Consider the following 115,343-nt stretch of genomic DNA (forward strand, 5'->3'; position numbering starts at 1 on the left):
ATGAAATTCTTACTCCCTCTGAAAAAAGCCGAGGATAAAGGAATATTAATTGTGTTGTGTGCTGAATGTGGCGTGATTATGAGCTGAAAAAAAAGAGAGCCGAAGCTCTCTTTTTTCATTCAAGTAAAATTAATGGCGTGCAGCTTTGCCTTCGCCAAGTGGTTTTACGATGGGTGTTTTAGCCAATGGCTTTGGTAGTGCTGTTAAAGCCAAAGGTAAAATTTCATCAATCGTTTTAACCGCTTTAATTTCAAGTCCTTCTTTCACATTATCTGGAATTTCAGACAAATCACGGACATTCTCTTGAGGAATAAAGACTAACTTAACGCCTCCACGATGTGCTGCGAGTAATTTCTCTTTCAAACCACCAATACGCATTGCTCGACCAGCAAGACTCGTTTCACCCGTCATGGCAATGTCAGGACGAATAGAGATGCCTGTAAACGCAGAGACCAATGCTGTAGTCAGGGCTAGACCTGCAGATGGGCCATCTTTAGGCGTAGCACCTTCAGGTAAATGCACATGCACATCTGTTTCTTCAAACAGTGATGCTTCAATACCTAACTCTTCAGCACGGGTACGAACCACAGTCATGGCAGCAGTGATCGATTCTTTCATCACATCGCCAAGAGAACCTGTCGTTACAAATTTGCCTTTACCTTTCATCGCGGCAACTTCGATGGTCAGTAACTCACCACCCACTGAGGTCCAAGCCAAACCATTTACACGACCGATCTGAGCTTCTTCTTCAGCCATACCGAAGTCGAATTTATGCGGTCCTAAGTAATCAGGCAAGTTTTCAGTAGTCACATCGATTTGAAGATTCTTCGCTTTTTTACTAACAGCTTCTTTCACTACTTTTCGTGCAATTTTAGACAGCTCGCGTTCTAAGCTACGAACTCCAGCTTCACGGGTATAGCGCTGTACAATGTCACGAATCGCTTCTTCGTGCACAGTCAGTTCTTTACCGCGTAAGCCATTATTTTTGATCGCTTTCGGTACAAGATAGCGATCTGCAATATTGACTTTTTCATCTTCGGTATAGCCCGGCAGACGAATAACTTCCATACGGTCCAGTAGGGCCTCAGGAATATTCATACTATTCGCCGTACAGATGAACATGACTTCAGATAAGTCTAAATCAAGATCTAAATAATGATCATTGAACTTGCTGTTTTGTGAAGGATCTAAAACTTCAAGCAGCGCAGATGCAGGATCACCACGGTAGTCTTGTGCCATTTTGTCGATTTCATCGAGCAAGAACAGTGGGTTCTTCACGCCGACTTTAGTCAAAGACTGCACAATTTTACCGGGCATCGCACCAATATAGGTACGACGGTGACCACGAATTTCAGCTTCGTCACGTACACCACCAAGTGCCATACGGACAAACTCACGTCCAGTCGCTTTGGCAACAGATTCACCTAGAGATGTTTTACCTACACCTGGAGGACCGACTAAGCAAAGAATCGGACCTTTAAGTTTCTTAACGCGTGACTGAACTGCAAGATATTCAACAATACGTTGTTTAACTTCGTCTAAACCATAATGATCAGCATCTAAAATTTCCTGCGCTTTATTCAGGTTGATGCTAACTTTGCTCGCTTTATTCCACGGCGTATCTAAAATCGCTTCGATATAGTTACGTACAACAGCGGCTTCACTTGAAGCAGGTTGCATTGCTTTAAGTTTACGGAACTCAGCTTCAGCTTTTTTACGCACGTGCTCTGGTAGATCAGCTTCAGCAAGACGTTTTTCAATTTCTTGAATATCATCTTCCGCACCGCCGTTCATGTCAGAAAGTTCACGTTGAATGACTTTCATCTTTTCATTGAGGAAGTATTCGCGCTGATTTTTTTCCATTTGGCGTTTTACATTGTCATGTAATGATTGCTCAATCTGTTGTTCTTCAGATTGTTGCAATAAATAGGTCATGAGTTCGGTTAAATGCGCTTCAAACTCGTCATGCTCTAAAAACTTTTGTTTAACATCAATGTTTAATGGGATACGCGTTGCGACAAAGAACAATAATTGTAATAAGTCTTCAATTTTATTTGCCGCAGCTATCAGCTCACGTGCATTACGTAATTTTGCTTCAGCATATTGAGCAAATAAAGCACGTAACTCTTCTAAACGAGTTTCTTGCGTGTCTTTATCGATTTCAACAGTGGTAGGACTTAGCGCATGTTCCGCAGAGTAATAATCATCATTGTCGATGATATTCACCAATTTTGAACGGTGAATACCCTCAATTAAAACTTTGATGCAATTTTCATCATTTTCATGATTAACAACCTGCACAATTTTCGCGACAGTGCCGTACTGATATAAATTTTCGTGATCGATTTCTTCTGTAAGTGAATCTTGTTGCGCGACCACGAATACTAAATTGTCACTGTTACGAGCTACATCAACTGCTTTGATCGATTTTTCGCGACCAACAAATAGCGCAATTTGCATGTGTGGATACACCACAACATCACGTAATGCTAAAAGCGGTAAGACGCTTGGGATCTGAAGATCTAAGTTTTCTTCGTTCATAATAATATCAGTCATGAGCACTCCTAATGAGTGACAACGGTGTTGCCATATTTTTTAATAGTGATGTGTATTTTAAAAATTACAAGGGCTTTTAATAAGAAAAAAGTGAATTCAGGTGTAATTTTCATTTAATATGCAGTTTAAATGTGGTTTTTGTTAAAATTTCGATTAAATTTATAGGATTGAGTAGGACTGATACATTGATCTAAAGTCTGATCCCATGACCTACGATTTAACTTTTGCTCAAGTAATTGAAAATCATGTGCCAGTCCAACTCGGATCGGTTTCATAGGGGCTGAAGCGAGTGTTCGATCATAAAAACCGCCGCCCATTCCCAAGCGTGTTCCATAAACATCACATGCCAACAAAGGCATAATTAAAAAATCTAAATGGGACACATGAACGCCCCGACTGGCCGTGGGTTCTTTCATCCCTAAGGCATGACGAGAAAAGCGCTGATTGTTATATTGTTGAGCTGAAATTTTGATCCACACTAAACGCTGATTCATATTGCAAATCATAGGTAAATACACCTGTTTAGCATGCGCAAAACAATGTTGAATAATACGTGTGGTTTGAATTTCACCAAAGGCATGCAAATACAAACCAATTTTTTTTGAATGTTTAAAATGTGGATTTTTGATCAGTTGCTGTAAGACTTTTAATTCGGCTTGTTTTTGTTGAAATAGCGAAACTGATCTCCGCTGTTTTCGAATCTCTCTACGAAGTTGATTTAAATCAGTCATTTTGAATCCGTAAAATTTAAAAACGCTAAGGTTTTAATCCTTGGTTAAAGGCGGCTTAAGGGTTTCAGATTTTTTTAGATTTTGAAGTATTGGACAGCTATTTTCAGAGCTGCTACTACATTCTTCTAACCAACTAGAAAGCCTGTTTTTTAGGTGATGTAACTCGTCAATGCGTTGATCAATTTTATTTAACCTTTGTTCAATCACTTTACGAACGTTTTTTCGATCATCTAGCTCTAAGTTTAATAAATCTTGAATCTCACTGAGCTGAAGACCGGCATCTTTACCACGCTGGATAAAATTTAAAGTCTCAACATCTTGTTCATTATAGTATCGATATTTACCCTGTTGCGCAGGCACTCTTAATAAACCAATACGTTGATAATAGCGAATAGTTTCAACATGAGAATTGGTGAATTGAGCAAATTTTCCAATGGTAAACATTGCATACCTCACACAACAAATTTGATTTAAATTTGATGAAGTTGATCAAAAAATAATTACCTAGGTGATCTTGAAATAAGTCTTGACTCTGTACCCAAGTACAGCCTTTATTCTAGCATAAATATTCAAAAAATCAGGTCCATCATGACAGATCAAAAGCAAAATTCATGTTGTTCTAAGCCAACTGAAAAAGCGCAAAAATCTTATATTGATCCAGTCTGTGGTATGACTGTTCAAGATGCTCATAAACCCAATACTGTATTTGAAGATCAGCAGTATTATTTTTGTTGTGAAGGATGCCTCAAAAAATTCTTAGCTGAACCCTCACGGTTCTTAAATAAAAATAAAGCAGGTAAAAAAGCAGACTTAGACTCTTCTACGTCCAGTTGTTGTGGACCAAAACCCTCAATCAAAGAGATTAAAAAGCCAAGTTGTTGTGGTTCAACATCGGCTTTAGAGGGAGGTTCTAATGATGCTTTGAATGCTGAACAACAAGCAATTGATCCTGTGTGTGGCATGTCTGTCAGCACATCTACAGATTTAAAAACCGAGTACAAAACTAATCATAAAACTCAGCATTACTATTTCTGTAATCCTTCCTGCTTAACTAAGTTTGAAGCAGATCCTGAATATTATCTCTTACCTTTAGATCAACGCCCTCTACCTGAAGGTGCTGAAAATATAGATTTTACCTGTCCCATGGATCCAGAAATTGTCCAAAAAGGGCCAGGAACATGTCCGATTTGTGGAATGGCGCTGGAACCCATGCAGCCCAGTTTAGATGATGGCCCTAATCCAGAATTGGTCGATTTTAGCCATCGTTTCTGGGTGACGCTCCCCTTAACTTTGTTGGTTTTTGTTTTAGCTATGGGTTCCCATATCCATGCTTTCATCGCGCCGCATATTCAACCTTGGATTGAATTGGTTTTGAGTTTGCCTGTTGTACTTTGGGCAGGTAAACCGTTCATTGAACGTTGTTGGATTTCATATAAAACTCGAAATTTAAATATGTGGAGTTTAATTGGTGTCGGTGTTTTGGCAGCGTTTATTTATAGTGTTTTTGCAACTCTTTTCCCTGTGCTTATTCCAAATGAAGCCAAAACAGGACATGGCGTTGCAGTCTATTATGAAGCGGCTTGTATGATTGTCTCGCTCAGCTTGTTAGGGCAAATTTTAGAATTAAAAGCGCGTGCTAAAACGGCAGATTCTTTAAAATCTTTATTGAAATTGCAGCCCTCTATAGCAAAACGAGTAGAGAATAATCAGCTCGTAGAAGTCGAAATTACAGATATTCATCAAGGCGATATTTTACAAATCTCATCTGGAGAACACGTTCCTCTAGACGGGATTGTGGTTGAAGGCAAAACCTATATCGATGAAGCAATGATGACGGGAGAACCATTACCTGTCAAAAAAGAAGTTAATGATCAGGTCATTGGTGGCACAGTCAATCAGAAAGGAAGTATACGTATTCGAACCACTGCGGTCGGTCAAAATACGACCTTAGCCAAAATGATTCAAACAGTAGCAGAGGCACAACGGTCGAAAGCTCCCTTACAGCGGATGGCTGATGTTGTAGCAAAATATTTTGTGATCGTGGTCTTGGCTGTGAGCGTCATTACATTTATTGCTTGGATAGTTTTAGGGCAATCGAGTTTTGATTTAGCGTTAATGTGTGCCGTGGCTGTTCTCATTATTGCCTGCCCTTGTGCGCTTGGGCTAGCGACACCGATGTCCGTCATGGCTACAACTGGCCGTGCTGCACAAAAAGGTGTGTTATTTAAAGATGCAGAATCTATAGAGGCGCTGAGTAAGGTTGATACCCTGATTATCGATAAGACGGGCACATTGACTGAGGGTAAACCTAGTATTAAAGAAATTCATTTAATTCATCCTGAGTATGATCAAGACCGCATTCATCTGTTAATCGCTTCAATTGAGCAACACTCTACACATCCGATCGCATTAACCTTAGCGAAAATCATTCCTTCTGAACAATATCTTTCTGTTTCAGATTTTGAAGAGGTTTTAGGTTTTGGTGTCAAAGCAAAAATTGATGAGCGTTGGTATTATATCGGCAGTCAAAAGTTACTCGAACAATTGGGACTTGATGTTGATCATACGCTCAATGAAAAATTAGATGATCTGCGTAAAGCGGGTGATGTCATTAGTTTTATTGCAACTGACGATGCCATTCTCGCTTATATTTCAATACATGACGCGATTAAATACAATGCCCAACACGTAATTGAGCAGCTGATTAACCAAGGCATTGATGTGATTATGGCCACAGGTGATCACGAATATAATGCGCAGCTTGTCGCAAATCATATCGGCATCAAACACGTTTATGGAAATTGCACACCTCACGATAAATTAGAATTGCTTAAAAGATATCAGGCGATGGGTAAAATTGTCGCTATGGCGGGAGATGGAATCAACGATGCGCCAGCCCTAGCACAATCTAATGTGGGAATCGCAATGGGTAATGGTACGGATATTGCCAAACAAACTGCTCAGATCACCTTAGTGAAAGGTGATATTCGTGGACTTGCGGATGCAATTCATATGGCCAAATCTGGTGTGAAAAATATGAAGCAGAATTTAGCATTTTCATTTTTGTACAATGGTTTAGGTGTTCCAGTCGCAGCTGGCATTTTTTACCCAATCAGTGGTTTATTACTTACACCAATGATAGCTGCAATTGCCATGTCCTTAAGTTCTTTGTCCGTCGTATTAAACGCTTTACGATTAAGTAAATCATAATTTTTTAATAATTCGCTTGGATCAAATCATTTAAGGCAGATCAGTTCTGCCTTATTTTATTTCAGAATGAGACATAGAAGATTGGCTTTATAGAATGTAAATAAAATATAATTATAAAACAGTTATTTAAGTTGTTTTTATATAATCGACTAAAATGGTTGTATAACAAGTTATTCATATTTGGCTTAACTTCTAATCGTCTATTTAACCATCAATTTAATCACGCACTTGTTGCTTAATTACATGTAGTAACACCAATCAATTCAAATGAATTTTCGTCTGAATTTTTTGTTCTATTAGGATAAAATTCGGTCATTGCCTTGAAGCATTCAACCGCTAAAAAATCAAACATTGATCATGAAACATCAGTTTCAAAGCTTGAAAGTTTAATTAGAAAGTGTCTTTATCTCGATCTATTTCATGACGTGACTATTTCATTTATTTTATTAAAAAAATGATGCATCTCATTATCAAAAGATACTTTTTGAGAGATGAAAAGATTGATTGACTCATTCAGATTGATAAATCCATTCTGCATTCGGCCATTTTTCATTTTGTATAGATTGATCCACACACTCAATTATTTCTCGACTAATAATTCTAATGTGTTTGGGTGTATTTCTCGTCGAATGCATAGCCAGAGTTACCACTCGGGTAAAGGCAGGATCAACTATTGGCGTCACTTTAACCAAACCAGACTGATATTCATGGATGACAGAAACTAATGGTAAAATTGTATAACCAAAATTTTGAATCACCAGCTGTTTTTGAACATTCAAATCGTTGGTTTCAGCATAAACATTTAAATCATAACCACCTTGTTTAAATGCTTGTTCAATTAAAGAACGTAAACGATGTGGATGAAACGGTAAAATTAATGGTAATGCTTTTATTTTTTTGAGTTCAAAGACTTCATCTTGCGAAAGAAGGGATTGAGCCGATCCTATTAAAAATAATGGTTCTTTTACCAGAGGAATTAAATCAATTAACTTTGAAGGTGTAGAGTCATATATCAATGCTAAATCGATATTCCCTGCTTCTAACCACTCCTTTAAATGACCAGAATATCCCACAGAAATTTTCACCTGTACGTCAGGATATTTTTCCTTAATTAAATTCATCAGCAAACTCGAAAGTAGTCCACTAATGCTGGATAACACGCCAATATGTACCTTTCCTCGAACTGTTCCTTTTACCGTAGTCAGTTCGATCTTAGCGCTCTCTATTTCATTCAAAACTCGTCGTGCATAAGGCTCGAGAACTTTACCATCATCCGTTAGTGTCATGCCATGACGTGAACGATTGAATAATTTCACGCCCAACTCTTCTTCAAGTAATTGAATTTGTCGACTTACAGCAGGCTGTACAATATTTAATAGCACAGCTGCCTTCGTCAGGTTCTCTGTCTCTAAAATCGTGATAAAAGTCCGGAGTTGTTTTATATCCATTTCAATAATTTTTTAACATTTAATCCATCAAAATATACTATTTTATAAATTAATCCATAACAATATATGATCAAAAACAAGAAAAGATCAACCAAGGACAGTAGATAATGAAAAGCACATTTAATAACTTTCAGGAAATTCGTGAAGCTGTACGTGCATTATGCGCACAATTCCCAGATGAATATCATCGTAAAATTGATGAACAAAAAGCGTATCCTGAAGAGTTCGTAAATGCGTTAACTCAAGCTGGTTGGCTCGCAGCGATGATTCCAGAAGAATTTGGCGGATCAGGTTTAGGCTTAGCTGAAGCTTCTGTTGTTATGGAAGAAATTAATCGCAGCGGTGGTAATTCAGGTGCTTGCCATGGCCAAATGTATAATATGAGTACATTGCTACGTCATGGTTCAAGAGAACAAAAAGAATTATACCTACCTAAAATTGCATCAGGTGAATGGCGTTTACAATCTATGGCTGTCACTGAACCTACGACAGGAACTGACACCACTAAAATTCGCACCACCGCAGTCAAAAAAGGTGACCGTTATGTGATTAATGGTCAAAAAGTTTGGATTTCTCGTGTACAGCATAGCGACTGGATGATTCTTCTTGCACGTACTACTCCCCTTGCAGAGGTCAAAAAGAAATCTGAAGGCATGTCTATTTTCATGGTCAATATTAAAGAGGCGATGAAATCTGGAATGGTCGTTCAGCCGATTCCGAATATGGTTAACCATGAAACCAATGAATTATTTTTCGAAAATTTAGAAATTCCTGAAAGTAATCTAATTGGTGAAGAAGGTAAAGGTTTTAAATATATTTTAGATGGCCTAAATGCTGAACGTACATTGATTGCAGCAGAATGCATTGGTGATGGTTACTGGTTTATGGAACGTGCCACAAATTATGTAAAAGACCGTGTGGTTTTTGGTCGTCCGATTGGTCAGAATCAAGGCGTTCAATTTCCATTAGCAGAATCATTTATCGAAATTGAAGCAGCAAATTTGATGCGTTTCCGTGCCTGTGAATTGTTCGACAACGGTCAAGCCTGTGGTGCAGAAGCAAATATGGCCAAGCTGTTAGCCGCTAAAGCAAGTTGGGAAGCGGCCAATGCCTGCTTACAGTTTCATGGTGGTTTTGGTTTCGCCAATGAATATGACATTGAACGTAAATTCCGTGAAACACGTTTATACCAAGTTGCGCCAATTTCGACCAATCTCATTCTCAGTTATGTCGCTGAACATTTACTTGATTTACCTCGATCTTTCTAAACGTTGAAGGAAGATAAAATGCAAACACCACGTTCATTTTTATTTGTTCCTGCTAACCGTACAGAGCGCTATAGCAAAGCGCTCAATAGCGGTAGCGATGCAGTCATTATTGACTTAGAAGATGCTATTCCGACTGAGCATAAACTTGAATCAAGAGCATTACTCAAACAGTGGTTGCTCGATCATCCCACTGAAAAAGTGATGATTCGAGTCAATGCCGAGCAAACTGAATGGTTTAATGATGATATTCAACTTGCTCAAATCCCCAATGTAATTGCTATTATTTTGCCTAAAGCAGAACGGCAACAAGCATTTACAGCCATTCAGTCGATTCGCAATATCGATATTTATCCAATTATTGAAACGCCTTATGGCATGGCGCATGTAGAGAAAATAGCTCAATTCCCTGCTGTAAAAGCATTGATGTTTGGCTCGATCGATTTTCAACTTGAAATGGACATGTCGGGTGATTTTTTAGAGTTAATGTACTTCCGTAACAGAATTGTTTTAGCTTCTAAACTTGCAGGTATAGCCAGTCCCATTGATGGCGTTACTGCCGATTTTGCGAATACCGAATTAAATCAGACTGAAACACTACAAGCTAAAAAACTGGGTTATCAGGGCAAATTGTGCATTCATCCAAGTCAAGTTTCAGTCGTTAATCAAGCTTTTATCCCCAGTGCTGAAGAAATTCAATGGGCACAACAAGTGATGGATGCTGTTCATTTGGCTCAAGGTCAAACCATCAGTTTAAATGGAAAAATGATTGATAAACCGATCATTTCAAAGGCTGAGAAAATCTTAAAAAACACGGATTAAGTCAACACAAGGACAAGACGACGATGCAAAAATTTTCAGAATGGATCGGAAAAAAACAAATTTCAGAGGATCGTTGTGATCAGCGTTCTATTCAAATGCTACAAGCATTATTGAATCAAAAAGATCAACCGATCCAAGAAGTCCCTCATCTTTTTCATTGGATGAATTTCCCACATGTGGTGAACCAATCTGAAATTGGTTCAGATGGTCATCCTCAAAAAGGTGATTTTTTACCTCCGATTCCTTTTCCACGACGTATGTGGGCTGGCAGTCGTCTGGAATTTATTCAACCGATTTTAATCGGGCAAAATTTGCGTCGCGTTTCTGAAATTGAAGACATTCAATTTAAACAAGGGAAAAATGGAGCGCTTTATTTTGTCACGCTGAATCATTTAATTTACGCAGATGATGTTTTAGTTATTAAAGAAAAGCAAGATATCGTTTATAAACAAGATACCCCTCCGACTCCGCCATCTTCGTCAATCAATCCGCCTTCGATCAGTCCTGAGTTAAATTATAGTTTTAAACAGCAATATACGCTGGATACAACTGCATTATTCCGCTATTCAGCACTGACCTTTAATGGACATAAAATTCATTATGACCGCAGTTATGCAACACAAATCGAAGGCTACCCAGGTCTAGTCGTACATGGTCCGCTGTTAGCGACGTTATTGATGCAAACGCTACACGATAAATATCCAGATAAGATCATTCACAAATTTGAATTCCGTGCCATCAAACCTGTATTCGATTTTAACGAGTTTTATATCTGTGGCGATGTGCATGAGCAAAGTGCCGAATTATGGATTGAACATGTTGATGGACAAATTGCGATGAAAGCCAAAGTCGTCTTTCAGGAGTCTTAAAATGAAACCACTTGAAGGAATTACCGTTGTTGCTTTAGAGCATGCAATTTCGGCACCCTTTTGTACACGTCAGCTGGCTGATTTAGGTGCTCGTGTGATCAAAATTGAACGTCCTGAAAGTGGTGATTTTGCGCGTTACTATGATGAACGCGTCAAGGGAATGTCTTCACATTTCGTCTGGGCAAATCGCTCTAAAGAGAGCTTTACCCTAAATTTACAGACGCCTGAGGCTCAACCCATACTTAAAAGCCTGTTGGCTAAAGCAGACGTCTTTATTCAAAACTTGGCACCTGGTGCGGCCTCTCGTTTAGGTCTTTCTTATGAGCAGCTTCATCCGTTATTTCCAGAACTCATTGTTTGTGATATTTCTGGATATGGCGATGATCTACAGCACCCGGGTCCATATCGTGATAAAAAAGCTTATGATTTACTGATTCAAAGTGAGTCTGGTTTTTTATCGATCACTGGGACTGCACAGGAAAATGTGAAAGCAGGATGCTCCATTGCCGATATCTCTGCCGGTATGTACGCCTACAGCAATATCCTTGCGGCATTAATTGAAAAACAGAAAACTGGCTTAGGCAAACGTATTGATATTTCAATGCTAGAGTGCATGACTGAATGGATGGGCTTTCCCCTTTACTATAGCTTAGATGGTCAAAGTGCGCCTCAAAAGTCTGGAGCCGAACACGCCACAATTTTCCCCTATGGCCCTTTTGCAACAGGCGATGGTAAAGAGGTTTTGTTTGCGATACAAAATGAAAGAGAATGGGCAAATTTTTGTGAGATTGTGATTAAACAATCCAATCTTGCACAGCGTGAAGATTTTAAAAACAATTCGAATCGAATAAAGAATAGACAGTCACTTAGCGAGATTATACTTCAAAGCTTCTCAACGCATACCCAAATCGAAGTGATTGAGTTGCTGGAACAAGCCAAAATTGCCCATGCCAATGTTAATACAATGGCTGAGGTCTGGCAGCATCCACAGTTATTAGCAAGACAACGCTGGACCGAGGTTGATACGCCTGTTGGTCGTATACCCACACTAAAACCCGTTGGATTAAGTGATTCAGAAGATTTTAATATTCAGAAAGTTCCCGAACTCGGTGAGCATACTGAAAAAATTCTGCTCGAACTGGGATTTTTAACTTAATTTTTTTATACCTCACAAGATTAAAACGTTCCTTTTCACGCAATAACCACCTCACTATCGTCTAATAGTTTCACGATTTTAAAAGACTACATTGAGATAATGAAGACATTAGGTTACCCAAAACTCATCGAAAACTTCATCTAAAACTAGAAGATGATTTATATACTTTGTATCGTCTGATTAACGTTCATCAGTATTTAAAATCATCATTGATAAAGTACATTTTTTCTTCAATTTGATTTCTAGAGAGTACGTTTATGAACTTTGATCTTACTGATTTTCGACTGGTTCTAAACATTGCAGAAACTCAGAATTTAACGCGTGCTGCGGAAAAAACTTTTCTATCCCCTCCCGCTGCCAGTAACCGTATAAAAAATTTAGAATCTGCTCTGGGTTTGAAAATTTTAGAGCGATCATCACAAGGCGTTGAGTTAACAGAAATTGGGCTGATTTATTTAAAATATGCCAAATCTATTTATCATGAAATTGAATGTCTTAAAGGTGAGTTAGCGCAATTTAATACGCAAATACAAGGCAAACTTTCTATAGTTGCCAATACCACTGCGATTGCTGAATATATTCCCACGGCGTTATCTGATTATCTCATCACGCATCCTCATGTCGATGTGAATTTGAAAGAAATGCTCAGTGAGGATATCGTCAATATTGTTGCTGAAAAACGTGCTGATCTCGGGATAATTTCTGGAAATATTGATACTAAAAACTTACAAACCATTCCCCTTATCTCTTCACAACTGATCTTAATCGCACCCAAAAAACACCCTATTTTAGAACATCAACATGTCACTTTATTAGATGCAATTCAATACTCTGTGGTGACCCTACATGAAGGCAGTGCCATTCAAATTTTTTTAAATAAGCTTTCAAAACAATTGAATAAAAATATTAATATTCGCGTGCAAGTTTCAAGCTATGACTCAATTTGTCAGATGGTGGCTGCGGGTGCTGGTATTGCAATTATTCCATTCGCCGCTTTCCAACGCTTACAGCACATTCACCCTAATATTGAGTCTCGTGAAATCAATGAAAAATGGGCGCATCGTGGCTTTCAAATATGTGCCATTAACTTCAATGAAATCAGTCAATTTAGTAAGGATTTTATTGAGTGTCTAAAATCACATATTCACTAAATATATCATTCATTTTTTACACAACATGGCGTTAATCTCAGATTAACACTACTTTCAAATTTGAAAATTGTGTAAAACGCCAAGGCATGTAATTTTACTATCAGAAAATGTGAAAAGCATGAATGTTACAGGATAGTGAAATGATTAATAAAATATTCAATTCGGCAAAGGATATTGTCAAAGACATTCAGGACAACTCAGTCATTGCTATTGGTGGTTTTGGTGGATCTGGTATGCCGAACTTACTGATCAATGCGCTCATTGAACAAGGTGCCAAAAACCTAACCATCGTCAGTAATAACGCGGGTAATGGTGATGAAGGTCTTGCAGCTTTACTGAAAGCTAAACGTGTCAAAAAATTAATTTGCTCATTCCCTCGTCAAAAAGATGCTTATGTATTTGAAGAGCTGTATCGAAATAATGAAATTGAACTCGAAATTGTACCGCAAGGCACGCTTGCTGAGCGTTTAAGAGCCGCAGGTTGTGGGATTGGCGGATTCTATACACGAACAGCCTATGGCACTCTACTTTCGGAAAATAAAGAAACCAAAGAAATAGATGGTAAAGGCTATGTTTACGAAAAAGCGTTGCCTGTGGATTACAGTCTGATCTATGCCAAAACCGGTGATCGTTGGGGCAATCTTATTTATAACAAAACTGCACGTAACTTTGCGCCTGTTATGGCGATGGCAGCCAAAATGACTTTGGTGGCTGTAGATCAGATCTGTGAGCTTGGCGATTTAGACCCTGAAATCATTATTACTCCAGGTATTTTTGTTGATCGTGTGACATTAAAAAATGAGCTTGGAGCGTAATTTCATGAATATCGAACAAAAAAACAATCTCGCTCAACGTGTGGCTCAAGATATCCCAGAAGGTGCATATGTCAATTTGGGTATTGGTTTACCGACCTTGGTTGCAGATTACTTTGCAGAAAAAGAAGTGATTTTACAGAGTGAAAATGGCGTACTCGGTCAGTGGACTCAAGCTGAAAAAGGTGAAGAAAACTGGGATTTGATTAATGCGGGTAAGGAAGCGATTGCCTTAAAAAAAGGCGGTGCATTTTTTCATCATGCAGATTCATTTGGCATGATGCGTGGCGGACATTTAGATTATTGCATTCTCGGTGCATTTCAAATTTCAGCCAATGGTGATTTGGCCAATTGGCATACAGGACAAGCCAACGCGATTCCTGCTGTGGGTGGTGCCATGGATTTAGCATCAGGTGCAAAGAATGTGTTTGTCATGATGGAGCATTTGACCAAACAAGGTCATAGCAAAATTTTAGAAAAATGCACCTATCCATTAACAGGGCTCGCTTGTGTTAATCGTGTTTATACAGAGATTGCTACTTTTGAATTTATCGATGGCAAAGTTTTTGTGATTGATATTGTTGCACCTCACCTTCCTGAATATGTTCAAAAAATTACAGATATAACGCTCGATTTTTCCAGAATGAAATAAATCATAAGGCGATTTACAAAGGAGATGTAAATGGGAATGTTAAATTGGTATAAGGAATCGGATTCCAACCAGAAAAAGACATTTTGGGCGTGTTATGCAGGTTGGGCACTTGACTCCTATGACATGCAAATTTTTAGTTTTTTATTGCCCGTTATCATGGCGACTTGGGCTTTAACCCAAACACAAGTCGGCCTTATTGGTACGGTTGCGCTTGTAGTGACCGCTTTAGGTGGATGGATCGCAGGAATTCTAGCCGATCGCTATGGTCGTGTGAAAATTCTGATGTTTACGATTTTATGGTTTACCTTTTTTGGTGTATTGGCAGGATTCGCACAAAACTATGAACAGCTTTTAGTGGCAAGAACGCTACAAGGTTTAGGTTTCGGTGGCGAATGGGCCGTTGGTGCCGCATTAATGGCTGAAGCTGTTTCTGCTAAACATAAAAATAAAGCAGTCGGCTTTGTACAGTCAGGTATGGCATTAGGTTGGGCAGGCTCTGTGATTATAGCGACCATGCTCATTACTCTACTTCCACCTGAATGGTCTTGGCGTGTGGTTTTTTGGACGGGTGTAATTCCAGCATTAATCGTGATTTATATTCGTCGGAATGTAAAAGAATCGGCTGAGTTCATCGCTGACGTCGCTAAAAATAAGCAAAACATTGAAAAAGCTTCATTTACCTCTGTATTTAAACCACAATTTTTACGTTCAACCGTATTTGCAAGCTTACTGGTACTTGGTCTTCAAGCGGCGTGTTATGCCATATTGATTTGGATTCCAACCCTCATGAATGAACGTGGACTAAGCCCGAGCTCTAAAATTGTTACGATTTTGATTATGGCTGGAGGCGCATTTGCAGGCTTTATGTTCACCGCTTACTTGGCTGATAAATTGGGTCGTAAGCAGACTTTGATTGGAATGTCTATTTTAAGCTGGGTCGTCACCGTGGTGTATATGATGATTGCGATGAATCAATACATCACTTTGGCACTAGGATTCTTTGTCGGTTTTTCTGCTATTGGTATGTTTGCAGCACTCGGTCCATTCTTAAGTGATTTATTTCCAACGCATATTCGTACAACGGGTATGGGCTTTGCTTATAACGTTGGTAAATCAATCGGTGCTTTATCTGTTGTCGGTGTCGGTATTTTGGCAGAGTCATTGGGTCTTGCGCCTTCAATTGGCATATTTTGTTTGACCGCCTATGGTCTTGCAACCATCTCTATTTTACTGATTAGAGTGCCCAAAGAAGAGTCAGCTTTAATCTCTCCTCACTTTCAAAAAAATGGAATTTAAATATGATCCGTATTCTTTATTTACTGGCTAAACCTGAGCATATGAGCAAAGCAGAGTTTGATCAGGAATGTTTGAAACACTTCGAAATGTCGGCAGGGATTCCTGGATTACATAAATATGAGGTTCGTTTAATTGCTTCAGAACCGACTGATATTCATGTTCCTTTCTTTAATGTTTCTGGTGTAGATGCTATTGGAGAATGTTGGTTTGAAAACGAACAACAAATGCAGATTTATATGGATTCAGAGATCCGCAAAAACTGGTTTGAACATGGCAAAAGTTTTATTGGAAAACTCAAACCGTTTGTTACGAAAGACGTTGTTTAACGTACTACTCGTCACCTAATGTTCATAAGCTATTGCTCATAACGTTTTACTTAAAACTTGTAATTTATTAAGGAAAATAAAAATGCTTTTTTGTGTAGAAATGACCGTCAAAATTCCACTTGATAGTGATCCTGTAAAAATGGATGAAATTAAACGTACCGAAAAAGAGCGTGCTACGGAATTACAAAAATCAGGTAAATGGCCACATTTATGGCGTGTTACAGGTAAGTATTCCAACATCAGTATTTTTGATGTGGACAGCAATAATGAATTACACGAATTGTTGATGAGCTTACCTTTATTTCCCTATATGGACATCAAGGTAACCGCTCTTTCCCAACACCCTTCGTCAATTCATTAAAAGTACATTATTTAAGATCAAGGACGATCACCATGGAAAAGATACACGATATTTCTCAACTGGATTTATCTCGCTATGTTCGACATGGTGATTGCGTGGTTTGGGGACAAGCTCAATCTGAACCCTGTTTATTGACTCAAAATTTAATTCAACAACGAAACAAGATTGGTCAATTCAAAGTATTTTTAGGCATTAGCCAATATCCGACTTGTCTCGCTGAATATGCCGAGAATATTGAATATTCAAGCTATTGTGGTGCGGGATATAATCGCGCCCTTGCGCAACAACAGGTTTTAGATATTTTACCTGTGCATTACTCACAACTGCCTCGTTTAATCGAAAATCAACAGCTTAAAGTCGATGTGGTCTTCATTCAGGTTTCAGCAGCCAATGACCAAGGGCAATATAGCTATAGTCTGGCACAAGATTATTTGAAATCAGCTATTCGACACGCTCGAATCGTGATTGCTGAAGTGAATCAACAAGCGCCATGGGTCTATTCAGATGAATATTTAACTGAGGCTGACTTTGATGTGATGGTCTATAGCGACCGAAAAATCGAAACTCAAAAGAGTATTGAGCATTCAGCCACCACACTCAAAATTGCTGAAAATGTTGCTTCTTGTATTCCTGACCACTCAACTTTACAACTTGGTATAGGCGCCCTTCCTGAAGCGATCATGCAAGCTTTGAATCATCATCATCACCTCGGTATACATTCCGGCATTATTGGGGATGGTGTTGCAGACTTAATGCAAAAAGGCGTGATTACCAATGCGAAAAAAACCATTGATTCAGGAAAAACCATCACGGGTTTAATTGTGGGTTCTTCTGAGTTACATCAATTTGCGCATTTAAACTCAAATATCGAACTTCGTTCTACCGAATATACGCATCATGCTGCGACGCTTGCTGCCATTCAACAATTTATTGCCATTAACTCAGCCATTGAGGTTGATCTAACTGGTCAAATTAATGCTGAGATAGCAAATAAAACTTATGTGGGTGCTGTAGGTGGCGCTTTAGATTTTATTCGCGCAGCCAATCAATCCTATGGTGGTGTTTCAATTATTACCCTGCCTGCTTCTGGAAAAAACTTCAGTCGTATCGTGAGTCATTTACAAGGTCCCGTATCCACTCCAAGAAGTGATGCTGGACTGATTGTTACAGAATATGGCATTGCAGATTTACGTGGTTTAAGTATTTCGCAGCGCGTTGAAAAAATGATTGCGATTGCGCATCCGAATTTTCAAAAAGATCTTGAACAACAAGCAATGGATTTGGCACTAATTTAAAGGAATTCAAAATGAAAGATGCTTATATTGTCAGTCCTTTACGTACACCAATCGGTAAATTTGGCGGTGGACTCGCCGCTTTAACTGCGGTTGATCTCTCTGTTAAGGTCATTCAATCGATCGTGGAAAAAACAGGCTTAGAGACGAGCACTTTAGATGAAGTCATTATTGCGCAATCGTATTCATCCAGTGAAGCACCCTGCATTGGTCGCTATGCAGCCTTAGCTGCGGGCCTTCCAATTGAAGTGCCCGGATATACATTAGATCGACGTTGTGGTTCAGGCCTACAAGCAGTGATCAATGCAGCGATGTCGATTCAATCCGGACATGCTGAAGCAATTATGGTGGTGGGTGTGGAAAGCATGAGTAATATTGAGTATTACTCTACCAATATGCGTTGGGGAAGTCGCGCTGGCAATGTGAGCATGTTTGACCGCTTGGAACGTGGGCGTGAAAGATCTCAACCCGTTGAACGTTTTGGTGTCATTTCAGGTATGCCTGAAACCGCTGATAATCTGGCCCGAGACTATAATATTAGCCGTGAAGAATGTGACGCTTTTGCGCTCAGTAGCCATCAAAAAGCTCAGCAAGCGTGGGATGCTGGTAAGTTTAAAGATGAAGTCATTCCGCTTGAAGTGAAATCTAAAAAAGAAACTAAAATCATCAATTCTGACGAAGGTATTCGTGCAAATAGTACGATTGACAGCCTGAGTAAACTCAAAACGCTTTTAGCCAATGGCGTTACAACCGCAGGAAATTCGAGTCAACAGAATGATGCTGCTGCGGGTTGCCTCATAGTCAGTCGTGAGTATTTAGAAAAGCACAACTTACAACCGATCGCTAAAGTCATCGGTTGGAGTTCCGCGGGTTGTGATCCAAGTCGTATGGGTATTGGCCCTGTGCCTGCGGTAAATAAGCTACTTAAAAAACTCGATATATCTCTAGATGATATTGATCTGATCGAAATTAATGAAGCTTTTGCAGCTCAGACTTTAGCGGTCATTAAAGCATTAAATATAAACGACACCTCAAATATTAATGTCAATGGTTCGGGCATTTCTCTAGGACACCCTATTGGTGCAACGGGAATTCGTATCATGACGTCTTTAGTTCATGAAATGAAACGTCGTAATGCACGTTATGGATTAGAAACGATGTGTATCGGTGGTGGACAAGGTTTAGCTGCCCTATTTGAACGTGTTTAAGTATATGAACGAATTTAAGAAAAATTTAATAAATGTTAAGGAGTGACTCATGATTGAATCTAGAATGATTGGTGAAGTAAAAGTAACCCGAATCCATGAATATGCTGGCCCAAGCCATGATCCAAAGTTTTTATTTCCAACGGCAGATCAAAGCTTATTAGAAGAATATAAAGACATGTTGGCACCGCATCATTGGATTCCAGAAATGAATCGTCTGATTGTCAGTATTCAGTTTTGGGTGGTGCATGCTGGCAATAATATTATTGTGATTGATACAGGTGTCGGAAATTTCAAAGAGCGTCCTGAAATCCCACGTATGCATATGCTCAATAATTTGATTACTGAATGGATGACTGCTGCTGGTGCTGCTCCAGAAAAAGTAACCCATGTGGTGATTACCCACTTACATTCAGACCATGTGGGCTGGAATACAATTTGGAAAGATAATCGTTGGACTCCAACATTCCCCAATGCAAAATACTATTTACCTAAAGAAGATTTTGATTTCTGCCACCAAGGTAAAAATAAAGAGCCTGGCGTTATTGATGTTTTTGGTGACTCTTTCTTCGATAGCGTAATGCCCGTTTTTAACGAAGGTTTGGTCGAATTTATTCAACCTCATACTGAAATTGCCGACTGCTTAGTCGTAGAACCCGCACCCGGTCATAGCCCAGGACAAGTCACCTTCCGAGTCCGCTCTCAAGGAGAAGAAGCTATTTTTTGTGGCGATGTCTTCCATAGCCCACTCCAAATTGTTCGCCCAGAAATCAATTCAGGTTATTGTATTTGGCCCGATATTGCCCGAAAAAGTCGACTCGAATGTTTAGAGCGTGCAGTCAGCCGAGAAGCGCTCCTGTTGCCTGTCCATTTTGGTGACCCCTACTGTGGTTATATTCGTAAACAAGATAATGGATTTATCTTTGAGCCTTCGGATACTTGGGCTCGCGTTTAGTAAAAGTATCCAAAGCTTTGGATTATTGTTTGTAATATTTTAAAAGGATTTAAAAATGAAAAAACCAGTAAATAAAAATTTACTGGTTATGGGGACGCTTTGCCTATCCATAACCAGTATCAACATTGCTCATGCTGATTTTGTTGATGACACTCAATTTAAGGTGCTCGCAAAAAACTATTATTTCAATCGTGACTTTCGCAAAGGCGAATACAACTCTGCAGGTCAAAACGCTCAGTTACCGATATCTGAACGTAAAGGTTATCGCGAAGAATGGGCACAAGGTTTTATTGCCAACATGGAAACAGGATGGACCGATACGCCTGTACAGTTTGGATTAAATGCTTATGGCTTAGTTGCATTAAAACTCGATAGTGATGGCTATCGAACTGGTACAAATAATTTAGAATTGGACTCGAATGGCAAACCGAAATCTGCGACTGCAGAATTTGGCGGTGCATTACGTGCAAAATACAATCAAACCAATGCATTAATTGGTAATCAGTTTCCGAATAATCCAATTATTGGCACGAACTACTCTCGCCTACTTCCTTCCATGTCGACAGGTTTGTCGATTACGGATAAAAGTTTTGAAAATCTTAACTTAGATTTTGGTTATTTCACTCAAATGAGTCCTGTTGACTCCACAGACCGCTTGAACTATTTCAATACTGACTATAACAATGGAATTCAAGGTGATTATGTTGGCTATTTGGGCGGAACATATGCCTTAGATAATATAGAGACATCGTTATATGTATCTGAATTAGAAAATGTCTGGATGCAATATTATCTCGGGGCAAAATACAAACATCAAATCAATGCTCAATCCAGTTTAAATCTACAAACCAACAACTATTTGAATAGAGATACTGGTGATGCTACAGGGGGAGATATTAGTACTGGTATTTTCTCTTTAATGGGTAATTATAAATTATCCAATCACAGTTTTAGTTTAGCTTATCAACAGGTTTTGGGTGATGAACCCTTTGATTGGATCGGTTTCAAAAATAATGGCGGGATCGCCAGCATTCCCAACAGTGTGCAATTTGCAACCTTCAGTGAAGCTAAAGAAAAATCAGCTCAAGTGAAATATGAAATTGACTTTTCACCTTATGGCATTGAAGGGCTATCTTTGATGACACGCTATCTATATGGCTGGGATATGGATAATACAGGAAGTACGAATCCCCTTTATACAAGACGTCATATCTATGATCAAAGTATTGATAATAAACATTGGGAAAGAGACGTCGAGCTACGCTACAAAATTAAAACTGGTTTTGCTAAAGATTTAGATGTTCGTCTACGCCAAGCGACGCATAGAGCAACTCAAGGTTATCGTTATACCAATATCGATGAGTTTCGCTTAATTCTTGAATATCCATTTTCATTTTAATAAAAACATTAAAGTTAAAGAGGAGAAAAATTATGCCCTATATTATCGAAACTTGGGATAAAGAGAATCATCAAGAATTACGACAAGCCTTGCGTCAAGAACATTTAGATTTTTTAAATCAAAGACTTGAACTTTTACTGGCTTGTGGTGCCAAGTTAAATGATGACGGTTCTGATTTAGGCGGTGGTGTTTATATCATTGATGTCGATACAAGAGATGCTGCTCAAAATTTCATTGAACATGATCCCTTTTATACGGGCGGATTATTTGAAAAAATCAAAATAGGATGCTGGAGAAAAGCCTATATTGACGGTAAATTTTGTTTGTAATCAACTTAAGTATCTTAGATTTTAAAATACAGTTTCTGTTATCAATGTTCATGAGATTTACAATTCACTGGAAGATTTGTAAATCTCTAAATTTTCATTTCTACCTCTAAGTTCAGTTTATAAATATTTAATAAAAATCTGAACAATCACTAATTAACGTCTCTCAATTTTTATCAGCGAATCTTGAAATGATGAGGTTTGATAATTTAAATCGACCAATCAGTCTTTATATTTTTTAGGCATTAAGCTATTTGGTAATTTTTGAAGTGATTCCGATAGGTGATTTAATGAAATTTGAATTTAGTATAAAAAATAGAACCAGATCTACTATAAAATGATTTATCGACAGCATTTTGTCTCAGCTACTGTCAGTCTTGATCTCATTCGTCATAAGCTTAATAGCCCATATTTGCAATTTTTAGCATTAGTACCAATGTAGCGTATATGTTGTTTAACCCGAATCCTGTTTAAGCCAATGATTCCATAATTTGAATTTTTGGCTTATTTCGATGTGTTAATTTATATCCACATAAAGATGCGTAAATTCCACTGAGAAATCCATGAATAGTACGTGCTTTACTCGTCACTAAATTATATTGACCTTTTAATAAGCTGAATAACGTTTCTATTTTATTGCGTTGCTTTAAATGATATTCATCTGATGCACAGAGTTGATTAGACTGCATATTCTTTCTATGATAGATAATCGAATCTATACCTTGATCTTTCAGTCTGCTTTTTAAATTTTGGTTTATATAGCCGCGATCCTCATAAATTTTTCCTTCCATGCCTTCAACCAAATCCTCAACCATTTTGATGTCAGCTTTATGACCATTCTACAAAGTTGAACGAGTGATTTCACCGAATTGATTCATCGCAATATTTAATTTACAACCATTGAACCAGCTCATGGAGCTTTTACCACGAGATGCAATTTTGGCTAATGATTTATGGCGTTGAATCCGTTGATTTTTAAAGACGGATAAAGTGGTTGAATCACCCTTTAAATATTGGCTGTGTTGACCTTTCATTAAGGCGAGATGTAAAGCATATTTAGACTGACGACTTTGTTTTAGAAACTTCCAATAAATTGCTTCAAATTTAAGAAAGAAATCATCAATTACGCAGAATAATTTAGTAATATTGAACATCAGGACTAGAGCTTTAGGTGTGGTGCGATCACTTAACTGATGGCTCTAGTCCTCTTATTTTTAATGTTAATTTCTTATCCGCGATTCGGATTATTTAAGAAGATATTGAGGCTTATATTTCTTAACTTTATATTCACCTTCAACTAAAATCTTAACCTAGTAAAAATAAATTTCTCTCAATTGTAAGAGATCGGAAATATAAATAGTCAAATCAATGATGAACTAACTTAATAAAGGTCTCATTATAGCTCTCAATCATTTCACTTCTATTCACGAATTGCATTTTTTAATGGTAAAGCTTAAATTAAAAAATCTGAAAATATTGAATATCTATAAGAAATAAAAAAAAGAGCAATCAATGCTCCTTTTTTATAAATATTACTTAAAATTAACAACTGATGTTTTTAATTTTTTCCAGTCTTTTAAGCTCATAAGGTAAGCCTACATAGTTTTCAGCTAATGTTTTTTTTCCCGCCTCAGACTCCAAGATGTAATCAAGCTCAGCTTGTTTAATTTTAATATCAAAATCACTTTCAGTTTCAAAGTGGTGTAATAAATGAGTCATCCACCAAGAGAAACGTTCAGCTTTCCATACTCTTTTTAAACATTTTTCAGAATATTCATCAAGACCTTGTTTAGAAGAGTTTAGGTAATACTCTATTAGTGCACTGGATAAATATGCAATGTCAGATGCAGCCAAATTCAAACCTTTAGCACCCGTTGGAGGAACAATATGGGCTGCATCACCAGCCAAAAATAAATTTCCAAAACGCATTGGCTCAGTGACAAAACTACGCAATGGTGCAATACTTTTTTCTATAGATGGGCCTGTGATTAGATTTTTTTGGCTTTCTGAATCTAAGCGATTTTTAAGTTCATCCCAAAAACGTTCATCTGACCATTCATCGACTTTATCAGTTAAAGGCACTTGTAAATAATAACGACTTCGTTTACTTGATCGCATACTACAAAGTGCAAAGCCACGTTCAGACCGAACATAAATCAATTCATCAGATACGGGCGGTACATCTGCTAAAACACCTAACCAGCCGAATGGATAAACTTTTTCAAAAGTTTTAATTTTATCTTGTGGAACTGTTGCTCTGCATACACCATGATAACCATCACATCCTGCAATAAAATCACAATTCACACGATATTCAATACCATTTTTATAAAAAGTTACATAAGGTTCATTGTAAAATTCATGAATTTTCACATCATTTGCTTCGTAAAATGAAGTCAGTTTTGCTTCATTACGTGCATGCATTAAATCTTTAGTAAGTTCAGTTTGACCATAAACTGTCACCTGTTTTCCATACGTTAAAGCTGATAAATCAATACGATGTTTTTCACCATTGCTTAAAATCTCTATGCCATGATGAGGTAAACCAAACTCATTTAAGTGTTGATCTACGCCTGCTTGTTTAAGTAAATCAACCGAAACTTGTTCAAGAATACCAGCACGAATACGTGCAGAAACATATTCTGCACTACGTTGTTCAATAAGAATATGTTCAATACCCGCTTTATACAAAAGCTGTCCAAGTAATAATCCTGCAGGTCCTGAACCAATAATTGCAACTTTAGTATTTAAAATTTCCATCATATGTACTCCCTGTCCATATACTTAAACTAAGTTTTTTATAAAATTTCAGCTATAGTAAAATATGAAATCTGACCGTAATACGGTTTTTTTTGCCGTATATCGGACAAAATTATGATTTGATGATTTATTGAAAAGGATGCTTCATGCGTTATGATTTAATTGAAAATAAAACTTCAGGTGAAACAATCACTAATGATGATTATATTTCTGGGCTTGCCAAAGGTTTAGCATTGTTAGAGGCTTTTGGGATTGATAGACAAAAGCTTAATTCAACTCAAATTGCTGACCGTACAGGAGTCAGTCGAACTGCGGCAAGACGTTACTTGCGAACTTTAAAATTTTTAGGTTATTTAGAAACGGATGGGCATTACTTTTGGTTAACACATAAAGTTCTTCGTTTTTCGAGTTCATATTTAAGCTCTGCATATTTACCAAAAGTTGCGCAACCTCTTTTAAATATTTTATGTATGCAAACAAAGCTCACTTTTTCAATCGTCGTTTTAGATGATGATGAAATCGTGCCTATTGCTCGAAGTTTTTTCCCTCAGTTAGATAATATGCGTACCAGTCCTGATGGTATGCATTTGGGAAATCGTTTGCCTGCTCATGCAACATCTACGGGTAAAGTTCTACTTGCAGCATTAAATCAACAAGAACAAAAAAACTGGTTCAGTAAATATGGTTTAAAACGTCTAACGCCTTTTACGCTTCAAGATGAATCAATGTTTTATCATGTACTTAATCAAGTGGCACTGAAAAATTATTGCTTATCTAAAGAAGAACATGAACTTGGCGTTATCGCAATTGCTTTACCAGTGTTAGATCGTCAAGGTAAAACCATTGCAGCATTGAACTGTATGTCACAAATTAACCGTGTTACAGAGGAATATCTCATTCAAAGTATTTTACCTTTACTTCAAAATACGGCTTATGAAATTAGAGCAATCCTTTAATGAGATCAATCGTCAAAAAAGCCTACCAGTATTAAACCAGTAGGCTTTATTCAGAATAGATTCTTTTTATAGCATTGATATATTACTTATCTAAAGCATATGCAATCACATAGTCGCCATGATCAGGAGATTGACGTGCACCACCAGCAGAAATAATAACGTACTGTTTTCCTGTTTTTGGGGATATATAGCTGATCGGTGTGCCTTGGCTGCCGACAGGTAAACGTGACTTCCATAGCTCTTGACCGTTAGAGGAATTAAAAGCTCTCAAATAGTAATCTTGAGTTGCCGCGAAGAAGACTAAACCACCTTGTGTCGCCATTGGTCCTCCAATCGTTGGCATACCTATCGGTGCTTTCATCATCATTTTAATTCCCATTGGACCTGTATCTTGAACTGTGCCTAATGGAACTTGCCATGCGATTTGACGCGTAGTCATATCAATCGCGGTCATGGTTCCAAAAGGTGGTTTTTGACATGGAATACCCAAAACAGACATAAATCGGTTTTTATTCACTTTATATGGTGTTCCATTCATCGGTACAGCGCCCATGCCTGTATTGACCTTTTCACCACCGTCAGCTTGAATCTTAAGGTCTTCTGCCGTCTGTTTAATCAGTTGAATCCATAAACCTAAGCGCATATCATTCACAAACATATAATGATGCGTTGGATCAAAGGCTATACTGCCCCAGTTCATTCCTCCCAAAGAACCTGGAAAGCTTAATGATACATCTGTACCTGGTGCTGTAAATAACCCGTCATAACGCATTGATTTAAAATTAATACGGCACATCAACTGATCAAATGGCGTAGCACCCCACATATCTGATTCAGTTATCGTTTGATTGCCAATTTGTGGCATTTCAACGGAACGTGGTTGTGTTGCACTATATTGCTCATTTGGAATATCAGCAGGTTTAACAGGTTGTTCAACCACTTTGGTTAACGATTGACCTGTCACACGATCAAGAACAAAAAACTGTCCAGATTTTGTCCCAATCACCACAGCAGGTTTCGTTGTGCCATCTTTCATAGGGAAATCAACCAAGCTAGGTTGCATCGGTAAGTCAAAATCCCAAAGATCATTATGTACGGTTTGATAGACCCACTTTTCTTTGCCTGTGGTCGCATCAAGAGCCAAAATCGAAGAATTATATTTATGATCTATGGGTTGTCGATTGCCTCCCCATACATCTACAGATGAGCTACCCATCGGTAAAAACACGGTATTCATTTGCGGATCATAAGACATTGCAGCCCACGAGTTTGCAGAACTACGTTTATAAATTTCACCAGGTTTCAATACATAATTTGGTTCAGGATTTCGTGGATCAAATGCCCACCGTAATTGACCAGTAATCACATCATAAGCACGAATAACACCACCTGGCATATCTGCCGCTACGTTATCTGCTATACGACTACCAACGACAATTGTTGTACCCGCAATGGTTGGTGCTGAAGTCACTTCAAAACGTGGAGCTACTGTTCCATCGCCTAAGCCTTCAAGTAAGTTGACAGTTCCATTAACTCCAAAATCTTGACAACGCTCGCCAGTATCGGCATTCACGGCAATTAAGCGTCCATCTGGTGTATTGGTATAAACTCGACGAGGGCAAACGGTATCTCTAGCAACCGCAGTGACTGGACTGGAACCTCGCAATGTTGGTTGTATCAATGGTTGAGTAGAATCGAAATAGGCAACACCACGACAACGCTCCCAAGCATCTGCTTTTGAGTTGACTTCAGCTTTCCAAAGTTGCTTACCTGTATCGGTATCTAGTGCAAAAATGTTGTTATGGGGTGTACAAATAAAAACTTTATCTCCCACTTGTAAAGGAGTGACTTGATCTTCAGCACCATTCCCTGAACCTGTGGTCAAATCGCCTGTTTGGAAACGCCAAACTTCTTTTAAGTCTTTTACGTTATTTCGATTAATTTGATCTAATGCTGCAAAACGACTACCACCAGTATCATTACCATAATGCTGCCAATTGACTTGCTGCTTATCTGCTTCGACTGGTATGAGTGATAATTCCTGATCAGACGCCGTTACAGTTGGATGTGGCTGGAACATTTGGTAAAAACCAATCAACATACTTATAACGACAACTGTTGCACATGTATACGCAGGTACAACCAAGGTACTTTGTCCTTGATAACGACGAATCGCGGGTAAAGTAAACAATAAAGCTGCAAAGACACCAGCAGGAAACATCAAGCGAGAAAATAAAGCCCAAAAATCCCAGCCTGCATCAAACCAAGACCAAATGAGCGTACCTGCAAAAACCAAAGCAAATAATGCGACACCTACTGCTTTCTTTTTAAAGATAAAAAATGCAGAACATGTAATTATAATACCTGAAATTATGAAATACCATGAGCCGCCAAGGCTCACTAATTTTCCACCGCCGACAATATAAAATAACCCAGTAATGAGTAGCGCGAGACCCAGTATAAAGCACCATATCTTAAATACGGGGTGGGCTTTAGAAGATAGTTGTTCAGACATGAATTTTACTCCAGTAACCACAGGATTCTTAAATAAGGAAGCATTTCAACGAGTTCAAAAATCATGCTGCATAGAATCGATTTAAGTTAAAGCACAACGCAATACTTTAGCTGTTGAATATTTGCGAAACCTTCATCGGTTCAATAAAATAATTAAAAGTTTAGACGCATTGTTAAGCCCGCAATCCAAGCATCATCGACCTGCTTCACACCGCCAGCCTGATGAACATATTGCAGATTTGGCCGCAGCATAATCGCTGGTGACCATTGATAGGTGTAGTTCAGCTCAACATTTAATTCATCATACTGAAGGGGTGCATATAATGAATTCTGGTAATCATATGCAGTCAGTCCATTGACTTCGTTGCTATAGTTTTGGCGGTCTCTCACCCGGTTATTCACGTCAAAACGGGCCAAACCTAATCCGATACTGTCATTCGGACGGTTATCTAAAATGCCTTTATACCAAAAAGCAATTTGCTGCGTTGATTCCACGGTGGTCGTTGCTTTGTCGTTATAAGTAAAATTTGCTGAGGCAAATAGGCCCCGATTCGGCTGATCAGCTTTTGCAGTTAATTGCTGCTGAGCATTTAACCAAATACTGGATTTATGATCATGAATCTTTCCCACATTCGCTTGAAGCGCAATCTCGCCATTTGCATCGGTTTTCACATCTGATGCATCGGCTGTTGCATAGAATACGCCAACTTTATACTCACCTGACAGGCCATTAAAAACATCCAATTTCGGTTTCCAGGCCAATTCAACTGGAATAAGCGCACCTTCAGTGTCGTCCATGGTCAGGTTGAAACCGCGGTTTTCTAAACTATTTTCAGGATTTATTTCATATATGCCGGCAGCAATAGACCACTCTGGTGCAAATTGATATTTAATATTTAAGCCCCATTGCGACACTGGGCCATTGTACCAAATGCTGCCTACGGTTTTGCCGAGCTGCCCGCCGCATAGCATTAGATTTTGGAACTCACAATGTGATCCATTAAAATCTTCAGATAAGCCCATGCGTCCAATTTTGAATTGTAAGGTTTTATCTAAAAAGCCTTTTTTAATCCAAGCTTGAGTCAAGCGCCAAGATTGTCCGCGTCCATAAATTTCTTGGACACTGCTAAACTGACTGGCCCTCGGATCAGAAATACGTTCTGCCGACAACGACTGACCGTCTCGCTTAGTTATAGAAATACTGCCTTGCGTATCATTCCAGCCTGCTATTTTTTCTAAATCCAGATGTGTGCCCAAGGTCAGCTGACTTGCATGCAATATTTCCGAATCGTCATTGTAGCCGCCGTCTAAATTGGCAGCGCTTTGATTAATAAAAGATACGTTAAATTTATATCCCTGCTGTTCTAATTGCTGACGATTTCCATTCCAGTCCCCTAAGAGCCATTTACGGTCTTGTGACCACGGCTCGCTGGCAAATGCAGCCTGTACAAAAAGTATAGAGGTAACTAAAACTGTAAATTTATTTACGACCTGTTTCATGTGCTGATCCTTAGCATCATTCAATCAAAAAAAATGGCACTTTCAGACCCTGAAAGTACCTATATATATTAAAAATTAATGGCGTTACTTAACTCTGAAGTTGCCCCATGAATATCTGTAATCGTTGCGGTAATCGATGCCGCTTTCTGTTCAGGTTTCCAGCTTAAATTTGCTTGGCCTTGAGCATCCGTAATCAGCGTCACGGAACCTAAATAAAGCTCAGCTTCTTTGGATTTAGCATTAGTATTTCCAAAAAATTCAACTTCATAGCGCTGATTTGGCTGGCCTTTAGTCGTCACAAGTACTTGCCACTTATCTGCGCGTAAATAAGGCGCTTGTATAGCTTGATTCGGTATGGCATTACAGCCTTGCTCATTAAGCTTGGTGCAGGTTTTTTGCAGATTCGCTGCTTCAATCACTACGCCACCGCCGCGAGAACCGACAAAGTCTGCATGTTCAAGTGCTGGAACACCAAAGACGATTGCGCCTAGGCGCTGATTTGGCACACATGAACCGCCAGCTTCACAGCGTTTTATGTCTTTTCCATTATTCCATATTTGGTTTTTGGTCAACGTTGTATGTGCTTGGGCATCTTTTTCAGAACGGATTGCGACACCAATTCGGTTACCATGTACTTTATTGCTATCAAAAATATTGCCATCACCGCTTAAATTGAAACCGAGCGAGTTATTCGATAGCTCGTTGTAGGCGATGTAATTACGTTTACCCCAATTGATTTGTAAACCATCAGAATAGTTTTCAAATTTATTACCCACTACTGCATTGTCATTGCCCCAAAGAATTTCAATGCCTTGTGATGGCTCTGGATTCGCCTTAGTCGAAGTAAAAAGATTATTTGCAACAAGGTTAAATGCTGCCCCACGTGTTAACTCTAAACCATCACCGTTATCTACAAAGATATTATTGAGCACTTTGTTATTGTTGGTGGTGGTTGAAGTTGGATTACCTTTACCATCATCACCTGTTAGCATGACGCCTGAACCCCCATAGTTATTACTAATACGGTTATGCTGAATCAGGTTGTTGCTTGAACGATTAATGAGAACTCCAATACAGAAACGGTGAATATCCAAACCTTTTAAAGTTACAGAATTAACATCTTGTAGAACTAAACCTGGTAAAGTCGTAGTACGTACATTGGTACCATACTGTTCAGGGTTTGCCCCAGGACAAGCTTTAGCACCCTCGCCTTTAATATAATTTGAACCGTCAATAGCAATGTATTCGCCTGTTTTTTCCCATTGAGTTCCAATAATTTTCACAGAGGACTTAATGGGCGGTAAAGGTTGATTTACTTTAATCATATAAGGTTTTTTACCTACCGCTTGAATGAGGATTTCATTTTCTTGTGCAGTATTAATATTTGATTGTTCAATCGCCCAACGTAATGAACCTTTGTCGCTATCATCTTGATAACGGTCTACTATATAGGTTTCTGCCGCTGCAAGTCCTGAAGCAACTAAGCCTAATGTCAATGCTGTTAAACGTAGTGAAGCTAATTTCATGACGATATCCTTGTCCAAAAATTAAGGGGTTGGCTGAACAGTTTTTAAAAATTGTTTTAATTGAGCAACATCAATTTGACCAGGCGCAGACGCTTCGCCAATCATGCCAAAACTCATACTGCCGCCCATATTGGCTGTGGCAATACGTGAAATCGTGCCTAGACGTCCCATCGACATGGTCAATAATGGCTTTTTACTTTTTTGACTGACATTGAGTGTTGCATTCATTAAAGTCAGTACATCTTGTTTAGACTTTGGCATCACTGCAATTTTGAGGATGTCTGCACCCATTTGATCTTGTTTTAATAAGCGTTGTTCAATGTCTTGCTGCGTAGGAGTTTTATCAAAGTCGTGATTTGACATAATCACCAACACATTTTTTTGATGTGCCAAGTTGATCAATTTTATAACGCTGTTTTGCTCACGAAACATTTCAATATCTAACAACTGCATAAACGGTTGTTTTAGATATTCAATGTAAATTTTCTCATATTCAGCATCAGATACTTTTAACTGACCACCTTCATTCGCGGTACGAATTGTGGCAATTAACGGTTTATTTTTGAAAACTTGATTCAGCTCTTTACCAAGTTCAATCACCGCTTTAGTGTCGGATGCAAAATCCAGTAAATCAATACGAAATTCAGCCATATCTGCATTCGGATTTTCAGCAATAATTTTTGCTTGTTCTAAAGCCTGCTGCTTAGTTTTTGCAGTAATTGGAACAATGGTTTTGACCGGCAATGCGCCAATATTCAAATTTTTAACGTGGTAAACTGCAGGAGAGTTTTCTTTATCTACGATGCCTGCCTGCGCCGCTGCATAAGTCAGTGAAATAGAAACAGCAAGACATAATTGTTTTGCAAAGTGATTTAAATTCATCATTATACTTCCCTGTGATTCGGCAGTATTCATATATGGACTGCCGAATATCCTGAATATATTTTTTGATTAAATATCTAGAAAAACTGTCTCTTTATCGCCTTGAATATAAATATCAAAGCGATAAACCACTTCACCATCACGTTCTTCACGCTTAGCGATTAAAGTCTCACGACGCGGTTCCCATTCAATGCTATTTAGTACTGGATCTTTTGCATTTGCGTCAGTCTCATCTTCAAAATAAACGCGCGTATTTAAACCCGTATTAATGCCACGAGCAAAAATGATCAAGTTAATATGCGGAGCTTGAATAGAGGCTTTACGACCAGGAACAGTGCCAGGCTTAATCGTGTTGAAATACCACACGCCTGTTTTAAAATCTGCACCCGCACGTCCCCATCCATGAAAGTTTTCATCGACATGCTTATCTTGAAAATCCGCTTGGCTTGGATAAACGCCGTTTGCATCTGCTTGCCAAATTTCGACAAGAACATCACGCAAAGGAATACCAATACCATCAAAAACCTGACCTTCTAAACGAATACGTTGTCCTTGAGGATTATTTTTGACTAAATCGTTATTAAAATTATTTTCAAAGACGTCAATGCCTGCTTGATTAGGCAACAATCCAATATGTACATATGGCCCACCAGTTTGAGATGGAGTCTCGTGTAATTCTTCAAAATTCCATGCTTTCATACTTTTTTACTCCATCAATTAATGCAATTCATTTTCAAAGTAAGTCGCCCTGCGGCCACGTAAAGTAATATCAAAACGGTAACAACGACTATCTGCTTCAATAAAATTACTTTTATCTTCTAAAGCAATAAGTGCGCGACGTTGATCTTCTGATGGAATGGTTTTGAGAATTGGACAAGAGTCTATCAACGTATCACCTTCAAAATAGAACTGAGAAATCAAACGTTGTGCCCAACCATCTGCAATCAATGAAAAGTGAATATGTGCAGGTCGCCATTCATTAATACGATTACGCCAAGGATATGGACCTGGTTTAATCGTACGGAAAATATAAAATCCATTTTCATCAGTCATCATGCGACCACAACCACCAAAGTTAGGATCGAGCGAACCAATAAATTGATCGTTTGGATGACGATAACGACCTGAAGCATTGGCTTGCCAAACTTCAAGTAACGCATTTTTTACTGGACGACCAAATTGATCACGCACATAACCATGCACAATTACACGTTCACCTACAGGTAAACCTTCTTTGGCACAGTTTAAAATTAAATCATTGTCTTTTGGCCCAAACAGATCTGCGGAAAACTGTGGTGCAGTGACTTCAGAAATGGTTTCACCAATTGCAATCAACGCATTTTTTGGCGAGCGTAGAACACTAGTTTTATAACCTGGCGTATATGCTGGCGGATGGTCTTCGCTATTACGCTGCGCGTAAGCTCCCCAAATAATTTGAGACATGTGATCTCTCCTTTAAATTCCGTACTAATCCTTAACGATTTTTTCTGGCGCAATGCCCATCTCTTCAAAAATCTCTTCGGCCATGTGCATTGCGGCATTGGCGGCAGGCAAACCTGCATATAAAGACGAATGAATAAACAGTTCTTTCAAGTCATCTTTGCTTACGCCATTGTGAAAACAGGCACGAATATGCATACGTAATTCATCGTTACGACCTAAGGCCAATAATATGGCGATGGTCACTAAACTACGGGTATGACGCGGCATACCTGGACGTGACCAGACTTCGCCCCATGCAAAACGGCTAATGAAATTTTGAAAATCTTCATTAAAATCATTTAAATTTTCTAAAGAACGTACAACGTGCTTTTCGCCTAACACTTCGCTACGAACTTGAATGCCTTGTGTATAACGTTCTTCATCATTCATGAGTGATCTCGCTTAAGTTGCGTCGGTATGCGCAACAAATGATTTAATAAGAATAGCCAATGCAGCCGCTGTTGCTGGAATCAGTAACAGGCTGAGAATTGAGCTAAATGACCAATTATTTCCAAGTAACACTGCACCAATCCATGCACCAAATACTGCGCCAAAACGACCAATACCTGACATCCATGCCACACCTGTAGCACGGCATTGGGTTGGATAGAAACGAGTGCTGAGCACTGGCATTGCAGACTGGGCACCATTTACGGCCATACCTGCACAAAGAATAAAAATAGCCAGTAATGTTGGGCTTGCTAAGCTTTGGCTGACAATGAAAGCAAAGATACCTGCGGCGAAATAGAAACCAGCGATGACACGGTTTGGATTAAAACGATCCATCGCCCATCCGACAAATAACGCGCTAAGTACGCCACCAAACTGGAATAGTCCGCCAATAAATGCTGCACGCTCCATCGTTGCGCCTGTTTCACGCATTAATGTCGGTAACCAACTGGTGAGTAGATAAATAATCACGAGGCCCATAAAATAGGTAAACCAAAGTAAAAATGTACCTTTGGCATATTTTTTTGAAAACAAGATACCAAAGACACCTTTTTTTTGATTATTCTCAGAGTGTTCTTCAGGAACGTAAAATGTTGTTGCATTTGCTGCTTTTTCAGGAGCAATACGGATTAAAATTTGTTTAACTTTTTCGGTTTTATTCCCTTTTAAAATGAGGTAACGATAGGACTCAGGTAAAAAGAAGATCACCACGAACATTAAAATGAGCGGAGACCAACCACCCACTAAAAATAAGCTGTGCCAACCATAGTTTGGAATTAACCAGCTACTAAAGAAGCCGCCAACAGCCATACCTAAGTTATAGCCGCAAAACATACAAGTGACCAATAACGAACGACTACGTGCAGGACAATATTCAGAAAATAAAGTCGTGGCATTTGGCATTGCTGCGCCTAATCCAATTCCCGTTAAAAAACGGAAGATGACTAAGCTGTCTAAATCACTGGCATAAGCGCATGCTAAAGTGAAACCACCAAAAATTAGCATGGATGTAGCTAAAACAATTTTTCGCCCAAAGCGGTCAGCCAAAGGGCCAGAAAATAATGCACCAAAAATCATCCCGCCCAATGCAGCACTCATTACAGGCCCAAGCTGTGAACGATCTATCCCCCAGTCTTGGACTAATGCAGGCGCAATAAATCCCATCGCTGCTGTATCAATACCATCTACAAAAACAATTAAGAAACAGACAATCGCAATAAGCCATTGATATTTACTTAATGGTGAGTCATTTATTAATGCTTGCGCATCAATTCCTGATTTATGCGTATAACTATCCTGAAACGCCATTGTTGCCTCCTTAAGGCCAAATCCTTTTGTTAATTAATTTATTGATTTTTTTCGATAAAATTTTCTAACACTTGGCTAAATTCATCGGGTGTCTCAATATTTGATAAATGAGCTCCTTTTAAACTGACAAACTCAAATTTTTGTACATTTTTTTGAATTAATTCGCCATCTTCTACTGTGGTAACAGCGTCTTTTAAGCCACAAATCACTAAAGTTGGAATTTTAATTTCAGGTAATTCATGGCGCACATCGGCATATGCCAAAGCACGACACGCATTGGCATAACCTTTAGGCTGGGTTGTGGCTAAACTTTGAATCGTTTGTTGTGCTAACGCATTATTTTCATAATCAAACTTGTCACTAAACCAACGCGTATGCGTGGTTTTGACCAAATCAGCTAAACCATTTTGTTCAACGGTATCAGCACGGTTCGTCCATGCATCAGCCTGACCAATTTTTGCAGCAGAATTTGCAACTGTAATAGATTTAAAACGGTCAGCAGCATTAATTCCTAACCACAGCGAAGTGATTCCTCCCATTGAAATGCCACAAAAATGGGCTTTACCAATGTTTAAAGCATCCATAATATCGATTACATCTTCGCCTAAATTAGCTAAAGTTGTGTCATCAATCACATCACTTTTGCCATGACCACGTGTGTCATAACGCACAACTTTGTATTTATCTTTAAAGTATGTTGCTTGCAGATCCCACATCCCTTTATCAGTACCTAAAGAATTAGAAAAAATAATGACAGGCAAATTTTCAGATCCATCAACTTGTATAGATATAATTTTTCCTTGTCGATTGGTTATTGTGTTATTCACTTTGCCTCTCCTTTTGCCTCTTTAAGCACAGCATCAATTTGATCTTGTATATTTCCTAGATATGATTCTGGTTTAAAAATCTGCTGTAATTGCTCACGATTAAAATATTGCTGAACTTGATCCATTTCACCAATAACTGATTGCAAATGACGCTGCTCTGCAACAGCTTGTTTACATGCCTGTTCGACCAAATGATGGGCATTTAAACGACCGATTTTTGGGGCCAATGCCATCATGGCAGCTTCTGCCATAATTAAACCTTGCGTGGTTTCAATATTGCGCTGCATGTTTTGAGCATTAACTTCTAGCCCTTGTAGCACCTCAACTGTACGTTCTAATGAGCCTGCGCAAAGATTAAAAATATCAGGTAACGACAACCATTCTGCATGCCAAGAACCCAAACTACGTTCATGCTCTTGCACCATACTTTGATAAATACTCGACATCAGTGCAGGTACACGATTAGCTGCTGCCAATATGGATGCTGCAGCTACAGGATTACGCTTATGCGGCATGGTTGATGAACCACCACGACCTTTTGCTGTTGGTTCAAAGACTTCTGCAATTTCTGTTTGCATCATCAATGACCAATCACGCGCCATTTTTCCTGTATTTCCCACAACAATAGCCAGAAAGTTTGCAATTTCAACAATACGATCCCGCTCGCCATGCCACGTGCAGATTGCAGCATTCAAGTTAAGCTGAATTGCATAAGCTTCAACTACTTCTGACCCTTGATCTAACAGTGAAGCCAATGAACCTACTGCACCACCGAATTGAGCGGTCAGCACACGACTTTTCATTTGCTCTAAACGCTCTAAATCACGCTGAAAACTATCTGCCCAACGTGCAGCTTTATGACCAAACGTAATAGGCAAACCTTGTTGTAACCACGTTCTTCCCATCATGACTTGATCACGATACTTTTCGGTCAATTCAATCGCTGCTGCATAAGCTTTATTTAATTGAACTTCGATAATTGTTAAAGCATCTCTCGCCTGTAAAATACATGCTGTATCCAAAATATCTTGACTGGTTGCACCCCAATGTACATAACGAGCTGCATCTTCATCTACAGCTTTTATTGCGGCAGTAAACTGTTTCACAAATGGAATTGCGATATTGCCTGCTAATCCTGCTGCTGTTGCAAGACTCTCAAAATTAATGGTTTGAATGCCTTGAGTATCTGCAACATCAGCAATGATTGCTGCAGCAGATTCTGGAATGACACCAACTTTCGCTTGTGCTTTTGCTAAAGCCACTTCAGCATGAATCATGTATTTGAGCAAAGCCTGATCACTGAAAATTTCAGTCACCTCTGCTTGGTAAAATAAACTTGCATATAAGTGGCTCATGACAATATTCCTTTATCTAAATCCGTTGAATAATGAGAGAGATACCTTGCCCCACACCAATACACATAGAACACAAGGCATATTCTCCACCTGTTGCTTCAAGTTGATTCAATGCCGTCGTGACCAAACGTGCACCTGAAGCACCGAGTGGATGACCTAACGCAATTGCACCACCATTTGGATTAACATGCTCTGCACCATCAGCCAAACCTAGGTCACGCGTGACTGCTAATGCTTGTGCTGCAAATGCTTCATTCAGTTCAATCACATCCATCTGATCAAGCGTTAAATCTGTTTGAGCCAAAAGTTTTTTTATCGCAGGTGCAGGTGCAAAACCCATAATTCGTGGTTCAACACCTATTGTTGTCGCACCAATAATTTTGGCACGTGCTTTTAAACCATATTTAGCAATAGCATCATCGGAAGCAATGAGGAGTGCTGCTGCACCATCATTAATCCCTGATGCATTGCCTGCTGTTACAGTCCCCTCAGCTTTAACTATAGGTTTTAGTTTGTTTAATGCTTCAAGCGTAGTCGATGCACGTGGATGTTCATCTTTGTTGATAACAACAGCTTCACCTTTACGTTGTGGAATCACCACAGGAATGATTTCTCGATCAAAGAAACCCTTTTCTTGAGCAACTGTTGTACGTTTCTGACTTTCCAATGCAAATTGATCTTGATCCGCACGATTGATGCCAAATTGTTCTGCGACGTTTTCAGCCGTTTGTGGCATAGTCTCAACGCCATACATTTCTTTGAGCTTAGGATTAATGAAGCGCCAACCCATGGTGGTATCTTCAAGTTTCTGTCTACGACCATAAGCGCCTTCAGATTTACCCATCACCAATGGGGCACGACTCATTGATTCCACACCACCAGCGATAATCAGATCCGCTTCACCTGCTTTAATCGCACGTGCAGCCATTGCTATCGCATCCATCGATGAACCACACAAACGATTCACCGTCGTTGCAGGGACTTGATAAGGCACACCTGCCAAAAGTGCAGACATACGACCGACATTACGGTTGTCTTCACCTGCTTGGTTGGCACAACCATAAATCACGTCATCAATTAATTTCCAGTTCACTGATGGATTACGTTCCATCAATGCTTTAATCGGTAAAGCCCCTAAGTCATCGGCACGAATCGGTGCTAAATCACCAGCATAACGTCCAAATGGAGTACGAATGGCATCTACGATATAGGCATTTTTCATGGGATTTTCCTTAACCTTTTGTCGAAGAAATAGTGGCATCAATGAGCTTTGCACCTGTCAAAGTTTGTAATTCATCAAAAGTTAAACCCTCAACTTTCTCAATCACTTTCATGCCTTCAGGGGTCACATCAATCACACATAAATCAGTATAAATACGGTCAACACATTTCAAACCTGTTGCAGGATAAGCTAATTCAGCAACAATCTTCGGCTCGCCTTTTTTGGTGACGTGATCTGTGGTAATGAATACTTTTTTTGCACCCACGGCTAAATCCATTGCGCCACCCACTGCAGGAATAGCATCAGGCGCACCAGTATGCCAATTGGCAAGGTCACCATTTTCAGCCACTTGAAATGCACCAAGCACGGCAATATCTAAGTGACCACCACGCATCATTGCGAATGAGTCACCATGATGGAAGAATGCACCACCATCCAATAAGGTCACGAATTCTTTACCTGCATTGATTAGCTCTGAATCTTCTTCGCCTTTGGCGGGTGATGGACCGAAAGCCAACAATCCATTTTCAGAATGCAAAAACACGTCTTTGTCAGATGGTAAATAATTTGAAATCTTGGTCGGTAATCCAATGCCTAAATTGACATAAGCGCCATCTGGGATATCTTGTGCAACACGTTCAGCAATTTGATCACGGTTTAATTTGGTATAATTCATTGTATTGATCTCCGTATCTAAGTTACTGAACAGATTTCACAGCAATAACGTGCTGTATAAAAATACCTGGAGTGATGATATGTTCGGGATTTAAATCACCTAACTCTACTACTTCAGCCACTTGTGCGATGGTCACATCAGCTGCCATCGCCATAATTGGGCCAAAGTTACGTGCAGACTTGCGGTACACCAAGTTACCCCAACGATCGCCTTGTTGTGCTTTGATTAAAGCAAAGTCAGCACGTATTGGATTTTCAAGGACATAGTCTTTACCTTCGTAATTCATGGTCGGTTTACCCTCTGCGAGTAAAGTACCAAAACCTGTCGGGGTGTAAACTGGGCCTAAGCCCATACCAGCAGCTTGAATACGACAAGCAAGATTGCCTTGAGGAACCAATTCAAGTTCCACTTTTCCTGCACGATATAACTCATCAAAAACATAAGAATCAGATTGACGTGGGAAAGAACAAATCATTTTACGGACAGCACCAGCTTTAAGGAGTTTGGCTAATCCATAGTCGCCATTGCCTGCATTGTTATTCACAATCGTTAGATCTTTAATGCCGAGTTCGATTAAGCCATCAATCAGTTCAGCAGGTTGTCCTGCTGTACCAAAACCGCCAATCATAATGGTTGAGCCGTCCTTTACTTGAAATAAGGCTTCGGTTAATGAGTGAGCACTTTTATCAATCATTAGACAACTCCGTCTGTATATTGCATGAATAAGGATGAAAACTAATGCTCAGGATGAATTAATAAATTTAAAATTGAATCACTCAATCCCGAGTGTTTTCCTTAGAATTCCATTTATTCATTTTTCATTTTTTTTGAACCAACATCTACTATAAAACAACAATTATGTTCGATATACAGAACTTCAGTTCGATGATCGAACAATTGTTATAATTTTTGACTATACTGTATCGATATTCATTTACTCTCAATTATGTTTGATCAGCTAAATACAAAGGTTAATTTATGAGTGAGGCTAAATTAAAATCTAAAAAGGTTTTGCAAAACCCAGATAATCAAAAAAATATTCGACATGAAGATTTTATTGCGGGTATTAGCAAAGGTATGGCAATTTTGGATTGTTTTGGGTCTGAACGTCATCGTTTAAATAGCAGTATTGCCGCTGAAAAAACAGGAATGACGCGCTCAGCAGCGCGTAGACATTTACTGACGCTTGAATATTTGGGATATTTAGAATTTGATGGATATTATTATTACTTAACCCCAAAAATATTAAAGTTTTCAGGATCTTACCTGAGTGGCTCGCAACTTCCTAAAATTTGCCAACCCTTATTGAATTTACTTACCACTCAAACATCGCTTATTTATTCAGTGATGGTTTTAGATGGTTATGAAGCAATTACTATCGCTCGAAGTGCGGCTCACCAACAATCAGATCGAGTCAATCCTTATGGGCTCCATTTAGGAAACCGATTGCCTGCACACGCAACATCAGCGGGTAAAATTTTATTGGCACACTTAGAGTTAGATGAGCAAAAAAAATGGTTGGAAAAATATCCATTAAAACGCTTAACCAAATTTAGCTGCACAGACAACAGTTCCTTTATAAAAATTCTTGAGGAAATCAAGGAACAAGATTGGTGTTATTCCAGTGAAGAACATGAATTAGGTGTTCATGCTCTTGCTGTTCCTATATATGGACCAAAAGGCAATATTGTTGCAGCATTAAATATTGTTTCCCCTACAACAAAAACAACGAAAGAATATTTGGTTCAACAAATTATGCCATTACTCTTAGAAACTTCGCGTGAATTAAGGAATGTGATTTAACTAAAATCATAGATTATAAAAGTTCTTACTATCCAACAAATGATTTAATTGATGAATGGCATAAATATATACGTATGATTGAGAGTTTACTTTTTACAATAAATTTGACATTAGACAACTAAAGAAATTTTTCAAACATTTATGATCATGCCTTAGTTTGTTAAATACTCAAGATAAGTCAATCATGTTATATACTTAACATAAATTTATTTCTAATAATTAGAGTTTGGGGTTGTTTGTGGCGGATAAGAAAGCTGAAGCGTTGAAGATTGTTGAGGAAGGTTTAAAGGAATTAGAGTCTGCCAAAGGAAGTGTGGCTGTTGGAGTACAAAAACTATCAAGAGCGGCTAAGCTTTTAAATGAAGAAAGTATTTATGCTTGGGCAGAGTTACAACTTGGCAATCCTATTTATAAAAAACCTGTTCAAGAAGTTTTATATAAAATCCATGAAATTTCTCAGCTTCCTGCTGCAGAGCATGACTTTTCTCAAGTACACGATCTAGTAGATCGTTTAGCTCTAATTGGAATAGATTATGAAACTCATATTAGTCCAGAATATAGTATGAAAACTTCTGAAAACCATGGCGGTTTAAACTCTATCAATTTTATTGAACAAACACTTGAAGGGCTTATAAAAAATAATCGTATCCATGATGGGGTAAGAACTAAAATAAAATTAAGCATACACTTAAATTATATAAAAAATGCAGCTTATAAATATCTATCAGAATTACACGATAAACTTAAATTTTCAGGAACAATTACATCCAGTTTTGACCTTTTAAAAAGTGCAGTCGATGACAGATTACTCGACTTAAACCCTGAAATAGCTGAACAGCTAATGTTGGCTTTTAAATCAGTATCTTCAGATAATAAAGAAGAATGGTCTCATGCCCTTACTACATGTAGACGTCTTCTAGAAAGTCTTGCTGATGAATTATATCCAGCCAGTGATCTTAAAATTGGGAACAGAACATTCAAACAGAATCAGTTCGTAAATCGCTTATGGCAATTTATGAGCGAAGCTATTCAATCTGATAGCAATAAATTAATAGCTCAAACTCATGTAGATTATTTAGGTTTCTGGTTAGAAAAAACGAATAAGCTCGCTAATAAAGGTGTACATGATGAAGTAACCCAACTTGAAGCGACTAAAGCCATTTTCCATATGTACTTGATGCTTGCCGATCTACTGGATTACTTAGACCCTTCTGCTACTTCCAAAATGACAAAACCCTCTATTAAAACTGTTACTTTAGATGAAATAGAAGCTTTACTTAATGTGAAGCGTGATATAGCAAAAGCTATTGTCATTGCACGTGTAAATAATGAAGGTTTGACTATAGAGCAACTTAAAGCAGTAAAAGGTGTTGGACCTAAAACCTTAGAAACAGCAAAAGAAGTTTTTGAGTTTTAATAATGATAAATTTAGATAAAGAACTATCAATTTTTCAACAATTATTAGGTGTTCAACTTGGAAATATTTTAGGGATATTTATTGTTGTTGTATTTATATACAACTATGTTTTCAAATCAGGTATTGTTCAGCACATTTTTACTGCTTTCAATTTCAGATCATGGAAAATAGATAAAGACATAACTAAATTTAATGAAATAATTAGTAATGATTCAATTAATCAAATTACTAAAGACAAATTTAAATACAGATTAAATGTTTTATCCTTACAACAATATTTGAAAACCAAAGAAACAGATTTAGATAAGTTACAATATTTAAATAGTTTTATCGATCCTAAGAAAGCTGTAAAAAAATATAACCGATGTAAGAAAAAATTAATTTTTATTCCACATCAAAAAATACTTGCATTAAATGCAAATTGTTCTATTCGGATGACAAAAGAACAAGCTGAAATCATTAATAATTGGTCACCAAGAGCGTACTTCTTATTCACACTACCAGCAATGACTTACATGTTATATATCTATCATAGAGATTATAGTCATATACCTAATATTGAATATATTACTACGTTCCCTTTTTTATTAATTATTTATACTATTTGGGTATTTCTGATTGCATTTATTCTCCGCTACTATTTAGAACGAGCAAATGCTATTGAGTTACTAAATATGGATAGGATCGATTAATAAGAGAGGATGTCATCAATTTTAATATTTTTATTTTAAGCATATAAGTTAATTTTGCTTAATCTATACTACCCAGCTTCGTAAATATAGACTAGTACCTTTGCTAATCTAGTACAGTCCCAAAACTTATACTAGAACACTTTACAGTAAGCAATAAAAAAGGGTTTTAAGCTAATGTTTTCGCTTAAAACCCTTATAAAATAATGCTTTAAATTTTGGTAGGTATAAGCAGACTCGAACTGCTGACCTCTACGATGTCAACGTAGCGCTCTAACCAACTGAGCTATACACCTAGAATGCTTGGCATATTATTCATTTTTGAAAGTTATGACAAGCCCTTTTCATGCTTTTTCAAAATGCACGTACAGTTTTTAAGCAAAATGTTAAATTTTTGAACATCCTGAGGTTTTTCCAAATTTTGCGCATACTTTATTTGTTCAAATAATTGTTTTGCTTGTATAAAAACAGCCTGATCTTTTTGATCAACCTGCCCACTTAAACGTAACATCCATTGAGAAAATGTTTCTGCATACTGTTGCTTTAATTCATCTACCAAGCTTTTATTGAACTTTAAAATAGCGCGATCAAGAGATGAAATTTTCTGACGAGTCTTTAAATAAATCCATAAAAAATAGACTGCGACCAAGCCTAAAATACTACCAACTAAAATCACTATCATGGCATAAGATGAATTTAAACCTAACTTTGCCAACCAACTTTGCTGTGAATCCGTATCGTATCCGACAATCTTATTTTGCCATTGATAGCTCGCATAATCACTCCATACTCTTAACTGGGTTAACATGGCATAACGTTGCACATTCCACGTCGAATTCTCTCCCAAAATACGAGTATCTTGTGTCAGAGCATTTTGCATTCCGTCATCAATGCGTTGTGGTGCAATTATGCTGGTCGGGTCTATACGCTGCCATTGTTGATTAATGAAGACTTCCGTCCAAGCATGCGCATCTAATTGTCTGACTTCCCAGCTTTTAGTATCAGGCGCCAATTGCCCACCCTGATAACCCGTAACAACACGTGCAGGTATGCCTACATAACGCATCAGCATCACAAAGCTTGATGCATAATGTTCACAAAACCCTTGGCGGGAATTAAACAAGAAATCATCAATCCGATGCTGTCCGAGAACTCCAGGTGCTAATGTATAAATAAAATTATTTTGCTGATACCAATTCAATACTTTTTGAATGTATAACTGCGGTTGATGCTGGCTTTGATCCCAAAGTTGTTGCGCGAGCTGCTGTGCTTTCGGATCGTAATTCCTTTGGACGCGTGTATTTAATCGTTGAATAAAATTAGACTGCTGTATAGATTGTGCTTTTCCACCCACCCAGCGTAAATGAATCGGCTGACTACGTTGTCTTAAACGATCTGGTGCAATCCCTCCATCCTGACGAGTGTAAAAACGTGGTTCAAGAGGCAAGGATTTCTCCAATCCCATGATCCAAAGTACAGATGGATCAGCTGCAAGATATTGATATTCCCAGCGCTCTGAGAAGGTATCTCGATCTTGCGCTTTAAAAAGCAAAGGCTGTTGATTTACAAAGTTACTGCTCCACGTTTGCCCATCATACTCATCCAATACCAGTGCGCGCCAATACAATTCTTTGCGTGACGGTAACTGAGTCATATCGCCTAGAATTCGGAATGCTAAAGCTGAAGATTGAGAGAGTTCAGCAATATCACCAGGAGACATCCTGTCACTAATGCCCGTTATTCCTTTATTTTCAGGGATTGGAATATGCCAGAGTGGTGGCAATCTTGGGAAAAATATGAATAAGACAATAAAAAATGGCAGTGCCAGTAGCACCAATTTTCCAACATGTTTGGCATCTTGTTTAAGTGCAGCGATTTGTTGTTGATGATCTGCTTTAAACTCACTGCTTTGAATACGATATAAACCAATCAAACAGCTCAATAAACATAAGAAAACAGCTACGGCCATGACAAAGGATTGGCTCAATAAAAATGAACTAGCAGCAACAAATAATGCAAAATTAAATAAAATAATCAGATCACGTTTGCTTTTCGTCTCCAGCGCTTTAGCAAATAAAAAAGTTGAAAGCGTAGCAACACCAGCTTCAATACCCAAAAAACTTTGATAATGAAAATAAATACTCAACAGTGCCAAAGCAGTCAGCATGAATATGCCTGTTTTCGGCATCGTCTTTTGGCGTTTTAAACAGATCCAAACACTGCAAATAATCACGATAAAAATCAGGCTGAGGAGAATCGGCAGCAAGAGTATTTGTGCCAATAGAATCAAGCTTAAACTCAATACAATCGAAATACGCAGACTGCTATTCATTATATTAGGCCTGAGCCAATAAGCGTTTAACTTGACTCAATTGTAAATTACCTCGGTCTTGTGCCAATTCAGCTTGTGGTAAATGCACACTGTAAGCACATTGTTGCTGCTCACATTGTTCGACCAAGCCCATCATCAGTTCTAATTTCTCTTCATGCGATTGACTTGGCATATGGTCGTAGTGAATTTCTATATGCTGTTGCTCTTGAAATTGCTCAAAAACTTTGATGTATAAGCCCTGCCCACGTGCTGCTTGCTTCCAAGACACCGCATGCAATGAATCACCCATTTGATAATTACGCAATTCACGAAACTCATCCATTTCTAACTTAAAACTTTGCTGGTGCTGTTTATTTTCAGCAGTATAAAATACAGATTTCGGAGCAATCCACGCTGTTTTATGATGATAGAAATAACTCCATGCACGAATTAATCCGAAAGGATAAATCGAATAAATACGTATTACCGGATAATTTAATTGTCCACGCTGGACGGCTTCAATCGGAATGCTGAATTGTTTTTTATATTCAGTAAAATACAATTTATAAATTTGTTGGTCCGCTTGAATATATAAATAACGAGGTTGAATGGCTGCCTGTTCAAAGTACAGATTAAATTGCAACTGTTCTCCAACCTGTCCTACTTCATCAGCATGTATCTCGATTTTTAAAGCATGTAATTGCTTAAAGGTCAGATAAAAACTCATGCACAATACGGCGCTGATTAAGAAACAGAAACCTAAAATCAGATTGTTGGCATAATTAATCCCTGCCACAAAAGTGATTAAAATTAGGACCAAATACAAATAGCCGTGTTTATAGATAAAAATCAACACATCCTTTTGTGACAGTGTCTTTTCCCGATCAAACTTAAATCGTTGAGCGAGCCAGTCTTGCCAAGTTTTACCCAAGAGATGACTCCTTTAACTGACTGCAACCTGCTGCATGATCTTTAAGGTCTCAGCTTCACTAAGCGCTAATCGGTGCGAAGCAACTGCAACAAAAACGGCTTGGACATCATCAGCCGTTACAAATGGTCGCTGCTGGATCAAAGCATAGGCTTGTGCTGCACGTTTAAGTGCCAATAATCCACGTGTCGATAAACCATGACGGTTTTTACGGGTTTCCTCAGCAAGATTTAACAGATAATCCTGCACAACATCACTCACATAAATTTGATTCACCAAAGCCTGTAATTGCAAAATATCAGACTCATTTAAAACATTTATCAATGTTGCGATTAAGGCAGAACGTGACTCTTGTTGCAGCAATAATTTTTCAGCATAGCGTGATGGATAACCTAAAGAAAGACGCATCAAAAAACGATCAAGCTGCGATTCGGGTAAGGCGTAAGTTCCACTTTGAAACATAGGGTTTTGCGTCGCAATCACCCAAAATGGTTGTGGCAGAGCATAACGAACGCCATCGACTGTGGCATAACCCTCTTCCATTGCCTCTAACAAAGCACTTTGCGTTTTCGGACTACAGCGATTAATTTCATCCGCCAATAATATCTGGGTAAAAATCGGACCTTGTTTAAACTCAAATTGATGTTCTTTTTGATTAAACATATTCACGCCAATCACATCACTGGCCAACATATCATTGGTAAATTGAATGCGTTGAAATTGAAGTCCTGCTAAATGTGATAGCGCACTGGCCAGAGTAGTTTTTCCTAAACCAGGTAAATCCTCAAACAACACATGTCCACCAGCCAATAATGAACATAAGGCCAATTGCGTCTGTTGCTCTTTATCTAAAATAATCTGATTGACCTGCGTTAAAAACAGTAAAATTTTTCCTGAATACAGTGAAATTTGATCTGCTAAATCATTCTGTGGTTGTATCTTCTGCTTATTGTGATCACGACTCATTCCCCAAATCACGTTCTCTCCCCAATAAAAAACGGCGTATGATTAACATACACCGTTTTTATGCTTTTCCAAAAAAATCAAAGTATTCTTTGCGAATCAATTAACAAGGGCACTTTTTCATCCCACCACCTGCGGATGGATATCTTGCATCGACACAATAACGATGGAAGGTTTTTTCATCCATTGCAGTGAGTTCAGGATGGTTCTTTGCCATATGTTCAAGATAGGTTTGATAATCTGGAACACCCACCATCAAACGAAAACTTTGCTGCAAACGTTTCCAAATCACTTGAATGGTTTTCAGTCCTTGTAACATCAGGAACTTTTTGGGTTGCGCTAAAACTGTGAATTTAATGATTTTCCCAATCGCCAATTTTTGACGAATTTGATCTTTTAAACTCATTTCAATTCTCCTGCAGGTACTTCATCCACATAAATGGCTTCAGATTCATTAACAGTAGGTGTTGGACTTGCCAATGCACGACGAATGACTTTAATGGCAGCAAATAACATCACAAATGCCACGATCATGAAGAATGCACAGAGTGCTGCGTTGATTTGATTTGAGATCACAATAGTTTGCATCTCGGCAATCGATTTAGCAGGTTTTAAAATTTCACCACTTGCAATCGCATCAGAGAAACGATTCGCTTGTGCCAAGAAACCAATTTTAGGGTTTTCATGGAAGATTTTTTGCCAACCCGCTGTCATGGCAGTGATAAATAAGAAAATGGTCGGAACGATAGTGACCCAAACATATTTTTCTTTTTTCATCTTAAATAGGATGACGGTACCCAACATGAGCGCCATCGCCGCTAAGATTTGGTTACCAATACCAAATAGTGGCCATAGACTGTTAATCCCACCAAGTGGATCGACCACGCCCTGATAAACGAAGAAGCCCCAACCCGAAACAGCGACTGCTGTACCTATTAAGTTACCAATAAACGATTTTGAGTTTTTCACAGCAGGAATCACGATACCAACTGTATCTTGAACCATGAAGCGACACGCACGAGTACCCGCATCAACTGCCGTTAAAATAAACAGTGCTTCAAATAAAATCGCGAAGTGATACCAGAAAGACATCATTGAACGGTTATTGAAAATTTCCGTAATGATATGTGCCATACCGATCGCAAAGGTCGGCGCACCACCTGTACGCGATAAAATCGTGCTTTCACCCACTTCTTGCGCAAGTAAGGTCAAAGCTTCAGGCGTCACCACAAAACCAAGGGTACGCACGGCCTCTGCTGCACTTTCTACCGTAGTACCAATCACAGCGGCGGGTGAGTTAATCGCAAAATAGACACCAGGGTCTAAAATGGTTGCACAAATCATTGCCATGATGGCAACAAATGATTCCATCAACATACCGCCATAACCAATCACACGAATATCTTTTTCGTTATTGACCAATTTAGGCGTCGTACCTGATGCGACCAAGGCATGGAAACCAGAAATAGCACCACAGGCGATCGTAATAAATAAGAATGGGAACATTGATCCGGAGAATACTGGACCAGTACCATCAATAAAATGTGTCACTGCTGGCATTTTCAATTCAGGCATTGCGAATAAAATACCAATCGCTAAACCTGCAATTACACCAATTTTTAAGAATGTTGATAAATAATCACGCGGTGCCAATAACAACCAAACGGGCAATACCGAAGCCACAAAACCATAACCAATTAATGCCCAAGTCAGTTGCGTACCAGATAAGGTGAATAACTGTCCCCAATACGGATGTTGTGCAATGTTTTCACCATAGATGATCCCCATCATCATGAGCACAAAACCAATAATCGAGACTTCTGCGATTTTACCCGGACGGATATAGCGCATATATACGCCCATGAACAGCGCAATTGGTATAGTCGCTGCGATACTAAACACACCCCACGGACTGTTGGCTAGTGCTTTAACCACCACAAGCGCCAATACAGCAAGGATAATGATCATTACCCCAAGTGCACCGAGCATGACAATAACACCAGCAAAAGAACCCAGTTCTTGTTTTGCCATTTCACCTAAAGAACGCCCATCACGACGCGTTGAAATAAACAAGACCAAGAAATCTTGAACTGCACCTGCAAGTACCACCCCGACCAATAACCAAATGGTTCCCGGTAAATAACCCATCTGCGCTGCGAGGATTGGACCAACTAAAGGACCTGCACCTGCAATGGCTGCAAAGTGATGTCCAAAGAGAACACTTCTATTGGTGGGTACATAATCCAAACCATCTGCTAGACGATGTGCGGGTGTTAAGCGACGTGAATTTAGTTCAAAAACTTTTGTTGCGATGAATAAGCTATAAAATCTATATGCGATGCTGTAAACACAAATAGCAGCTAAAACCATCCACACTGCATTGACATGTTCACCGCGACTTAAGGCCAGAATCCCGAAAGATACTGCCCCCACAATAGCAACTATAATCCAAATCAATTTGGAAACCATGCTTGGCTTCTCTTGTATCTGTTCCATATCTCATCCTTCATTCTGAAATTGCGTTAAATCAGCTTGATTTTTATTGTTCGATACACTGCCGTTTTCCCTTACGACTTTACTCCTCAACTGTTTTTATTCATCTAATACTTTGGCATAAAAAAAGGGATGATTTTCATCATCCCTTTCAATAATAGTCTATTTTCAAACCATTATGCACGTTCTAAATAATCACCTGTACGTGTATCAACACGAACACTTTCTTCTTGCTGTACGAATAATGGAACGCGTACTACAGCACCGGTTTCCAATTTCGCTGGCTTACCGCCACCACCTGAAGTATCACCACGAACACCTGGATCAGTTTCCACAATTTTCAGGGTCACGAAATTAGGTGCGCTCACGTTTAATGGCACGCCATTAAATAACATGATCGTACATTTTTCATTTGAATCATCTTTCAACCATTTAGCAGCATCACCCATTGCAACTTTATCTGCTGCAATTTGTTCGAAGCTCACCGGATCCATAAAGTTCCAAAGTTCGCCGTCGTTATAAAGATATTCCATTTCAACTTCTAGAATATCTGCAGCTTCTAAAGTTTCGTTCGATTTAAAAGTTTTTTCTAAAACTTTACCGCTACGAAGGTTACGTAACTTAACACGGTTGAATGCTTGACCCTTACCAGGTTTTACATATTCATTTTCCATGATTGAACATGGGTTACCGTCAAGCATCACTTTAAGGCCTTGCTTAAAGTCATTTGTAGAATAATTGGCCATGTAAGGCTCGCTCCAAACTTACTAACTTAAATCTATTAATGCTAGACTAGCATTATTTTTTACATGCGGCATGATAAACTATTTGTATCAAGAGCAAAACTGGCAATCTCAACTCAGTGACTTAATTACTGACCCTTTAGAATTGCTTGAAACACTTAAACTCTCTCCCGATCAGCTGTTATCAGGGGCAATTCTAGCCTCGGAACAATTCAAACTACGCGTACCCCGTGCTTTCGTCGGAAAAATGAAAGTCGGTGATCCACTCGATCCCTTACTACTTCAGGTGCTTCCACATCATCTAGAGCTTGAAGAACATGCGGGCTATGTCACTGATCCTTTAGATGAAGAAGCTGCCAATCATTTGCCCGGTGTCTTACATAAATACCAATCTAGATTTTTACTGACACTTACAGGCGCATGTGCAGTGCATTGTCGATATTGCTTTCGTCGTCATTTCCCTTATCAAGAAAATTTACCTAAAAATGATGACTGGCTTAACATCAAAGAATATCTAAATCAACAAACAAAAATTAATGAGGTCATTTTAAGTGGTGGTGATCCACTGACTTTATCGAATCGTAAACTCGCGCTTTGGATCGAAAGATTAGAATCGATTGAACATATTAAAATTTTAAGAATCCATTCTCGTGTGCCCGTCGTCATCCCCAACCGTATTGACGATGAGCTAGTTTCCTTATTAAAAAACAGTAGGCTACGTATAATACTAGTGATACACTCAAATCATGCTGCAGAATTAGATGATTTTACCTGCTTAAAATTATCACAATTGGTTGAGCAAAACATTTTAGTGTTCAATCAAGCGGTCTTACTCAAAAACGTAAATGATTCTGCTGAAACATTGATTAATTTAAGTCATCGTTTATTTGAAGCTCGTATTTTGCCATACTATCTACATGTTTTAGATAAGGTCAAAGGTGCGCATCATTTTGATTTAAACAGTGAAAGAATTGATCAAATTTATCAAGACGTACTTGCCGGATTACCCGGATATTTAGTACCCAAACTCGTCAGGGAAATAGCGGGCGAAAAGAATAAGACACCGCTTTTTGGAGTTGCAACTTTTTAGAGACTCGGCAAATGGATCAGGCACAAATATCAGATATTTTTCAGTACCCTACAGCATTAAATAGAGAGCAGCTAAGTTTTTCTGATGCAACCCCAGATGCAATAACTCGATGGTCTTCTAAACTGTCAATTTCACAATTGGGCGATACAACAGAAGTTATCTTTAAAGCACTTTACGAAATTGCTGAATTAAAGTGTACTGAAACACTTCGTTTTGATCTGATCCAAGCTTTACACCCTTTAATTGAAAACATTCTAAATAACCTTGAAAAAAAATTTCTGAATCAAGGCCTATTTCACTCCGATAGAAATAGAGACATCATTGAGTTAACCACTCGATTACGTACTTTTTTTGCAGATATTTATATCGATATTGCGCAGCGCAGTGAGCAACAACTTAAGCAACAAAAATTTTCCTTATTTAAATTTAAACAAAATAAAAACTTAAAAACAGCGCGAATACTTTCGACCTATTACGCCTTAGAACAATTGGGTTTACTCCTGGTTCAGCAACAGATGCTTTATAGTTCTGCTTTTTCAAATCAATGGTTAATGACGCATTTTCTCTATGATTTATCTCTAAAAAATCAAGAACATCTCATCAATATTAACCAATTACAAGGCACCCACCATATCATTAAAAATATTCAGCAGTCTTATGCACAAGTTCTGTTGTTAGAAATTTTCAATACGCATCAAATTCGACCTTCTGAAATATACGCTTTGTATCAATGTACTTTGGACTGGGCACAAAAAGTTAATATTTTAACTCGTGAAAATACGCTATCACGTTATATTATTGATACGACTAAAGACCATCCCCCTGTTTATAATCGTAAGCAACATGAAAGTTTTAAGCCCAACATATATATTGCGACACAAAATTTACTTGAACATATCAATCTGACCATCCAAAAAGAAAACGAATATCTTTCTAAAAATGAAAAGGCCTACTTATCAGCGCCCTTAAAATTTCATGCACAAAATGTTTTAGGTTCAAATAGTGAAAGACGCCACGAACGTTATGAATATTCAGCACAACTTCAAATTGGTTTTGGACTCTTAACTGCACACTTTTATCTTTCTAAAGCACAGAATTTTCAAGAAACATTAAAACTTCCTCCTGTGCAACTGACCAACTCAATGCTTGCTTCTGATTCATATTTTATTGATTCAGAAAATCAATATAAACAAAATAAGCAAATAAATCCTCTTGATCAACAATCGAATAAAATTTATCAAAGCCAAGTACTTGATATGAGTATTAATGGTTTTCGTGTGAGATGGATCGATCAAGAAGCACCCAATCATCTACGGACTGGTGAATTTATTTTGATGAATGAAAGTATCAATAACAAATGGAAAGGTGGTGTTATTCGTTGGATAAAACAATCTATTAATTCAAGTTTTGAGTTAGGTTTAGAAATTATTGGCCAAGATGTTTATCCTTGTGCGGTTAAAGTTTTCACAGATCGTAAAAACTTCACTTATCAACCGTGCTTATTGATTCAAAATCAAAACATTGAGCAAAAACAATCAAGTTTAATTCTACCTAACTCACCTTTGTTCAAAGAGCAACTTTCAGCACATTTAAGATTAAATGAACACGATATTAAAATTCATTTACTGAAAAACCTTTTAATTACGCAAAGTTTTATTCAAATGGATTTTGAGTTATTGGATGATGAACAATATCTTTTAATTGAACAATTCATTGCACAATATTCAGTAGAATCCAATAGTCATCAAGATGTATGGGAAGCATTAAAGTGAGAAACTTATTGTTCAATCAATCTTTAAAACAATCAGTTACACGAATTTTAGTTATTGATGATCATCAAATTCGATTTAATCAAATATTGAATATTTTCAAGAATCAAAATCACGCTATCCATGCAATTCAAATTGATGATTTAACGACTTTCGAAAAACAACTCAACTCCCCCTGGGATTTAATTATTTTCGCTCATTCTGATGACTGCACATTTGATCAAGTCATCAGCACAATGAAAGATAAACAAACAGTTAATACTCCTTTATTTGTTTTAGAACACCATGAACAATCCGAAGATCTCTATAAAAACTATATCGCACAAGGTGTTTATGAGATATTAAATCTCGAATATCCAGAGCGTTTTTATATTTCAATTATGCGCGGGTTAAACTATTACCGCGCCTTAGAATATCAAAACATCCTTGAAAATGATTTACTCAAAGCTCAATTGGAAAAAATTGAAATAGCTGAGAAAGAAAATAAAGCGATAGCCATACTGCAAGAAGGCATCCATATAGAAGTCAACCAAGCTTATTTAAATCTTTTTGGATTAGAGGATGACAGCAGTATTATTGGCCTACCTTTATTGGATATTCTACAGCCTGTAAATTTAAATGATTTTAAAAAGCATTTTAAACGTGTTTCAAAGGGTGATTTTGATTCTAATCAATTTGAAATTGAATCCAAAAATATAAATATACGCGCTTTAGGCCCTCTCATTATAGAGTTTTATCCATCAACAGAAGAAGATTCACTCCAAATCATCGTTGATTTTAAACAAGCTTCAACTGTTATCGAAAATTCTTTGGATCTTATTGACGAAGTTAACACGCGTCATAATAATTCTTTCCAGAACGTGCTCGATAAAATGAATCTTTTTTTAGACCATCATCCGGCAAAGTTCAATGCCTTGGTGGTTTTTAGTTTATCCAGCTGTCCTGACAGTATTCTTACTGCTGATTGGAAAATTTTTAAAACTTATTTTGAAAAGCTGTCAGACCTTATTCGTGAACAAGTCAATCACACAGTTTTTAGAATTGAAATCGCACTTTATGCGACGATTATTCAGGCTGATACATTGGAAGTCTTAAAATCGCGTTTATATGGTTTACAAGCTTTAGAAAAACCTCAATTGGTCACCATTTCTAATCAAAATTTTCCTCAACATGTGAAACTGGGTTACCATATTTTTGATGGTAATATGTTTGATGACAATAAATTTGATGATAATAAGTTTGATGACGATAAGTTTAATATAGATTCATTTGAGCAGATCATTACACTGGCTTATAACAATAGACTCATCACTCATTCAGTGTCAAATTCATCCGAACATAGCTTGATGAATGATGACGTTATTCAAGGCTTAGAAAGCTTAAATATAGATGAAGATTCAGAAACAACTGCGTTTGAAATTGACCTCGTACCCAATCATCACCCTGATGACGCACTACTGCTCTCTGAATTACAACAAGCTCTAGATCTCAATCAAATTCAGTTAAAATATCAACAGATTTATGATAAAGAAGATACCAGTTTAAATACCTATGAAGTCAGTTGTGGTTTTGTTTATAAAGACCAATGGATCTCGATCACAGATTTAACAGAACTTGATCAAAATCCTGAATTGTCGATTAAAATTGATCGTTGGATTTTAGTGGAGTCATCTAAACAGCTGCATAATTTTATTACGCAGTATCCTGAAGCAAAACTGATTATTAATTTAAATTATCATATCTTATTAGCACCCCCACATTTAATTGGTCTGCTTGAAAAGTTAATCAGCATTATCGGTAGTAAAGCAACCAAACCCATTATTTTACAATTTGATGAAGAAAACTTTGTTCAACATTTATCAATCACCAGTCAAAGCATTCAGTTATTAAAGAATAAGGGTGTAGATGTCGCTATTCGAAATTTTGGCTCAGCCTCTGCAAGCCAAACGATTCTGCATAAAACAAATATTAATCTTTTTACTTTGGATGAAACCTTTACCGAAATGCTTAATTTCGAACAAGGTTTAAATCAATTACAAAAGCAGATTCAGGAATATAATGCAGTTCGACCGCTTCAAATTCTTTTGAAAGGTCTTCACGATATGGACAGCTTTGCGAATGCATGGAATGTTGATGTTCGATTTTTACAAGGTGATTATTTCCAAAAGAAACTTGATCATTTAACAGATATACAAGATCAATAGACTTCTTTCATAAGTCATTATTCACAAAGCGCAATAATCATGAGTATTCCATCATTCTAATATTCTCCCAAAGGGAAAAGGTATTTTTACATCTCAATGTATTACCACTCAATGATCATTTATTCATCTATGAAAGAGGTTGAATAAAACTGTCTTTTTGATTTAAATAAATTTTAGACGAAAAAAAACAGGCATAAAGCCTGTTTTTTTTGTTTTCTCGTATTAACGTTTGATAGAACGTGACATACCAGAAAAACGTTGTTTGAACTTGTCGATACGACCGCCAGTGTCCACATTCTTTTGCTTACCAGTGTAGAATGGGTGGCAAGCTGAACATACGTCTAGGTACATTGTTTCTTTACCAAGAGCTGAACGAGTTTCGATTACGTTACCACATGAACAAGTAGCAACTAAAGTTTCGTATTTTGGGTGAATATCGGCACGCATGGTCGATTCTCCATTTAATTAAGAAGGTTTAGCTGTCATCGCAATTGATCACTCTCAATATTGAGGAAATGGCAAATTTTTAACTTTAACGATAAAAATAAGCAGATCAACACCACAACAGACCATTCTTTTGGCCCACCGAGACGGCTACCGTCAGGGCTAAGCGCAACAAGTGGACAGAATTATACTCCAATTTTTTTGATATAGCGAGTTATTCATCAAGTTCAGTTTTATACTTTTTCGACCAATAATTGGCAATAATACTGCACACCATCAGCTGAATTTGGTGGAAAATCATGATCGGTAAAACGATCATCCCCAAAGGTTGACCAATAAATAAAATCTGCGCCATGGGCACACCACTGGCTAAGGTTTTCTTAGAACTACAGAAGAAAATTGCAGTCTGATCCGAGGTATTAAAACCTAACCATTTAGGAATATATAGCGAAAGTAACATGACAATCGTCAATAAAACAGAACAAGCCAATGTTAGCCACAATAACGTTTCAACACTCACCTCTTTCCATAAGCCTGCCACGACGGCGCCACTAAAAGCACCATATACCACCATTAAAATAGAGCCTTGATCAAAGGTTTTGACCAGTGTGGGTAAACGCTGCATGTGTGGGAATACATAAGGTCTTAAAATTTGACCTAAAATAAAAGGAACCAATAAAAGTAACGTAATTTTTATAATCGCTGAGGTTGGATCAAAGTCATGACTGCTTTGCCCAAGAATAAAGAACATCACTAAAACCGGTGTGATAAACATGCCGATAATATTTGAGAACGATGCACTACACACTGCTGCTGCAACATTTCCTTTTGCCACCGAAGTAAATGCAATGGATGACTGAACAGTTGAAGGCAGAAAACACATAAACAAAAAGCCCCAATACAATTCAGTGCCCAACACAGGTAAAAGAATCGGTTTTGCCATCAGCCCCAGTATAGGAAATAAAGCAAATGTGATAACGAAAACTAGTGTATGCAATCTCCAATGCATAATCCCCTCTCGGACCGCTTGACGAGAAAGCTTTGCGCCATGCAAGAAGAATAAGATCGCTATTGCAATGGTGGTCAACACTCCAAATATGTCTGCAGCTTGTCCAGAAACAGGCACAACACTGGCTAATATCACCATGATAAATAACAAAATGGTAAAACGATCTAATGCCAAAAATTTCAACATATTCATTCCTTGAGTTTTATATGGTGTAAACCAGTGTATTTTTAGGCATGAAAAAAGCCCAGTGTTCAGGGTTGATCGTGTGATTAACCATCTTACTGAGCTTTACAAATAAAGTGAACATTAGATTAAAATGTTCACTATTTCCTAAATTAATGATTGTTCAAATAAATATTACGAATTAATTATTTCGAGCATCTTTATCCAATTGAATTAGTTCAATTTTATAACCATCTGGATCTTCAACAAAAGCAATTACTGTTACGCCCCCTTTCATAGGTCCAGCTTCACGGACGACGTTGCCGCCACGTGATTTTATGTCACTACACGCTTGATATGCATCGTCGACACCAATTGCGATATGACCATAAGCATTTCCAAGCTCATAACTTGATGTATCCCAGTTATGTGTGAGTTCTAATACAGTATGGTTTTCTTCATCGCCATAACCGACAAAAGCCAAAGTAAAACGCCCTTCTTCATAATCACGTTTACGCAGTAAAGTCATGCCCAACACTTCTGTATAAAATTGAAGTGACTTTTCTAAATTACCAACACGTAACATGGTATGCAGCATTCGCATATTATTCATCCTTATTAACAACTTGCTTATGGTGATCGCTTAATAACATTCCCACCCAAACCACTAAAATAAGAATTGGAATACCAATCAAGGTGGTCATGAGAAAGAAATTTGGATAACCAATATTTGACACTATAGTACCCGAATATCCACCTAAAATCTTAGGTGTAAGGGTCATTAGTGAACTGAAAATCGCATATTGAACTGCTGTAAATGACACACTGGTCAAACTCGATAAAAAGGCAATGAAAGCTGCTCCTGCCAGACCAGAAGCTAAGTTATCAACAATAATGGCAAAATACAGCCAATTTGAACTGTATTCTTTAATCACTTTTCCTTTTACTTCGACAAATGGTTGTGCATCGACATCTACGACTGAAATAGGATCGATATCAATTGAAAGTGGAACTGGATTAGACGTTGTATCTACTTGATAAGATAAAGCAGCTTTGGTAGTCGCTTCACTCAGAGATGAATCCTCAGTTTTAAAACGAATGGTCTTATCTTGTGCTGTTGAGAGTGCCTGTCCATCAATAACCCCAGTAATTAAACCTTGAGAATCTACTTTCGCTGGATAATCCTTTCCATCTAAGACCAAATAAATCGATTTATTCACATGTGCTTGATTCAGATCAATTCCTGATAATTGACCTTTTACAACAATGCTTTGATTCAATTCAGAACTTCGTAATCGATTATCTTGAGATAAGGGATAAAATAAAATTTGAGGCTGCTTATTTGCTTTTAAATAAGGCAGATCAACCTTGATCGCTTCTTGATCTGAATGTGTGAATTGAGTCTGAACACTGATTTTATCTTCTTTATTCAACACATCAGCAGGAATGATCAATTTAAAATAACCAACCTCATCGCTTTGGGCGGTATATAGATTCTGCCCGACTTGCACTGAAACATCAGCAAGCTGTTGCCCCGACTTCACTAAACCGATAAAAATCAAATTGGTGGAGCTGGCGAGTACAGCACCAATAAACATCAATTTCATGATGTTAAAGCGTTGCGCCAACAAACCACCTAAGAAACCACCTATTAAGGTAAAAATCACCCCATAAATTTTAACAGCTTCAGCGATTTGTTCTTTACTAAAATTGAGGTCTTGGTAGAAAACGTTCGATATCACACCTGCAATGATGTCTGAAATTCGATAAAAACCAATGAGTAATAATAGCACCAACGCCAATTTTAAGCCGTAACGCTCAAAGAAATCCGCAACAGGATTAACCCAAGTTTCATAGGCCATTTGTTGATTGACTGCGCCTAACTTGACGAGGATGGCACCTATACCAAATGCAACTGCACCAGAACCGATGAATCTTGCCGCTTCTAAACTAAACAATGCAAACGAGTCTTCGATTATGAAATTTGCAATAATTGACTCGATCAGCTGACCTAAGACAATATAACTGAGTACAAAACTACTCACCGCAATAAAGAAAACTCCAATCAAGCGATAATAGTCGCTGCGCTTATATTCTTTACGCACACGATCTACTTGAGGTTCACGAATGACTAAGGTTGTGATAATACCAATGAGCATGACGGCAGCCATGACCAAGTAAGTAAATTTCCAAGCCTCATATATATAATTGCCTTTCGCTGTTCCCAGTTTGGCTGCCAAAAATAACGCACCAGCACCTGCAATGATCATTCCTATGCGATAACCCGCATTGTAGGTAGAGGCCAAAACGGTTTGCATTTGTGTTTCAGCAAGTTCAATACGGTAGGCATCAATCACGATATCTTGCGTGGCCGCTGAGAAGCCCAGAAGCACTGCACCTGCCGCCATTTGATACAAATAAGCTTGCCCTAAAGCTGGATCTGAAAATGCCATGATACAGATGGCACAAATAATCAATATCTGTGCAATTAACAACCATGCACGTCGACGTCCAAGTATTTTCGTTAAAAATGGAACTGGTAGTTCATCAATGAGCGGTGCCCATACAAACTTGAATGAATACCCCAATGCCGCCCAACTAAAAAAAGTTACGGCACTTTTTGAAATGCCCGCCTCACCCAACCACAATGAAAGACTTGAGAAAATCAATAGAATTGGAATACCGGCTGAAAAACCCAAAAAGAGCATGATCAAAGCACGACGATCTAAAAAGGCTGTAAATGCAGATTTCCATCCAGAAGTTTGAGCTGTCATTGCGTGTGATTGTCGGCAAAATGAATTAATGCTATTCAACCCTTTAATGTCACTGGTTTCAATAATTTTTATGCAACCATGACAGGATATTTTGCAGTTATTTAGCGGATGTTCTCTTGATCTTTCCGCTTAAACCTGTATACCTTTAGACTTTCAACTGTACTTATTAGTTTTGGATTTCACCTGTGACGCAAAAACACGATCAAATAAACTCAAACGCTGTAATAACTTCAACACCCACCACAAATTTAGTCACACTTGTAAATGCGGTTCCATCAGTATTTGAAAAAGCGGAAATTCAAAACACTTTGACTCAAACAGCACTAAAACCCGAACAATTAACCCATATACCCAATGCAGCAAAGATTCCAGCATCAACAAAAAGAATTAAACCGCTGAATAATTTCTTGGGTCAAGACCGTGCCAAAGCATCTGTAGAGGCAGGTATTGCATTGCCTTATTCAGGCTACAATATTTTTGCAGTAGGTACAGCGGGCTTAGGTAAACGCACCATGGTGAAGCGTTTACTACAGCAACACGCCAAAAATATGCCGACACCCGATGATTGGGTCTATGTGTATAATTTTAAAAATGCACGTAATCCGATCGCTCTGCATTTCCCTGCTGGACAAGGCAGTAAATTTCAAACCATGTTGCACCAAACATGGCAAACCATCTTTAAGCAGTTAGAACGACGTTTTAGCGCAGAAACCTATCATAATCGTATTGAAAAAATTCGAATGATTACTGGTAATGAACAACATCATGCGTTGGTTGAATTAACACGCGAAGGCGAAGGTCTAGATCTAAAACTGATTAATCGAAATGAAGAACATTGCTTTATTCCTACGCATTTCATCAATGATCAAATTGAAGAAATGTCGCAAGAAGACATTAATGCATTGAATAGCAAAGAACGCGCAGAAATCAATGCCAATATCCGCTATATGGATAAAAAGTTGGAGCGTTTGGGCTTACAAATTGGCGATCTGGAAGATGAAGCACGAGATTTAGTCTCTGAACTCAACCGCGAAATCGCGAAACAAGTGATTATTCCGCGCATGGAATTGATCTTGAATAAATTCACCAATGTCGTTGGACTTGAGCAATATTTAAAACTGTATGCTGACGATATTATCGAAAATGTGGAAACCGTGCTTGAGCAAGAAGAAATTGATTTCTCACCTGCACATTTCAATCGCGTACCAGCACGTTATCAAGCCAATGTGGTGATTAGCAATAAAGCCAACACTGGTGCGCCAGTTATTTTTGAAGACTTTCCAACACATTACAACTTACTCGGCCATGTAGAGCAACTGACTCAACAAGGCACGATCAGCACAGATTTTACATTGATTCGTCCAGGTGCTTTACATCGTGCGAATGGTGGCTTCCTCATGTTGGAAGCTGATCAACTCTTAGAACAACCTTATGCATGGCAAGGTTTAAAACGTGCAATCAAGTCAGGACAGATTAAACTGACCTCTTTAGAGCACATGTTGACACTCACGGGGAATATCTCGATCGAACCTGAGTCAATTCCACTAAATTTAAAAGTCATCTTGTTGGCAGAGCCAGAAGTGTATTACGAAATTTTGGAAGTCGAACCTGAGTTAGGCAGTGTCTTCAAAATTCGTGCTGACTTTACCGACACATTACAACGTAATGACGAAAATGAACAAGCCTACATGCATTTGATTGCTGACTATGTTCAATCTTCCAAACTCCTCCCTTTTGATCGTTCTGCCCTTGCCGCGCTACTCACAGATTCTAGCCGTCAAGCAGAAGACCAAAGCTCATTATCCTTACACGCCTTGACTTTGGGTGATTTAATTCATGAATCACATCATCATGCGTTTAAGGCCAATGCCACGATTGTCACTGCAGAGCATATCAATACTGCACTCAAACATCGTCAATATCGATTGGGTTATTTACGTGAACTGTATTGGCAAGATTTATCACGTGGTACACAGTTAATTGAAACACGTGGTCACCGTTTGGGACAAATTAATGCCTTATCCGTGATTCATTATGCGGATGTCGAATTCGGTCTTCCTTCTCGCTTAACGGCTTCTGTCTATCAAGGTGGCGGTGATATTCTTGACATCGAGCGCAGTGTAGAGCTTGGAGGCTCACTTCATGCCAAAGGCGTGTTGTTGATGTCGTCTTTCTTAAAGGCACATTTCGGTCGCGAACAAATATTACATTTTTCAGCAGCACTCGCGTTTGAACAAAGTTATGGTCAAGTCGATGGCGATAGTGCAACTGTTGCAGAGCTGTCTGCTTTAATTTCTGCGATTAGTCAGCTGCCTATCGATCAGTCTTGGGCAATAACAGGCTCAATGAACCAACTGGGTCAGGTGCAACCAATTGGTGGCGTCAACGCTAAAATCGAAGGCTTCTACGATGCGTGTAAGCTTCAAGGTTTAACAGGCAAACAAGGGGTCATCATTCCACGTCAAAATATGGATCATCTAATGATTCGTCAGGATGTCATCGATGCCGTGGCCGCAGGACAATTCCATATTCATGCCATTCGTACGATTGATGAAGCGCTGGAAATATTAATGGCCCGTCCTGTGGGTCAGCTTAATAAAAAAGGTCGTTATACCAAAGGCTCAATTTATGCGGCTGTGATGGAGCAGTTAGAATATTGGCAAGCGATTGAAGATGGTGCTGAACTTGAAGATCTGACCAAGAAAAAGAAAAAAAAGAAGAAAAAAGATAAGGCTAAAAAAGACAAAGCCAAAAAAGAATCAGACGCTCAAAAAGAGCTGCAAGAGCCAGAAGAAAAATTATAATCTGATCGTTAGTTAAGATGTATCTAGAGGATACATTGACAAAAAAAGCGCCTTAAGGCGCTTTTTTTACAACTTCAACACGTTCAATTACGCTTCAGCTGCTGGGCTATATTGTTCAATCAGCGTTTTGAGTTCGCCATTTTGGAACATTTCTAGCATGATATCGCTACCACCGATCAATTCTGCATTGATCCATAGTTGTGGAAATGTTGGCCAATTTGCGATTTGTGGCAACATTGTACGGATATCTTGGTTTTCCAAAATATTCACATAAGCAAATGGACGGCCAATTTGGCTCAATGCTTCAACTGCACGTGCAGAGAAACCACATTGTGGAAATTGTGGTGTGCCTTTCATATAAAGAAGCACCGCATGTTTAGCAATTTGATCGCGAATTAACGCTTCTGTATCACGCATTTGTTCAGTCATTGATTAAATCCTCAACTCATCTGCGTGCATTATACCTAAATCCCACTTAAAGAGAACGTATTGCCAATTTTTTCCACTTAAATTTACATTGGGTCTTTTAATCTCGCGCTGATTTTGTTTAGATAAACTTTTACTTTCCACCTAACAACTAAGAGTTAGTCATGAATAACATTACCCTCGCACCGGTACAAACTGATCAACCCTCTCACTTGATGCCTGTCTTTAGCCGTCAACCGATCAGCTTTGTCCGAGGACGAGGATCATACCTTTACACAGCTGACAATACGGAATATTTAGATGCTTTAACAGGTATTGCAGTATGTGGTTTAGGTCATGCGCATCCAGTCTTGGCTGAAGCGATTGCTGAACAAGCAGCAACCTTAATTCACACCAGCAATATCTATGAAGTGCCTTGGCAAACTGCTGCTGCACAGAAGCTGGCTGAAGTTTCAGGAATGGAAGAGATTTTCTTCTCGAATAGTGGTGCAGAATCGAATGAAGGTGCAATTAAAATCGCCCGTAAATTTGGTCATATGCAAGGCATTGCACTGCCAAAAATCATTGTTGCAGATGGATCATTTCACGGTCGCACTATGGCAACATTGTCCGCTACAGGTAATAAAAAGGTTCAAGAAGGTTTTGCTCCCCTCGTTGAGGGTTTCATTCGAGTTCCATTTGGTGACATTGAAGCGATTACGGAAGCTGCGATCAATCACCCAGATATCGTGGCAATTTTAGTTGAGCCCATCCAAGGTGAAGGTGGTGTCAACACTGCCCCTCAAGGTTTTAGCTATTTAGAAGAAATTCGTCATTTGTGCAACCAGCACAATTGGTTGATGATGCTTGACGAAGTTCAAACGGGTAACGGCCGTACAGGTAAATACTTCGCCTATCAACATACCAATATTGTTCCTGATGTCATCACAACAGCAAAAGGTTTGGGCAATGGCTTCCCAATTGGCGCTGTAATGACCCAAGGTAAAGGTCTGGGTATTTTGACAGCTGGAAATCATGGTTCAACCTATAGCGGCTCAGCACTGGGTTCACGCGTGGTGTATACCATTATCGATTTAATGCAAAAAGAAAATATCGTTGCCAATGCAGCTGAAATTGGACATTATTTGGCTGAACAATTGCGTACTCAATTGGTTGAACACAATGTGATTGTTCGCGGTTTTGGTATGATGATTGGTATTGAACTACCAAAAGCATGCGGTGAATTGGTTGATATTGCACGTATTGAGCACAACTTAATCATCAATGTAACCGCAGGCAACGTCGTTCGTTTGCTGCCTGCCCTCAATATGAATCATGAACAAGCTGATGATTTGTTGAATCGTTTGATCCCAGCGATTAAAAACTTTCTAAACTAAGGTTAAGCGCCATTCATTTATCCCGAACAAAATCTAAAAAAGCCACTTAAAGTGGCTTTTTTAGATTTTCGAGCTTCAAGACGCTTCTTGTATAACTCGCCCACTAGGTAACTGACTAAAATACTGTTTTAAAGCATCTAAACAGCGATGAATTTTCATCGGTTGTTGTTCACGCTTTAAAATCATTGCACTGAGTGCAAAGGCTGGAAGTTTCCACTCAGGCAGTACTTCTACCAATGTTCCATTCATCAACTCTTTCTGAACATCCAGATAAAGTATCCGAGCAATTCCATGACCACTTTGGCACAAAGACTTCGCAACGAACACATTATTGGTTTGAATTCGGTGCTTCATTTCTAAAGCCACGTTTTCGCCTGTCAGGTTATGTTCAAAAGAAAATTGATGATAATTCTTCATGATCGTTATAGGTATAAGATCATGATTAATCAAATCTTCGGGACGTGAAATAGGCGAGTGTTGATTAATATAACTTGGAGATGCAACCAGAACTTGATCGACACGTGCTAGCGGTAAATACGTTAAATTATTAACTTCTTCAATTTTAGACGACATGCGAATCGCAATATCTATACGTTCTTGGATTAAATCGATAAATTGATTTTCTGCTTCAAAATGAACAGTCAATCCTTTATGTGCAGTCATCCATTGCGATAGCGCAGGAACCAGATGCGTTGCCCCCAACTCTGGTGTCGTTGCTATACGTAACTCTCCAACTAAATCATCTCGTAATTCATTGAGTCTAATTTTTCCACGTTCCGCAGCAGCAAGCATTTCTTGACAGCTATAAAAGAACGCCTGCCCTGCTTCTGTTAAACTTAGTTTTCTTGTTGACCGATGAAGTAGGGTAACTTCCATTTCTTGTTCTAATGAACGTATTTGTTGACTTACAGCACTTGTAGTAATACCCAAATCTCGTGCAGCACCACTAAACGAGCTTTTTTCAACAACACATGCAAAAACACCCATTGATCGAAGTTGATCTAACATAAATTTCCCTCTGAAATTATGAGATGCTTCACTCTTTTCAGAAAAAAGCAACTCATTGTATTATACGAAGAATTTCTATATTTGCACCAACTAAATTCATCCCTACGGTAAAATATTTGCAGGATTTATTGGTTTGCCATCCAAACGGACTTGGAACTCGAGCATAGTACGTGTGGTACCACTTGAACCCATTTCCGCGACTTGTTGGCCAGCAGATACATTTTGCCCACTCTTCACTAAAAGTTTACTATTGTGTGCGTATGCTGTGATATATCCATCGATATGTTTAATCAAGACCAGATTACCATACTCTTTTAAACCATCTGCTGCATATACCACTTGACCATCAGCAGCGGCTAAAATTGGATCACCAACATTACCACTATAGCGTAATCCTTTCACATTGGTTGCAAGATTAAAGTTTTCTAATACAGATCCGTTATACGGTTTAACCCAACGCAAGGACGTCGATTTAACAACTGCCGGTGTAGACACAATTGCTGCTGGCGCTGTTGTTGTAACTGGAGGTCTATAAGTCGGTTGAGTATTTGTTGGTAATTGAACTGTTTGACGCTGAATAGGTACTTCATTCGTTGCTAATGGACGCGTCGTAGAGCGATTTGTATTGCGGTTTGCAGACTGTTTAAGACGAATAGATTGGTTAACATAAATTCGATACGGCGGTGCAATATCGTTCATTTCAGCAACGCTGATATAACTTAACCCATAACGTGCTGCAATTTTACTCAATGTATCGCCAGAACGTACTGTATAAAAATCTGGAGCCGCCGCATAACGTGTAGGATTATTGATCTGCGGCTTTGAAGCACATCCCACCAGTGAGATTGCAGTGACTGATACCACTGTAATCATGAGTGTATTTATCCATACCTTAGGCATTTTTAAAACTTTTTCTGGTCTGGCCAAAAGCATGACTCCCTCTCTGCAATTTAAAAGTTAAATATTAAATAAAATTAGATCTGATCTAAGATTAGCAAAATTAATGTAAATGTGACTGTTTAGCCCTACTTTTTCACAAACTTATAACACTCATAAGCATTCAAGAGTCTTTTTAACTCAGTTAGGTCATTTAGCGCTACATCTGTGAGTTTAAATTAAGATTGACTCAAACAAAAAACAATCTAAATGCCACAGTTAACAGTCGATTTAAAATGATCATCTGATGATTTTAACGAACATGATGACCATATCCTCCAAGACTGATTCTGTCTTAGTCTTTCTATCTTAGTGTTCATCTCTTTTCATTTTCCTATTACGGCAAGGACAAAGCTTGAGCTCAACCTAGAATCCATAACTCAAAATATCAGCTCTCATGACAACTTAAACTTTGGTTCTTGATAACCCGTGATTGATCATCAGTTCTTGACCACCATCTAACACTGCTCATATAAGCTAAAGCTTGAAATAAAGCGCTTAAATCATTCCTGGTAGCCAATGCAGCATCACACTCAAAATTTCAACCATAACGGAGCGCGAATATGAGCAGTATATTGTGTTGAGTGAAAATACTAGCTCAACATCGTTAGGACAAAACAATTACGATTATAACAATACTGTATTTCTATCAGATTTAAAGAAATTAATCATTTGTTTTATATCGATTTTTAAATTAAATCTTGCTGTTTAACCGCTAAATACTTGCTGTTTAACCGCTAAATAATAAATATAAACACATAATATTAAAGTTTGCTTAAATCAATTCTCTGAATAAGTAAGCTGAATGAATGGTTTTATTCATACAAGACCAACAGCTTTGATACATTTTCTCTATTTTTTAATCATAAAAATTGTTTATTCTATGCAAATCATTTAGTTATAAAATTTGGGCGTATTATGCAAAACAAATTAACGGCTATGTTGGCTGCTGGAATATTGTCAACTTCATTTGCAATGAGTTCAACCGCTTTTGCTGAGCAAAATAAAGCAGATATTAAAGAAAATATAGAAGTGACTCAGCAAAATGTGACCAAAGACGAGTTAGCTGCAATCTACGTTCTATCTGAAGTCTGCCCGCCCCTCGTACCACAAGATGATAAGTTTAAGGCAGGTTATAACTCGCTTTTAAAAGATTATTTACCCAACGAAAAAAGCCCTGATGCTGCTTTAAAAAGCTTGGTCAAACAAAGTGCATTTAAGACTGCTTTAGAGCAAGCACGTCTTGATGCAAAAACAGCAGGCGAGCAAGGCAACAAAAAAGTTTGCAACGATGTGAAAGATTATCAATCTTAAATTTCAAAGATGCATGAAATAGTTACAATTAGCATGAAATAAGCCGACTTCCCCCATAGCAGTCGGCTTTGGTTTATCCTAGAATGCAAAGCTGTTTTGTGCTCACATAAGATTGGAACGACCCAGAATGACCCTAAAAAGCGCCATCGCAGCATCACTACTATTACCATCATTTACTTATGCAGCAACAGTTCTGTCCACACCTCCAGAATTGAATAACAAATCTTATGTTCTAATGGATTATGAGACTGGACAAGTTCTTGCAAGCAAAAATGAAAACGAAAAGCTTGCTCCTGCATCTATGACAAAAATGATGACAAGTTTCATCATCGAACAAAAACTTTTAAATGGCCAACTGACTGAAGACGAAAAAGTTCGTATGAACGAGTCTGCTTGGTGCCGTGGAAGTAGCGCCGAGTCATGTATGTATGTTCCTTTAAATGGAACCGCAACAGTTCTTGAAATGTTACGCGGGATTATTATCCAATCGGGTAATGATGCGTCTAAGGCCATGGCTGAACATATTTCAGGCAATGAGGGTACTTTCGCGCATAGCATGAACCAAGAGGCAAAACGTATTGGTATGACCAATACGAATTTTATTAACTCTACGGGTATGCCAGCTGAAGGTCATTATTCAACAGCGAAAGATATGGCAACACTGGCTCAGCATATTATTCATGACAGTTCAAAATACTACCCAATCTATTCAGAAAAAGAATTTACCTTTAACGGTATTAAACAAGGCAACCGTAATGCCCTTCTTTATACAGATCCAAGCGTAGATGGCCTTAAAACAGGTCATACTGAAGAAGCGGGTTACTGCCTAACAACATCGTCTAAACGCGGACCAATGCGTTTAATTTCAGTGATTTTTGGTGCACCAAGCATGAATGCGCGTGCTTCTCAAACACGTGAAATTTTAGCGTGGGGTTATGCAAACTTTGAAACGGTCAGTGTCCAACCTGCAAATATTAAGTTGACCACATCTAAAGTATGGTTTGGCCAAGAAAATCAAGTAGACGTAGGCTTAGCTGAAAAGTTCAATGTGACTATGCCTAAAGGTCAGGCAAATGCGATTCAAACACAGATTTCTGTACAACCTAATCTCAATGCACCGCTTCAAAAAGGTCAAGTTGTCGGTAAACTTACAGCAACTTTAAACGGGAAAGTGATTGCTGAAAAACCTTTGGTTGCACTACAAGCGGTTGAAGAAGCAGGTTTCTTCTCACGTATGTTTGACCATATCAAACAGTTTTTTAGTAACTTATTCTAATTTCTAAATTTGAATTTTAGTTTTAAATTCTTAGTTTTTAAATTTTAAGTTCTAAATCTCTAGCTCTATGTTTTTAAATCTCGGTTTCTATATCAAGAGTTAAATTTTAAGCATGAGACTTAAGCATTCATATTTCGGTATGGATGCTTTTTTAATTTATACTGTTCAACATAATGTAATTGAGAGCCTTTAGAATGACTCAAAATGTTCGTGCTTATTTAGATACTTACCCTCAGAGCAATGAATCAAATTACATCGACCCGATGTCGGTGGTGGTTGGTGACGTTGTATTGGGTGAAAATGTTTCGATCTGGCCATTTGCGGTGATTCGTGGGGATGTGAACTTCATTCGTATTGGTAAAAATTCGAATGTTCAAGATCATTCAATGCTACATGTCAGCCATAAAAATGCGTCAAAGCCTGAAGGCTCACCTTTAATTATTGGGGAAGACGTTACGATTGGGCATCATGTAACTTTGCATGGCTGTACCATTGGTGATCGTGTTCTCGTTGGAATTAATACTATTATTTTAGATGACGCGATCATTGAAGATGACGTCATGATTGGTGCTGGATCACTGGTTCCACCCCGAAAACGCTTGGAAAGTGGTTATTTATACGTGGGAAGTCCAGTCAAACAAGTCAGAAAATTGACTGAAAAAGAATTGGCTTTTTTACCCTACTCTGCACAAAACTATGTCAAAGTTTCTGCAAACTATCAAAATCAATAACTATCAATTAATAACCATCAAAATCAATGAACTCATTAAAGAATCAGCTTTCTAATTCTTTAGGCGTGTTTCATTTTTCATAAAAGATTTTTATATCATATACGCACAATCAGTATGCACTCACTTTAGCCTTCCCCCAAAAGGGAGAAGGTATTTTTACCTATCAATTTATGCCCACTCAATGATCATTTTTCGACTTTTTAAAGAGATCTATGATTAAAATTTACTAAAAAACTATCATTAGCGTCAGTGATCACACATAAACCTAATTAAAAAAATACAGTTTTAACAAGGCTATGACATAAAGCAGACTCAACTAATAACATATCAAGGTCATATATAGATAAGAATGAAGATTCAATTCTAACTTTTAAATTATTGATTAATTAATTTTTTGACTGATTTATAAAGTTTCGTATTTTATTTATCAATTAAAAATCAGATTACTCAACATGTTGGGATTCACTTTAATAATTTAAAAATAATGAGGAATTATATGAAGATCGCTTTAATTGGTGCAACAGGTATGGCTGGTTCACGTATTCTGGAAGAACTTGTTTCACGAGGCCATTATGTTAAAGCCATCGCACGTAATACACATAAAGTCCCTGACACAGAACGCGTGTTGTCCGTAGACATTGATTTAAATGACCATGATGCACTGGTTGCTGAACTTAAAGGCCAAGATGCAGTGATTAGTTCGGTTCCTTTTCAAGGATTGGATGCGAACGCATTGATTAATTCAGTAAGAGATTCAAAAATTAAACGTTATATCGTTGTAGGTGGCGCTGGTAGTTTAAACGTTCCTAATCAAAATGTTCGCTTATTAGATACAGATGATTTTCCTGAAGCGTATAAACCTGAAGCTGAAGCTGCTGTACATTTTCTAGATAAATTGAAACAAGTAGATGATATCGATTGGACTTTCATCTCTCCAGCTGCTGAATTTGGACCAGGTAAACGTACTGGTGAGTTCCGCTTAGGTAAGGATGAACTGATCGTAAGTAAAGATGGTAGTAAAATTTCAGCTGAAGATTTTGCAATTGCACTCTCTGATGAGCTTGAAAACAACAACCATATCCAACAACGATTTACTGTTGGTTATTGATCATCCAAGATTAAAATATCAATAATATTCGTATAAATTAAAAGCCCGATCCTTTCGGGCTTTTTTGCATTTTTTCTTTCATTCTTTTTTGCAATATTGAAGTCATGCAAATATTAATAAACTTTTTTTATCAATCATTTTACAGAAAAAAATCATCATTAATATTCGCATTATCATAGCCTTCCCCCAGAGGAAGAATGCATTTTTATATATCAAATTATGAGCACTAGATGATTTTTGTTATATATAAAAAACAATCCAATAATCAAAATTCATTAAATAAACATTCATCTTTAAAATATTTGAGGATGCTGATATGTTTATTTTGATGCTTAAATTTTGAAAAAGCTGACATGATTGGATAAAGCGCAATACTTAAAATAATTGCAATCAACCACAGAGTAGCCACATGATCTACACTAAAATACTCACCATGCGTTTGTCCCCAAATATTCAACGCGATCAGATATAGCGCTTTTAATACAAACAAATGCACAATATAAAAGAACATCGGCACTGATCCAAAAATGATCAGCGGTCCAACCCAACTTTTATGTTCAACCTTCTGCAACACAGCAAGCAGAATTAATCCCACGCCAACATTCCATAAAATAAACAAGAGTGAAGGCGGATATTTGGTTAAGTTGATAAAACTCATGGCTGTTTCTGTAAAGGTCGGCATCAAGACCCATGCTTGATCACCATAGACATTAATCGATCTGAGTATGACAAATAAAGCAATGCTCAAAACACCGAAGCTAATAAGACGTTTATTTCTATTTTTAATCTCTCGCGAAGCGTTAAATAATATATTTCCAAGGCAATAACCTAAAGTAATAATGCCAATCCAAGGAAGAATCGGATAAGACGTTCTAAAGCGAACGACTTCACCAAACTGAATCCAACCACGATCATGTAAAATTAACCATAAATGATTCAGAATGGGAACATTTTGAAATGAAATTGGATCAAGTAAATTATGCCCAAAGATAATCGTTAAACTGATAACCCATAATACTTTCTGAGGTAATCCAATCAATCCAGCTAATATCACCATACTTAAACCGATGGCCCAAATGACTTGCAAATAAACCACATCAGGCGGAAATTTTCCGGTCCATGCGAAATTAATCACGATTAATTCAAGAAAAATCAGAAAAAGGCCACGTTTCAGTAAAAATGTTCGGGTCATTTGAGTACTATTATTTTTCGCTTGATATAAATATGCGGATAAACCTGTCAGAACGACAAAAATAGGCGCACATAAATGCGTAAGTATTCGACTTCCAAAAAGAGCATCATCAACTTCTGAAATCATCATTGGATCAGATACTTGTAGATGCATGTAAAATGTCTCACGCACATGATCAAGCATCATAATCAGAATAACTAAACCTCTTAGGGCATCAATCGCTTGTAGACGTTGCATGGGCACTGACATGAATATGGGACTCGCCTTAAAATGTAAAGTTAATATTTCGAATACCTAAAGAGACATCACTGTGCTACTAACTCATTTAAAAATCGTATAGCTGAAGTCATATCTCTATCAACAAGATAGATCACGAAGATTGTTCATGAGGATCATCAAACCAACAAGGTTCTAGAACTTCCACTGTAAAGATAAAGACGCATTTAATGGATCGCCCGACTGTATCCATAACTCACTATAACTGGCGGTGTAATAGGTTTTATCGAGCAGGTTATTTAAGTTAAATTGATAACGTAGTTGATCAGTCGGCGCATAGTACGCATTTAAATGAATCAGCGTGTATTCAGGCAGATCAAAGCCATTATCAAAACTATGTCCACTACGCTCTCCGACATAAATGGTTGTCGCACCTAGGCCAATTTTTTCTGCATTTGCCAATTCCCACTCATACTGTCCACTGATCGAAGCACTATGTTTTGGAATGTTACTTAGACGTGAGCCCTTTTTAAGCATCTGATCTTTTTCAACTTGCGCATCGACATAACTATAACTCGCGCGTACTGAAAACTGTTCACTCAGTTGCGTTTCGAGGTCTAGTTCTATTCCCTGACTTGAAACTTCACCAGCCGTAATTTGAAAGTTACTATCGGATGGATCTGTAGTCAGCACATTTTCCTTATCCATTTTAAAGATGGCTAAGCTCATTAAGCTTTGTGGATTGATCTGATATTTACTACCGACTTCATAACTACGACCTTTTTCAGGATCAAATACCTGATTATTTCGATCCATTCCACTATTGATAGCAAAGGATTGGCCATAGTTCGCATAGATAGACCATGCGTCATTCAAACGGTAATTTACACCGAAACGTGGACTGGTCTGTTGTAAGTCTTTTTTGTGAGCAGTATCGGCAATTTTATTTCTAAAATCTTGTGTAACATGATCAAATCTCGCGCCAAGAAGCACACTCCATTGATCATTAAAAAACACTTGATCCTGTACATTCAAGGCAAAATACTTTTGTCGATCTTCTGTGTTAATAAACAGTGGCAAAGCTGGTAAATATTGACCATAGATAGGTTGATAAATATCAATAATATTAGGGATTTCAGCACTATGATTACGTCGCAATTGCAATTGATGATATTTCAGTTGTCCAACTTCAGCACTCAGTAAAATTTCATGCTTTGCCCAATCTTGTTGGATCGTACCCAAGAGTTCTGTTTGTAATAATGCATCATCACTCTTGTTTTCACGAAAACGTCTCTGGCGTTCTAAAGTCCTTCCATCACTCTGGATACGGCGTGGCTCACTCGAAAAACCTTTGAGTAAAGAATCTTTTATACTGAGCGCACTCTTCATTTTCCAATCATCATTCAACGTATGAGCCAAACGAAGTTGATAGAATTCATCGGTTTGCAGATGATCACCATCGCCCGGCTCACCGGTAAAAGTTTTTGGATCCATCACAAACTGTTTTTGATAAGTACTCACGCCTCGATCAAATATACCCTCTACACGGGTAAATTCAGTATCCAAATCTAATTGAGTACGATCAGATAACTTCCAACTTAATTGGGGTGAAAAAAACCACCGTGACTGACTTACATGATCTCGATAACTTTGATTATCTTCATGCGCAACAGCAAAACGATAAGCCACTTGATCATTCATCGGTGCGGTATGTTCAAAGCTTGCACGGTATTTTTCTAAACTATTGGCACGTAGGTTTATTTCACTTGCCGATTCCCATTGTGGCTTTTTGCTGTTGATATTGAGCAGACCACCTGTTTCACTTCGTCCATAAAGTGCTGCCATTGGACCTTTTAAAAAATCTATTGATTCGATATTGACCATATCTCTTGACGCACTTAAACCACGATTAACACTTAGACCATTACGAAGAATTTGAGGACCAATATTCTGATCGGAACTGAATCCTCGAAAGGAGAAATTATCCCAAAAACCGCCACCATAATTCGTCTGACTAAAGACGCCACTGACTTGGCTAAGTGCATCATCAATACGTTGAAAGTCCTGCTGTTTGATTATCGCTTCAGAAAGCAAACTCCGACTAAATGGCACATCAATCACATCATGATTAAACTTTGTCGCCGCAGTGCTTGTCACAATATCTTCAGTGACTGCTGTACTTTTCACTACTATGGCTGGCAAAGCATAAGTTTCCTCAGCGTTATTTGCCCACGCAACGGTTGAAAATAAGCTATGTGACAGTAAATTACATGAAGAAAGTAAGATAAGTTTTGGGGACATGGTCACATCAAAATACAGTATATTTATGAAATGTTATAATATAACAAATTTACTGTAATTTCATATCTAAAAATGGTGCTTATCCGCTTTTTGATCAATCTTTGTTTAAGCTGCGCAGAATTTTTGGAAGCTATTTTGAACTAACTAAGCAGATTCATATGAGTTATCAAATAAAATTATTTTTAATAATAGATCTATCATCTAAATCAAAAATGTTCATTGAGCTGCAATAAATCAATATAAAAATTCCTTTTATCTCTGTCAAAAAAGCGATGATGAGGGATGACTGAATGTAAATATATTATGTAAAAAATGACGGATGAAAGCAGTCTAATGAATTTCAATCATCAATATGAATTACTTTAATGATAAAGAGCAGATCATTTATCATTATGTTTTACAATATCAAATAAAAAAAGGAATCTAATCATAGATTCCTTTTCGAATTGAAAAACTTAATATGAACTTAGTATTAAGCACACTGTTTAGGTTTTACCATATTGTTAATCGAAAGAAGATCATCCAACAATTGATCTGATAGCAAGTTTTCAGCTTTAATCAATGCTAAAACACTGCTGCCAGACTCATTGGCTTGTTTTGCAATACGTGTCGTCGTTTCATAACCCAAATATGGATTCAATGCAGTAATAATACCAATTGAATTATCAACATTTGCCTGACAATGTTCAGCATTAGCACGGATGTTTTCAATACATTTGTATTGGAACATTTGCATCGCTTTAGATAGTAAGTCAATGGATTCATACAACTTGAAAGCAATCAAAGGTTCCATCGCATTTAACTGCAACTGCCCTGCTTCTGCTGCTAAAGTGATGGCTAAATCATTTGCAATAATTTGATAACAAACTAAATTCATTGCTTCAGGAATAACTGGATTCACCTTGCCTGGCATAATTGAACTACCTGGTTGGCGTGGTTCTAAGTGAATTTCATTGATGCCTGTGCGTGGGCCACTCGAAAGTAAACGCAAGTCATTGGCAATTTTTGATAGTTTAGTGGCTGTACGTTTTAATAAGCTTGATAATAAAACGAAATCGCCCATATCTGAAGTCGCTTCAATTAAATCAGTAGCGCTACTCATTTTTCTTTGCATGCTTTCGGATAACGAGTCTATGGCATATTCACGGTAATTAAATTCAGTATTAATGCCAGTTCCAATAGCAGTTCCTCCCAAATTCACTACACTTAAAGCATCTGGCATGATTTGATTGAGTCTGTTCAAATCACTTTGTAGCGTGTTTGCAAAAGCGCCAAATTCTTGACCTAAGGTCATCGGCACAGCATCTTGTAACTGAGTTCGACCCATTTTTAAAATATGAGAAAACTCATCTGACTTATTTTTAAAACTTTGTATTAAATTTAAAAATGGCGCATTTAAGTCATTTAATGCTGAAATTAAACCAATTTTGATCGCTGTAGGATAAACGTCATTTGTAGATTGCGACATATTTACATCATTATTTGGATGTAAATATTGATAATCACCTTTTGAGTATCCTAAAAAATCTAAACCAATATTCGCAATCACTTCATTAATATTCATATTGGTTGACGTTCCAGCCCCACCCTGAATCATATCAATTGGAAACTGATCATGAAATTTATAATCTAAAATCTGTTGGCAGGCATACTGAATTGCGTTATTTTTATTTTCTTCAAGTTTATTCAGTTTGAAATTAGCATTTGCACATGCTGACTTAACTTTTGCAAGTGCATTAATAAAATATGGAAATTGACTGAGCTTATTTTGGCTTAAATTAAAATTATCAAGTGCTCTGAATGTTTGAATACCATAATAACAATGAGCAGGAATTTCTTTAAAACCCAATAAATCTTTTTCAGTACGAGTATTGACATTAATGTTCATTAAAATATTCTCTGATAACCAATATTTTTATATTAGAGCACTTAATATTTCTTTACTAATGTAAAAAGATATTACTGTATGCATTTTTTGCATAATAGATTATAATTTTATATCTGCACTAATTAAGGATTAATGATGACATTGGAAATTCGATGGATCGAAGATTTACTTGCACTTGAGCAAGAGGAATCAATTTCGCAAGCGGCAGAAATTCGACACGTCACTCAATCTGCATTTACACGCAGAATTCAAAATATTGAAAATGCCTTAGGATTTCAAATTTTAAAAAGATACAGTAAAAATATTGCTTTCACTGAAGCTGGTCAAGTCTTATTAGCGTCTTCTCGAAATATAAAAAACCAGCTAGATACAACACTTAACTACTTAGAAAAAAATATTAAAAACAATGAATTAACAGTAAAATTTGCAGTGTCACACTCCTTAATTACCCAATTTTTTCCTCGCTTCATTCATGAACTATCAAACAACATGGAAGATTTGAAATTAGAAATTATTGCCGCTAATCTCAAACAAGGTATGCGCTTACTTAAGGAAGGTTCATGTGATTTTTTAATTGGTTATTGTGATCAAAAAACTTTGAAAGAACTGGATTCATCACTTTTTATGTTCCAGAAAATTTTTGAAATGGAAATATTACCGATAACGGCTTTAAATGATAATGGTACACCTAAATATTCAATTGAGCAGACGTTTCCATTATTAGCTTATAGTAAACAAGCATATTTAAGAAAATGTGTAGATGAAGAAATTGAAAATAATTTAAACTACCGAATTTTATACGAAACTGACAATGCTAGTGATTTAAAAGAATTAGTTTTACAAGGCTTAGGTATCGCATGGCTACCGAAAATATTAGTCGAAAAAGAAATCATTGAAAATAAATTAAAAGTTATTGAATGCAATCAGTATAATATTTTTCAAGACATCTACATTATCAGGCGTAAAATAGTTTTTACCAATAAAATTAATTATATTTGGAACACACTAACAAACAATCCAGTTAAAAATCAGAATTAAATATGAAGAAAAATGATATTTTTTCTTAAAAAATATTCAATAAAATTTTTAAATATAATAAGTAGGCCTAATTGTTTAGGCCTTTTTAATTCAAGAATACTTATTTTAATAAATCAATCCTATTTTTAAAGTCTTAATGCCCCAAAATACAAAGGTGATTTTAAAACGTATGACATATCATAGATATATTCATTGTTTTAAAAACCACCTTTTTAATATAATCAATTAAATAGCTGATGAGTTGAGAAGTTAAATATTATTTTTTTTAATTTAACTATGATCAGCATAGCGATTTACAGGGACAAGATTTTCTACTGCAACGCCTTCTTCTTCTGGAAGATCATGCTTATCCCCTTCAGTACGAGCAATCACTGCAGTAGCAATACTGTTTCCAATAACGTTGGTCGCAGTTCGTCCCATATCTAAGAATTGATCTACAGCTAGTAGTAATAAAATACCCGCTTCAGGAAGTTTAAACATGGCTAGAGTTGAAGCAATGACCACGATAGATGCGCGAGAAACGCCAGCAATTCCTTTACTGGTAATCATCAATGTGAATAAGATCAACGCTTGCTGAGCAAAACTTAAATCAATATTGTAAGCTTGGGCGATAAATAAGACCGCAAAAGCCATATACATCATCGAACCGTCCAGATTAAAAGAATAGCCCAAAGGTAGAACAAAGCTTGTAATACGTTTTGGTACACCAAACTTATCTAACGCTTCCATGGTTTTTGGATAAGCCGATTCACTGCTTGCTGTTGCAAATGCCAACATTGTTGGTTCTCGCACTTCACGCATTAATCTAAAAACATCTTTTTTCAAGAAGATATAGCCGATACTAATTAAAATTGCTCTGTACACGACAAAAATAGATAACTCATTGAAATAATGTCACAATAATTGTTTTCTAACGACGAATACTATGACACATCTCAATGAGTTATATCTTATCTTAAACAAATCTCTAAAATGGAACAAGTCACATTTAAAGTGCTTTGCGCTCATCATGCTTGTGATTATTTTAAAGCAAACATGTAATCTTTCTTCTGCATCTAAAGCCTTGCCCATCAAGTGTTTACCACAATCATTTTATCGACGTATGCAGCGCTTCTTTGCAGGTCAGTATTTTGATTATCGTCAAATTTCTCAGTTGATTTTCAATATGTTTTCATTCGACCAAGTGCAACTGACTTTAGATAGAACCAATTGGAAATGGGGAAAACGAAATATTAATATCCTGATGCTCGCAATCGTTTATCGTGGAATAGCGATACCTATCCTTTGGACATTGCTTAATAAACGTGGAAATTCAGATACGAAAGAGCGTATTGCTTTGATTCAACGCTTTATAGCCATTTTTGGTAAAGACCGTATTGTGAATGTGTTCGCAGACAGAGAGTTTATCGGTGAGCAGTGGTTTACATGGTTAATTGAACAAGACATCAACTTCTGCATTCGTGTTAAAAAAACTTCATTGTCACCAATCATTTAGGAAAGAATCATAAAATTAGTGATTTATTTCGCCATCTTAAAGTTGGTCAAATTGAATGTCGTAAACGACGGATTTTGGTTGGTCGGGTGAAACTATATATAAGTGCACTACAGTTAGAAAATGGAGAGCTTTTACTCGTCGTTTCTCCTCAGTTTAATGCCAATGCTATTCAGGATTATGCATTACGCTGGGAAATTGAAACCTTATTCAGTTGTCTCAAAGGACGCGGGTTTAATCTTGAAAATACGCGCTTGACAGACCCTAGACGAGTGAAAAAATTGATTGCGGTGTTAGCTATAAGCTTCTGTTGGTGTTACTTAACGGGTGAATGGCAACATAATCAAAAAAAAGCGATAAAAATAAAGAAGCATGGACGACTCTCAATGAGTTTATTTCGCTATGGTTTAGACTATGTTCAAATGGCGATTCAGCGTTTAATTGGTTTTGGGAAAAAAGAAGAGTTTAAGGAAATTTTGGCAATTTTAAGAAAGCAGAATCCTGATAGGATAAGGGTTCTGTGAAATTTGTCGTGTACAGAGTTAAAATTGTCCAAAGTACGAGCAAGCCAATATAGAACTGTCCAATAAAGATACTGTAATCAAGAATCAACTTTGGTCCTTGAACAGTAATAGCTGATGCTATTGCTGCAAAAACTGCAATAGGAGCAAGAGCCATCACATAATCTGTGATCCGAAACATGACTTTACAAAGCTCATCAATAATTCGACCGATCACTGTAGCTTCACTACGATTCTGGACGTAAGCCAATGCTGAACCAAAGAAAATTGAAAAAACTAGAATTTGTAATATTTCATTATTTGCCATCGCTTCAGCAAAACTACGCGGAAAAATATGCGTAATAAATGTTTCTAAGCTTAGACTTGTTGCACTCACACCTACATCAACGACTTCTTTTGGAATACTCAGGTTCATACCAGATCCTGGTTGAAATAAATTGGCTAAACCCATTCCAAGAAAAAGTGATACAAATGATGCCCCAATGAACCATCCCATCGCTTTTAAAGTAATCGATCCTAATGAAGATGATTTACCCATGGAGATTAGACCTGAAACGATTGTTGCAAAAACTAAAGGTGCAATAATCATTTTAATGAGTCTTAAAAACACATCTGTAACAATCTTGAAGTATGCTGCGATTTCAGTTATTTGCGTCGTCGTTAACGTATTATGTAAAGCCCAACCAATGAGTATTCCTGAGATCATTGCGATCAGGATATATTTGAGCAATTTCTTCTGATTCATTCAATCGTTCCTTCTTTAATCTTCTTTGCATCAAATTTATGACTTGATTAGCAAATCATTGATGACGTTCCATGTTGATCAACTTATGTTCTTTCTATTCTAAGAAATTAGATGCAAAATCCTTGACTCCACATTTAACTGTGGCAAGTGTCACTTTTTTTTAAGGAAAACGATAATGCAAAATTTAATTCTGCTATGCAAAAAATGCATAAAATCATTCAAGTCTATTTGTGTTTTTCAAAGCATTTAAATAAATATGCAAGCTAAAAAAGAGTGAGTTTTTATATTTTCGCTTTTGCTTGAGCTCACGAATTAGAATCGCTCTAAATTATTTAAATATTACATAAAAAATCAATAAGTAATTATTTTGTATGACTAATTATTTGCATACAGATAAACAATTTTGGAATTTATTTTTTTGGAATATTCACTTAATTTTGATCATTTTCTATATTTCATCAATTTTCTGTCCAATATATTTCTGAGCCATAAACTTTATCTTCACTCATTCTTTCTATTTCTTTAAAATCCAAACAGTCAATAAAATCATATGAAATTTTCACATAATATATTAAGCCATTATCAATAATAAATTTGATCGGATTTCAATTGGCATCCACAGCTTAGTGAATGTATAAGCGCTTTCCATCAGCTTAGAAGCAGCTTGATTCTTAATTTATATCATCCAGAGATGATTGATCTACTCGAATCTAAAGAGTATCGATAAAAGCCCAAATGTTGTGATCGAGATGAAGAGTAAATATGAATGGGAGCATTGCTCCTTATGGATTCTAGTTTTAATAGAAAAGCATCATGTTAGGCATAGCGAAGAATCAATTTGTTTTTAAAGATTAAATTTCACTTTCTCATTATTTTTCGAACAGCACATTCCAACACACTTTAATGATTGAGCTTTGTTTACTTTAAGTTTTATCTGATTAAAAATTCACTGAATATCTAAACCAATATTGTACTTTTTTTTAAGGATCTTAATCGTTGATGAGACTTTCAAATAGAAGTCTGAATCGTAAGAGATATGCGTTTATAAAATTCAAAAAATGATCATTAAGTGACAATAAATTGATAGATAAAACTCCTTATAGAAGAAGTTTAGGATGAGGGAAGACTTATCATGAGTGTGCTGTGTGAATAATGACTGATGAATGTAGTCCAGTGAACACCTCATCTAAATCGTTTTGAAGATTCCATACTTCACCATAGCCACCACGTGCTAAATTTTGTAGAATATGTTTTTCTCCCCCTTGGTGCTTTTCTATGACAGCTTGGACTGCACATGTAACCGTCGCAACTGTGGTTGAAAAAGACGGAAAATTCCTGTTTGTAGAAGAACATACAGAAGGTGTAACGCACACTGTATTCAACCAACCTGCGGGTCATGTTGAAGCCAATGAAAGTCTAATACAAGCCGCTGTCCGCGAGACCATGGAGGAAACGGGCTACGAGGTTGAGATTCAAGCTCTGCTCGGTATCTATAGTTATACACCCCCCATGTTTCCAGATCGTACCTATTATCGCTTCTGTTTTTTAGCTAAAGACATTCAACATCATCAAGATGCAAAGCTCGATACAGATATAATCGGTGCAGTGTGGATGACCTTGGATGAACTTGAATTATCAGCACGCGCGCGGAGTCCACTAGTGACTAAAGCTGTGAAAGATGCTCTATCAGGTCAAAAATTTCCTTTATCGCTCGTTTATGAGCACCAAAACTCTCCCTTTATTTCAAATTTGGATGCTTAGTCCTATGCAACAACGTGTCATCGTCGGTATGTCGGGTGGTGTAGACTCCTCTGTTTCTGCGGCACTTTTACTTCAACAAGGTTATCAAGTTGAAGGTCTTTTCATGAAAAACTGGGAAGAAGATGACGGTACAGAATACTGTACGGCGATGGATGATCTTGCCGATGCACAAGCCGTCTGCGACAAAATCGGCATCAAACTCCACACCGCCAACTTTGCTATGGAGTATTGGGATCGTGTGTTTGAACATTTTCTTGCAGAATATGCCGCTGGTCGTACACCCAACCCAGATATTTTGTGCAATAAAGAAATCAAATTCCGTGCTTTCCTTGATCATGCGGTAAACTTAGGTGCAGACTTTATTGCGACTGGTCATTACTGCCGTCGTGGTGTAACTGAAACCAATTCACGTGGTGAGGAATATGCTCCTCTACTTCGTGGCGTTGACCAAAACAAAGATCAAACCTATTTTTTACATGCAGTACATGGTCGTGAAATCAATAAAACACTGTTCCCCGTCGGTGAAATTGAAAAGCCAGAAGTTCGTCGGATTGCCGAAGAACTAGGACTGGCAACAGCAAAGAAAAAAGATTCAACGGGTATCTGTTTTATCGGTGAACGTCGTTTTAATGATTTTTTAAAACAATACTTACCGGCTCAAGCTGGAAAAATTGTACTTGATGATGGTAAAGAGGTTGGTGAACATCACGGCTTAATGTACTATACGCTCGGTCAGCGTGGCGGCATTGGTATGGGCGGCTTAAAAGGCGCTGCTGAAGGCGCTTGGTTTGTGCTACATAAAGACATTGAAAACAATCGCTTGGTGATTGGTCAAGGCCACGAACACCCATTGATGCAAAGTACCACTTTATGGTCAGAAGCGATTGATTGGGTCGCAGGTGAACAAGCGATTCCTGATACTGGTTTCCGTTGCACTGCAAAAACCCGTTATCGTCAACCTGATCAAACCTGCGTAATTTTCAAAGATTCGACAATGCCAAATGGTGTTCGTGTAGAATTTGATGAACCGCAACGTGCGGTGACTCCAGGGCAAAGCGTAGTTTTCTACGTAGATGAAGTTTGTTTAGGCGGCGGTGTGATTCATCATACCAATGCGCCAAAACCTGATTTTATTTGAGGAATTACTGGCATGACAGAGTTACCTTTTCAACAGCCTCAAACTCTGAATAACCGTCAAAATAAAGCTTTGGCGTTAGCTGCTGTTTTTCAATCGACACAGCTGACCCATATGACAGCGCTCTCAGGACGACAGAGTATTGGTGAAAACGGTAACTTCTATCTAGAACAATTGATTAAGGCGAGTTTAAATATTCGCCCTCAATCCAATCAAAATTGTCAAACCTTAGATTTCTTTACACAACTCGCCGATATTTCACTCGGACTCAAAACTTTAGAAAATAGCATTACCCAACCGTTTAATACTTCTCCAAAATCTAGAATTCCAAAATTTTCCAATGCTAAATTGCCTATGTCTTATGCCATGGCCCTGCTGCATTTAGAAAAGAAAGTCTATAGCAATCCAAAATTCGTAGAAATTATTGAAAAATCACAACAAAAAATTCTAAAGCAACTTTCTTTTTTTGATCATAACTATTTACACCCGAGTATCATTGCCAACCTCGCTCAAACCTATGTTGAAACAGCTGGATCCATTAATCCACGGATCATGGTCAAAGGTAGCGCAGAAGCATTTAAAGACAGTTCTCACACGAATCGCATTCGTGCATCTCTATTTACTGGCTTACAAATGGCGCATTTATGGCGTCAGTCTGGTGGAAGTTCATGGTCCATGATCTTCACCAAACGCAAGCTACTCAAAGATATTCAAGATCTCGCTCGTTTACAATTTCAGGTGGTTTAACTTGAAATTTTCCGGGTTTGTTGTACGTTTAATTCCAATGTCTAAGGAATCGCTATGAACGCTTTAACCGCACTTTCTCCACTTGATGGACGCTACGCAAGTAAATGTGATGCTCTCCGTCCCTTCCTTTCAGAGTTTGGTTTAATCCATGCTCGAGTGACTGTTGAAGTGCGTTGGTTACAAGCGCTTGCTAACCGCCCAGAAATCACTGAAGTTCCTGCTTTCTCTACAGAAACTAATACAGCACTTGATGCGATTGTTTCTGATTTCACTGAAGATGATGCAAATCGAATCAAAGAAATTGAACGTACAACCAATCACGATGTAAAAGCGGTTGAGTATTTCTTAAAAGAAAAAATTGCACATATTGATGCATTAAAAGATGCAGGCGAATTCATTCACTTTGCATGTACCTCTGAAGACATCAATAACTTATCTCATGCTTTAATGTTAAAAAGCGGCCGTGAAGTTTTAGTTGTTGCAATGCAACAAATCATCGATGCAATTGTTGATTTATCGGTAAAACACGCTGACCAACCTATGCTGTCTCGTACACATGGTCAAACAGCGAGCCCAACGACTTTGGGTAAAGAAATGGCAAACGTAGCTTATCGTTTGGCACGTCAAATCAAACAATTCCAAAACGTAGAATTGCTCGGTAAAATCAATGGTGCTGTAGGTAACTACAATGCGCACTATTCAGCTTATCCAGAAATCAACTGGCCTGCACATTCACAAGCATTTGTAGAGTCTTTAGGTCTAGACTTTAACCCGTACACCACACAAATTGAACCTCATGACTACATGGCGGAACTTTTTGATGCGCTACGTCGTTTCAACACCATTTTGATCGACTTTAACCGTGATGTTTGGGGCTATATCTCTTTAGGTTTCTTCAAACAACGTTTAAAAGATGGTGAAGTGGGTTCTTCAACGATGCCACATAAAGTTAACCCAATTGACTTCGAGAACTCTGAAGGTAACCTCGGTTTAGCCAATGCTGTATTGGGTCATTTAGGTGAAAAACTTCCTGTATCTCGCTGGCAGCGTGACTTAACGGATTCAACCGTACTGCGTAATATGGGTGTAGGTTTCGCGCAAAGCTTAATCGCATTTGAAGCTTGTTCTAAAGGTATTGGTAAACTTGAATTGAATGCTCAACGTATTCTTGAAGATTTGGACAATGCTCAAGAAGTTTTAGCTGAACCAATCCAAACTGTTATGCGTCGTTATAACGTTGAAAAACCTTACGAAAAACTAAAAGCCCTTACTCGTGGTCAAGCGATGACACGTGACATGATGGTTGACTTTGTAAATGGTAATGAGTTGGAAGCTGTTCCTGCTGCCGATCGTGCACGTCTTGCGACAATGACACCAGCAAGCTATACGGGTAATGCCGCAGAACAAGCGAAACAAATTTCAGAACTGATTGCTAAAATCTAATCTGATTCAAATTTGAATAAATAAAATGAATAAATAAAAAAGCGAAGTTTAGACTTCGCTTTTTTATTGGATTAAAAAAATGATTTCTCATCTCTCATTTCTCATCTCTCATTTCATTCTGAGCGTGGGCAATAGCGCATCCAATCCGCTTTCATTTTTTCAAATTCATCACCTGTCAGAACTTCACTAAAATAAATAAAATAGGTTGCGTCTGGATATTGGATCTCATGTCTGTAATGCATTCCACGCAGGGAAACAGAAAGCTCTTCTGGAAAATCATCACTCAATTGATTTAATTCTTCAAAATCATAGTCGAAATAACAATTTTGCACCGCAATAAATGCTTCAATGATCGCCATAGCCAATATCCCAGAAATTTTAAACCGACATTTTAGCGGATTAAGATACGTAAAGCCCAGACAGTCCTTCCTAAATCCTCAAATGAGATAAGAATTAAGATCAACATGGACAAGACATCACAATTCATTTAAATGTTCAAAAATAAAAGTAGACTGAGATCATTATAATTAGACTTTGATTTTATGGATAAGTTCTCAGCTATAATGCCTAAAATTCAAAAATGACAATAACGCTATGATTTACACTTCATTGAGCCATAAGCACTTTTTTATTCTGGCTTTATTCCTGATTGCATTAATTTTCGCCAGCATTCAACCGCTTGAATGGGTCTCTTATGGCTTGCATCAAATCGGGACTGCCCTGATGTTGATCTTTCTGCTTTATTGTTTGAAAAAAATAGGACTCAGCTTTTGGAGTTTTGCACTTTATATTGGCTTTTTAATGATTCACATTTTAGGTGCCCACTATCTTTATTCTTATGTGCCTTATAATGAATGGCTGATACAACTTTTTAATTTCGATTTGAATCAATCTATGGGTTGGACGCGTAATATGTACGATCGTTTGGTTCATTTTGCCTATGGATTATTACTCTACCCTTTCTTTCTCAGACTGTTTCAAGTTTGGCTTCCACAATTATCGACCAAGGTTTTATTGATTTTGGTGGTACAGTTCGTGATGGCCAGCAGTTTGGTATACGAATGGATTGAATGGTTCATTGCGATTGGCCTCTCCCCTGAAGCTGCTGAAAACTATAATGGACAACAAGGGGATATTTGGGATGCACACAAAGATATGTGGATCGCAACTCTTGGATCTATCCTAGCGGGCATCATTATGCTTCGTAAAAACCACAAGCAAAAACTACACGTAAAATAAACTCAATAAGTCATTGGTTCTTAATACATTAGACTTCTTTCAAAAGTCATTATTCATACAATACACTCATCATAAGTATTCCCTCATCCTAACCTTCTCCCAAAGGGAGAAGGGATTTTTACCTATCAATTTATGGCCATTCAATGATCATTTTTCGACTGATGAAAGAGATCTATTATCAAATCAATAAACAAACGTAAAAAAGCCAATCATGTGATTGGCTTTTTTATTTATGAGATAGTTTTATTTATGCGATAGAATTTTTATTTAAAGCTTTGGATCACGCACTTGGACTAAATTAGCGTTGGCCTTAGACAAGCTTTCCAGCATTTTATTCATCACCACTGGAATCAAACTCTCTGCCATTTGTGCCGCTTGCAAACCAAGCTTTTCGCCCAAGGTTGGTTTACGACGGGTTTGAATCAAATAAACATCATGCAGTGTCAATAAATTCAATAAATATTCATCTGAAGTTTGTAGCTTGTCTACCAAATTCAAATCTAATGAATCTTGACCGTACCAATGTTCACCCGTCGCTACTTTTTCCACATTTAATTGCGGACGATATTTTTCTACAAAATGCTTAAACAATACATGTGTTTGTTGTAGCTCTTCTTCAAATTTAGCTTTACCTTCTTCAGTGTTTTCACCGAACATGGTCACGGTACGTTTATATTGACCTGCTGTGTACAGCTCAAAATCCACATTATGTTGTTTTAATAAACGATTAAAATTCGGTACTTGTGCAACGACACCAATTGAACCTAAAACAGCAAACGGCGCAGAGATAATTTCATTACCAATACACGCCATCATATAACCGCCACTCGCAGCAACTTTGTCTACACAGATGGTTAGGTGAAAACCTGCATCACGCAAACGGACCAATTGTGCAGCTGCAAGACCATAGCCATGAACCATGCCGCCTGGACTTTCGAGACGTACCACAACACGATCACGACCCGCCTTGGCCGTAGACAGAATTAAAGTAATTTCTTCTCGTAGGTTCTCAACTGCCGAGGCTGCCATATCACCTTTAAAATCCAACACATAAATTTTTTGATTATTCTTTTTACGCGCACGTGCTTCTTTAGAAAATTGCTGTGAAAGTTGTAGTAACTCAAATTTACTCGCTGTGCTTTGTGCAATCTTTTTTCTTTGATCATTAATACGGGCATTGAGATGACTAACGCGAATCTCTGCAGGCAATTTTGGCAAATGAAATAACATAATGCACATTTCTCTTTAATTCATATTTATAGCTTTAACATGAGGTCTAATTGGATAAATTTCAATAGAATTTTTGCAATGAAAGCCGTTATTTTAAAAACACTAATCTTTGTCTTTAGAAACACCAGTCTTTGTTTTTAATGATGAGGTACTTTAATGTGTGAGCCTGAGTAATTTCATTTACCAATCTGCGTACTTTAAGTGGTGAATCTATCACGAAGACAAATTATGTCGTTCTCCTCTAGTGCAAAATTCTATTTTTTGGCATGATGCATCTAAATAATCACTGAATAAGCATAAATGACTCAAATGCGTTGGCTCGAACTACTTTCTACCATTCGGATTGGCAGTAAAAAACAAAGCTCAGAACAAGCACGCAGCCCATTTCATAAAGATTATGACCGTATTATTTTCTCACAAAGCTTTCGACAGCTTAATCGTAAAACTCAAGTTCACCCTTTAACGCAACATGATGGCATTCATACACGTTTGACTCATTCGCTCGAAGTGTCTTGTATTGGGCGTTCTTTAGGCATGTTGGCTGCTGAAAAAATCAAAGATGAACTCCCCGTTTGGATTTCTCCTGCCGATGTCGGGGCGATTATTCAAGCCGCATGTTTGGCACATGACATTGGTAACCCACCTTTTGGACACGCGGGTGAATATGCCATTCGAGAATGGTTTGATGATGTATCTCACGGAGACTTTCTTGCCGCACTGAGCCCTGAGCAACAAGCGGATGTGCGTCAGTTTGAGGGCAATGCACAAGGTTTAAGGTTGTTAACCAAAATTGACTATCACCCCAACGATGGCGGTATGCGCTTAACTTACGCAACGTTAGGGGCTTACTTAAAGTACCCTTGGCTTTCAAAAACCATTGCTTCGCAAGGCAATACTCCAGCCAGTAAACGTGCTAAGTTCGGCTGTTATCAATCAGAAAAAGAAATCTTAAAGCAAATTGGTGATCAGCTTGGTCTGATTCAACTCGGAGATTATCATTTCTGCCGTCATCCACTGACCTATCTATTAGAAGCCGCAGATGATATTTGCTATGCCCTCATTGATTTGGAAGATGGCATTATTTTAAACATGCTCACATATGAGCAAGTTGAGCCGATATTTTTAGATCTTATTGGTGATTATGGGCGACCTTCTGAGTTGGCTATGCCTCATACCACTTGGCAACAAAAAATTGCAGCACTTCGCGGTCGCGTTATGAAACGTTTGGTTGATGAAGTGACCACTGCTTTTGCAAAGCATCATTTTGAAATATTATCAGGTCAGCTTAAAGGCAGTTTATTGCAATATTGTTCGCCTGATATCGAGGCGGGCATTAACCAAGCTAAAAATTTAGCTCGTGATAAAATTTTTGAACATCCACAAAAATCAGGTTTAGAAATTATTGCGCATCAGAGCTTACAACACATACTTGATGCCTTTATTCCTCTCACAACGCCTGACAAAGTTCATAGTTTTAAAGACGGACGGTTATTTTCAATTCTTACAGGTTTTGGTGCACATTTTAGTGATGATCATTATGAAAATATCATGCAAGTACTCGATATCATTTCAAAATTTTCAGACCATCAAGCTTATAATTTGGCACAAGAACTGAAGGGTAATAAAGTTGGGTTTTTATAAGACTATATAAGCCCTGTTAAAAAGCCTGATCACGGTATTATTTGTAATAAAATCGATTAATCGTTTATAAATAATTCAAGATGATCCTGTTATTTTGCCTTTCTCGACAATGACCTCTACTATTCAACCATTAACAATGAAGTGAACACCAATAATGATCGGATGCCTAATAGGTGAAGTGCTTGCTTTAGAAGCACCTACTGTCTTACTCAATGTGAATGGCGTTGGCTATGAAGTTGATACGCCTTTAACAACATTTTGCCAATTACAAACAGGGCAAAAAGTGACTTTGTGGACGCATTTGACTGTGCGTGAAGATGCGCAGTTACTGTATGGTTTTTTAAATACACAAGACAAAATCATTTTTAGAACGCTGTTAAAAGTGAATGGCGTAGGTCCTAAAATGGCCCTCGGTATTCTGTCAACATTGAGTGTAGAGATGTTGATTCATACTGTTGAACATAATGATGTGAAGACATTGGTCAAAGTTCCGGGTGTGGGTACTAAAACAGCAGAACGTTTAATGATTGAATTGCGTGATCGTTTTAAAACTTTTGCCATGAGCAGTACAAGCACTGGAACAACCGCAGCTCAAATTCAATTTACAGGAAATTCTGCGGTTGCTGAAGCTGAAGCAGCTTTACAGTCTTTAGGTTATAAGCCTTTAGAAGCGCAGAAGTTAGTCAATGCAGCCAAAGGTGATTTCACTGAAGCATCAGATATTATTCGTGCTGCGCTTAAATCCATGAACAAATAAAGATAGATAAAACCAACTATGCAAGACCGTTTAATCAGTGGTTCTGAAAAACCTGAAGATCATTTTGATCGTGCCATTCGCCCAACTTCTTTGGAAGACTATATTGGTCAACCTGTGGTTCGTGAGCAAATGGAAATTTTTATCGGAGCTGCCCGTGGGCGCGGTGAAGCATTAGATCACACCTTGATTTTTGGCCCTCCGGGTTTGGGTAAAACTACACTGGCCAATATTATTGCACGTGAAATGGGTGGTAATTTAAAATCAACTTCTGGTCCCGTGCTGGAACGTGCGGGTGACTTGGCAGCCATGCTGACCAATCTTGAAGAAGGTGATGTTTTATTTATTGACGAAATCCACCGTCTTTCCCCAGTGATTGAAGAAATTCTCTATCCAGCGATGGAAGACTATCAACTTGATATCATGATTGGTGAAGGGCCCGGTGCACGTTCTATTAAATTAGACTTACCACCATTCACACTAGTGGCTGCGACTACACGTGCGGGTCTACTTACCTCTCCTTTACGTGACCGTTTTGGTATTGTGCAACGCCTTGAGTTTTATTCAGTCGAAGACTTAACGCACATTGTGAAACGTTCAGCCAATCTCATGGATGTTCCCATGACGGAAGATGGCGCAAAGGAAATCGCACGTCGTGCACGTGGTACGCCGCGTATTGCTAACCGTTTATTGCGTCGTGTTCGTGACTATGCCCAAGTCAAAGGCACAGGTGAAGTTAATCAAGATATGGCACAACGCGCTTTAGATATGTTGAATGTCGATAAAGATGGTTTAGATACTTTAGACCGTCGATATCTATCGATGCTACTTGAGCGTTTTGATGGTGGACCGGGTGGCGTTGAAGCTTTGGCAGCAGCAATGGCTGAAGACTCAGGCACACTTGAAGATGTAATTGAACCTTATTTAATACAACAGGGTTATGTAATGCGTACCGCACGTGGTCGTATTGCCACCAATATGGCGTATTTACAGTTTGGGATGACACCACCTGAGCCGAAAGAGAAGTGATTAAATCAAGGAGACTTAGTCTTCTTGATTGATTTCAATCTAAATTCAAAATAATATACTTAACTTATCATTAGTAATCAATAACACATGAATGAAGAACAAATACTAAAAAAGATTAAATCAAATTACATCGCGGAACTATCAGGAAACAATTTAATTTCATTAATTCCTCGCAATATTCCACTGGATCAATTTAACGATTTAGAGCAATCCACATTACAGACATTGATGAGTCAATATTTTAACTTATTGCTTAAGATTACATTTAGAAATTTAAAAACCAATCTACAAATGGAACTTAACGAAGATAATCTGGAACAGATTATCAATCATCCTTCTGAATATAGTATTGATAGTATATGTTTTAATTTAAGCTCAGCTGTCATCTGGATTAGTATTTATTATGATGCCGAAGTGACTTTTCTTTACCAAGAAAATACAACTCAACCCTCAATCGACCTAAGCCATTTATTTGTTGCATTATTCATATCAATTATTACCTTTTATCTTTTCTTTAATTTTAACGAGAGTTTCCCAGAAATTATACGATTTATCATTCTTGGAATTGGAATTTTAGCGCTCGGTTTTATTTTCGAAAAACTTCAAAAGTTATTGCCAAAGCAAAAGAAAATACAAGAAACTGAACAAAAGTTTTTTGTGGCGCAATATTTAGCCCATCAACTAGAATTTTTTGCTACAGAACAGTTCAAACTTGACTTTAATGATTGATAAGAAGCATTTTAAATTATACGTACTCTTACTTCCGATATTTTTAGATAAAAATAATTAGATCTTTTTATTAAATAATATGAAATAAAAGTGAGAACAAACAGAAAGCTCCTCCTCACCTCTTCTACAGTGAGGAAATCTCTATTGCAATTTTTAATGATTACAAATTGATTTATATAAGAACTTTATTCTTAATTTGAATATTTTCAATACAATAAATTACAATTTTAAAAAACTAAAAAGTGCTTATTAAACAATAAACTCCCCACCCCATACCTTTAAGGTATATTGAAAACACTCTAAAGGTTTTGCTAAACACATAATTTTCATGTGATTATAAAACTATCTCTCCTTTATTTATCATTTTATAGGATTCTCCAAAAGTATGAATAAGTTAAAGCGAATCTCACTATGTCTCCCTGTACTTCTTTGTAGCCAATTCAGTCTGGCAGACTGGGTTGATGACTCTGTGAACAAAGTTGAAGCACATACCATTAAGCTTCGCCAACATATTCATCAACATCCTGAATTGGGTAATATGGAGTTCAAAACCTCAGAATTAGTTCAAAAAGAACTTAAGTCTTATGGTATTGAAGTTAAAAAAGGTTATGCCAAAACAGGTGTGATCGGTATCTTGAAAGGCGGTAAACCAGGTCCTGTCATGGCTTTACGTGCTGACATGGATGCCCTTCCTATGGAAGAAAAATCAGGACTCGCTTTTGCCAGTAAAGCCAAAGGAATTTACCAAGGTAAAGAAACGCCAGTGATGCATGCTTGCGGACATGATGCTCATACAGCGATGTTACTTGGCGCAGCAAAAACGTTAGCGGCCAACAAAGATAAGATTGAAGGTACTGTTGTTTTTGTATTCCAACCTGCTGAAGAAGGCGGTGCGGATGTTGATAACTTTAAAGATGGCCACTTAGTTGGCGCACGTAAAATGATTTCTGATGGTGCTTTCAAAACAGTTAAACCTGAAGTAATTTTTGGTATGCATGTTATGGCAGGTATGCCAAGCGGCAATATCTTGTATAAAGATGGTGCGATTTTAAACAGCGCTGATTTATTGAATATTGAAGTGACGGGTAAACAAGCGCACGGTTCTATGCCTTGGTTAGGACGTGATCCGATTTATGCTGCTTCTCAAATCGTGAGCAATATTCAAAGCTTGGTCAGTCGTCGTGCAGATTTAACTCAAGGCATGGGTGTCGTCAGTATCGGTAGTATTCAAGGCGGTACAGCTGGAAATGTAATTCCTGAGAAAGTGAATATGGTCGGAACCATTCGTTCAAACAGTGAAATCATTCGCCAAAATATTCTTAAAGATTTACCAAAAATGATTGAGCACAACGCACTGGCTAATGATGTAACTGCGAAAGTAGACATTTCATCTTATGCACCTGTGACGTCAAATGGCAAAGTTATTACTCAACTCATGCAACCGACACTGGCAAAAGTGAATGGTGAAGATAAGCTTCAATTACTCGACAACAATGCGAGTGCAAGTGAAGACTTTGCTTACTATGGTGAAATTATGCCATCTCTGTTCGTATTTGTAGGTGCTACTCCGGCAAATCAAGACATGGCTAGCGCTGCGCCAAACCACAACCCCGGCTTTATTGTTGATGATGCAACCTTAAAAACTGGCGTAGAAAGTCACGTTCGTTTCATTATGGATTATCCAAAAGTCGCTGAACAAGTTCAGGCTGATTGGAACAAGAAAAAAACCACTTAAGATTCGCTAAAAATCAGCAGCATAAATTAAGGTCATTTATACAATGGCCTTTTTTTAAACCCTTATTTTAAACCCTTATTTTGCATCAATAAAGTAATTATTATTCATTTGCATTCTGCTCCAGTTCAATGCTTTATAATCAGTTAATAAACATAATGAACTTGTGAAGTTTAGAAAGAGTTTCTAAAGATATTCGATTTATTTCCCTCTTAAGGACTGTATCTGATCTTAATGTAAGCCAGACATCTGTTGAATATAAGTTGAATCTAAAGGATTGCGATACGCTTTAAATCATACCTATTCCGGCTCAATTGACTTATAAATTTTGTTTAAATTCATAGCAATAAGTGATTAATAATTAGACATATCATTCATGTATAAAGATATTTTTCGCCAACAGCAGTTTATTTGATTTGATCTGTTCAGCCATAGGACTGAAATCACATTCTGATAAACTATCGCGCAGTTTACTCGCTAAGGCTAAATGCTTTGATAGCATTTACAGTGCCAAAGCGCATACATTGACCAATATAACGGAAAGTACTCATGGCGAATAAATTTGAATTTCAAATTCGTGTTTATATAGAAGATACCGACGCAGGTGGTATTGTTTATCACGCCAATCATATTCGCTTTATGGAACGTGCGCGTACAGAATGGCTTCGTGCTTCAGGTGTTTCGCATTATTGGCATCAAAAAGATTATCATTTTGTGGTGCATAAAATTAATTTGAAATATTCTCGCCCTATCCTGATGGATGACTTAATTACTGTTACAGCGAGTGTAGTTTCGTGTAAAGCAACGTCTTTTGTATTGCAACAAAATATTTATCGTGGTGAAATCATGCTAGCTTCTGGCGAGGTTGAATTGGCTTGCATTAGTTTAGCCATGAGACCGGTTCGAATTCCCAACGAAATCCGTGAACTGATCCAAGAACAGTTGGCTCACGAATAAAAATACTACTGGCACATGTAACTATGGCAACACAAATAGAATCATCTCTACATATTTCAGATCTAATTTTACAAGCAAGTCCCGTGGTTCAATTGGTCATGCTGGTTTTAGTCCTTGCATCCTTTTTGAGTTGGTATCTGATTGCCAAGTTACATATGACTTATAAAAAGGCACAACAAGGCGATGCGCATTTCCAAAAAATCTTTTGGTCAGGTGCAGAGCTGAACACCCTGTATAACAATGCGCAAGTGAACTCTAAACGAGAAGGACTTGAAGATATTTTCTATCATGGCTTTGGTGAGTTTTTAAAGCTGAAAAAATCAAAAGCTGAAACATCACATACGATTGACGGAACAGAACGTATTTTACGGGTCGGTTTGAGTCGTGATCAAAGCCGTATGGAACAAGGTTTAGGTGCGCTTGCCAGTATCGGTTCAGTGGCGCCCTATATCGGTTTGTTCGGTACTGTTTGGGGCATCATGAATGCGTTCATTGGTTTGGCTCAAGTTGAACAAGTCACTTTAGCAACTGTTGCACCAGGTATTGCAGAAGCGCTGATTGCAACAGCAATTGGTTTATTTGCCGCAATTCCTGCGGTTCTTGCCTTTAACCATTACACCTCTAAAGGTGAAGAAGTATATTCAGATCGTGCTTTATTTTCAGAAGAAATGGTGGCGCTATTACAACGTCAGTCTGTGGGAACAACACAGGAAAATGACTAATGGCAATTCAACGTTCTGGGCGTTTTGAACGCATAAAAAAACCACTCAAAAGTGATATGAATGTCGTCCCGTACATCGACGTTATGTTGGTGTTGTTGGTCATTTTCATGGTCACTGCACCAATGATTACCAGTGGTATAAAAGTAGATTTACCTGAAGCGAACAGCAGTCCGATTGTTTCCGAAGCAGCGCCTGCAATGGTCAGTTTAAAAGCTGATGGCAGTTATTATCTCGAATATAAAAAGATTAAACAGGCTGTGACTTTAGATGAATTGAAAGATCTACTCGTCAGCGCACAAGCTGAAGCAGATAATCAGCAATTAAATATTGTGATTAATGGTGATAGAACTCGTCCTTATGGTGATGTAATTGCCTTGATGTCAAACCTTCAAGATGCAGGTTTAACGCAAGTTGGATTACTGACCGAACCTGTAAAGTAAGCCATGAAAGATTTGAAACTACCATTTTCTAAAGAAAAAAAAATTGCACTCGGATTTACTGTGGCTGTGCATGTGGTTGCTATTTCAGGTTTATTGTTTCTTGGTTTAGCTCAACCTTATGAGCCACCTAAAGCTTTAAAAACCGTATTGATTAAACCTGAAGACTTACAACCAAAATCTTTGGTTGAATCCGAGTCAACCGAAACTGCTCATAGCAATGTCAAACCTGTAATTCAACAAACGGCTGATCCTGTTGAAGATGCGCCTAACATTCCAGCTGCAGCACCGCCTCCAACAACTCAGCCTGATGATGCTGCGAAACAAGCTTTAGTTGCGGAACAAAAGACAAAAGCGGATGCTGCTGCAAAAGCCAAAGCGGATGCTGCGAATAAAGCTAATGCCGATGCGGCTGCAAAAGCCAAAGCGGAAGCGGCGAATGAAGCTAATGCCGATGCGGCTGCAAAAGCCAAAGCGGATGCGGCGAATAAAGCCAAAGCTGACGCAGCTGCAAAAGCCAAAACAGATGCGGCGAATAAAGCCAAAGCTGACGCAGCTGCAAAAGCTAAAACAGATGCAGCAAATAAAGCCAAAGCCGACGCAGCTGCAAAAGCGAAAGCTGATGCAGCGAATAAAGCCAAAGCTGATGCAGCTGCAAAAGCTAAAACAGATGCAGCAAATAAAGCCAAAGCCGACGCAGCTGCAAAAGCGAAAGCTGATGCAGCGAATAAAGCCAAAGCCGATGCAGCTGCTAAGGCCAAAACTGATGCAGCAAATAAAGCCAAAGCCGATGCAGCTGCTAAGGCCAAAACTGATGCAGCAAATAAAGCCAAAGCCGACGCAGCTGCAAAAGCGAAAGCTGATGCGGCGAATAAAGCCAAAGCCGATGCGGCTGCTAAGGCCAAAACTGATGCAGCAAATAAAGCGAAAGCTGATGCAGAAGCTAAAGAACGTGCTGCTGAGGCAGAACGTGCTTCCTCTGCACAAAAAGCCAAAGAAGAGGCTGCAAACAAAAAGGCTGAAGCACGTAAAATTGCTTCTTCAGCAAAACGTGATTTTGAGAATAAAGTCAAAAGTGCGTGGCGTATGCCTTTGAATTCGTCAGGTCAGAAAGCAACTGCGCGCGTAAGTTTAAGTGATAGTGGTGCTGTGAATAGTGTGATCGTCAACGCATCTGATCCAGATGTAAAAGCCAGCGTAGAACAAGCTGTTCGTTCTGCTGCACCCTATCCAATGCCGTCAGATCCAGAAGCAAGAAGCCAAGCACGCAGTTTTACTGCATCGTTTACTGTTCAATAAATTTTAAAAAACCTTACCTCGGTAAGGTTTTTTTCTACCTGAATGACTCGTTGTATCAAATAATTGCTGATTAAAAAATTGATCGCATTGTGGCCACAAAAGATGAATATCAAATTTTCAGTTGATTAAAGATGCCCTCTTATATTTTTTTAATATTTGAAGATGTCGGGCCTTAACGGATCAGTAATTTTCTGACATTCATTAATTTCAACATTTCAAGCATCGTCATCAATCCAATAAAATAAAATGCTTATTAGCGGGATTTAGCTGATTGTTTATAAAGGATTAATACAATGAGGTATACATCACATCATTCGCAGCATTTATTTTCATATTTAATTCATTTTTCATAATTACATGCTTTATATAGATTAAAATCATGTCAATATGCTACAAAGCTAGCATAATCTAAAAATTAGTATTTCGAGCACGTGACCTATAATGAAACGAATCTCTAAACATCTTCTTGGTTTGACGATTATTGCGGCGTTTAGTCCCGCTCTAATCACTACTGGCTATGCGCAACTCCATTTAGAAATTGCCAAAGCACCCGAACAAGCTCCTAAAATTGCTATCGTGCCATTTTCAGGGGACCAAAGTTTGTACCCTGTCATCGAACAAGATTTAAATCGTTCAGGTCGTTTCACCAGTTCTTCAAAAAATTTAGCAGCGACAGCAAGTCTTAATCAAGCGAATGGCCCAGCTTGGAATGCGGCAGGCGTACCATATGTTGTAAATGGTGAAGTAAAAACCAATCCAGATGGCTCTCTGGCAGTACATTACCAACTCTACGATGTGCAAAAACAACAATATTTACTCAACGAATTGCTCACTGTCCCTGCGGCGCGTGTACGTTCAGCAGCACATATGATCAGTGATGCGATCTACCAAGCCCTTACAGGTATTCAAGGTGATTTTAGCGGCCGTATTGCGTATGTCTTACGTAATCCTGCAACGCCTGCTACACGCTACACGCTGCAAATTGCCGATACTGATGGCGAGCAACCAAAAACCATTCTAAGCTCAAAAGATCCAATCTTGTCTCCAGCTTGGACACCTGATGCGAAGAAAATTGCCTACGTTTCTTTTGAAACCAAACGCCCTGCCATTTATGTTCAAGACCTTTCAACAGGTCAACGTGAAAAATTAGCGGGTTTCCGTGGTTTAAATGGCGCACCGAGTTTCTCGCCTGATGGTAAAAGCATGTTGTTCACTGCATCTATGCATGACAATCCTGAAGTTTACCAAATGGATTTAGCGACCCGTAAACTTGAACGTATGACCAATAACTCAGCGATTGATACTGAAGCGCGTTATACACCAGATGGTAAAGGTTTTATCTTTACTTCTGACCGCGGCGGTTCTGCTCAAATTTATAAACACAATTTCAGTGATAATTCGACCAAGCGACTCACTTTCCGTGGCGCATTTAATGCACGCGGTAGTTTAAGTGCAGATGGCAAATATGTTGCGCTGGTACACCGCCCTTCAGGCAGTAACTACAAAGTTGCTATTCAAGAAATTTCGACAGGTATCACCAATATTTTAACCCCGACCAGTCTTGATGAATCTCCAAGTTTCTCACCCAATGGTCAAATGGTGGTTTATGCAACACGTGAAGGTAATCGTGGGCTATTGGCAATCATGTCAACTGATGGTCGTTTCCGTATGAATTTACCAAGTGAACAAGGCGAAGTTCGCGAACCAGCTTGGGCACCAAAATAATGAATTGTCTATTTTAAGGAGATCAATATGAATTTAATCAAATCACTCGCACTACCATTCATTGCTGTGAGCCTAGTGATGACAGGTTGTGCAAGCCGCAAACCTGCAACTGACATCACCACTGCAAATAACACACCGACGACATCGACCACTGTCAATACGTCTGGTTTGAGCGAAGATGCTGCTTTAAATGCTCAAAATTTAGTAGGTGCTTCTGCTAAGGGTGTGACTGAAGCAAACAAAGCATTTTTAGCGAAACGTGTTGTGCATTTTGACTACGACAGTAGTGATCTCAGCAATGAAGATTACCAAACTCTTCAAGCACATGCGCAATTCTTATTGGCAAATGCAGCGTCTAAAATTGCATTAACAGGTCATACAGATGAACGTGGCACCCGTGAATACAATATGGCACTTGGCGAACGTCGTGCTAAAGCAGTTCAAAGCTACTTAATTACCAATGGTGTTAATGCTGGTCAATTAGAAGCGGTGAGTTATGGTAAAGAAATGCCAATTAATGCTGGCAACAATGAAGCAGCATGGAAAGAAAACCGTCGTGTTGAACTTAACTATGAAGCAGTTCCTCCACTTCTAAAATAATAAGCATTTAGATACAAAAAAAGCGCTCTAATGAATTAGAGCGCTTTTTGATTTTAATCAGTTTTCTAAGTTCGTTTTCTACACTGGTCCACATACCTTTTGAGTCGACCAGTCATTTGAATCTTTAAAAACGATTTAAATCATGAAAATACAATCAACGCGATTTCAGCATAAATTCGTTCTCCTCATCAAAGTAACTCAACAAAGCACCTCAACAAAGCTGAGATCTGAAAACAGAAATCATCAATATCTTAAAAACAATTCATTAAAAACAATTTATTAGAAACAATGCATTAAGATCATTGTATTAAGATTTAGACTCGTCTGATTCAGCGCTTTGCATCGATTCAATCAAATCGTGTTTGTTAAAATCTTTATATTCCGGTTTTGCTTCATACTCTCTCCATGCTGCTTTAGATTTTTCAGAACTAATGCCCTCCAAATTAATCGCTTCACTTGGTGTCGGAGTTGCTTCGAACTTAAGCGTCGTCATTATTGTTCTCCCTGTAAAATTTAAATCCTTATGATCAACATAGCAGGTTATAAAACTCTTACAAGTCTAAAATCGATACAAATATCACTCTAAGCTTTCTATTTTAAGTCGAACTCATCTAAAATAGGCACAGTATTTATTTTGCTAGTTTTTTACCGCTTTCTTGGAGCACATTTGTTATGTCTTACCGCACACTTTCCCAATATTTAGAAAAACAACAAGGGAACCTCACACCTGAGCTGTCTGATGTTATCGAAACTATTGCTCAAACCTGTAAAGACATCGATTTACTCTTACAAAAAGGCGCACTTGCTGGTGTTTTAGGCAGCGCTGGAAATGAAAATATTCAAGGCGAAGCGCAGAAAAAATTAGATGTGATTTCAAATGACTATCTCATCGATGCATTAAAAAATAATGCAAATGTCGGTGGTTTAGCCTCTGAAGAATTAGATGAATTTACCCCAGCACAAACTGATGGCAAATATTTGGTGTTGTTTGATCCACTAGACGGTTCAAGTAATATCGATATCAATATGTGTGTAGGTACAATTTTCTCTATTCTTCCAGCAAAAAAATCTGTGACAGATGCTGAAGACTTTATGCAAGCAGGTACGCAACAAGTAGCTGCGGGTTATGTATTGTATGGTCCATCTACAATGATGGCGCTGACCGTTGGTGCTGGTACAGACTTCTTTACATTCGATCCTGTTTCAAAAGAGTTTCTACTCACCACAGAAAATGTTCAAGTGGCTGCTGATACACAAGAATATGCGATTAATGCATCGAATCAACGTCATTGGGAAGCACCAGTGAAACGTTATATCGGTGAATTACAAGACGGAAAAACATCTGTACGTGAAAAAGACTTCAACATGCGTTGGGTTGCATGTATGGTGGGTGATATTCACCGCATTCTTTGTCGTAGCGGTATTTTCTTATACCCATATGACACCAAAGATCCTCAAAAAGCTGGTCGTCTACGCTTAATGTACGAAGCTAATCCAATGAGTATGTTAATGGAACAAGCAGGTGGTTCGTCTACGACAGGTCGTGTTCGTATATTAGAGATTCAACCTACCGAATTGCATCAACGTGTTCCTGTTGTGATTGGCTCGAGCAATGAAGTTGATCTTGTAACACGCTACCACAACTAATTTAATTAAAATTGAGCGTAGAAATGCATCTACGCTCATGGACAAATCTCCCATGGCAATGATTTATTTAGAATCAAAAGACAACCCTAAACTTAAGCACTTACGTGGCTTAATTGAGCAAAATACTTATCGTAAAAAGCAAGGTCAAACCGTGCTTGAAGGTACGCATTTGTGCTTAGCTTGGTTGGAAAAAAAACGTCAAATCACGTCCATTTTCACCACTGAAAAAGCAATTGAGCATCCAGATTTTGACAAGATCGCTGAGCATTACTTAGGTACAGTCTTTATTATCGGTGAAAGCTTATATAAAGAACTCAGTACTTTAGGTACAAGTTTGGCATGCCTTGCAGTTGTTGATATTCCATCATCGACACAATCATTAGACTTTTCTGCAGACACCTTGATTCTTGAAAATATTCAAGACCCAGGTAATGTTGGAACACTTCTACGTTCTGCTGCTGCAGCAGGCATCAAACAAATCGCATGTACAAAAGGATCAGCATCACTTTGGTCTCCTCGCGTACTTCGTGCGGGCATGGGTGCACACTTCGCATTAAACACTTATGAAAATGTCTCTATTGAAGACTTATTGACTAAGTTTACTATTCCAGTTTTTGTGACCAGTTCACATGAGCCTGAGAGTATTTATTCTAAAGACTTAACTCAGCCATGTGCTTGGGTATTAGGAAATGAAGGATCAGGTGTATCTGAATTTGCATTAGCCAACGCTGCTGCAATTACAATCCCTCAGCCAGGTGGCCAAGAGTCTTTAAATGTAGCTGCAGCTGGTTCAATTTGCTTCTTTGAAATGGTGCGTCAACGCATCTGATTCGTTCATTAAAGGTAACGATTTCGCTTTAAATTATAAAAATCCTTTAAACTGCTAAAAATAATTGTATAAATTGTCAACCTATCATTATTTTTAACGTTATATAGATAACGATTAATAATAATGGTGGGTACCCAATGACGGGATTTTCCATCTCTATGGATTTAGCACCGAAACATGCACAGTCTGAAGACGCAAGTGTTCTATTGAGCACAGCTGAACAACGCCTGAAATTTTTCATGCAGGATGTGACGGGTCGAGCCCTAGTGATGATGGAAAGTGCGACTCAAGGCCATAATGGTATCGCTATGGACTTAGTCCAAGAGGCCTTTATATCCCTTCATAAATCCTATGCGGCCAAATCAACCGCAGAATGGTATCCCCTTTTCTATACAATCTTAAATAACAAGTTACAAGATTGGCGACGTAAGGAAGCACGTCGACCATTCCCAATGTCGTTATTTAAAAAAACGAATCTTGATTCAGATGACGAGGAAGTCATCGAAATTGTAGACGAAAACAGTCCAAATCCATTACAGTTTCTTGCACAGGAAGTCGCCATTGAGGAAATTCAAGCCTCTATAGCCAAGCTCCCTGCTCGTCAACAACAAGCTTTTATGCTTCGTGCATGGGAAGGCTTTGATACACAAACGACGGCAAGTATTATGGACTGTTCAGAAGGAAGTGTAAAAACCCATTATCATCGAGCGATACAGGGTCTAAGAAACTCACTTTCTCATTTAAATCCACATCTAGAGGGATCATCTGATGAAGAATGATGACTTCGCTAAACAAGTGACCAATAAACTGGATCATCTGGCACGCCATCACCGCAATAAAGCAGTTGTGATGGAAAATGTGCTGGATCGTATTCAAGAAAAATCCTTGTTTTCAAGCTTTATGACTTGGAAAATCACAGGCTTTGCTCTTGCAGCGGCCATTGCTAGTTTTGTCATTTTACCCAATGCTTTAGACTTAAATGAACAACCCAACAATCAACAAGTTATCGTAAGCCCTAAACTTTCTCCACAAATGATGGAAGATTTAGAAATGCTTTCTGTATTTGGTGAGGTAAAAACTGCTCATGGCAGCTAGAACTATTGTCTTAGCATTATGTGCTGTCGGTTTCTTGCAAACAAGTTTTGCAGGATATGAACGTTTTTGGATTTTTTCCAAAGATGCGAAAACTCAAGTCAATGAAACATGGGATGCCCTGTCAGAGACAGAACAGGAAGCACTGATAAAACGTTATCAAAATTTAAAAGAAATCCCTGCTGAACAAACCACTGCCTTACAACAACGTATGGATTGGTTCACGCAACTTCCTGAGCCCGAAAAGCTAAAAATGCGTGAAGTTTGGCAGCAAATGAGTTCAACTGAACGTAATGAAATGCGAAAAAAAATGTCCGATGCGACGACTCAAGAACAACGTATGCAAATTCGCGAGCACTATTTAATCAAATACGTGCCTGAAACGACCAGCGTTAATAAATAATCCAACTGTTTTATCTCTTACTCATTATCTTTTATTATTAATTAAGCTCATTTGATTTTAGATTAAATCAATTGGGCTTTTATTGCTTGCTTAAAAAAATTTAATTGTTTCGAATTGGATTCTTGTTTCAATCTGTATTTTAATATTTAGGACAGTCATCAATATTTAGAACTTTCTTTTCAAGACTTTGAACCATGTTAATGCCCCAATGTCATCATTTTCAGACATTGGGCTATTTAATTTTGTCTTGAACTAGAGATAGTTACCTTCACGTTCTGGTTGATAAATCACTTTTTCAATTTTCACCTTCATTAAATCACCATTCGGTTGTGGCCATTCAATGTGTTGCCCTTCAGCTAAGCCTAATATTGCGGCACCAATAGGTGCAATCACATTGACTTGTCCAGGTTCACCTTTAAAGTCGTGCGGATAAACCAGCGTAATTTGAATTGGCTCGACTGACGGAGCAACCGTTATACTTACTTTGGCATTCATCGTCACAATATTTTCAGGCACATCCTGCGGTTTAACCACATCTGCGCGTGCCAATTCATCTTCCAAATGTTTCATGGTCGGCGTTAACTTCATCTGATGATCTAACATTGTTTCCAAGCGTTTAAGATCTTGTTCAGAAATAATAATTTGTGATGTTGCCATTTATCGTTTTACCTTATTTGTTGATTCATATTCTCTTGATGATTAAGCTGAATCAAATATTCAATTTCTAAATCTAATATACTTATATCAGAAATGAGATGCATAAATGACTTGTTATTTAATTTTATTAAAGACTAAAAAAAGCCCTCAAAAATGAGGGCTTTTTTTAAGTGAACCGCTTATGCATAAACTGGGAATTTAGCACAAACCGTTTCAACTTTTGCCTTCACCGTATTAATTACAGCTTCATCGCCTTTCGCATCTAAAATATCTGCGATCCAACCTGCCAAATCACGTACTTCAGCTTCACCGAAACCGCGAGTTGTTACCGCTGGTGTACCCACACGAATACCAGACGTTACAAACGGAGAACGCGGATCGTTTGGTACAGAGTTTTTATTCACAGTAATGTGAGCAGCACCTAACCAAGCATCTGCCTCTTTACCTGTAATGTCTTGTTTAATTAAAGACAATAAGAATAAATGGTTTTCAGTCCCACCAGAAACAACATCATAACCACGTGCGATTAATACTTCAGCCATCGCCTTCGCATTTACAACCACTTGTTTTTGATATTCTTTATATTCAGGAGCCATCGCTTCTTTAAAACAAATTGCCTTCGCAGCAATCGCGTGAACTAATGGTCCACCTTGATTACCTGGGAATACTGCAGATTGAAGCTTTTTCTCAATTTCTTCATTTGCTTTCGCAAGGATCAAACCTGAACGAGGACCACGAAGTGTTTTATGCGTCGTAGTTGTCGTTACGTCAGCGATTTGTACTGGGCTTGGGTAAACACCAGCAGCCACTAAACCAGCAACGTGAGCCATATCTACGAATAAGTAAGCACCAACTTTATCCGCGATATCACGGAAACGCTGCCAATCTACAATTTGGCTATACGCAGAGAAACCCGCAACGATCATACGTGGCTTATGCTCTACAGCTAAACGTTCAACTTCTTCATAATCGATTTCGCCAGTTTCAGTGTTTAAACCATACTGAATAGCATTATATGTTTTACCAGAAAAACTTACTTTAGAACCGTGAGTCAAATGCCCACCGTGCGCTAAGCTCATACCCAGTACTGTATCACCTGGGTTAAGAAGTGCCAAGTAAACAGCTGAATTTGCTTGAGAACCTGCATGAGGTTGAACGTTAGCATAGTCAGCACCAAAGAGTTCTTTAGCACGATCAATCGCTAATTGCTCAATCACGTCTACGTATTCACAACCACCATAATAACGCTTTCCTGGATAGCCTTCTGCATATTTATTGGTAAGTTTAGAACCTTGCGCTTCCATTACTGCTGGTGAGCAATAGTTTTCAGAAGCAATTAACTCGATGTGCGCTTCTTGGCGTGCATCTTCATTGGTAATTGCTTTCGCGATTTCTGGATCAAATTCAGCTATTGAGATATTGGCAAACATTAGCGAGGTCCTATTAAATTAGGGCTTTTAAGCCGTGCTAAGATTGGCGCAATTGTAGCATGAAGTTTAATAATTTCGAGAGTGAACTTTACTCAGTTTGCATTAAAATTTCCTAGTATTGAAAAAAAACTTATGTTTTGTTCAATTTAAATATATGAGTTGAAATTAAAATTTCTAATGCATGCTTAAATCATTGAACGCTCTTAAAATAATTTTTAGATGAATACCTCAAGCAGATTTGAGTCTTTTTACCAATTTATGACTCAAATATTTTACTGAATTCGCATATAAAATAATCTTAAACATCATTTCAATTTTACTAAACTCAAGCATTTATCCTTGTCTGTAGGAGTCGTATGATCAAAGTTTAAATCAAGGATTTTACCATCTAAAAATTTGAATACTTAAAAGAAATAATCGATTTAAGCAAAATACTTTAAGTCAATTTCCAATAGATTTTTAAAAATCTATAACAGCATCCTTAAATTGATCACTCCTATGGTTGCTTAATTCAGGTCAACATTTTTAGTTCAATGTCTTTTGCTTTTATGTTTTTGCTAAATTTTTTCATCTTAATCTTTTTTACTTCTGAGTCTTTCAACGCTAAATTTTAGTGCCTGATCTCTTTCTTTAATAGTCACCATAAAAACAGTCACAACAAACCCAAGAGCACGATTAAATCGTTATCACTAAACTCGTAAAAAATGGTCTACCGATTGAAAAAATTATCGAAAACTTAAAGAAAATCTATATATACCTTTATCGTTAAATCTTGAATTAGCAACTGCTACTAGATGACTCAAAGATTGAGTATCACGATCTGGATTCAAACGATATTCAGAATTTTATATTCTTCATTTAAATAGAATTTTTATTTAATACGCGACTATCTATATAGCTTCATAAATTATGCTTAAAATATTTGCAAAGAATTTTTAATCCAAGAGTTTTGGCTCTTCATATCTGTATTCGATGTATCACCTCAACAAGATAATGAGCACTATCCTTATTATAACAAAATAACCTTTCATTCCATAATAACAATCACATCTTCCATAACAACAACCAATTTTCGTTCATCAAGCAGCAATATAATAAGTGAAGAGAAAACCCATCATGCATTTAAATGATCATTTGAATAAAAAAATCCTTGGGCTGAAATAAATTGATTTGCAATCATGCCTTCACACTCAAAAAGAATTTTAGAAGTAGGCAATAGTGATGCTGAATTTTTATGCAAAGAACGACCAACGATGAAAACGAGAATTCATTTAGTTTAAATTGACTTTCAATGCAGAAATGATTTGAAATCTTCGAATAATGAGACATAAAAAACCAAAATTCGATTGCCCTCCTCGGCATATGAGAATATTTAGAATTATGATTAATTAGCTTGTTTTTTAAACATCGAATTCAAGTCAGAGACGCATCTGCTTGTTACAAAAAATTCCAAAAAAATTAGTGACCAAATCACTATTTTAAAATTTATTTTTAAGTATTTTATCTTAATTTTTTAGAAACTTAGTTTTTATTTACACAGTGATGATCATCTAAAATTACTTGAATTATTCCTTTAAAAATTCATGTTTTTAGTTACATATTGGTCACATTTCGAAGCAATTTATGCCTAATTTATACAGATAAAAATAATATAATTTATTTAATCAAGTTAAATCAAAAACTTAAATGCTCATTTTAAATTATTTTTTGTGCAAAATTTGACATTGTTAAATTTCGTTATTATTATGCGCACATGTTTTAGTTTGATTACTTTTTGTACGAAGACGTTGTCTTCATCTTTTTTCCATCCACACATGTCATCTTGAATGACGTACATGACGCCCACTCTTATTGAATTTATTCACTTTAAATTAAAGATTTAAAGCAGTACTGCTTTTGCTTTTTTTGGGCATAAATTACTTGTAGCGGAGACAACATGCACAGTAGTTCTACTTCTGGTACGAGGCTTAGCCTACGACCTTTTACTCCCTCTCTCCTATTTAAAGCACTGGTTTTCGCTACAGCATTCATCCCTTTCCACGCGATCAATGCAACAAAGACCAATCAGTATAACACTGTCGTAAATACAAACACCTTAACTGTCGTTGCTGTTTCTAATCCAACTGTTGTATTTAAAGATGGAAACTTCAAGCATGGGTTTGGTTATGACTTAGTCAGCAGCTATGCACAAAGTCTTAATGTAAAATTAAAATTTAAAACTGTTCCAAATAATGAAGCAGCTTTAAAAATGGTTCAGCAAGGTAAAGCCAATTTTGCTATGACCACAGCTTCAATACAGACGATTGAAGCTAAACAACTTACTGGATTTTCGGCCACGTGTGGCGAATTTAGTAGCTTAGAAAAGAACGGATTAAACCCTGATATCAACTGGGTATTTAAGCGTGCAGAAGATCCACTGACAGAAACAGCGAGTGGTTTCGTTTGTCAAAGTAAGCAAAATGGTGCCATTCAACAAATGGCTTCTTTCTATAACCGCAATGTCGTGAAAAAAAGTGATTGGACTATTATCCAACGTAATTTGACTTCACGCCTACCCGTTTATAAAGCAAGCTTTCAAAAATCAGCGAAACAGTACAATTTAGATTGGCACTTTTTGGCTGCGATTGGTTATCAAGAGTCTTTTTTGAAGCCAGATTCAGTATCACCGACCGGTGTTCGTGGCATTATGATGCTCACCAATAATACTGCTCAAGCCATGGGCGTTTCTAATCGTGTTGATCCTGATCAGAGTATTCAAGGCGGGGCTAAGTATTTTGACCTGATGATGTCTAAATACAGCCATATTCCTGTGCAAGATCGTTATTGGTATGCTTTGGTGGCTTATAACATGGGCCCTGGTGCAACAGATGGCATTATGAAACGTTTAAAAGCACAAGGTAAGGATCCTAATGATTGGATTCAACTTTATGACTTTCTTAATCGCAATCAGTCCAGCAATAGCCGATATAAGCAAGCTGTACAGTATGTAACGAGAATACGCGCTTATCTCGAACATATTAAATCGACACCGAAGTTACAAAGTATTTAATCTGATTGCTTATCTTTTATCGCTTTAATTTTGTCTTTTTAATTTAATCGCATTAAATGAACGATTTTAAATTTAACTTGATCAAGTTAAATAAAAAAAAGCTTACCTTTTGGTAAGCTTTTTTTTAAAAGTATTAAGTCGTTTGCTCTAATACTTTTTTGAATAAATCTTTTTGCTCTTGGCTCGGCTTTGCAGTTTGTAAAGCCATCAATTGAGACATGTCGCCTTGGACTTTGATTTTACCTGTCATAAATGCTTGCATTGCCGCAGCCATATCAAATTCCAAGAAAACTTTACGAAGCGTGTCAGCATCTAAGTTCAATGTCGTTTTTGCATTTGCAGAAGCACCTTTCTGAATTTTACCACCATCCAATGATAATTCAGTTGTACCTTCACCACCTGTTACGACCAAATTCAAAGCAAGATTAGATAAAGACGCAGGTAGATTTAAATCACCAGCCTCAGCAGTTAATTTATCAACATTTGCAAACCAATCATCAGTTAAAAAAGCAGGCATGTTCTTTCCTCAATGTATTATTCAATTTATTGCGTTACCTATCCAAGATAACAGCATTGTGAGCATCTAGCTTCTAAATTGTTATAGCATGATAATTTCGAAAAGCCATACGTTTTTTTGTACTCTACGTTCAATTTTTTAAATAAATATTTCATTTGCTTAAAAAGCGATAAATTTAGGTTCATTACCTTATTTGTCAATGCTTTATTACAACTCTGAACATGATCGTCTTGGTAGAAAAAATCAACCCATCACTATCTCCAAGATTAATTTAAAGACTTGAACGCATGAGTTAAAGTCTACGAAATATTCAAATCATAAAAAAGCACTCAAATGAGTGCTTTTTTATTTCACGATATATTATTCAACAGCAAAACCTAAATTCACCATATTAATACGTTTAGTTTGTAGTTCTTCAGCCGTCGCATCACTTTCAGTAAAATCAAATGTACGTTGTTGATCGAGTGCTTCAAAATCAAATAATTCACGATCTGCTAATTGTGATGGTGAAACGTTTTGCATTGCGCCAAAAATACTGTGTAAGCGCTTCGGATGTTCTTTATCCCAGGCACGTAACATGTCATTGATAATCGCACGCTGTAAATTTTCCTGAGATCCACACAAGTTGCATGGAATAATCGGGAAATTGCGCATTTCCGCATATTTAATAATATCTTTTTCTTCAACATAGGATAAAGGGCGGATCAAAATATTCTTTTTGTCAGATGACAATAATTTCGGTGGCATTGCTTTTAAGCTTCCGCCATGAAATAGATTTAAGAAGAACGTTGCCATGATATCGTCGCGGTGGTGACCCAAAGCGACCTTGGTTGCACCAATCTCTTGTGCAAAACCATATAACGAACCACGGCGCAGACGTGAGCATACAGCGCAATAAGTTTTGCCTTCAGGCGTCAACTTCTTGGTGATGCTATAGGTGTCCTTTTCCAAGATATAATAAGGAATGTTATTTTCTTCTAAATAACGCGGTAAAACATCTTCAGGGAAGCCTGGTTGCTTTTGATCTAAATTGACCGCCACAACGTCAAATTTGACTGGTGAAATTCGTTTAAATTGTAACAAGATATCCAGCATGGTGTAACTGTCTTTACCACCAGACACACAGACCATGACTTTATCGCCTTCCTCAATCATTTTAAAATCACGAATTGCGTGACCCACCTGACGACGAAGTTTTTTCAACAAACGATAATATGCAGAGCTCGTAGGAGGTTCTGGCTTAAAATTAAACCCTTGATTGGATTCAACTGGCGAGTACATAGACGACATTAACCATAAAAAAAAAACTGCTTAATTTTATCTGATTCGTTAATGAATCGCATCTAAAGAATTTTTATTTTTAAAAAGTTTTATTTCTTTTCATCTTTCTGTCTTATTCACACATTAAAAATGGACGCTTGCGTTCAATTTTTAACCCAAGTGCTTATCTTTTGGACTTTTCCACAGTTTTCCACAAAACCTGTGGATAAAATTGTGGACTTAATAGGGCTTGACAAACTTTTACCGAGGCTAGATGGGCCTTCTCTTTAAATTGATCATTTTTTAACCACCGTTTATAGTTTATATTTATCAATGACTTATGCATGTCAACTGATTAAAAATAAATAAAAATAAATATTTTTTTTGGATAATAACCCAACAAATTAGACTTGCTTTTTTGCAAATCTATTGTTAAAAAACATTACATAGTATTTAATGAACATATTCTTTGTTAATCTACTTTTTTACATCGTACGAGCTGAATTTAAAAAAATAATGAAAAAATTGATGACGTTTAAATGGATTTATTTTTTGGGGTGCGTAAACGTTCTTGTCGTTTCACCGCAGATTTTGGCAGGTCAAACGATTTATCAATTAAAAGATCAAAATGGCACAACGCTATTGACCAATAAAAAAGGACATTACAGTCATTTAAAAGTCGAAAAGAAAACCTACTATCCTGACAGTAATATTCATAGTTATAGCAACTGGGGTAAAACAGAAGCGTCCGTTCTACCGAGTCAGAATCAAAATAAAAATGCTTTTGACCATTATATTCGTCAAGCAGCTCAAACGCATGGGATTTCCGAAGGTTTAATCAAAGCTGTCATGCATACCGAATCTGGTTTTAATATCAACGCGCGTTCTCCAGTGGGTGCTCAAGGTTTAATGCAACTCATGCCAGCCACAGCAAAACGCTTTAATGTCAGTAATGCCTATGATCCACAACAAAATATATTTGCAGGCGCAAAATATCTCGCTTGGCTGCTCAAACGTTTTAATGGCGACACTCATTTAGCATTGGCTGGATACAATGCGGGTGAAGGTAATGTCGCTAAATATGGAGGTATCCCGCCTTTTCGTGAAACTCAAGACTATGTAAAGCGCGTGACCAGTCGTTTTCACAACTTATATGCTACTGGCCTCAATAGTTTAAATGCATCAAGTTCAAACAATACGCAAGTGATCGCTCAATCTGCCAATTACTCAACGAGTGAAAATAATTTAGATCAAGTAAAAGAGTCCAATACACCTAAATATTCGCAAAGACAAATCATTATTGCCGCTGATGGTCGTTATACAGATGCGCCGTCTAGTTCTTATTCAACCTCTCATGCGACAGCCTCTGCAAAAATTTATATTTCGAATTAATCAAACTTTTTGATATTTATTTGCATTTATACCTTGAATTTTTCAAGTTGAGAACGCATATTTAATGCTGTGTTTTTTAATTCAAAAATCATATCAATTTTTACTTATAAGAGGATTTTCTCGATGATGCGGATTGGTTTGTTCTTGCTTACCAACCTCGCGGTACTGGTGGTAGCTGGCATAATCTTGTCACTCTTCGGTGTCGGTAGTTACCATGGCGCGGGTGGCTTGAATCTTGGCAACTTATTGGTCATCTGTTTTGTCTTCGGTATGGTGGGATCAATGATCTCCCTACTTATGTCGAAGTGGATGGCAAAAAAGACCACAGGTACAGAGTTAATAGATCCAAATGCCCCACGTAATCAAGCAGAAGCATGGTTATTACAAGAGGTTGCTCAACTTGCTCAGCGTTCAGGAATTAAAATGCCTGAAGTGGGTATTTTCCCTTCATACCAATCCAATGCCTTTGCAACAGGTTGGAATAAGAATGACGCGTTAGTCGCTGTTTCTACGGGTCTACTTGAGCGTATGAACAAAGATGAACTACGCGCGGTACTTGCTCACGAAATTGGTCACGTTGCCAATGGTGACATGGTGACACTTGCATTGGTGCAAGGTGTCGTCAACGCCTTCGTGATGTTCTTCGCTCGTGTCGTCGGTGATTTTATTGACCGTAATGTGTTTGGTCGTGAAGAAGGTGAAGCACCAGGTTGGAGCTACTTCCTCATTACTATCGCTTTAGATATTGTATTTGGGATCTTGGCCTCTGCGATCGTGATGTGGTTCTCTCGCTATCGTGAATACCGTGCAGATGAAGCTGGCGCTCGTTTGGCTGGTAAAGACGCGATGATCAATGCATTACTTCGTTTACAAAGCGAATCTGAAATGCCTGATCAAATGCCTAAAGAAATGAAAGCATTTGCTATTTCGGCAGGTAAAGAAGAAGGTTTTAGTCTTGCAGCCTTATTCCAAACCCACCCTACGATTGAACAACGTGTTGCAGCTTTACGTCAACTTGATTGTCGTTAAGCAATTAGCGATTTAGTTGATTAGATTCGTTAATCAAAGCGGTTAATCAATTCAGTTAATTAAAGCACTTTATTAAATCTGTTGATTCAACTGTGATTCAAAAAAAGCCTTCAGTATTGAAGGCTTTTTCTTTTCTAGATTTATCAATTCATCGTCTGTAGATCTTATTCATTACTTAATCGTCATTGGATCATTGAGTCGAAGGCATCTCTTGTATACAACGCAATAAGTTTCCATTGATATCCACGATATGAAATATACGAATGTCATCCAACTGCTCGATCGCAGTCATTTTTGCGACTGGAAATAAAGACCAATTCAACTCTGACCAATACTCAAAATATTCTTCGATATTCTCTACTCGTATACAGGCACTATGCCAAGAGTTTTGAGCATCAAGCTCAGGATGATGAAAAAACTCCAGCAACATCTCATCTAATTTTAGAATCATCCATTCGGCAGAATGAAAGACCGTAGAAAATCCTAAAAAATGATAAAATTTTTCTGTTTCAGTAAAATCGATTGCAGGTAAGTTCGCCGTTATGCTGCCTTTAAAGTGCATCAGTCTTGTCTACCTATTTTTTAAGTTTTAAGTTTTAAGTTTTAAGTTTTAAGCGTTATTGCTGAAACCACTGCCACAACCAACTACCTCCCATCCAAATGGCAAAAGCAAAAATCGCAAGAAATATAAGGCCGAGAATATCTGGAATATGAAGCCAAATCCAAGCCACGACAGAATTTCTCCAAAAAGCGGAGTTCTGCTGTTTCTTTTCTAATTTTTCATGTAGAAATGGATGAACCACGTGATGGTCAGTCTTGATGTCGTATTCTTCACGAATATGATCATGTACTACTGCTAAAGCCTTACGACTTGGACGAATAAAGATATCAAAGATCGTGCCTGCAACAGGAATAAAACCAACAACTGCATCCATGACAGCCAATTTAATCACGCCATTTAACTTGTCTTGTGGAACACCAATTTGTCTCGCTTTAACGACGGCATAACAGGTTAAAACAAAGCCAGCAATATCACCAGCGACAGGAATCGTACTCAATGCTGCATCTGCGCCCACCCCTTGTTTAGTGAATGGAATACGCACGACTGAATCCATCATATTGGCAAATTTCGCCAAATCACGTTCAAGTTGAATCACTTCAGTTTGAGTGAGTTTATTTTTTTGGGTCATAATAATTTTCACTACATCGATCACTGTTTTTAACGGGTTTGCATCACTAAATCAATATACTTTTAATGTTTACTGATCTTTTAACAATGAAAATATAATCACTAGGTTAAATTGAGTAAGAGTTTTGATGCAATGAATAAATAAATGATTACCCCCGTCGCATCACAAATCGACGTCACCAAAGGCGCTGATGCACTCGCTGGATCAAGTCCTAGTTTATTCAAGATAAACGGCAAACTCATTCCAATTAAGCACCCCATCATCACAATGCCCATCATACTCAGCGCTAGCACCAAGGCCACCATTTCATCGCCCCGAAAAAAGCCCAATAAAGACACTGCAAATGCCATCGTAGCGCCTAAGCATAAAGCCACTAAGCTTTCTCGCCCCAATAATTTAAACCAGTCTTTTGCATATACATCCCCTGTTGCCATAGCACGTACCATGAGTGTTGCGGATTGTGAACCTGCATTACCGCCACTTCCCACCAACAACGGCAGAAAAAACACCAATACGATATTGGCTGCGATAATTTCTTCAAAGTGGGCAATGCCGACACCTGACAGCAGACTACCAAAGACTAAAATCACCAGCCAAAAAACCCGCTGCCGATATAAGGACAATATAGGCGCTGATTTCAAACTGAGATTTGAACTTGACTCAACCGCACTTCCCTTTAAAAAATCTTCGGTAAACTCTTCCTCTAGGACATCCATGACATCGTCATAAGTCACTATTCCCAAAAGATGATCCTGATGATCGACAATCGGCAAAGCAATGAAATCATAGTGATTTAATACCTTGGCGGTATCTTCCTGATCTTCATCGACACGCCCAACCACCAAGTCGGTACTCATAATTTCTGCGATCGTGGTATCAGGCTCAGATTGAATAATTTGTCTGAGTGAAACAACCCCTTCTAATTTTTTTTCTGCATTGGTGATGTAAATAAGATATAAAGTTTCACGATCAGGTGCGAGACGCCGTAGCTGTTCAATCGCTTGCTGCATCGTAAGTTCAGGTGACATGGTCACAAAGTCTGAACTCATAATTGACCCAGCAGATTGTTCTGGATAGGTGATTAAATTTCTAATTTGATCTTGTTTATCTCGATTTAGGCGAGCAAAAACCTGTTGTTGCATGCTTAGAGGTAACGCTTTATAAAGATCTGTTCGCTCATCCGAATGCATATCTGAAATTAATTCAG

At 37.8% G+C, this 115,343-nt stretch carries 98 protein-coding genes, 1 tRNA gene and 4 pseudogenes (1 of these 103 running past the window's edge); 55 read left to right on the plus strand and 48 right to left on the minus strand.

Annotated features, from left to right (window positions below; genetic code table 11):
- Positions 1-129: 129 nt before the first annotated feature.
- The 3 genes from lon to V5M36_RS10540 form a co-directional block, all read right to left on the minus strand.
- Complete coding sequence (gene lon / locus V5M36_RS10530) at positions 130-2,556, minus strand: endopeptidase La (protein WP_338558739.1); 2,427 nt, start codon at positions 2,554-2,556, stop codon at positions 130-132.
- Between the two features lie 125 nt (positions 2,557-2,681).
- Complete coding sequence (locus tag V5M36_RS10535) at positions 2,682-3,287, minus strand: 5-formyltetrahydrofolate cyclo-ligase (protein WP_338558741.1); 606 nt, start codon at positions 3,285-3,287, stop codon at positions 2,682-2,684.
- Between the two features lie 33 nt (positions 3,288-3,320).
- On the minus strand, positions 3,321-3,731 hold the full coding sequence (locus tag V5M36_RS10540) for a MerR family transcriptional regulator (RefSeq protein ID WP_338558743.1): 411 nt from the start codon (positions 3,729-3,731) through the stop codon (positions 3,321-3,323).
- Between the two features lie 144 nt (positions 3,732-3,875).
- On the opposite strand from V5M36_RS10540, the gene V5M36_RS10545 reads away from it, so the two are divergent.
- Complete coding sequence (locus V5M36_RS10545; protein WP_338558745.1) at positions 3,876-6,497, plus strand: heavy metal translocating P-type ATPase; 2,622 nt, start codon at positions 3,876-3,878, stop codon at positions 6,495-6,497.
- Between the two features lie 509 nt (positions 6,498-7,006).
- Here V5M36_RS10545 and V5M36_RS10550 read toward each other — a convergent pair.
- Positions 7,007-7,945, minus strand: a complete 939-nt coding sequence (locus V5M36_RS10550) for a LysR family transcriptional regulator (RefSeq protein ID WP_338558747.1) — start codon at positions 7,943-7,945, stop codon at positions 7,007-7,009.
- 107 nt (positions 7,946-8,052) lie between these two features.
- Here V5M36_RS10550 and V5M36_RS10555 point away from each other — a divergent pair, with 107 nt between their 5' ends.
- From V5M36_RS10555 to V5M36_RS10625, 15 genes are all read left to right on the plus strand, one after another.
- Positions 8,053-9,213, plus strand: a complete 1,161-nt coding sequence (locus V5M36_RS10555) for an acyl-CoA dehydrogenase family protein (protein ID WP_338558749.1) — start codon at positions 8,053-8,055, stop codon at positions 9,211-9,213.
- Between the two features lie 18 nt (positions 9,214-9,231).
- Positions 9,232-10,032 (plus strand): HpcH/HpaI aldolase/citrate lyase family protein, encoded by an 801-nt coding sequence (locus tag V5M36_RS10560; RefSeq protein WP_338558751.1) that lies wholly within the window; start codon positions 9,232-9,234, stop codon positions 10,030-10,032.
- Positions 10,033-10,055: 23 nt separating this feature from the next.
- Positions 10,056-10,901: an FAS1-like dehydratase domain-containing protein gene (locus V5M36_RS10565; protein WP_338558753.1), complete on the plus strand. Its 846-nt coding sequence runs from the start codon at positions 10,056-10,058 to the stop codon at positions 10,899-10,901.
- Position 10,902: 1 nt separating this feature from the next.
- Entirely contained in the window at positions 10,903-12,057 is a 1,155-nt protein-coding gene (locus V5M36_RS10570) for a CaiB/BaiF CoA transferase family protein (RefSeq protein WP_338558755.1), read from the plus strand.
- Positions 12,058-12,314: 257 nt separating this feature from the next.
- A complete protein-coding gene (locus V5M36_RS10575) occupies positions 12,315-13,208 on the plus strand; it encodes a LysR family transcriptional regulator (protein ID WP_338558756.1) in 894 nt (297 codons plus the stop codon).
- Positions 13,209-13,348: 140 nt separating this feature from the next.
- The gene (locus V5M36_RS10580) at positions 13,349-14,023 is read left to right on the plus strand and encodes a 3-oxoacid CoA-transferase subunit A (protein ID WP_338558757.1); all 675 of its coding nucleotides are present in this window, start codon (positions 13,349-13,351) and stop codon (positions 14,021-14,023) included.
- A 4-nt stretch (positions 14,024-14,027) separates the two neighbouring features.
- Positions 14,028-14,672 carry a 3-oxoacid CoA-transferase subunit B gene (locus tag V5M36_RS10585; RefSeq protein ID WP_338558759.1) on the plus strand — a complete coding sequence of 215 codons (645 nt, stop codon included), beginning with the start codon at positions 14,028-14,030 and terminating at the stop codon, positions 14,670-14,672.
- Between the two features lie 30 nt (positions 14,673-14,702).
- Positions 14,703-15,968, plus strand: coding sequence for an MFS transporter (locus V5M36_RS10590; RefSeq protein WP_338558761.1), 1,266 nt, complete (start codon positions 14,703-14,705; stop codon positions 15,966-15,968).
- A 2-nt stretch (positions 15,969-15,970) separates the two neighbouring features.
- Positions 15,971-16,294, plus strand: coding sequence for an EthD domain-containing protein (locus tag V5M36_RS10595; protein WP_338558763.1), 324 nt, complete (start codon positions 15,971-15,973; stop codon positions 16,292-16,294).
- A gap of 82 nt (positions 16,295-16,376) precedes the next feature.
- The gene (gene catC / locus V5M36_RS10600; RefSeq protein WP_338558765.1) at positions 16,377-16,655 is read left to right on the plus strand and encodes a muconolactone Delta-isomerase; all 279 of its coding nucleotides are present in this window, start codon (positions 16,377-16,379) and stop codon (positions 16,653-16,655) included.
- 32 nt (positions 16,656-16,687) lie between these two features.
- On the plus strand, positions 16,688-17,950 hold the full coding sequence (locus V5M36_RS10605; protein WP_338558766.1) for an acetyl-CoA hydrolase/transferase family protein: 1,263 nt from the start codon (positions 16,688-16,690) through the stop codon (positions 17,948-17,950).
- Between the two features lie 11 nt (positions 17,951-17,961).
- Complete coding sequence (locus V5M36_RS10610; RefSeq protein ID WP_338558768.1) at positions 17,962-19,155, plus strand: acetyl-CoA C-acetyltransferase; 1,194 nt, start codon at positions 17,962-17,964, stop codon at positions 19,153-19,155.
- Positions 19,156-19,204: 49 nt separating this feature from the next.
- Positions 19,205-20,107, plus strand: coding sequence for an MBL fold metallo-hydrolase (locus V5M36_RS10615; protein ID WP_338558770.1), 903 nt, complete (start codon positions 19,205-19,207; stop codon positions 20,105-20,107).
- A gap of 55 nt (positions 20,108-20,162) precedes the next feature.
- A complete protein-coding gene (locus V5M36_RS10620) occupies positions 20,163-21,506 on the plus strand; it encodes an OprD family outer membrane porin (protein ID WP_338558772.1) in 1,344 nt (447 codons plus the stop codon).
- A gap of 32 nt (positions 21,507-21,538) precedes the next feature.
- Positions 21,539-21,835, plus strand: coding sequence for a YciI family protein (locus V5M36_RS10625; RefSeq protein WP_338558774.1), 297 nt, complete (start codon positions 21,539-21,541; stop codon positions 21,833-21,835).
- A gap of 467 nt (positions 21,836-22,302) precedes the next feature.
- Here V5M36_RS10625 and V5M36_RS10630 read toward each other — a convergent pair.
- Together V5M36_RS10630 and pobA are read right to left on the minus strand one after the other, a co-directional pair.
- Positions 22,303-22,986, minus strand: a pseudogene (locus V5M36_RS10630) (IS982 family transposase).
- A gap of 388 nt (positions 22,987-23,374) precedes the next feature.
- Complete coding sequence (gene pobA, locus V5M36_RS10635; RefSeq protein ID WP_338564155.1) at positions 23,375-24,592, minus strand: 4-hydroxybenzoate 3-monooxygenase; 1,218 nt, start codon at positions 24,590-24,592, stop codon at positions 23,375-23,377.
- A 146-nt stretch (positions 24,593-24,738) separates the two neighbouring features.
- Between pobA and V5M36_RS10640 the strand changes: the two genes are divergently transcribed.
- Positions 24,739-25,548 (plus strand): IclR family transcriptional regulator domain-containing protein, encoded by an 810-nt coding sequence (locus tag V5M36_RS10640; protein WP_338558776.1) that lies wholly within the window; start codon positions 24,739-24,741, stop codon positions 25,546-25,548.
- 82 nt (positions 25,549-25,630) lie between these two features.
- On the opposite strand, the gene V5M36_RS10645 is transcribed toward V5M36_RS10640, so the two are convergent.
- The 13 genes from V5M36_RS10645 to V5M36_RS10705 form a co-directional block, all read right to left on the minus strand.
- On the minus strand, positions 25,631-28,063 hold the full coding sequence (locus tag V5M36_RS10645) for a glucose/quinate/shikimate family membrane-bound PQQ-dependent dehydrogenase (protein WP_338558777.1): 2,433 nt from the start codon (positions 28,061-28,063) through the stop codon (positions 25,631-25,633).
- A 152-nt stretch (positions 28,064-28,215) separates the two neighbouring features.
- Positions 28,216-29,562: a carbohydrate porin gene (locus V5M36_RS10650; RefSeq protein ID WP_338558778.1), complete on the minus strand. Its 1,347-nt coding sequence runs from the start codon at positions 29,560-29,562 to the stop codon at positions 28,216-28,218.
- 68 nt (positions 29,563-29,630) lie between these two features.
- On the minus strand, positions 29,631-31,088 hold the full coding sequence (locus V5M36_RS10655) for a right-handed parallel beta-helix repeat-containing protein (RefSeq protein ID WP_338558779.1): 1,458 nt from the start codon (positions 31,086-31,088) through the stop codon (positions 29,631-29,633).
- A gap of 21 nt (positions 31,089-31,109) precedes the next feature.
- Positions 31,110-31,973 carry a type I 3-dehydroquinate dehydratase gene (gene aroD, locus V5M36_RS10660; protein WP_338558782.1) on the minus strand — a complete coding sequence of 288 codons (864 nt, stop codon included), beginning with the start codon at positions 31,971-31,973 and terminating at the stop codon, positions 31,110-31,112.
- Between the two features lie 66 nt (positions 31,974-32,039).
- On the minus strand, positions 32,040-32,669 hold the full coding sequence (gene pcaG / locus V5M36_RS10665; protein ID WP_338558784.1) for a protocatechuate 3,4-dioxygenase subunit alpha: 630 nt from the start codon (positions 32,667-32,669) through the stop codon (positions 32,040-32,042).
- An 18-nt stretch (positions 32,670-32,687) separates the two neighbouring features.
- Positions 32,688-33,413, minus strand: coding sequence for a protocatechuate 3,4-dioxygenase subunit beta (pcaH, locus tag V5M36_RS10670; protein WP_338558786.1), 726 nt, complete (start codon positions 33,411-33,413; stop codon positions 32,688-32,690).
- A 24-nt stretch (positions 33,414-33,437) separates the two neighbouring features.
- Positions 33,438-33,842 (minus strand): 4-carboxymuconolactone decarboxylase, encoded by a 405-nt coding sequence (gene pcaC, locus V5M36_RS10675; protein WP_338558788.1) that lies wholly within the window; start codon positions 33,840-33,842, stop codon positions 33,438-33,440.
- Positions 33,843-33,854: 12 nt separating this feature from the next.
- Positions 33,855-35,210: an MFS transporter gene (locus V5M36_RS10680; RefSeq protein WP_338558790.1), complete on the minus strand. Its 1,356-nt coding sequence runs from the start codon at positions 35,208-35,210 to the stop codon at positions 33,855-33,857.
- Between the two features lie 38 nt (positions 35,211-35,248).
- Positions 35,249-36,037, minus strand: a complete 789-nt coding sequence (gene pcaD / locus V5M36_RS10685; RefSeq protein WP_338558792.1) for a 3-oxoadipate enol-lactonase — start codon at positions 36,035-36,037, stop codon at positions 35,249-35,251.
- The gene (pcaB, locus tag V5M36_RS10690; protein ID WP_338558795.1) at positions 36,034-37,392 is read right to left on the minus strand and encodes a 3-carboxy-cis,cis-muconate cycloisomerase; all 1,359 of its coding nucleotides are present in this window, start codon (positions 37,390-37,392) and stop codon (positions 36,034-36,036) included. The genes pcaD and pcaB overlap by 4 nt, the downstream gene beginning before the upstream one ends.
- A gap of 16 nt (positions 37,393-37,408) precedes the next feature.
- Complete coding sequence (gene pcaF, locus V5M36_RS10695) at positions 37,409-38,614, minus strand: 3-oxoadipyl-CoA thiolase (RefSeq protein WP_338558797.1); 1,206 nt, start codon at positions 38,612-38,614, stop codon at positions 37,409-37,411.
- A 10-nt stretch (positions 38,615-38,624) separates the two neighbouring features.
- Positions 38,625-39,290: a 3-oxoacid CoA-transferase subunit B gene (locus V5M36_RS10700; RefSeq protein WP_338558800.1), complete on the minus strand. Its 666-nt coding sequence runs from the start codon at positions 39,288-39,290 to the stop codon at positions 38,625-38,627.
- A 22-nt stretch (positions 39,291-39,312) separates the two neighbouring features.
- Entirely contained in the window at positions 39,313-39,984 is a 672-nt protein-coding gene (locus V5M36_RS10705; RefSeq protein WP_338558803.1) for a 3-oxoacid CoA-transferase subunit A, read from the minus strand.
- Positions 39,985-40,268: 284 nt separating this feature from the next.
- Between V5M36_RS10705 and pcaU the strand changes: the two genes are divergently transcribed.
- The 3 genes from pcaU to V5M36_RS10720 all read left to right on the plus strand — a co-directional run bounded on the left by pcaU (position 40,269) and on the right by V5M36_RS10720 (position 43,202).
- Complete coding sequence (gene pcaU, locus V5M36_RS10710) at positions 40,269-41,093, plus strand: IclR family transcriptional regulator PcaU (protein ID WP_338558806.1); 825 nt, start codon at positions 40,269-40,271, stop codon at positions 41,091-41,093.
- Positions 41,094-41,331: 238 nt separating this feature from the next.
- A complete protein-coding gene (locus tag V5M36_RS10715; protein WP_338558809.1) occupies positions 41,332-42,510 on the plus strand; it encodes a ComEA family DNA-binding protein in 1,179 nt (392 codons plus the stop codon).
- A 2-nt stretch (positions 42,511-42,512) separates the two neighbouring features.
- Positions 42,513-43,202, plus strand: a complete 690-nt coding sequence (locus V5M36_RS10720) for a hypothetical protein (RefSeq protein ID WP_338558811.1) — start codon at positions 42,513-42,515, stop codon at positions 43,200-43,202.
- A 216-nt stretch (positions 43,203-43,418) separates the two neighbouring features.
- Here V5M36_RS10720 and V5M36_RS10725 read toward each other — a convergent pair.
- The 7 genes from V5M36_RS10725 to efp all read right to left on the minus strand — a co-directional run bounded on the left by V5M36_RS10725 (position 43,419) and on the right by efp (position 50,640).
- Positions 43,419-43,495 (minus strand) — tRNA-Val (locus V5M36_RS10725).
- Between the two features lie 32 nt (positions 43,496-43,527).
- Positions 43,528-45,534: a transglutaminase family protein gene (locus V5M36_RS10730; RefSeq protein ID WP_338564158.1), complete on the minus strand. Its 2,007-nt coding sequence runs from the start codon at positions 45,532-45,534 to the stop codon at positions 43,528-43,530.
- A gap of 1 nt (position 45,535) precedes the next feature.
- Entirely contained in the window at positions 45,536-46,441 is a 906-nt protein-coding gene (locus V5M36_RS10735) for a DUF58 domain-containing protein (protein ID WP_338558813.1), read from the minus strand.
- Positions 46,442-46,453: 12 nt separating this feature from the next.
- On the minus strand, positions 46,454-47,416 hold the full coding sequence (locus tag V5M36_RS10740; RefSeq protein ID WP_445206270.1) for an AAA family ATPase: 963 nt from the start codon (positions 47,414-47,416) through the stop codon (positions 46,454-46,456).
- 88 nt (positions 47,417-47,504) lie between these two features.
- Positions 47,505-47,807, minus strand: coding sequence for a YbdD/YjiX family protein (locus tag V5M36_RS10745; RefSeq protein WP_338558818.1), 303 nt, complete (start codon positions 47,805-47,807; stop codon positions 47,505-47,507).
- Positions 47,804-49,897: a carbon starvation CstA family protein gene (locus tag V5M36_RS10750; protein WP_338558820.1), complete on the minus strand. Its 2,094-nt coding sequence runs from the start codon at positions 49,895-49,897 to the stop codon at positions 47,804-47,806. Before V5M36_RS10750 ends, V5M36_RS10745 begins: the two co-directional genes overlap by 4 nt.
- Positions 49,898-50,070: 173 nt before the next feature.
- The gene (gene efp / locus V5M36_RS10755; protein WP_338558822.1) at positions 50,071-50,640 is read right to left on the minus strand and encodes an elongation factor P; all 570 of its coding nucleotides are present in this window, start codon (positions 50,638-50,640) and stop codon (positions 50,071-50,073) included.
- 70 nt (positions 50,641-50,710) lie between these two features.
- Between efp and epmB the strand changes: the two genes are divergently transcribed.
- From epmB to V5M36_RS10770, 3 genes are read left to right on the plus strand one after another with little or no spacing between them, the layout of a single operon-like run.
- The gene (gene epmB / locus V5M36_RS10760) at positions 50,711-51,727 is read left to right on the plus strand and encodes an EF-P beta-lysylation protein EpmB (RefSeq protein WP_338558824.1); all 1,017 of its coding nucleotides are present in this window, start codon (positions 50,711-50,713) and stop codon (positions 51,725-51,727) included.
- 11 nt (positions 51,728-51,738) lie between these two features.
- Positions 51,739-53,499 carry a GTPase gene (locus V5M36_RS10765; RefSeq protein ID WP_338558826.1) on the plus strand — a complete coding sequence of 587 codons (1,761 nt, stop codon included), beginning with the start codon at positions 51,739-51,741 and terminating at the stop codon, positions 53,497-53,499.
- Positions 53,496-55,700: an EAL domain-containing protein gene (locus tag V5M36_RS10770; protein WP_338558829.1), complete on the plus strand. Its 2,205-nt coding sequence runs from the start codon at positions 53,496-53,498 to the stop codon at positions 55,698-55,700. Before V5M36_RS10765 ends, V5M36_RS10770 begins: the two co-directional genes overlap by 4 nt.
- Positions 55,701-55,922: 222 nt before the next feature.
- On the opposite strand, the gene rpmE is transcribed toward V5M36_RS10770, so the two are convergent.
- The 4 genes from rpmE to V5M36_RS10790 form a co-directional block, all read right to left on the minus strand.
- Complete coding sequence (rpmE, locus tag V5M36_RS10775) at positions 55,923-56,147, minus strand: 50S ribosomal protein L31 (RefSeq protein WP_338558831.1); 225 nt, start codon at positions 56,145-56,147, stop codon at positions 55,923-55,925.
- Between the two features lie 211 nt (positions 56,148-56,358).
- Positions 56,359-57,345, minus strand: a complete 987-nt coding sequence (locus V5M36_RS10780) for a bile acid:sodium symporter family protein (RefSeq protein WP_338558833.1) — start codon at positions 57,343-57,345, stop codon at positions 56,359-56,361.
- 172 nt (positions 57,346-57,517) lie between these two features.
- Positions 57,518-57,919, minus strand: coding sequence for a lactoylglutathione lyase (gene gloA, locus V5M36_RS10785; RefSeq protein WP_338558835.1), 402 nt, complete (start codon positions 57,917-57,919; stop codon positions 57,518-57,520).
- Position 57,920: 1 nt separating this feature from the next.
- Positions 57,921-60,089 (minus strand): AmpG family muropeptide MFS transporter, encoded by a 2,169-nt coding sequence (locus V5M36_RS10790; RefSeq protein WP_338558837.1) that lies wholly within the window; start codon positions 60,087-60,089, stop codon positions 57,921-57,923.
- 185 nt (positions 60,090-60,274) lie between these two features.
- Here V5M36_RS10790 and V5M36_RS10795 point away from each other — a divergent pair.
- Positions 60,275-62,822, plus strand: a pseudogene (locus tag V5M36_RS10795) (AAA family ATPase); the annotation flags it as partial.
- A gap of 158 nt (positions 62,823-62,980) precedes the next feature.
- Here V5M36_RS10795 and grxD read toward each other — a convergent pair.
- A complete protein-coding gene (gene grxD / locus V5M36_RS10800) occupies positions 62,981-63,322 on the minus strand; it encodes a Grx4 family monothiol glutaredoxin (RefSeq protein WP_338558841.1) in 342 nt (113 codons plus the stop codon).
- 161 nt (positions 63,323-63,483) lie between these two features.
- Between grxD and V5M36_RS10805 the strand changes: the two genes are divergently transcribed.
- Positions 63,484-64,695, plus strand: coding sequence for an aspartate aminotransferase family protein (locus V5M36_RS10805; RefSeq protein ID WP_338558843.1), 1,212 nt, complete (start codon positions 63,484-63,486; stop codon positions 64,693-64,695).
- A gap of 75 nt (positions 64,696-64,770) precedes the next feature.
- On the opposite strand, the gene V5M36_RS10810 is transcribed toward V5M36_RS10805, so the two are convergent.
- Entirely contained in the window at positions 64,771-65,703 is a 933-nt protein-coding gene (locus tag V5M36_RS10810) for a LysR family transcriptional regulator (protein WP_338558845.1), read from the minus strand.
- Between the two features lie 102 nt (positions 65,704-65,805).
- Entirely contained in the window at positions 65,806-66,636 is an 831-nt protein-coding gene (locus tag V5M36_RS10815; RefSeq protein ID WP_338558847.1) for a peptidoglycan DD-metalloendopeptidase family protein, read from the minus strand.
- Positions 66,637-67,557: 921 nt separating this feature from the next.
- Here V5M36_RS10815 and V5M36_RS10820 point away from each other — a divergent pair.
- The 4 genes from V5M36_RS10820 (at position 67,558) to V5M36_RS10835 (ending at position 71,068) form a co-directional block, all read left to right on the plus strand.
- On the plus strand, positions 67,558-67,953 hold the full coding sequence (locus tag V5M36_RS10820; RefSeq protein ID WP_338558849.1) for an MCR_0457 family protein: 396 nt from the start codon (positions 67,558-67,560) through the stop codon (positions 67,951-67,953).
- A 127-nt stretch (positions 67,954-68,080) separates the two neighbouring features.
- Positions 68,081-69,229: a D-alanyl-D-alanine carboxypeptidase PBP5/6 gene (dacC, locus tag V5M36_RS10825; RefSeq protein ID WP_338558852.1), complete on the plus strand. Its 1,149-nt coding sequence runs from the start codon at positions 68,081-68,083 to the stop codon at positions 69,227-69,229.
- Between the two features lie 194 nt (positions 69,230-69,423).
- A complete protein-coding gene (locus V5M36_RS10830; protein ID WP_338558855.1) occupies positions 69,424-69,960 on the plus strand; it encodes a gamma carbonic anhydrase family protein in 537 nt (178 codons plus the stop codon).
- Between the two features lie 496 nt (positions 69,961-70,456).
- Positions 70,457-71,068, plus strand: coding sequence for an NAD(P)-dependent oxidoreductase (locus V5M36_RS10835; RefSeq protein WP_338558857.1), 612 nt, complete (start codon positions 70,457-70,459; stop codon positions 71,066-71,068).
- A gap of 265 nt (positions 71,069-71,333) precedes the next feature.
- Here the strand turns inward: V5M36_RS10835 and V5M36_RS10840 are convergent, their stop codons facing one another.
- From V5M36_RS10840 to V5M36_RS10850, 3 genes are all read right to left on the minus strand, one after another.
- On the minus strand, positions 71,334-72,509 hold the full coding sequence (locus V5M36_RS10840) for a DUF1624 domain-containing protein (protein ID WP_338558859.1): 1,176 nt from the start codon (positions 72,507-72,509) through the stop codon (positions 71,334-71,336).
- A gap of 162 nt (positions 72,510-72,671) precedes the next feature.
- Complete coding sequence (locus tag V5M36_RS10845) at positions 72,672-74,777, minus strand: TonB-dependent siderophore receptor (protein ID WP_338558861.1); 2,106 nt, start codon at positions 74,775-74,777, stop codon at positions 72,672-72,674.
- Positions 74,778-75,249: 472 nt separating this feature from the next.
- A complete protein-coding gene (locus V5M36_RS10850; protein ID WP_338558863.1) occupies positions 75,250-76,665 on the minus strand; it encodes an aspartate ammonia-lyase in 1,416 nt (471 codons plus the stop codon).
- Between the two features lie 135 nt (positions 76,666-76,800).
- On the opposite strand from V5M36_RS10850, the gene V5M36_RS10855 reads away from it, so the two are divergent.
- Entirely contained in the window at positions 76,801-77,703 is a 903-nt protein-coding gene (locus V5M36_RS10855; protein WP_338558865.1) for a LysR substrate-binding domain-containing protein, read from the plus strand.
- Positions 77,704-77,973: 270 nt separating this feature from the next.
- Here the strand turns inward: V5M36_RS10855 and V5M36_RS10860 are convergent.
- Positions 77,974-78,594 (minus strand): annotated as a pseudogene (locus V5M36_RS10860) (dicarboxylate/amino acid:cation symporter); the annotation flags it as partial.
- Positions 78,595-78,628: 34 nt separating this feature from the next.
- Between V5M36_RS10860 and V5M36_RS10865 the strand changes: the two are divergent.
- Positions 78,629-79,719, plus strand: a protein-coding gene (locus tag V5M36_RS10865) for an IS4-like element ISAba1 family transposase (RefSeq protein ID WP_085940648.1) whose coding sequence is annotated in 2 segments (ribosomal slippage) — positions 78,629-79,169 and positions 79,169-79,719 — 1,092 coding nt in all. Because the reading frame shifts where the segments join, the coding sequence is not laid out codon by codon here.
- Positions 79,720-79,738: 19 nt separating this feature from the next.
- Here V5M36_RS10865 and V5M36_RS10870 read toward each other — a convergent pair.
- Positions 79,739-80,461, minus strand: a pseudogene (locus V5M36_RS10870) (dicarboxylate/amino acid:cation symporter); the annotation flags it as partial.
- A 1,275-nt stretch (positions 80,462-81,736) separates the two neighbouring features.
- On the opposite strand from V5M36_RS10870, the gene V5M36_RS10875 reads away from it, so the two are divergent.
- From V5M36_RS10875 to purB, 4 genes are read left to right on the plus strand one after another with little or no spacing between them, the layout of a single operon-like run.
- On the plus strand, positions 81,737-82,222 hold the full coding sequence (locus V5M36_RS10875) for an NUDIX hydrolase (RefSeq protein ID WP_338558868.1): 486 nt from the start codon (positions 81,737-81,739) through the stop codon (positions 82,220-82,222).
- 4 nt (positions 82,223-82,226) lie between these two features.
- Complete coding sequence (gene mnmA, locus V5M36_RS10880) at positions 82,227-83,360, plus strand: tRNA 2-thiouridine(34) synthase MnmA (RefSeq protein ID WP_338558870.1); 1,134 nt, start codon at positions 82,227-82,229, stop codon at positions 83,358-83,360.
- Between the two features lie 12 nt (positions 83,361-83,372).
- Positions 83,373-84,104, plus strand: coding sequence for a high frequency lysogenization protein HflD (gene hflD, locus V5M36_RS10885; RefSeq protein WP_338558872.1), 732 nt, complete (start codon positions 83,373-83,375; stop codon positions 84,102-84,104).
- A 54-nt stretch (positions 84,105-84,158) separates the two neighbouring features.
- Positions 84,159-85,547, plus strand: a complete 1,389-nt coding sequence (purB, locus tag V5M36_RS10890; RefSeq protein WP_338558874.1) for an adenylosuccinate lyase — start codon at positions 84,159-84,161, stop codon at positions 85,545-85,547.
- Between the two features lie 113 nt (positions 85,548-85,660).
- Here purB and V5M36_RS10895 read toward each other — a convergent pair whose 3' ends face one another.
- Positions 85,661-85,906: a hypothetical protein gene (locus V5M36_RS10895; protein WP_338558876.1), complete on the minus strand. Its 246-nt coding sequence runs from the start codon at positions 85,904-85,906 to the stop codon at positions 85,661-85,663.
- A 235-nt stretch (positions 85,907-86,141) separates the two neighbouring features.
- Between V5M36_RS10895 and V5M36_RS10900 the strand changes: the two genes are divergently transcribed.
- Positions 86,142-86,786 carry a DUF2238 domain-containing protein gene (locus tag V5M36_RS10900; RefSeq protein ID WP_338558878.1) on the plus strand — a complete coding sequence of 215 codons (645 nt, stop codon included), beginning with the start codon at positions 86,142-86,144 and terminating at the stop codon, positions 86,784-86,786.
- A 267-nt stretch (positions 86,787-87,053) separates the two neighbouring features.
- On the opposite strand, the gene sohB is transcribed toward V5M36_RS10900, so the two are convergent.
- Complete coding sequence (sohB, locus tag V5M36_RS10905; protein ID WP_338558881.1) at positions 87,054-88,016, minus strand: protease SohB; 963 nt, start codon at positions 88,014-88,016, stop codon at positions 87,054-87,056.
- 300 nt (positions 88,017-88,316) lie between these two features.
- On the opposite strand from sohB, the gene V5M36_RS10910 reads away from it, so the two are divergent.
- The 11 genes from V5M36_RS10910 to pal all read left to right on the plus strand — a co-directional run bounded on the left by V5M36_RS10910 (position 88,317) and on the right by pal (position 99,641).
- On the plus strand, positions 88,317-89,657 hold the full coding sequence (locus V5M36_RS10910) for a deoxyguanosinetriphosphate triphosphohydrolase (RefSeq protein ID WP_338558883.1): 1,341 nt from the start codon (positions 88,317-88,319) through the stop codon (positions 89,655-89,657).
- A 154-nt stretch (positions 89,658-89,811) separates the two neighbouring features.
- Positions 89,812-90,414, plus strand: a complete 603-nt coding sequence (gene ruvA / locus V5M36_RS10915) for a Holliday junction branch migration protein RuvA (RefSeq protein ID WP_338558885.1) — start codon at positions 89,812-89,814, stop codon at positions 90,412-90,414.
- An 18-nt stretch (positions 90,415-90,432) separates the two neighbouring features.
- Entirely contained in the window at positions 90,433-91,440 is a 1,008-nt protein-coding gene (gene ruvB / locus V5M36_RS10920) for a Holliday junction branch migration DNA helicase RuvB (RefSeq protein WP_338558887.1), read from the plus strand.
- Positions 91,441-91,527: 87 nt separating this feature from the next.
- The gene (locus V5M36_RS10925; protein WP_338558889.1) at positions 91,528-92,169 is read left to right on the plus strand and encodes a hypothetical protein; all 642 of its coding nucleotides are present in this window, start codon (positions 91,528-91,530) and stop codon (positions 92,167-92,169) included.
- 385 nt (positions 92,170-92,554) lie between these two features.
- Positions 92,555-93,904, plus strand: a complete 1,350-nt coding sequence (locus V5M36_RS10930) for an amidohydrolase (RefSeq protein ID WP_338558891.1) — start codon at positions 92,555-92,557, stop codon at positions 93,902-93,904.
- Positions 93,905-94,450: 546 nt separating this feature from the next.
- Complete coding sequence (ybgC, locus tag V5M36_RS10935; protein WP_338558893.1) at positions 94,451-94,858, plus strand: tol-pal system-associated acyl-CoA thioesterase; 408 nt, start codon at positions 94,451-94,453, stop codon at positions 94,856-94,858.
- A gap of 23 nt (positions 94,859-94,881) precedes the next feature.
- The gene (tolQ, locus tag V5M36_RS10940) at positions 94,882-95,580 is read left to right on the plus strand and encodes a protein TolQ (RefSeq protein ID WP_338558895.1); all 699 of its coding nucleotides are present in this window, start codon (positions 94,882-94,884) and stop codon (positions 95,578-95,580) included.
- Entirely contained in the window at positions 95,580-96,020 is a 441-nt protein-coding gene (gene tolR, locus V5M36_RS10945; protein ID WP_338558897.1) for a protein TolR, read from the plus strand. Before tolQ ends, tolR begins: the two co-directional genes overlap by 1 nt.
- A gap of 3 nt (positions 96,021-96,023) precedes the next feature.
- A complete protein-coding gene (gene tolA, locus V5M36_RS10950; protein ID WP_338558899.1) occupies positions 96,024-97,316 on the plus strand; it encodes a cell envelope integrity protein TolA in 1,293 nt (430 codons plus the stop codon).
- A 441-nt stretch (positions 97,317-97,757) separates the two neighbouring features.
- On the plus strand, positions 97,758-99,041 hold the full coding sequence (gene tolB / locus V5M36_RS10955) for a Tol-Pal system beta propeller repeat protein TolB (RefSeq protein WP_338558901.1): 1,284 nt from the start codon (positions 97,758-97,760) through the stop codon (positions 99,039-99,041).
- Positions 99,042-99,068: 27 nt separating this feature from the next.
- Positions 99,069-99,641: a peptidoglycan-associated lipoprotein Pal gene (gene pal / locus V5M36_RS10960; RefSeq protein ID WP_338558903.1), complete on the plus strand. Its 573-nt coding sequence runs from the start codon at positions 99,069-99,071 to the stop codon at positions 99,639-99,641.
- 307 nt (positions 99,642-99,948) lie between these two features.
- On the opposite strand, the gene V5M36_RS10965 is transcribed toward pal, so the two are convergent.
- Positions 99,949-100,134: an NF038105 family protein gene (locus V5M36_RS10965; protein WP_338558905.1), complete on the minus strand. Its 186-nt coding sequence runs from the start codon at positions 100,132-100,134 to the stop codon at positions 99,949-99,951.
- Positions 100,135-100,313: 179 nt separating this feature from the next.
- On the opposite strand from V5M36_RS10965, the gene V5M36_RS10970 reads away from it, so the two are divergent.
- The 5 genes from V5M36_RS10970 to V5M36_RS10990 all read left to right on the plus strand — a co-directional run bounded on the left by V5M36_RS10970 (position 100,314) and on the right by V5M36_RS10990 (position 103,612).
- Complete coding sequence (locus tag V5M36_RS10970) at positions 100,314-101,288, plus strand: class 1 fructose-bisphosphatase (RefSeq protein WP_338558907.1); 975 nt, start codon at positions 100,314-100,316, stop codon at positions 101,286-101,288.
- Between the two features lie 52 nt (positions 101,289-101,340).
- Positions 101,341-102,117: a TrmH family RNA methyltransferase gene (locus tag V5M36_RS10975; protein WP_338564160.1), complete on the plus strand. Its 777-nt coding sequence runs from the start codon at positions 101,341-101,343 to the stop codon at positions 102,115-102,117.
- Positions 102,118-102,275: 158 nt separating this feature from the next.
- Positions 102,276-102,896, plus strand: coding sequence for an RNA polymerase sigma factor (locus V5M36_RS10980; RefSeq protein WP_338564162.1), 621 nt, complete (start codon positions 102,276-102,278; stop codon positions 102,894-102,896).
- The gene (locus V5M36_RS10985) at positions 102,886-103,212 is read left to right on the plus strand and encodes a hypothetical protein (RefSeq protein ID WP_338558910.1); all 327 of its coding nucleotides are present in this window, start codon (positions 102,886-102,888) and stop codon (positions 103,210-103,212) included. The genes V5M36_RS10980 and V5M36_RS10985 overlap by 11 nt, the downstream gene beginning before the upstream one ends.
- On the plus strand, positions 103,202-103,612 hold the full coding sequence (locus V5M36_RS10990; RefSeq protein ID WP_338558912.1) for a DUF3106 domain-containing protein: 411 nt from the start codon (positions 103,202-103,204) through the stop codon (positions 103,610-103,612). Before V5M36_RS10985 ends, V5M36_RS10990 begins: the two co-directional genes overlap by 11 nt.
- A 252-nt stretch (positions 103,613-103,864) precedes the next feature.
- Here the strand turns inward: V5M36_RS10990 and rnk are convergent, their stop codons facing one another.
- Together rnk and glyA are read right to left on the minus strand one after the other, a co-directional pair.
- A complete protein-coding gene (gene rnk, locus V5M36_RS10995; RefSeq protein ID WP_338558915.1) occupies positions 103,865-104,269 on the minus strand; it encodes a nucleoside diphosphate kinase regulator in 405 nt (134 codons plus the stop codon).
- A 179-nt stretch (positions 104,270-104,448) separates the two neighbouring features.
- Complete coding sequence (glyA, locus tag V5M36_RS11000) at positions 104,449-105,699, minus strand: serine hydroxymethyltransferase (RefSeq protein ID WP_338558917.1); 1,251 nt, start codon at positions 105,697-105,699, stop codon at positions 104,449-104,451.
- Positions 105,700-107,635: 1,936 nt separating this feature from the next.
- Between glyA and V5M36_RS11005 the strand changes: the two genes are divergently transcribed.
- Positions 107,636-108,748: a transglycosylase SLT domain-containing protein gene (locus V5M36_RS11005; RefSeq protein WP_338558919.1), complete on the plus strand. Its 1,113-nt coding sequence runs from the start codon at positions 107,636-107,638 to the stop codon at positions 108,746-108,748.
- 133 nt (positions 108,749-108,881) lie between these two features.
- Here V5M36_RS11005 and V5M36_RS11010 read toward each other — a convergent pair whose 3' ends face one another.
- Together V5M36_RS11010 and ttcA are read right to left on the minus strand one after the other, a co-directional pair.
- Positions 108,882-109,265 (minus strand): SCP2 sterol-binding domain-containing protein, encoded by a 384-nt coding sequence (locus tag V5M36_RS11010; protein WP_338558921.1) that lies wholly within the window; start codon positions 109,263-109,265, stop codon positions 108,882-108,884.
- A 360-nt stretch (positions 109,266-109,625) separates the two neighbouring features.
- Positions 109,626-110,546: a tRNA 2-thiocytidine(32) synthetase TtcA gene (gene ttcA / locus V5M36_RS11015; RefSeq protein ID WP_338558923.1), complete on the minus strand. Its 921-nt coding sequence runs from the start codon at positions 110,544-110,546 to the stop codon at positions 109,626-109,628.
- A 495-nt stretch (positions 110,547-111,041) separates the two neighbouring features.
- Between ttcA and V5M36_RS11020 the strand changes: the two genes are divergently transcribed.
- Complete coding sequence (locus tag V5M36_RS11020; protein ID WP_338558925.1) at positions 111,042-111,917, plus strand: lytic transglycosylase domain-containing protein; 876 nt, start codon at positions 111,042-111,044, stop codon at positions 111,915-111,917.
- A 123-nt stretch (positions 111,918-112,040) separates the two neighbouring features.
- The gene (gene htpX, locus V5M36_RS11025) at positions 112,041-112,946 is read left to right on the plus strand and encodes a protease HtpX (RefSeq protein ID WP_338558928.1); all 906 of its coding nucleotides are present in this window, start codon (positions 112,041-112,043) and stop codon (positions 112,944-112,946) included.
- Positions 112,947-113,136: 190 nt separating this feature from the next.
- Here htpX and V5M36_RS11030 read toward each other — a convergent pair whose 3' ends face one another.
- The 3 genes from V5M36_RS11030 to mgtE all read right to left on the minus strand — a co-directional run.
- On the minus strand, positions 113,137-113,508 hold the full coding sequence (locus tag V5M36_RS11030) for a hypothetical protein (RefSeq protein ID WP_338558930.1): 372 nt from the start codon (positions 113,506-113,508) through the stop codon (positions 113,137-113,139).
- A gap of 55 nt (positions 113,509-113,563) precedes the next feature.
- Positions 113,564-114,136 carry a DUF4112 domain-containing protein gene (locus V5M36_RS11035; protein WP_338558933.1) on the minus strand — a complete coding sequence of 191 codons (573 nt, stop codon included), beginning with the start codon at positions 114,134-114,136 and terminating at the stop codon, positions 113,564-113,566.
- Positions 114,137-114,237: 101 nt separating this feature from the next.
- Positions 114,238-115,343: the 3' portion of a magnesium transporter gene (gene mgtE, locus V5M36_RS11040; protein ID WP_338558936.1), read on the minus strand. The gene runs 244 nt beyond the window's last position; only the last 1,106 of its 1,350 coding nucleotides appear in the window; the start codon falls outside the window, past its right edge; its stop codon occupies positions 114,238-114,240.

Origin of the sequence: Acinetobacter sp. KS-LM10 (assembly GCF_036896575.1) — a bacterium.
Lineage (GTDB): Bacteria > Pseudomonadota > Gammaproteobacteria > Pseudomonadales > Moraxellaceae > Acinetobacter > Acinetobacter avistercoris.

Coding starts and splice junctions, on each gene's coding strand:
- glyA (WP_338558917.1), bottom strand. CDS start 105,699: ATGTTTGCCAATATCTCAATAGCTGAATTTGATCCAGAAATCGCGAAA.
- htpX (WP_338558928.1), top strand. CDS start 112,041: ATGATGCGGATTGGTTTGTTCTTGCTTACCAACCTCGCGGTACTGGTG.
- pcaF (WP_338558797.1), bottom strand. CDS start 38,614: ATGAAAAATGCCTATATCGTAGATGCCATTCGTACTCCATTTGGACGT.
- ruvA (WP_338558885.1), top strand. CDS start 89,812: ATGATCGGATGCCTAATAGGTGAAGTGCTTGCTTTAGAAGCACCTACT.
- V5M36_RS10830 (WP_338558855.1), top strand. CDS start 69,424: ATGACTCAAAATGTTCGTGCTTATTTAGATACTTACCCTCAGAGCAAT.
- V5M36_RS10540 (WP_338558743.1), bottom strand. CDS start 3,731: ATGTTTACCATTGGAAAATTTGCTCAATTCACCAATTCTCATGTTGAA.
- V5M36_RS10575 (WP_338558756.1), top strand. CDS start 12,315: ATGAACTTTGATCTTACTGATTTTCGACTGGTTCTAAACATTGCAGAA.
- V5M36_RS10965 (WP_338558905.1), bottom strand. CDS start 100,134: ATGACGACGCTTAAGTTCGAAGCAACTCCGACACCAAGTGAAGCGATT.
- V5M36_RS10820 (WP_338558849.1), top strand. CDS start 67,558: ATGCAAAACAAATTAACGGCTATGTTGGCTGCTGGAATATTGTCAACT.
- ruvB (WP_338558887.1), top strand. CDS start 90,433: ATGCAAGACCGTTTAATCAGTGGTTCTGAAAAACCTGAAGATCATTTT.
- V5M36_RS10930 (WP_338558891.1), top strand. CDS start 92,555: ATGAATAAGTTAAAGCGAATCTCACTATGTCTCCCTGTACTTCTTTGT.
- sohB (WP_338558881.1), bottom strand. CDS start 88,016: ATGTTATTTCATTTGCCAAAATTGCCTGCAGAGATTCGCGTTAGTCAT.
- V5M36_RS10750 (WP_338558820.1), bottom strand. CDS start 49,897: ATGGAACAGATACAAGAGAAGCCAAGCATGGTTTCCAAATTGATTTGG.
- V5M36_RS10910 (WP_338558883.1), top strand. CDS start 88,317: ATGACTCAAATGCGTTGGCTCGAACTACTTTCTACCATTCGGATTGGC.
- V5M36_RS10705 (WP_338558803.1), bottom strand. CDS start 39,984: ATGATTGATAAAAGTGCTCACTCATTAACCGAAGCCTTATTTCAAGTA.
- V5M36_RS10765 (WP_338558826.1), top strand. CDS start 51,739: ATGGATCAGGCACAAATATCAGATATTTTTCAGTACCCTACAGCATTA.
- efp (WP_338558822.1), bottom strand. CDS start 50,640: ATGGCCAATTATTCTACAAATGACTTTAAGCAAGGCCTTAAAGTGATG.
- V5M36_RS10560 (WP_338558751.1), top strand. CDS start 9,232: ATGCAAACACCACGTTCATTTTTATTTGTTCCTGCTAACCGTACAGAG.
- V5M36_RS10545 (WP_338558745.1), top strand. CDS start 3,876: ATGACAGATCAAAAGCAAAATTCATGTTGTTCTAAGCCAACTGAAAAA.
- tolQ (WP_338558895.1), top strand. CDS start 94,882: ATGGCAACACAAATAGAATCATCTCTACATATTTCAGATCTAATTTTA.
- V5M36_RS11020 (WP_338558925.1), top strand. CDS start 111,042: ATGAAAAAATTGATGACGTTTAAATGGATTTATTTTTTGGGGTGCGTA.
- V5M36_RS11035 (WP_338558933.1), bottom strand. CDS start 114,136: ATGACCCAAAAAAATAAACTCACTCAAACTGAAGTGATTCAACTTGAA.
- V5M36_RS10925 (WP_338558889.1), top strand. CDS start 91,528: ATGAATGAAGAACAAATACTAAAAAAGATTAAATCAAATTACATCGCG.
- V5M36_RS10985 (WP_338558910.1), top strand. CDS start 102,886: ATGAAGAATGATGACTTCGCTAAACAAGTGACCAATAAACTGGATCAT.
- V5M36_RS10615 (WP_338558770.1), top strand. CDS start 19,205: ATGATTGAATCTAGAATGATTGGTGAAGTAAAAGTAACCCGAATCCAT.
- V5M36_RS10550 (WP_338558747.1), bottom strand. CDS start 7,945: ATGGATATAAAACAACTCCGGACTTTTATCACGATTTTAGAGACAGAG.
- V5M36_RS10855 (WP_338558865.1), top strand. CDS start 76,801: ATGACATTGGAAATTCGATGGATCGAAGATTTACTTGCACTTGAGCAA.
- V5M36_RS10655 (WP_338558779.1), bottom strand. CDS start 31,088: ATGAAATTAGCTTCACTACGTTTAACAGCATTGACATTAGGCTTAGTT.
- V5M36_RS10640 (WP_338558776.1), top strand. CDS start 24,739: ATGCGTTATGATTTAATTGAAAATAAAACTTCAGGTGAAACAATCACT.
- dacC (WP_338558852.1), top strand. CDS start 68,081: ATGACCCTAAAAAGCGCCATCGCAGCATCACTACTATTACCATCATTT.
- tolA (WP_338558899.1), top strand. CDS start 96,024: ATGAAAGATTTGAAACTACCATTTTCTAAAGAAAAAAAAATTGCACTC.
- pal (WP_338558903.1), top strand. CDS start 99,069: ATGAATTTAATCAAATCACTCGCACTACCATTCATTGCTGTGAGCCTA.
- grxD (WP_338558841.1), bottom strand. CDS start 63,322: ATGACTGAACAAATGCGTGATACAGAAGCGTTAATTCGCGATCAAATT.
- V5M36_RS10585 (WP_338558759.1), top strand. CDS start 14,028: ATGAATATCGAACAAAAAAACAATCTCGCTCAACGTGTGGCTCAAGAT.
- tolB (WP_338558901.1), top strand. CDS start 97,758: ATGAAACGAATCTCTAAACATCTTCTTGGTTTGACGATTATTGCGGCG.
- V5M36_RS10810 (WP_338558845.1), bottom strand. CDS start 65,703: ATGTTAGATCAACTTCGATCAATGGGTGTTTTTGCATGTGTTGTTGAA.
- V5M36_RS10895 (WP_338558876.1), bottom strand. CDS start 85,906: ATGGCGATCATTGAAGCATTTATTGCGGTGCAAAATTGTTATTTCGAC.
- V5M36_RS10745 (WP_338558818.1), bottom strand. CDS start 47,807: ATGAGTTTAAAAGATCAAATTCGTCAAAAATTGGCGATTGGGAAAATC.
- V5M36_RS10680 (WP_338558790.1), bottom strand. CDS start 35,210: ATGGCGTTTCAGGATAGTTATACGCATAAATCAGGAATTGATGCGCAA.
- V5M36_RS10570 (WP_338558755.1), top strand. CDS start 10,903: ATGAAACCACTTGAAGGAATTACCGTTGTTGCTTTAGAGCATGCAATT.
- gloA (WP_338558835.1), bottom strand. CDS start 57,919: ATGCGAATGCTGCATACCATGTTACGTGTTGGTAATTTAGAAAAGTCA.
- ybgC (WP_338558893.1), top strand. CDS start 94,451: ATGGCGAATAAATTTGAATTTCAAATTCGTGTTTATATAGAAGATACC.
- ttcA (WP_338558923.1), bottom strand. CDS start 110,546: ATGTACTCGCCAGTTGAATCCAATCAAGGGTTTAATTTTAAGCCAGAA.
- V5M36_RS10875 (WP_338558868.1), top strand. CDS start 81,737: ATGACAGCTTGGACTGCACATGTAACCGTCGCAACTGTGGTTGAAAAA.
- V5M36_RS10625 (WP_338558774.1), top strand. CDS start 21,539: ATGCCCTATATTATCGAAACTTGGGATAAAGAGAATCATCAAGAATTA.
- tolR (WP_338558897.1), top strand. CDS start 95,580: ATGGCAATTCAACGTTCTGGGCGTTTTGAACGCATAAAAAAACCACTC.
- V5M36_RS10840 (WP_338558859.1), bottom strand. CDS start 72,509: ATGTCAGTGCCCATGCAACGTCTACAAGCGATTGATGCCCTAAGAGGT.
- mnmA (WP_338558870.1), top strand. CDS start 82,227: ATGCAACAACGTGTCATCGTCGGTATGTCGGGTGGTGTAGACTCCTCT.
- catC (WP_338558765.1), top strand. CDS start 16,377: ATGCTTTTTTGTGTAGAAATGACCGTCAAAATTCCACTTGATAGTGAT.
- V5M36_RS10990 (WP_338558912.1), top strand. CDS start 103,202: ATGGCAGCTAGAACTATTGTCTTAGCATTATGTGCTGTCGGTTTCTTG.
- pcaH (WP_338558786.1), bottom strand. CDS start 33,413: ATGTCTCAAATTATTTGGGGAGCTTACGCGCAGCGTAATAGCGAAGAC.
- V5M36_RS10580 (WP_338558757.1), top strand. CDS start 13,349: ATGATTAATAAAATATTCAATTCGGCAAAGGATATTGTCAAAGACATT.
- V5M36_RS11005 (WP_338558919.1), top strand. CDS start 107,636: ATGCACAGTAGTTCTACTTCTGGTACGAGGCTTAGCCTACGACCTTTT.
- V5M36_RS10970 (WP_338558907.1), top strand. CDS start 100,314: ATGTCTTACCGCACACTTTCCCAATATTTAGAAAAACAACAAGGGAAC.
- V5M36_RS10590 (WP_338558761.1), top strand. CDS start 14,703: ATGGGAATGTTAAATTGGTATAAGGAATCGGATTCCAACCAGAAAAAG.
- V5M36_RS10605 (WP_338558766.1), top strand. CDS start 16,688: ATGGAAAAGATACACGATATTTCTCAACTGGATTTATCTCGCTATGTT.
- V5M36_RS10805 (WP_338558843.1), top strand. CDS start 63,484: ATGAATAACATTACCCTCGCACCGGTACAAACTGATCAACCCTCTCAC.
- V5M36_RS10845 (WP_338558861.1), bottom strand. CDS start 74,777: ATGTCCCCAAAACTTATCTTACTTTCTTCATGTAATTTACTGTCACAT.
- aroD (WP_338558782.1), bottom strand. CDS start 31,973: ATGATGAATTTAAATCACTTTGCAAAACAATTATGTCTTGCTGTTTCT.
- V5M36_RS10620 (WP_338558772.1), top strand. CDS start 20,163: ATGAAAAAACCAGTAAATAAAAATTTACTGGTTATGGGGACGCTTTGC.
- V5M36_RS10900 (WP_338558878.1), top strand. CDS start 86,142: ATGATTTACACTTCATTGAGCCATAAGCACTTTTTTATTCTGGCTTTA.
- lon (WP_338558739.1), bottom strand. CDS start 2,556: ATGACTGATATTATTATGAACGAAGAAAACTTAGATCTTCAGATCCCA.
- V5M36_RS10535 (WP_338558741.1), bottom strand. CDS start 3,287: ATGACTGATTTAAATCAACTTCGTAGAGAGATTCGAAAACAGCGGAGA.
- purB (WP_338558874.1), top strand. CDS start 84,159: ATGAACGCTTTAACCGCACTTTCTCCACTTGATGGACGCTACGCAAGT.
- V5M36_RS10790 (WP_338558837.1), bottom strand. CDS start 60,089: ATGACAGCTCAAACTTCTGGATGGAAATCTGCATTTACAGCCTTTTTA.
- V5M36_RS10700 (WP_338558800.1), bottom strand. CDS start 39,290: ATGAATTATACCAAATTAAACCGTGATCAAATTGCTGAACGTGTTGCA.
- V5M36_RS10595 (WP_338558763.1), top strand. CDS start 15,971: ATGATCCGTATTCTTTATTTACTGGCTAAACCTGAGCATATGAGCAAA.
- V5M36_RS10975 (WP_338564160.1), top strand. CDS start 101,341: ATGGCAATGATTTATTTAGAATCAAAAGACAACCCTAAACTTAAGCAC.
- rnk (WP_338558915.1), bottom strand. CDS start 104,269: ATGGCAACATCACAAATTATTATTTCTGAACAAGATCTTAAACGCTTG.
- V5M36_RS10815 (WP_338558847.1), bottom strand. CDS start 66,636: ATGCTTTTGGCCAGACCAGAAAAAGTTTTAAAAATGCCTAAGGTATGG.
- V5M36_RS10565 (WP_338558753.1), top strand. CDS start 10,056: ATGCAAAAATTTTCAGAATGGATCGGAAAAAAACAAATTTCAGAGGAT.
- pcaU (WP_338558806.1), top strand. CDS start 40,269: ATGAGTGAGGCTAAATTAAAATCTAAAAAGGTTTTGCAAAACCCAGAT.
- V5M36_RS10980 (WP_338564162.1), top strand. CDS start 102,276: ATGGATTTAGCACCGAAACATGCACAGTCTGAAGACGCAAGTGTTCTA.
- pcaG (WP_338558784.1), bottom strand. CDS start 32,669: ATGAAAGCATGGAATTTTGAAGAATTACACGAGACTCCATCTCAAACT.
- pcaB (WP_338558795.1), bottom strand. CDS start 37,392: ATGAGCCACTTATATGCAAGTTTATTTTACCAAGCAGAGGTGACTGAA.
- pobA (WP_338564155.1), bottom strand. CDS start 24,592: ATGGAAATTTTAAATACTAAAGTTGCAATTATTGGTTCAGGACCTGCA.
- V5M36_RS10645 (WP_338558777.1), bottom strand. CDS start 28,063: ATGTCTGAACAACTATCTTCTAAAGCCCACCCCGTATTTAAGATATGG.
- hflD (WP_338558872.1), top strand. CDS start 83,373: ATGACAGAGTTACCTTTTCAACAGCCTCAAACTCTGAATAACCGTCAA.
- V5M36_RS10720 (WP_338558811.1), top strand. CDS start 42,513: ATGATAAATTTAGATAAAGAACTATCAATTTTTCAACAATTATTAGGT.
- V5M36_RS10555 (WP_338558749.1), top strand. CDS start 8,053: ATGAAAAGCACATTTAATAACTTTCAGGAAATTCGTGAAGCTGTACGT.
- V5M36_RS10835 (WP_338558857.1), top strand. CDS start 70,457: ATGAAGATCGCTTTAATTGGTGCAACAGGTATGGCTGGTTCACGTATT.
- V5M36_RS11010 (WP_338558921.1), bottom strand. CDS start 109,265: ATGCCTGCTTTTTTAACTGATGATTGGTTTGCAAATGTTGATAAATTA.
- V5M36_RS10850 (WP_338558863.1), bottom strand. CDS start 76,665: ATGAACATTAATGTCAATACTCGTACTGAAAAAGATTTATTGGGTTTT.
- V5M36_RS11030 (WP_338558930.1), bottom strand. CDS start 113,508: ATGCACTTTAAAGGCAGCATAACGGCGAACTTACCTGCAATCGATTTT.
- epmB (WP_338558824.1), top strand. CDS start 50,711: ATGATAAACTATTTGTATCAAGAGCAAAACTGGCAATCTCAACTCAGT.
- rpmE (WP_338558831.1), bottom strand. CDS start 56,147: ATGCGTGCCGATATTCACCCAAAATACGAAACTTTAGTTGCTACTTGT.
- V5M36_RS10780 (WP_338558833.1), bottom strand. CDS start 57,345: ATGAATATGTTGAAATTTTTGGCATTAGATCGTTTTACCATTTTGTTA.
- pcaC (WP_338558788.1), bottom strand. CDS start 33,842: ATGAATGATGAAGAACGTTATACACAAGGCATTCAAGTTCGTAGCGAA.
- V5M36_RS10650 (WP_338558778.1), bottom strand. CDS start 29,562: ATGAAACAGGTCGTAAATAAATTTACAGTTTTAGTTACCTCTATACTT.
- V5M36_RS10610 (WP_338558768.1), top strand. CDS start 17,962: ATGAAAGATGCTTATATTGTCAGTCCTTTACGTACACCAATCGGTAAA.